Genomic DNA, 81,795 nt, shown 5'->3' with positions numbered 1-81,795 from the left:
TTTTTGCCTCTAGATGTGTGTTTTTATTCTTACTTGCCTTTTTTCTCTAAGTAATTTCCGGTTGTGACACTTGGGGTGCGGAAGGTGGGTTTTATAACTAAATACCCCCAGCCTAAACTCTTTTGTTTGAAGAGATACACTATCAGAAGGCTTATAGCAGAACTATCAGAATCTAGTCTGGAGTTATATAGATTTTTCGTAAGGGTACACCATAGGTGACTTTCTTCAGTCCACTGCACCAGAGTTGTTGGGCTGCTAGCGCATAATCAAAGATGAACTACTTTTAAGATTAGGAGCCATCTTGATTTTCGCTTTTAATAATTTTGGGCTTTCTATCCTTTTTATCACTGCTTACCGCTTTTGAGTTTATTGTGGAGGAATTATCCTCGATCTCAACTTCCTCGGTTAAAAATGAACTAACTGTGGCAGGATCTTCAATCGCAGGACTAGCTAAACTATTCTTGGCATTGCCAAACTCATCATGCTCCTGTTTTTGTTTTTCCTCACTTTCAATCTTGCCTACATCCTTAAGGCGCTGTACATCGCGCTTGAATTGCTCATAATTCTCTACTCGTTCTCCCAAATCGATGTTTAGTTTGTAATCATTCCGAATACCTTCTATGCCTCTTCTAATCTGTTCAGCATCGAAGCTGTCATCTGACAATAATAAAGCCTCTAGCTTATCTAAAAACTCTACAACATCCTCTCGATTGGCACCGTTTGGATGATTGTAGAAGAAACTTTCCCCAATATCTTTGACTTTCTGAGAGGCTTTTTCTCTAGTACGCTCAAGTTCTGCCAAAGATTTTCTTTTGTCAAGCTCTCGAAAGAGTACTTTAAAGTTATGTTCAAACTTCTCCAGTGCATCGTTATACTTTTGCTCTCTATTAACATCTCTCCTTAAAGTATTTACTATTTCAATAACACTACGAGCAAAGCCAATTTTCTCAAGATGTGGCTTATCTTTTGAACAAGCTTTAACACAAGTATTAACGGCATCAAACATTGTTTCACCTTTATCTACCCTCTGTTGAACGAAATCCTCAGTAATGTCTTTAATATCACGATCTCTAACACCACATATTTCCTCAGCATATTTCTGAGCGGCTAATACACTAATTTGTAATGGTATTAAATCTTCTACTTCAGGACTAAGTAACATCTCAGGAAATTTGATGCCAAAACTTTCTAAATCTTTTACTTGGAGAACAAAATCTTTTTTAAGGGGTGGTTTTTTCCGAGGTCCATAACCTTTTTCAGTAAGTTCTCGCTTAACCTCGTTACCCGTTTGGTCACTATCCAGCAAAACAATAACTGCTGGCTGTTCCGAATCACGTCCGCGAGCCAAATAAGTTAGATATGGTATGCTTGTTGCTCCTCCAGCCGGGACAATTGTAATCTCATTTAGATCAATAGATTCACGTTTAGATGCAATGCCAAAAACACGTAAATATGTTGATGCACCTGCAAGTAACACTTGATCAACTGGTCCCTCTACCATTAAATTACAATGACTGATGTAGACAGTCTCAGCAATAAAAGCTCCGAGTGCAGAGCGTAAGGGTTCATAGTGATTCTTTGATACACTTTTGACTACACGAGTTCCTTCATAGTCGCTACCCTTGTCCAAAACACGAATTCTCTCAGCATGGTTTTTATCAATTAGAAAAGGTGAATGAGTAACATAGACTACTTGAGATGCTGTTGTACTATCTCCTGAACTTGCTACCTCATCAAAAATTTTGAGCAAATCCTGTTGTGCCCGACTAGATAAAAAAGCATCCGGTTCATCCATCAGAAGAATTTCAGGAACATTACCTGGTGGCTTATAGGCTCGATGCTGAATAAAATAACTGAGGAAATACTTTAGTCCACTACTGCGTTCATCAAATGAATATTTTGTTCCTGTTCTATCAACAATTGTAAACTCAAGGTTGTGATCTTTTGCCGACATCAGCAAACGGAATTTACTATCTTGAACCCAGTAGTTTGGAAAATTTAAATTTGCTGATAATTGCCTATTAATTTTATCTACTAATGCCTGTGTATAACCAACATCATTTGCTTCCATTGAATTGGCTAAATCTAATAAATGGATTGAACCGATCTCAGCAATTTTGCACAATAGATCATGGGTTAGATTTACTTCTTCTTCTTGCCTTTCTAGTTCATCTTCACTTAAACTGCTATCGGGATTTGACAAGATACTGATAATTTCATTTATAACTTCATCTGACCCTGAATCACTAGCAGTACTTAGTGTTCTAGCTTGGCTGAATCTTCCAGGGTTTTTATAGAATTCGTCCATTAATCCACGAATTCTCTTTCGTTGAGTGACTGAAAGAATCTCATATCTTGTATAACTAGCTTTTCCCTCTAGCTTTTGAACAAGCTTTTGAATTGGCATACTAGCAGGAAGCGCAATGTTACTCTTTAATCTGCGAGTCCCTGGCAATATGGCACTAAACTCATCTACTTTTTGAGGGTTGACTTGATGAGAAGAATACTTGCCTTCACCTTCAGGAAGATAAATGGTGAGTGAATTACCACTTAGCCTGAACAGGAAAAATCTGTCAAAAGAACGGCTTTGAGGAATTTCAGAGAGTGATTTAATTCGCTTACATTCTATTGGGGATACTTTAGACCATTCTGTACCAAACTCTGGCAATCGATTCTTCTCAGAGGTCACAAGGAAACGTTCTGAATAGCGGCAAAAATCTCTTGAACCAATTGGTTCATCTTTATAATCAGACCCTTTAATTGCCTTTTCGATTGCGCTTAGTAGGTGAGATTTGCCTGATTCATTTGCGCCTACAACGGCTGTAATTTTAGGATCTATTGGTACTTGGATGTAGGGATACCACATTTCAGTGTCATCAGCCTTAATAATCTCCCAAGGTTTCTTTTGAACCTTAGAGTTATGCTGCCTCATATAGTCAACATTAAATGATTTGTAGAATCTGATAAAGATGGATTCGAGGCGCATAAGTCAACACAACGAGCATTTTATACAACCATACTTTATAGCTTATTTGTAAATTTATGTCAGTCGTACAAATACTCGAAAGTTCTCTCACATAAAGCTAATGAAAGGAGTAGTAGACGTTTGTGGGCAAATGCTACTAGCTTTGTACGGGTTCCAATGCCATGAATTTTGTGTATCTGAAATTACTTATAAATAATGTATTTCAGGAATAATATGTAGACAAACAATATTGATAATAAAAGTTAAAAACCGTCCCCAATTAGAAGGAACGGTTAAGACAGTTTGTTGATGCACTAATTTCAGAGATGGACAATCCATAAATGCGTAGGGTTGTCAAGATATTAACTTAGAGTTTCAAACCCTGTCACACGGAAATCGGTTCTTCAATATTTACCACCACAGCCTGTAACTCTTTCGCTTTCTCCTCTGGTAAAGCATCATTGGCAAACATCCCTGCTGCGAGTTCGGTTCCCGCCAGATACTTTAGCCTTTCGCTTGTCCGATATGGTGGAAAAAACTCGGCGTGTAAATGCGCTTCGGGATGCGCTAAACCGTCAGTTGGCGCTTGGAACCAAGCCATCAAGTAAGGAAACGGGCGATTCCACAAACCGTCATACTTGAGAGTGACAGTTTTTAACGCTTTGGCGAGTCCCCAACGTTGTTCAGGGGTGAGATCCATAAAAGTGCTAACTGGCTCTTTGGGGGCAATCCAGACTTCATAGGGGTAACGAGCGCATACCGGGACAAATGCGATCGCATACTCATCTTGATAAATAATCCGTTGATCGGCTGCAATCTCCTTCTGAATCAAGTCTTGCAGTAAACCCCGCCGATGTTTTTCATAATACTCCTGCTGCATTGACAGCATCCGCGCCGGAACAGGCGGTATAAAAGGATAAGCGTAAATTTGCCCGTGGGGATGGTGCAATGTTACACCTACCTCTACACCTTTATTTTCAAAGGGCAGCACGTACTGAATTTGGGGATTTAATCCTAGTTCGCGGGTGCGATCGCCCCACACTTCTAAGAGCAAATCAAGGTGTTCTAATTCCAGAGAACTAAGGGAAGCTTGGGCATTTTGAGTAAAAACCACTACTTCACAGGCCCCATTCGCTGGCAATGTTTCCACAATACACTCCGGCGGATCATGTGCTGCTTGAGCCATTGAGGGAAAGCGATTATCAAACACCGCTACATCATACTTACCTTGGGGAAGTTCTGTAGGAAACTCCTGTTTAGTAGTGGGTGCGAGGGGGTTATATTCTGAGGGCGGCATGAAAGTCCGCCCTTGACGGTGAGAAGCATAAGCAACCCATTCGCCGCGTAAAGGATGCCAGCGCAGATGAGGATTTGCCTGCACTGGTTCATTACTAGGGCTAGTGGCGATGATATTCTCGGCAATCGGGTATCGACTGTATAAGGTCAGTGGGCGACCATCCGGCTTTAACAGCTTGTGGGAGTACATAATCCTTGTCCTGAGAGGGTCGCGGCGCGGATCGCCTCAATGGGAAATTTAGGCGTGCGATCGGCGTACAATAAACCGTTAGCTTCTTGGAAAGTATCTGTTAATTGGGTATAGCAAAATCCGCTAAACAACTCGATGTTATTAATCGTTTCAAGCACAGAAGCGTATTTCATTTCTAGCTCGGAAATATTGGAGCAACGTTCATATCCCCAAACTTTATCTGCATCGGGGTTATCAACAGGAGCATAGGCAATACCACCAAACTCAGTCAACATCACTGGCTGTCCCTGATGCGGAAAGTTATCCAGTGTCAAGATGCGCCCTCCAGGACGCTTCCGGTCTAACAAATCCGATAGCTTCACTTCTGGCCCATAGCGATGAGCTAATCGTTGTGGGTGGGTGTCGTAGTCATGAATAGCCAGAATATCTGTATGTGTACTTTCCCAGCCATCGTTGGCAATCACTGGGCGGCCCGGGTCGAGAGTTTTAGTTAAGTGATACATTGCCAAAACGTAGTTTCGATGAGCCGCAGTTTCAACCAGATTCGGAACTCCCCAAGATTCATTAAACGTTACCCAAGCTACGATACAAGGGTGGCTGATATCCCGCCTAATCACCTCAGCCCACTCTCGCGTCGTGCGTTCCACTGCTTTAGGTGTGAAACGATATGCACTGGGCATCTCCTCCCATACTAACAACCCCAGCACATCTGCCCAATATAAAAATCGTGGATCTTCAATTTTCTGGTGCTTACGGACTCCGTTAAAACCCATTGCTTTGGCGAGTTCAACATCGCGCCGCAATGCCCCATCGTCCGGTGCTGTCATTAGGGAATCGGGCCAGTAGCCTTGATCCAGAACTAAGCGCAAATAATAAGGACGACCATTGAGCATAAAGCGATCGCGCTGTATCCCCACAGTCCGCATTGCTGTGTAGGATTTTGCTTGATCCAAAAGTTGATTGTTATGCCAAAGTTCAATATGGGCATCCATTAGGGTGGGCTTTTCTGGACTCCATAGCAATTCGTTGCGGTAGTCGTCGATACCTGGATCGGAAAGGGAGATACGACGGCCAATTTCTCCGTTAAACACTTCGTATGTATCGTTTGCCAGAACGGTATTGCCAATGCTCAGTTTTACCTTGATTTGGATACCATCAGGGGCATCACCTGCGATCGCAGCATAACAACCAACTTCCCACCGCTCGAAATCGGGACTCCACCGGATATGATCGATGTAAGTTCTACCCACACGCTCAATCCAGACTGTTTGCCAAATACCACTGGTGCGAGGATACCAAATACTGTGCGGTTCCAATTGCCAATCCTGCTTTCCTCTAGGTTTGGCAAGGTCACAAGGATCATCCTGGGCCCAGACTGTTACTTTCGTTATGCCACTCTGATTCAAAACTGCGGTAATATCCAGCGTGAAAGGAGTATGTCCCCCTTCATGCTCTACCATGTATTGACCATTAACCCATACACGGGCGCGATAATCCACAGCCCCAAAATGCAGTAATAATCTGCCGTCACCTTCAGGCGTTTCAAATTCTCGCTCATACCAGCAGTTTGGATGAAAACCTGTATCACCAATACCACTTTTGGTAGATTCGGGAGCGAAGGGAACTTGTATATGATGACTCCACGCCTGGATATCGCCTGGTTGAACACATCGCCCTTCATCGTCAAAAGCGAACTTCCACAGACCGTTTAAATTTAGCCAGTGCGATCGCTTTAACAATGGTCGGGGGTATGTTGCTGTTAAGTCCACAAAGTTATTATCAGTTTTAGAGGCTAATTTAAGCTCACGATTCTCCAAATCCAACAATCTCATCAAATTTCCTCCCTATCCATAACTCAATCAACTCCTGCTATAAGTTAAATTTAGACCAAAATATGGGATTGCCAGATATAGCATGAGTTTTTACCCGATCAATGAACGATCAGTTCGAGCTAGTAATATTGTATTTTTTTGTAGCCAATACTGATACCTTCAGCACGTAAATGATGAAGTATAACAATAAGTTTATATACGCCTAGCTCGTGACATTATGGCATACATATCACCAATCGTTGCCAGGTTATCTAAAAAAAGCATTAAATTTAGGTGGCTAATAACTATAGGAATCATATTTGATTTCTGAAAAAACTACGAGATAATACGGAAGGATATAACTGTCTAAGAACGAACAATGGTAAATCAGCATCTACAAGCGGCGATACCTTCGGTGAGCAATGCTTTCGCAGGGCCCAGAAATAGCCCGCAGTCGCTACAACGGGGGGAACCCCCGCAACGCGCGGCTCCTTTTTTTATCGAACAAACAACAAAAACAAAAATCGGTAAAACTAGGAATATCAAAAGCTTAGTTGGAGAACTGAAATTCAAAGCTAAACAAATACAAAGACTGGGTTTGAAGCTAAGAAGTCGATTAAGTCCATTACTTCAAAAGTGCTGTTTGAGGCTATCAGCGAGTGTTTCATACTAAAAAGCAGAAATCGAAATTGAGGCATTGACAGGAGTGAAAGTTGGTCATACAACGCAACAAAATCTAGTTCTCAAGCAAGATTTTCAACTACCCGTAGCATTACAACCTGTATCAGAAGTAAGTGTGGATGGCGGAAAAGTCCGGCTACGGGGTAAACCTCAAGTAGGCTGTCACTGGCGAGACTATAAAACCGTTCGTCTACAGGGGATTTACTATGGTGCTTTTTTTAATGATAACCAATCATTAATTGATTACGTCAATAGCCAATCTTTGATAAATCCTCTTGTTTGCTTAGGAGATGGTCATGATGGAGTTTGGAATTTAGTTAAAGAGTTTGGCACAGAAAAATTTGAACATTTGGAAATTTTAGATTGGTATCACCTGAAGGAGAATCTTTATGAAATTGGTGGTTCTTTAAAGCGTCTTAAAGCTGCTAAAAGTTTATTGTGGCAAGGTCAGATAGAACCAATTCCGGCTTGATTTAATAATTGCCGAGGTAAACAAGCTAAGAAGTTTATCGCTTATCTCAAAAAACATCGGACTCGCATTATTGGTTTTACTCCCGTTAGTGTGATTAATCTCCCTGTTCAGGTCTGAAGACCAAATCTACTTTCATCCCATACCAATAACGTACTTTACGTTGTTCTATCGGTGATATTAGGTATTTCTTTATTAGCTCAAGCCATAATAGGAGTTTTTTTAAAGTCTTCTTCTACACCAGGGGTTTGTTTGACACTACCTGGGCAAGGTGCTTTTAATTTCGCTTTTAGCTTGTAGCGTACAACTTCATGCACAACTTTGTCGGAGGCTTCTATACCTTCCTTGGCTAAAAGCCATCTACGCACTTCCTCATAGCTTTGAAATCCTTGTGAGTCTTTTAGTTGTTCTTTAATGTGCAATTGCACCTCAAGGGAAATGGTTTTTGGTCGTCCTGGACTTTTACGAAGTTCAACCAGGGTGCTTAATCCACCAACTCTTTCGAGTTTTAACCACCTCTGCACAGTCATACGCCCTCTACCTAAAACTACTGCTAAGTGCTGTACAGCTTTTAGCACCTGGTTCGTGTGTCCACTATCTCTGCCAAGATTAAACTAGAGTTGGACTTAAAACTTTAACAGGAAAAGTCATCACTACTGCTGGAATTAAGCCAACTGTTGAGGTGAAATGGCAACCAGACAATTTTTGGATTTATGGCGCAATTGAACTAATGACTGGAAAACATTTTCACTCATGTTTACCCCAAGCTTAATGGAGAGTATTTCCAAGAGTTCTTAGACTGGTTATCTCAGCAATTAGGTAGCGACTAGACAATTTTACAGATTCACCAAGCTCCCGCTCATACCAGTTCTGCGATTCCTTAGCCAGAAAATATTATTCCTTTACTTCAACCCCCTCATTCCCCCGAACTTAATCCCAGGAACGGCTTTGGCTGTTATTGAAAAAATAACTCAAAAATGAACTATTTTCTTCTCTACAGAATTTACGCGATCGCTTTGGTTATAGTCGTGATGCGGCGTACTTGAAGATTTCGGCAACTGTGATTTATGAGAATCTTCAAAAGTTTTTGCCGACCATTGGTCGGCAAATTCCAATACCGACCAACGAACGACAATTGCGTTTTTTGACGAAAGCCGAGTTGGAACCGGCTGTGCAAGCGGATGTATGGCAGCAGGCAGTGGAGCAAGCTGGGAATAAGATTCCCTAGCGATCGCATAGTGAAAGACGTTGTGGATAGGATATGCGAAAGAACCAAAATCCATAATCCTCACCACATCGGGGAAATATGCATTCTTCTGCCAAAAGATAACCCGGAACTGAGAGGTAAAGGTGGTTATTGGGGAGTGGTCAGCCACGTTGGGGAATACAGTTGTACAGTTCAGACCTGGGACGGCGACTACACCGTAAAAATCGAACATCTGAAATCACTGGAATTACTTGATGAAGATTGCCAATTCATGCAGCAACTGTGAGGTTACGGCAGTTGCATCAAGTGGCTAGCTGCGACTCTTCTGTGGATTGGCTGTTGCAGGGGTTGGGTAAGCAAGCTAAACCTTATCTGTCATCCTTGGAGGCAAAGCTGCTGGTGGCTGTTGAAAGGGAGTACAATCTTGTTTGAAAGCAGCAGAAGTGATGAATTTATTGAGTGTCAAAGCAGCTTGAAAGTTCAAAATTGAAAATCAAATCGGGTAGGTGTTAGTAATTGGAGAACTTTTCACCCAAATATTCCGACTGTTATAAAAATCTCCACGTTGCTCCAAGGTAAAACCACCAAGCAACAATCCTAACCACACCTCCACCATCGGCATTTTTAATCCATGTTGCAATTTAACTAAAGAAATCTCATCTTTGACATTTATCAGGTAGTCAACGATGTCTACGACGGGCTACGCCTACGCGCTCTGCCATTTTTCCACATCCTTATCTGATGCTAAATTGCGGACATCTTCTAAAGTTGTCACCTCATCGAGCATTGCCAAAACATTCGCTTTTTCAACAGGTGCTACTACAGAATCACCCGACTCAGTAGGATATGAAAATTGGTGTGATCCGTGTGGTTTAAAGGTTTGTGGTGTTTGCGGTTCAATCAAATCATCTAAATCTAGGTGCATTGTTGTCTGCATTAGACCAGCAAAGAGATCGGTGCTAACAATTGAGCTGGTGGCAGTGGCACTTTTTCCAGTTTAATCCCCAGTGTCGGATTAATAGAAATAATTTCAGGATACGTGTAACACATCCATTTGAAAAAGCTTTTGAGTGCCGCAATTCCCACATTAATGCTGCTTTTTGAAAACGGTTTACCAACATCAGTCCGCAGTTCATCCCGCAGATATAGTGCGAAGTGACGCGGGCGTAGCTCATGATAGTGCAGCTCACTCCATCCCAAAAACCGCTCCCTCCGTTTCCACATTATAAATAATTAACTTTAATTTATTTTCATAAACTACAGCTTGAATAAAAGACAAGTTAAAGAAGTCGTTATAAGTTACCAATGGTACAGCTAAATATAAGGTTCTATTTGGCTCTTCAACACGCAACGCTGTTCGATAATTAATAAATTGTCCTAGCGCCATGTGAAATTCAGAAATTTTTGATTTCAACTGCTATTTTTTCTCCTGCTTTTTCCGCGGCTAGAAGTCGCTTTGCACCTAAATCAATCTAAATATCAACCCCGCCACACCGGATATTGAGCGGATCATCTGTAATTACCCAACCCTCTTTCTCTAATGCAGACCTCACAATATTGTGGAATATAGCAACCGCCAAGGCGGTTAGGGCATAGACTAGAAGTAGTCTCTTTTTTTTCCTGCGGAGCGCGATCGCTATAGATATGCCCTAACCCTACAGTTACGACCTTCGTCGAAAGGTTATCCAAGCCATAGAGTTAGATGGCTTGAAGAAAAGCGAAGCAAGTCTTCTGTTCAATATTAGTCGCAATACCATAGACTTATGGCTGAAGCGACAAAGGGAAACCGGCGACTTCCAAGCTTTGCCCAATAAGCCTCCTGGTAACAGGGCAAACGCATCTTATTTACTAATAAAAACTAAAAAGGATTCCTGAAATATCTAAATAACTGTAAAATCTCATGAGGCTATAAACAAAAAAAATCTAATTTTCTCGGAAATATAAATTATCTGATTTTAAAAGATATAACTCTTTCTTAAGACGAGAAAACCCATTAACTTGGTAGATAAAAGTAAATTAATTTTGAAAAATAAGTGAAATATTTACGTAAAATAAAAATATTCAATTCCACTATTGGACTGCTAGTTTAAGCTAATGCTAAAACTCTTGTTAAATAGTTGTTATCCATCGCGGCAAGAAACTAGTTCTAAAAATGTTTTTAAAAACGAGTACTTAGCACAACCATAAGTTTCTATTGCCACCCAACCATCTGCTCCACAAATTACAGCACATACGGCAATGATTATGATATAAATTAAATTGTGTCGTTTAGTCCGCTCTCTGCGTGGATCTTGTATTTCCAAAAAGTGGTCAGCAATCGTGATTTTCGGCTTAAGCTTCATCTAAGGAGATGGGAGAGCGTAATTCTTTTCCACAGCAACTGTTAGAATACCATGTTCAATGAAGGGCAGCCGTCGCCTGCCTCTAACTCCCCCTCATAATGATTATCTTTGATGCACCGTCTATTAATTTTCTCAGAAAATTTTCCAGTCAACTTTATACAATTGATTAGTATTACTAATTTAAGCTTGAGCCGATCGCTGAAATTCTTTCTTAGAATACTAATGTACTACTAGATAGCGTAGGCGTAGCCCAGAGCAGGCATCGCCCTGTACCAGTTGTGTCAGTTATGCTAATACGCATATACCACAATTTAGCGATCGCCTGTGCCAGTTGCGTAAGTCCTGCTTTAGTTTCCTGAAAGTCATATCTGATTAGGGTTTCGCTGAATTACACTCAAATCCTGGCTCGTCAATATTTAGATGCGTTTGCCCTGGGATTGGGCCTACTAAAACTCCAACAACCATTTCCTGGGATAATCAGGCTTCCTATATCTCTTTGAAAACCCCAACCTAAACTGTAAGGATTCAGGTGAGGGTGGTATTGACAAGTGTGACATCCCAGGTGGAATATCACAGTTATGGAAAAAATCTGCCTCTTGAACTAAACCGTGAAATCCTGATACAGTTGTCTTTGGAACAACTGGTAGAAATCATTATCGAGCAGGCGCTCGCCACGATTAAACAAAACTCCAGAATTTGACAGTTAGAACAAGAAATAGAAAAACTAAAGGCGATTAGAGATTTAGATAGTAAAACATCATCAAAACCACCATCTGGGGATATCCTAAAAAAATTCAAAAAAAAACCTGATATTCAGGATGGGGACAGCCAAGCTCAAAAACGGAAACCAGGAGGACAACCAGCTCAACAAAAATGTTTGGTTCATCTACGCCGTCACTTTAAAAAACTAATCAAGCTTCCAGGTTTGAACAACCAAAAAATTGCAGAAAAGTTCCTCAGGCTGATTGACGAAGCATTTAAGAATTACATATTCCAAGAGAATCAAAATATAAGTGAGTTTTTTGCTTGGGCTTGGGAGTTGAAAGTAAAAGTTAAGTCCTCCATTGATGATTGGATTGGATCTGCAGGGAAAGAAGCCAGTAAGCTTTTGCGAGCGCTACTTTGTAAAACAGATCAATGGTGGTATTTTTTAGACCATCCAGAGATCGATCCCTCCAGACAATAACTTAGCACAGCGAACACTTTAGCTAGCAGTAACAAAGAGAAAGCTTAGTGGAGGCTCCCGTTCAATCGAGCGGTTTAAACATACTGCCAATTTATTAACGGTTGTATAAACTTGAGGCAGCGCCGTGGGCGGGTTTGCCGACTTGAGGCGACTGCCGTGTCGTCAAGGACGTTCCGTAATTGATTTTTTTGAGCAAGCTATAAAAGCGATGGTTAATCCGGATATCCAAGAACCATCTTTAATTCCTCAAATTTAAACCTGAATCCTTACGTTGAAAATTCTATTTCCAGCAATCATCACCGTAAAATACTTTTTGTTCTCCGTTGGGTAAAAATCTCGCGCACCATCTGTTTCTAACACGCCATCTGTCTAACATTATACGGTGTTTCTAGTAAAGAAAAGCTAGATAGACTTTTACAATAGCTTAGAAAAGCAAAAGCCAGTCAAATTTGCTCTATGAAAACAATACTTCGCCTTTTCCAGATGCCGTGGAAAGTTAGTTGGAACAAGAGTTTAATTACTTAGAAATGCAATTTATCACAATAATAGTGTGTGAAAAGATGATCCCAATGTACTTGACCAGATACACGCAATTTTTACAATAGTAAAAGAGACTAGTTTAAAATTGAGATACTGCTTTACTCTTGCGCCTCGGTAAGCTTTTGCTGATATTCTTTATACTCTCTGTCTTTATGCTGCCAGTATTTCTCAACTGTTTTTGATGCTGCAAGCGCACTATCATATTCATCTCCACCTTCGCTTAATAATCGCTGTTTGATTTGCTTTCGTAAGTCAGAGACAACTTTGCCATTAACTTTACGCGTTTTTGACCAATCTATAATCACTTTAGGATAGTTACTAGCATCAATGTATTTCTCCTGTTCAATTTCTGGTAGACTGTAGCCCAGCAGTTCCGGTATCCAATGGTAAATAAAGTCTCCTTCTGGGTCTTTTTCGGCAATATTTTTCGATGGATTATAGATACGAATTGTATCGCTAAGTGGATTAGTTACACCAGCCTGCATCTGCCATTGCCAATTATCAATTGCTAAATCTCCATCTACTAAATAGTTCATGTAGTGTTTAGCTCCATGATGCCATGAAATCCCGCAATTGATAGTTAAAAATGTGGCACACATTGCCCGCATCCGAAAATTCATCCAACCCATTATTTTGAGTTGCCGCATACTGGCATCAACCAATGGAAAACCTGTCATTCCTTCTTGCCAAGCTTGGTACAATTCTTGTTTTGCTCCTGACAATATTTCTGGCGTATATAATTTATCAAACTCCCTGTAACGGTTAGTGTAAGCAATTTCTGGATGAAAATAGAGTCGCCCAGTAAAACTATCGTGCCAGCGTAGACGATCACGAAAAGCTTTGAGCGAGAATTCTGCTTTCGGCTGATTTTTTAATTTTTCTGCTCTTGCTTTAGTGCTTTGATAGACAGTGCGGATTGAGATAGTTCCAAAAGTTAGATGAGGTGACAAATGTGATGTTGCCCCAAGCTGCGATAACATTGGACGAGAAAGTTTCCAATGGTATCCGTAATATCTCTTTAGTAAAAATGAGTCAAGTTTAGCTTGTGCTTGTGTTTCGCCCCCTAGAAAGTAAACTTTCTCGATTGCCCAAAAACTGTGATACTTGTGTTTAAGTTCTTCAAACGTTAGTTGTGGTAAATTGAGAGTCAGTTGCGGTGTGTTAATAGTTTGAGGTATTGGATGTTGGGGTTGTCTTTGATAGGTATAGTATTCGTTAAACCACTGATCGCGTTTCTCTTGTGATTGTAGGAAGTTATTTAGCCCAATGTGGTAATCAAGGTTTAACTGTTTGTAAAAATCAACTATAGTTTTATCCCGGTTGATACCATACTCTACCTGCACATCACGGTTAAAGAAAAGCTTGGGATGACACTTTTGCTGGATTAACTGCTTGGTTAATTCTTGCACTATGTCTATAGAATTGCCTTCAAATAGATATAATTGACTGCCTAACTTTCGGAGATTAGAGTTAAGGTTTTCCAAAGACTCAAATAAGAACCGAACTCTGGCAGTTCCGACATCAGCCCAGGTGTAAAACCAAGGGTCAATGATGAAGAATGGTTTTACTGCTGCATCGTTAGCAGCTGCTAGTCTAACAATTTCATTATCAGCTAATCGTAAATCCCGACGAAACCACAGAAGGTGCATAGTTTAACTTACTCTGACTTATAATACATTTGTACCAACAAAATGCTTTTATTTCCAATGCAGATTAGTAGGACTTATATACTGTACAAATTAACCATAATGTGTATTACGCAAAAAGTCCGTTTTAGACGCTGATCGCAACCTGAAAAAGCTGGCATATTTACTGCGTTGGGTGTTAGACATGGCTCAAAAGCCCAATTTTTGTATAGTACATATGTATAATGCGTAAGTTTTAGTTAGAACCCTTTGGTAGAGAAAAGGGAAAAGAAATCCTGAGAACTAAAAGTTAAGCCAAACGTGAGTGTTAAATTGCAGATGTTACCTTTATGCGATCGCGCCTCACTGCCAAGAGAATGCGATTGCCTTTTGGGATATTCTTGATATAGACGGTCAACAATAGGGTGTAGGGGATAGGGTGTAAGTGCGAATCGTTGGCTAGAAACTAAGACCCTTATGGGTCTGGAGGATTAGCCGCAAGGTACAGAACCTTCTCTCAAAGGGAGAAGCTATGCCTTGACAACTGAATGACCATGAACCTATCCTATTAATACCAAAATGTGAGAATCTACTTTTTGAATAAGAGGGGGTGTATCACTTTATGGCAGGACGTTTTGAAGGATTGAGTGACTTGGAATGGAGACTATTTGAAAATATATTTCCTCCTAAACCATTCAAGCGTGATAAAGAAAGGTTCAAAGAATTTTATTAGTGGGATAGATTCTTCTATTTTTCCTCTGCCTAAAGTGACAAAAGAGGGTTAAGCTCCAACTTCAGCATGGTGTTAATCAACGAGAAGTTTGTCTAGCAAAACCTTTTACTCGTTGCTAGCAGCGGCAAGTGAGCGGCAAAACAGGCTTTAAAATGATTTTGCTGATTATCTCACGTTTTATTGATGCACAACCTCAGTTGTGCATCAATAAAACCTCTTCACCTGTTCGGACAGCCGGGCATATTATCTCCAAGCAGCAACCGTGCTAGGCTTGGTAATGCTTCACCATAGGTGGGATGGATATGAACCGATCGCTCTAACAACTGCCAGGTTGCTCCTGCTTCCATCAATTCCAGAAAAACATGCACCACTTCAGCCGTTTCATACCCTACCAGGGTGGCTCCCAAGATTTTGTCAGTATCGCTATCGATCACCATGCGGTAAAACCCCAAATCATGTCCCCACTCGATCGCACGAGCAATTTGGCTCATGGGTAACGTAACAGCACGCGCGTTGATGCCGTGCTTCTGAGCCTGTTCTAACGTCATCCCCACTCGCCCAACCTGAGGTTCTGTGTAGATAGCATAGCCAAGGACGCGATCGCTCCGCGTTCGGTTTTCTCCACATAAAATTGCCTTCAAGCGGCGATAGTCTTCCCAGGACACATGTGTAAAGGCAGGCTGTTTGGCTGCATCTCCGATCGCATAGACTCCAGAACAGGTTGTGTGGAACTGGTCGTTAATTTTGATAAACCCCTGATCATCTAGCTCAATGCCACTTTTGGCTGCATTTAATGCACCTGTATTTGGTTTTCGTCCAATCACAACCAGCAACGCCTCTGCCTGGAGTTGCTCACCACTGCTCAATGTCAGCCTAAACACATCATTCTCGTGTGCAACCTGATTTACATTCACCCCAAAGTGAAGCTCAATCCCATCCTGCTTTAATGCTTCTGCTAAAACCTTGCTGACATCAGTCTCTTCCCGATCGAGAACGCGATCGCCCCGCACAATTAAATGGGTCTGACTGCCCAAACGCGCCAGTCCCTGCCCCAGTTCTAATCCAATATAGCCAGCCCCAATTACCAGTAACCGGGGTGGTAATGCTTTTAAGTCAAAGAAGTTCCGATTGGTCAGGTAGGGAGTCCCTGCAAGACCCGGAATATCCGGAATCAGCGATGACGTGCCAGTGTTGATGATAACTATTGGAGCCTGAACGGTGACATCACCCCCTTTAACAGTACGTTCACCAACAAAGGAAGCTTCAGCGCAAACGATTTTGACACCTGCATCATCCAATCGCTTGTGAATACCCTGGTTAAAGCTGTTACGGATTCCCCTGACTCGCTCCATAACGGCAGGAAAATCAACCTCAACTTCCGTGTGAATGCCTAATTTCTTTGCCTGACGAGCACGCCCTGCTGCATGAGCTGCTGCCAAAAATGCTTTAGAAGGAGTGCAGCCATAATTGATGCAACTGCCGCCTAAAGCATCTCGTTCAAACAAGACCACCTTGCGACCCGATGAAGCAAAATCAGCTGCTAGTGGAATGCCTCCTTGACCGCTCCCAATCAGAATGACGTCTGCTGTTTCCATCAGTGCTGGACTCCTTGAGGATAGTTTGCTTTCATAACATTCTCACACTCCAAGTTAAAGATTTTTCACACATTATTGTATGTTTGATTTTTTTGGGATAATTAGAAGTCCTTTTAGAGCGATGATTGTCTATGAGGTTAAATGTACCTTTGAAGCGGCGATCGCTCAAAGTTAGTTTGCAAATGCTGAAAGTACTCGCTGTGAAACGCGACCTCCGACTTTAATTAAATCAGCTGCTATTTTGCCAATCATAATTGTGGGCGCATTAGTATTTCCTGTGGTCAGTGTTGGCATGATGGATGCATCGACGACACGCAACTCCTCAACCCCATGTACCCGTAGTTCCGGGTTTATAATCGCCATAGGGTGGCTTAATAAAATTACCAATGTAGCCATAGGCAGTTGCATCTTATGTTATGGGTTGTTCTCCCATAGAACTTACGTAAAAATTGCCAAAAAGCTTAATTTATGGAACCGCCATCTCTGCAAGAAGCTTCCGCCAACGCGCAGCGTCTCGGTTGGCGCAGCCTCTCCAAGAGTTGAGAAGAATCCTAAAGTGTGCGTAAGTTCTATTGCCATTAAAGCAAGTTATCCTAATAGTTAACTGATATCAAATCCGGTAGCATCGGAGTTATATGGTGGCAACCAAGTAAAGAAGAATGCAAAGTTGGCGATCGCGATGCCAAAAATTTTGAAACTAGAGCACCACAACTGCTTATCCCTCTTCTGTCACTTTCCGAAGTAAGCAAGTAGTAAATAAGTGAAATTATCCAGAAGCATAACAGGGTTTAAATTGATTCATTGCATTAATTAAATGATTGAATTCCAACAATAGATATGAATTGGTAAAAATATCTAGCTAGGGATAAATCAACCAAAATAGTAAGAGTGGTTGGATGATTAGACGCAGATTATTTAAAGTATTCTTCTATCCACATTCATGGTTCCATTGTTTATGTTCCAACGCTGTCAAGTTCTTTTAGAACAGCAAGTTTTAATTCGGCAGCTTACTTACTATTATTGGTGGCCTCAGATAGCAGCTTAATTACTCCGATGCTACTGGATTTGATATGAGACAATCTCTAAAAGCTTGTTCTAGACTGGCTTTTGCCTGAAGTTGACACGTATAAACAGAGCTACGTGACCACCGCTCGACTCGCTACTTGATGACAAAATTAGACGGGTCTTGATCTCGTCGATGCTTAGTAGGAATGGGGTCTGGCTGCCCATTACCCGCAAGGGCTGCGGTTTTTTCAAGGGATTCCCTCAATCGCTTGGCTGCGTAAATGGACATATCTCGGGGTACATTAATGCGATCGCGCAAATATCGCAGAGCAACATCAGATCCCGATGGAGGTACACAGTCTTCATCGGTGATCATCTGTGTCAAAGCACAACGTAGGGCTTGATCAAACAATTTATCATCTAAGGGGTTGACTCGGATAATATTGAGGCGATGCTCGATAGTTCGTTGAAGAGCTTCAATGCGGGAATTTTCCGGTTCTGAATAAGTAACATCTGGTAGCCCGAACCAGGGACCGTTATCTACCCGCGCTTTATTCAGAAGCATCTGGGTTTCGCCGTTTTCCCAACAGCCCCCCATTTGGGGCGGCAAATCATGTACGTGGGTGTGAAAGTCGCTTTGGGTACCGCAGTAGGTAGGTCGGCTTTCCATTGCCGCAAACCATGCCCTCAAGCGAGGGTTTTCCTCACGCAGGGAGTAGCCCTTGTAGTAGTAAAGGCTTGCATTCATCCGTTCGAGATATGGCGTAAAAATCACATCGACGATGCCGAAGCTATCTAGAAAGTAAGGTCCTGGAGTACGACTCAGAGCCGACTCGACCTTAGTCACCACTCCGATAAATTGTTCTCGGTTGCTTTGTTCTTGTCGAGAGTTCTCTGCTCTAGAGCACAGCCAAACGCACCAGGCTCTAAATAAAAGTCGTTCTAATTGACGTAGAGGAAGCACCATGCGGTCTTCCATCCCTTGGCTCAATGGAGCAAAAACCTTTGACAAAGCGAGCAAAATGTCATCGCTCTCCTTAATAATCCGTCCATCTAACTCGATCGCCGGGAGCATTCCTGATGGTACCTTACGTTTGTACCAACTTTCTTTCTCCCCATAGCAGAACATTGTCACTTTTTCAATGCGATAGGGAATCTGTTTTTCCTCTAGCCATAACCAAACTTTTTGACAGTAAGGACACCAGGCGTGGTTATCACGGTACAGCGTTACCCGCACATCAGATTCCGGCTGACCAAACAAGCGCAACCTAGCTCTAGCATTGGTGAGACCATTAACGGTATCTATTTGATAGTCCGTGAGGGTTTCTAGTTCTTGCCAGCTTAAGGGTGCGGTAGTCATAGGGTGAGTTGCGTAGGACAATTCTATACTCTACAATATTTTCATGGCGATCGCTCCATCAATAGAAGGCTGCGGAAAGAATTTTTTTCACTAGCTGCATAATATAGATTTGCTCACACCCATAGATATATAGAACTAAAGTTTCTACATGATCAAGATAAACAATATATGTCAACGGGATTATCTACTTGTTACAACCAACGATGCTCTGTGAATGTCTCACATCTAAAAATTGGTTAGGTTTCTCAGATAGTTGTAACCCCCCTGTAGTCTACTTTACCCAAAGAGAGACAGCGTTAGCTTAGGGGGAAATTTTCTGGCAACTCTTTTAAGATTGCTATAGGTAATTTCAAACTTAATTATAAACGGATATCAAAAGTGCATAAATTGATTTGCAATACACCCATATAAAAGAAAGCGAACTTATTGAAGAATGCATTTCATTACTTAAGCAAACATATCTTGATCACAATTCACGAGGCAAATATGAAACTTTACTATCGCGGTCTTAGCTACGAATTAAACTCCTCACAGCTTGAAAGTAAGAAAATAGAAAAACCATTTCAGTCAGTTCGTCATACTGGTTCAGCTTATAATCTAATTTACCGTGGAGTTAATTATCATGTTGTTCCTAATTCGCAATCAAAAGAAGTTACAGCTCCATTAGGAACTAATAAATTGATTTATAGAGGAATTGTCTATACTGTAAATGGTTCATTTGCCGCAGAAAATAGGAATTTTGGATAGCGATTAAAGAAGCGATGTCTGACGATAAGCCGCTTTATGTCTGCGTATCCACTAAAAAGAGAATGAGAAAAGTCAGATTTGTGAATGCTTCACATCTAAAATTGGTTAGGTTTCACAGATTCTGACTATATAGTCGTTTCATATTCAATCAACACTAGTTAGGCAGTACAAGAACTGAGAGGAGTGATTATGTCTAAAAAGAGGGCGTTAATAGACTACCCGATACATCAATTCCTTGCAAAATACTGAAGTCTTTGTAGGAGAGTTTTAACATGACTATGGATCAATTGCTTCCAGTACTTCTTGTAGATGACGATCAAGACTTTCGCCAAGAATTACACATTCTGCTTAATTTTTATAGCAACAACGGGCAATTACCCCTAGAAGTTGTGGCTGAAGCTGCATCTGTTGATCAAGCTGTAAACTTTGCTACTAAAAAGCAACCGTCCTTAATTCTTCTCGATTTAGGATTAACTTCGGGTAATGGAATTGCAACTCTCATGCGCTTAAAAGAGATAGGTTTTATTGGTAAAGTTTTAATCTTGTCAAATCACCAAGAAGATGATGCCATCTTTATAGCAATGCAGGCAGGAGCCGCAGGTTATATCTTAAAAAATCGTTTGGTAACTCAATTGTGTGAGGCGATCGCTACTGCACTCAAGTCTGAAATTTATCTGCCTACAGAAGTTGCCAGTGGGTTTTTCCGGCGATTCTGGGCTGATTCAGAGGCTTCTGTTTTAACACGTCAAAAGCTTCAGATAACAGAACGGGAACAAGAAGTTCTGCACTGGTTATTGCAAGGAGACTCTAACAAAAAAATCGCCAAACGTTTATATATTACAGTAGCAACTGTTAAAGCTCATCTAACAAGCATTTTTAAAAAATTGCAGGTTACTAGCCGCACTCAAGCTGTTGTCACTGCTTTCAAGTTTGGTTTAATTCTGGCTTAATAGCAGCAAGAGATTTTTTATAGCTGGCGTAGCTTTATCAAGCTTGGTGAAAAATGTTATTAGGTTTATTCAAAATGAAGGAAATATCAAAATGAATGCTCTAGAGATTGTCAAAAAGACTTACATATATTTAGGAAAAAAAGATATTTTTAATTATTTTTCTTTAATGTCCCCTAATGTTGAATTTTATCAAACTGAAGAACTACCTTGGGGTGGTCATTATCGTGGTTTTGATCAGATAAAAGTTTTTTTTTCAAAGATTTTTCCGCTGATTGATTCTTCAGTCGAGATATCTCACTACATTCAAGCTGGCGCTCAAATAGTTGCGATCGGCAAGACTAGTGGCGTAGCAAAGCTAACTGGGAAAAAGTTCAGTTGTAATTTGGCTCACATCTGGACAATTAAGGAAGAAAAAATTGGGCGATTAGAGGTTTACATTGACACTGATGTAATAAATGCGGTATTGACATCAGCCTAACAAGTCATTTGAACTAATATCTGAAGGCACGGCTCAACTCAAATATGCTGATCAGGTTCATCAGTGGAAAGAGCGATCGCTATTTCAAGTTTAAAACTCACATTGCCACAACCAGCGATTCTATGCCCGTCTTACTCTATAAATATTTCACAGGTTTTAACAGGAGGTTCACAGATGAAAATTTTTGTTGCAGGCGCAACGGGAGCGATCGGTCGTCCGCTGATCGCACAATTGCACGCGCAAGGACACGATGTAGTCGCGTTGACCCGTTCTCCAGAAAGAGCACAAACTTTAGCTGAACAAGGCGTGGAATCTGCGATCGCAGATGTGTTTGATGCAGATGCTGTCAAAGCTGCCATCAACAGCGTTCAGCCGGAAGTGGTGATTGAACAACTGACCTCCTTGCCCAAAACTTACACAGGCGAATCGATGGGTGCAGCAGCAGCACTAAACACTCGCATCCGTCGAGAAGGGGGTGGCAATGTGCTGGCGGCAGCTCAAGCCGCAGGTGTACGCCGTTACTTAAGGCAATCGATCGCATTCTGGGCAGTTCCCGGTACTGGATTGGCAGATGAAGAAACGCCACTAGCAATTGAAGCATCGGGAGCGGTTGCTGCGGATATTACTACGGTGACTGAAATTGAACGTCGCTTACTCGAAACTTCCAACCTAGAAGGGATTATCCTGCGTTATGGCTTTTTCTACGGGCCAGGCACTTGGTTTGCCCCCGATGGCGACGTTGCTAAACAGGTGCGACAGCAACAGTTCCCGATTATTGGAAATGGCGAAGGCGTATCGTCATGGTTACACATTGAAGATGCGGCGATCGCCACAGTTGCAGCAGTGGAACGGGGCAATCCTGGCATTTATCTGATTACGGACGATCGCCCCTTAGAGGTGCGCGTGTGGCTCTCTGCTTATGCCCAATGGCTCAAAGCTCCACCGCCTCCGCAGGTATCGGTTGAGGATACTCTGCTTCTTAGTGGTGCGGATGCTGTCTATTATGGTACTCAGATGCGAGGCGCATCGAATGCTAAAGCAAAACGCGAATTAAATTTTCAGCCTCGACCCTTGGAATGGATGGTTAACACCGCCGTGGCTCATGCTAGTTAATAATTTAAGGGAGAAGAAATATGAAGATTGCTCAATATGGAACAATAATTGTGGTGATTCATGTGATCATCAACGGACTACATGGTTTAGCACATGTGGAAATCCCAGTTTCCCTCTCTCTCCTTCAGAGTTTGTTTGTGGGTATTGTGATTTTTCCGATTCCCATGATTGCAGCCGTTTTACTTTGGACACAGTTCTACCACATTGGTAGCTGGCTCTTGCTCAGTTCAATAGCAGCATCGCTCCTTTTTGGAATCTACAATCATTTGCTCGTGATTAGTCCCGATCATCTGTCTCAAGTTTCCTTTGCAGGTTGGGGTCTGCTTTTCCAAATTACAGCCATCCTAATATTAATTGTGGATGGATTCGGCTGTTGGATTGGCATCTGGGCATTGAAAACGATTCAGCAACCAGAAAAGGTTATATGAATTGTCTCGATGATTTTAACCATCATCGTCCGTTATTGTTCACTTGCTTGCTCTTAATTTAGAGCAGTTTTCTTTCATTAGACACACAGCGAATTATCCAATTTCTCAGCCTTACGCAAAATATCTCTCAAACTCTGATTTCTCCGTGCCGCGCCAGTTGCTTCAAGTCGGGAAACCGCAAGGGCGCACTGGCTTCTCTGTGCCTCTGCGGTTCGTTATTCCGTAACTTGTGCGTAAGTCCTAAATTGGTATAAATCAGGGGGTGACTTTTGACTTTCCCGTTCGCGCAGCGTCCCGTAGGGAAGGGGTTGACTTCCTGGCTTGGGCATCCAAGTAAGGATTAGCAGAGCATATTTATTAGGCAAATTCTAGGAATCCCGGTTGAGCGTTCACATTTACTTTTCACAGAGGTTGATAAAATATGTTTGATCTCGACCAAACTATTAAAGATCGGCACTCAACACGCAAATTCTTATCCCAACCAGTGCCACAGGGTTTACTCGATGAAGCCCTTGCTCTAGCGCAGCACGCACCGTCGAATTCAAACATCCAGCCGTGGCGGTTGGTGTTTGCCCAAGGCGATCGCCGCGATCGTCTGCAAGAGACTTTGCTAAATCAAGCCAAGCAGCAGCCGCCCTACAGCTTTGGGCTGCCGGAGTCCTTCCAGCATTACCGCCAGGAACTGGGCACGCAAGTCTATGGGGCTATGGGCATTGCTCGTGACGATAAAGTGAATAGACAGCTAGCCCTTCTGCGTAATTACGAATTTTTTGGCGCACCAGTGGTTGGTATCGTCTGTATGCACCAAGATTTGGGCGTTGCAGATGCTTTGAGTGTAGGGATGTATTTACAAACACTGGTGTTGTGCCTAACCGCTCGCGGCATTGGCACCTGCGTAGAAGTTTCGCTAGCGGCTTATCCCGAAATTATCCGCAGCGAATTGAACATCCCACCAGAATTATTGATCATTTGTGGTCTAGCCGTTGGTTATTCCGATCCTGATTTTCCTGCAAATAGTCTGCATATAAGCCGTGAGGCTGTTGAGAAAAATGTCTTGTTTCTGGACAATTAGAAAAAGACTCTCTTTTGATCATAGAATTGTCAAAAAGAAATTCATTGTGCTTACGACAGACAGGTTCACCTCTGTAAAATAAATTAATTTAACAGGTTTTCCCACAATTTTCCGTCGCTGTAAGTTAGTTAAGCTAATCGGCATTGCATATTTGCGGTCTGCACTCACACTGTCATCAATAAAAAAATGATGTCTGTTGAAATTTTTGACTCAGGAGGAAGAAAGATGAAAATTGCTCAATATGGAACAATAATCGTGGTCATCCACGCGATCGCGCATGGACTGCACGGTTTAGCACATATGGAAATCCCAATTCCTCTCTTTTTGCTCCAAAGTTTGTTTATTGATGCTGTGATTTTGCTAACTCCCATCATTGCAGCCGTTTTACTTTGGATGCCGTTTGATCGCATTGGTAGCTGGCTCTTGCTCATAAATGGATTCGATTGTTGGACTGGCGTATAGGCATTAAAAATAATCCAGCAACCAGAGCAGGTCTTATGAGTTCGTAATCATCGTTCGCATAGATTACAACATTGGGAGGAGTAGCGCTATGAACTAGCAGCCAACAAGTGGTTAAGATTTCTAAAAACCCATCTGCAATCCTAATTTTCTCAGTCTTGAAACACTTACACTGTCTTGCACTATAAGGAGAAATAACCATGAGCCAATCTAATCTATCCACTGCTACCCAAGAAACGGCTACCAGTACCATCTTGGACACTGCTGCTCAAGAAGCGGCTACTGATACCATCGTGGACATTGATCTTAACGTTCAAGCCCAGAAGGGTCCAGACTTGCGAAAAGACCATCCGAAAAGTCACGGCTTGGTTTGGGGAGAGTTCAAAGTTGAGGAAAATATTCCTCAATCGTTGAAGGTGGGTATCTTTGCCCAGTCCAAAACCTACCCACTTTGGATGAGGCTCTCCAATGCTTCCTCAGTAGAGAAGCGCGGTCAGTTCAAGTCGGATCTTGATCCCGATGTTCGGGCACTCGCGATCAAACTCTTACAGGTAGAGGGTGAAAAAGTGCTGGATGATGAGCAGGAAACCCAAGACTTTTTGATGATTAATTATCCGGTCTTCTTTGTCCACGATGCCCAAGGGTTTGCCAACCTGACGAAAGCAAGCGTTGGTCAGGCAAATGAAGAAGAACTGCGATCGCTACAATCCACCTTTGAAGTTCTCAAAGCGGTTACAAGCAAGCAAGTTGCAAATCCGCTGCTGATCCAATATTGGAGTACCACTCCCTATAAACTTGGTTCTCAGTCGATCAAGTTTTCTGTAAAACCTCACGAGCAAGATACTCCCGGTTCAACCCCCACTTCCGAAACTTACCTGCGTCAGGCAGTCGTTAAATATCTGTCACAAGAGGGCAAAGATGCAACCTTTGACTTCTTGGTGCAACTCTATGTCAACAATGAGAAAACTCCAATTGAAGATCCAATGCAGGAGTGGGAAGAGAAAGACTCACCGTTTATCAAGCTTGCAACCATCACAGTTCCAACTCAGAAATTTGACTTTGAGGAGCGGAAGCGACTGGATGAGGGTCTATCGTTCATGGCTTGGCATACCCTTCCGGAACACGCACCCTTGGGTAGTGTCAATTTAGCTCGCAAAAAAGTTTATCAGGAGATAGTAAAGGCTCGACGGAGTAACATCCACCACCGCATCGAAGAGCCGCAAGCATATAGTTCAGTTTTAGACGATCCTGAATAATCTTGCTTGACAACTACTTCCACCAATTGTTGGCGGAAGTAGTGTCTCGCAATATCTAGAACACTAACGATTGCTCTTTCAGCTAATTGCTTGGCATTAATGCAAGACGATTGACAATAATTACTAACTATGGATTTTAAAGTTCCGAATCAGTGGCATTGGCGCGAATACTTTGCAGAATTCTTGGGAGCCGCTTTTAATATTTTCATCGGCTTGAGTGCAATCGTCTTTAACTTTGGGCACGGTTTGCCAATAGAACAGCTTGTGCCTGATTCAAGTATTCGGCGGCTGATTACGGGACTAATTTTTGCTGGAAGTGGAGCGATTGTAGCCGTTTCTCCGATTGGGAAACTGAGTGGCTCTCACATTAATCCTTCTGTCTCACTTGCATTTTGGATACACGGCAAGATGCACCTCCGAGATTTTGTTGGCTTTGTGATTGGACAGTTTCTTGGAGCGATCGCTGCTGTGTTACTGCTTGTGACCCTGTGGGGAGATTATGCTAGAAGCGTTAGTAACGGCATGACGCTGCCTGGCTTGAATTATCCGCTGTGGATGGTATTTTTATCAGAAGTCACGATTACATTTCTCTTAGTGTTGACAATTTTTATCTTTATCAGTCATCATCGGCTGATGCGCTGGACACCTTTGATCCTTTGGCTTTTAATTGCCGGGATGGTGTGGCAAGAAGCTCCAATTTCGGGAACAAGTCTCAATCCGGCGCGGAGTTTCGCTCCTGCACTGGTGACAGGAAATTGGCATCACCAGTGGATTTATTGGATTGCTCCGCCAATGGGTGCTGCGATCGCTGTGGGAGCGTTTCGGCTGATCACACTAGGCGAACGGGATGTTTTGACTGGAAAACTCTATCACGCTTTTAATTACCCCAGTATTTTCAAAAATGTCAAACTGCCTCATTTCCAGCATCACCCTCACTCGAACAGATGAGCTTAGTACAGTTTTGCGTAAAAGCGTAGCGTTTTTAATGCATCTTGATGCATTGGCATTGTATTGGGACACATTAACAATGTAGCCGACGCATTAACATTGTATTGGGATGTATTGGCATTGTAAGGGGATGCATTAACTATGCTGTTGAGGCATTGGCATTGCAAGGGGACGCATTAACTATGCATCCTAATACATTGACATTACAAGGTATTGCCAAATTTAATTCGCTACGAATTAATGAAATGCTGTACTAAGTAAGTCAGTACAATTGACCTATTTATGTGCAGGAACACAATCAATTCTGGTTGATGAAAAAGTCTTTGTTGTTGATGGGCACAAGTGCGATCGTTAGACCATTTCAAGTATGAGCTAGCTCATAGAAGTGATTGAACTGCTATTGCATGATTAAAGCAGATGAACTGCGGGTGTTAGGTTGACGCAACAAACCAAACCTACGTCTATCGCATTTCAGAATTTATAAATCAGTAATGTGTTTTGATTTTGAAGGAATGTACCATGAAAGTTTTGATTCAATTGATCGTCAGTTTTTTCGTATTCATTATTGATGTCGTATACGGAAATCGTTCCTACGCTCGCTTTTATATGCTAGAAACCATTGCCCGTGTTCCTTACTTTTCCTATCTCTCAGTGCTGCATCTTTACGAGACGCTGGGTTACTGGCGCAAAGCTGACTTGTTGAAAGTTCACTTTGCTGAAACCTGGAACGAATTACATCATCTGTTGATTATGGAATCACTAGGGGGCAGTCAACACTGGATTGATCGCTTCATCGCTCAACACGTTGCTGTGGCTTACTACTGGTTGATCGTGCCGATTTACATGTTTCTTCCCTCTTACGCCTACTATCTAATGGAACTGATTGAAGGTCATGCCTACCACACCTATGATGAATACTTGAAAACTTATGAAGCCCAACTGAAAGCTCAAAAAGCGCCCCAGGTTGCAATCAACTTCTATCGCGATGGTGATCTCTATATGTTTGATGAAGTTCAGACTGCACCAGGTCATGAATTTCGCCGTCCCAAGGTGGATAATCTATACGACGTGTTCGTGAACATCCGTGATGACGAATGCGAACATGTGAAAACAATGGTGGCACTCCAAAAACCAGAAGCGCGGCTAACTTTTAAAAGTCCTCATACGGTTTTTGAAGCTACAAAAGTTTTATCGAGCGAAGGAGAAACTGACCAAATAATTACTAATTCGTGAGATGGTCAGTATTGGTGGCTATCTGAGCGATCGCACACCCACTGATGAAAAAGGTTTTCTCGAATTCGCTAAATCCATGCCTGCTCAGGAAATTTACGAAGTCATTAAGGATGCTGAACCCCTCTCAGAAATAGTACCTTACAAGGTTCCGGCTAGCCAGCGCCATCGTTATGAAATAATGGCGCGTTTTCCTGAAAATTACTTGGTTTTTGGTGATGCCATTTGCAGCTTTAACCCGATCTACGGTCAAGGCATGACGGTTGCTGCCCTTGAGAGCCTCGCTTTGCAAAATTGCCTTGCTAAAGCTAACCAAAATCTCGCTCGGCGTTTTTTCAAGGAGGCAGCTAATACCAATTCTCTATGAAGTTGCACTTAATAAAGCAGAAATGATGTAATCCCATCCACTCTCTCGAAGCGTAGTTTACCGCCGTAGGCATCGCTTCAAGCGAGATGGAATCAAGAACATTTTTTAGCTTCTTTCTTAAATCATCTAATACTAATTCTCCGTGAGCTTGCACTTAATAATTACTCTTCCTGTCTTGGCGTACTTAGCGTACTTGGTTAACCAGCGCTGTAGGCGGGTTTCCCGCCGTAGGCGACTGGTGAACCCGAAGGGCGGTTCGTTTAATAATTAAGTTTATCTCCAGAATAAACTAGTATAGATTAATATAATTTTTAAGATAATGAGTACTTAATGTGTTCCGATAATCGTTGAATCGGGTTAAGCTCTGGACTGTTGGTAGGCTGAAAAATTGGTATGACATTCTCTAAGGTGGTTGATCACTGTTTGTGGAATTAGGGCAGGTTTTCCTTGAGGTGTTTTGACTTTAAGTAATGCATTTATGCCGCTTTGTTTATACCCTTGCAACCAACGATACACTGTTGATTTATCTCTTCCTAGTCGCTGTGACAATTCTTGTCTTGTCGCGTTAGCGAAGCGTGCCGTAGGCATTCGCTCCAGTCTTGATCCAGTAGAGCATCTGTAGTCTTTCTTTGGTTGTTGCCACGGCATGACGCAATCTATGTTGTAGTTCTTCAAGGCTCTCACATACTTCGACTCGAAAGCTATTTCCCTATACCCCTACACCCTGGTTTTACTTCTCTTAATTTAGTGCATTTTCATGGAGAATTGGTATTACACGTTGCCGCTCGACGGGATCTAGTGGTAGCCATTGCATTTTTGAAGGTGAAAAATTTGACGGCTTCTCCCAAAAGCCTGATACATTCTATAATTTCTCTGAGGGTACTATTGGGTAAAATTTTACAGGTTGGCATTCCTTAGAGTAGTCAATTACAAAAGGAACAGCAATGCACAAATGTATTCTAATCAATTGTGACTTTCACGACGAGTAGATTAGGTTGTTGCAGAATTTGCAGCTTTTACCCATTAGACGCACAGTAAATTATCCAATTTCTAATCGACGGTATCGAATATGAACTACACACTCAAAAATAAACGCGCACTCGTCACTGGAGGAAGTCGCGGTATCGGGGCCGCCATCGTTAAGCGTTTGGCAACTGAAGGCGCTGATGTCGCTTTCACCTATATCAGCTCGCCTGATCGCGCCAAGGAAATCGCCGAAGCAATCCAGGCGTTCGGCGTTCAGGCTTTGGACATCCAAGCCAACAGCGCTGAAGCTAATGAGGTAGTGGCTGCTGTTGAACAAACAGTAGAGAAATTCGGTGGCATTGATATCCTTGTGAATAACGCAGGTGTAGTGCAGATGGCTCCTATTGATGATTTCACGCTTGCGGACTTTGATCGCACCTTTGCCATTAATGTGCGTGCGGTATTTGTGGCCACCCAAGCCGCAGTCAAGCATATGCAAGAAGGCGGACGCATCATCAACATTGGCAGCACCAGCGCCGAACGTGTGTCATTTGCCGGCGGCTCTGTTTATGCCATGAGCAAATCTGCTTTGCAAGGGCTTGTGCAAGGGCTGGCGCGTGACCTCGGCCCGCGTGGAATTACAATCAATAACGTCCAGCCCGGACCGATCGCTACAGATATAAATCCCCCAGAGGGTGAGTTTGCCGAGATGCTCAAAAAGCAGCTAGCACTGCCCCGCTACGGCACTGTTGAGGAGGTTGCAGGGATGGTCGCTTATCTAGCTGGGTCTGAGGCAGCTTATATCACTGGTGCAAACCTAATGATTGATGGAGGGTTCAGCGCCTAACTGCCGCAGGTGTAGCGAATTGCAAACATCAACCCTCAAAACTGCGTATCCTCGGCGATGAGTGATACACTAACTGCAAGTATACTTGAACCCATAGTCAGAGCTATTTTTAGCTTCTTGAGTGAAATCAGCAGTTTGCTACAAGTGAGGAATAAGAGACATATTCATCTAAAATTGTCAATGACTATATCTGGTGTATTTCTAATATGCAGAATCCCAAGGAGGTATCTTTGTCACAAATTTACTTTTATTCATATATTTGGTTAAAACAGCACTGTATGACGATTGGAGGAATGCTACTTGCAATCGCCATCATAGGTTGTAATGCCTCTGCCAAATCACAGTCACCTGCTGTGAATACCTCATCAGTGGCAAATCTCATCGCCTCTAGCCCAACCCCAGCACCAGTCTCTCCCACACAAAGCCCTACTAATACTAAGCTGCCTGGGCAAGATGCAGTCCAAGTTATTCGTGACTATTACAGTGCGATCGCCCGTCAAGACTATAAACAAGCTTACTCGGCTTGGGAGGGAAATGGCGCTGCTAGCAAGCAGTCGTTTGAGCAGTTCAAGCAGGGTTTTGCTAACACCACATCCGTTGCTGTAGAGGTTGGAAAACCCGGTACACCAGACCCAGGTGCAGGCTCAATCTACATTGAGATTCCGGTTACTGTGACTGCGATCGGCACAAATGGAACTCCACAGCGATTTCGCGGCAGCTATGTACTGCGGCGAGTCAATGATGTTCCTGGCTCAACTCCAAACCAGCGTAGATGGCATCTCCACTCGGCGAAAATTACTTAAGTCAAGTAGCCTGCTGCAAAACGCTGGTTTCCCAAGATTCCAAACTAAAAGCAGTGTTGCTTCAACGTAAAGAAAATACAAAAACAGGAACGCGAAAAACTTGGCATCAGCGCTCATTGTTACCACAGATCATCCTGAGCAAAACTGACTTTCAAAGGAGAAAGCTTACATGAATGGGTTTATTAGATACTCGTAGACGCGACTTGTCGACTCTAGTAAAAGTCGTTGTGTAGCATTTTTCTCCAGTAACTATAAGCTAGCTGATAGAAATTGTTGATAAAAAGTGAAAAGCTTTTTCTGCTTAAATGTAAGGAAATAATTCACCAATAGTATCAGCAAATGAACAGAAAACTGGATGAAACTTAAAACACTTAATTTATCGGGATAATTTGAATTAAACTATCAACAACCTGGATTACAAGTATTAGTTTACTTATCAGCGCTTCTGCTTTGGGAATCGCTGCACTTTCTCAATTTAATTTCAAAGCTATTGTTAGTGCACCAAATATTCCACGAGGATTGACCAAACTTGGTAACAAATCTTATCTACTCAGTTAGACAGATAATTCTGTCGTATATGTGTCTTGCGATCCCACAGTTAAACTCCGAATGAAACCTGCACCAATTAAGCTAACACCAAATAGGTATGTCATTACCTGTAGAAATCAATAGATTGTGAGCGCTATGAGTTCAACTCCACAACCAGTTCCAACAACTCCGCAACAAACAGAGAAAAGCAGGTTTTCTCTGAAAAAAATCCTGCTGCTAGTAGCAATTGCTTTAGTAATGTTATTCAGCCTAGCGCCAGCCCTATGGCAATTGCTGACCTCGTTTAAAGTTAACGAAGATATTGCCGCCGTTCCCACTGTCTATTTACCCACGCGATTCACTTTTAGTCACTACATTGAGTTATTCACCCGTCGTCCATTTTGGCGCTACATCTTCAACAGTGCCTTTGTGTCGATTGCTTCTACAGCTTTAGCTTTAGTGATCGGTGCACCCGCTGCCTATGCGCTGGCACGGTTACGCCCTTGGGGTGAAGGAGTTATCCTCGCTAGCGTTCTGATAGTGACTTTATTTCCTGGAATTCTGTTATTCCTGGGATTGTTAGAAATAATCCAAGCGCTCAGACTAGGCAACAACTATCTAGCGCTGATTATACCCTACACTGCCATCAATTTACCCCTGACAATTCTAGTACTTAGAAGCTTTTTCCAACAATTACCTAAAGACTTAGAAGATTCTGCTAGGGTCGATGGCTACAACACCTTTCAACTACTGTGGCAAATCGTGCTGCCCATGACCCTTCCCGCCTTAGTGACTACTGGAATTCTCACCTTTATTTTTGCCTGGAACGAGTTTATCTTCGCTCTAACGTTTATGACCCGTGAAGAGATGAAGACGATTCCTGTTGCTGCTGCTCAATTGGGTGGTGCGACAGTATTTGAAATTCCTTACGGTTCCATCGCCGCTGCTACTGTTGTAGGGACGTTACCCCTGGTTTTACTAGTTTTGTTTTTCCAGCGCCGGATTGTCCAAGGTCTTACCGCTGGTGCTGTCAAAGGATAAAAAGAAAAATGGCTAAACTCGAACTCAAAAACTTGAATAAAACCTATACTTCCAAAGTTGTCCCTGTCAAAGACGTTAGCTTAACAGTAGATAACGATGAGTTTCTCACTTTACTTGGCCCTTCTGGCTGTGGCAAATCCACTGTTCTACGCATGATTGCAGGTCTTGAAGAACCTACTCGCGGTCAGATTAAGATCAACGAAGCAGATGTCACCTATAAGTCAGCAGGCGATCGCAACATCGCAATGGTATTTCAAAGCTATGCACTCTATCCGCACATGACAGTGTACGAAAACCTCGCTTCTGGACTCAAGCTAAGAAAAGTACCACCTGTAGAAATTAAACAGCGAGTAGCAGAAGTGGCAAAAATTTTAGGACTAGAAGAGTTAATGAACCGCAAGCCTGGTCAAATGTCTGGAGGTCAACGACAGCGTGTTGCGGTCGGTCGTGCCTTAGTGCGTAATGCCAATGTGTACCTGCTAGATGAACCGTTAAGTAACTTGGATGCGCTGTTGCGGGAACGAGTCCGAGCTGACCTCAAGCAAATTTTTGCAGATCAAAAAGTCCCTGTGGTCTATGTTACCCATGACCAAACAGAAGCGATGACACTCTCCACGAAAGTAGCTTTGCTCAATGATGGCTATGTCCAGCAACTTGACCCGCCCGAACTCATCTATAACCATCCAGCTAATTTATTTGTGGCTGGATTTGTTGGTAGTCCTCAGATGAATTTGCTGACTCTACTTTGTAATGAACGATCCGCTTTACTAGGTAACTTCCAGATATCTCTGCCAGATATACCAACTGTACCACCCCAGATTGTGCTAGGTATCCGCCCAGAAAACGTTCGCATTGCCCAACCAGGTGATACCCAAACTATCCAAGGGCGAGTGTATCTAGTAGAAAACTTGGGTATGCACTATTTGGTGAGTGTCAGGGTTGAGGGTTCACAAACTGGAGCGATTATAGTACGTGTTTTATTGCCAACAGACCAAAATTGGAGTAACGAGGATATTACACTAACATTACCCCCTGAAGATATTCACTGGTTTGATGTTCAATCTGGACATGCTCTTGTCAGAAGGCAAATATTAGGTGTGAGGAGCTAGTAACCTTTTTCAATTACTTTAAACCAAGCTTCTATCTGCCCTTCTCCTGACGGAGACGCTGCGCGAACGGGTAACGCTCGCAAGCTCGCTAACGCCAGTTGCTTTATACCGGGGAACCCGTCCACCGCACTGGCTCACCAACGACGCTTACCCCACCACTTGAGAGTAGAAGCAATAATTTGGTCGAGTAGACTGAACAAAGCGCTTTAGTAGCTTTCCAATTATCACGCTTTAAGTAATAACAAGATCCGCTAACAGGAAATTTTAAAGCAACTAAACGAACTTGTTGTCCCAGCTGATGTAAATGTCTTAAAATTCTGCCAAACTCTTGGGCGTAGGCAAGCATTGTTCTTGCTTTAAAAGATTTTGATATTTCACGCCTTTTTTCTGATATTTTCTGCTATCTAAGCAAATTCACACTTGAGAATTCGCGATCGCACTACAGGATGACGTAAAGCCTCATCCTTGCATCTTGTATTTTTAGATGCTTTTTCGAGTAATATTATGGACTATATTATCTAATAAGTACCTAAATATACTGAAATCTTTGCTTCATCTCCCATCACATTTTTGTATTCTTTATTTGCCTTTTACGGGTTTGTACGGGGAGGTACAAGATATGAGTAAATCAAAATCTAAGTAGACAATATTCTGGAAAATGATCCTTTGTCTGTTCAAGATTTTACTTTTGGTCATGATACAGATGGTAGACGGCGGTTGCGTTTTGGAGTGTAACTTGAAGGTGGAATCAGCAAAAATTCTTCTTTAAAAGTAGCGATATACAGATTACGTAACCAATTAAGTAAATTCAATGTAGGTCGTGCCAACAAGTTACTTCCGTATGAACCAAAGCATATCTGAATCTGAAATTCATATAAGTGATTTATTGGTGAAGTTTTTGATTATACGTAAATACCCCGGCGGGGTTATGTCTAGAATAGTCTTATGGCAAGGCAAGTATGCTGTGGTTAACATCTAGCTAGTATTGTTATTTATCAACCATTGCCAGAGTGCTTTGTAAGTTTAATTTTTCAATTTTGATTAATAGAGCAAGTCATGAACAAAAAATGGGCTGTCAAACGAATGACGATAAATCTTGCATCAACTGAGAGCGAAAAACTTGAACGATATTGTGCAATCACAGGCAGACCAGCAACTGACGTTATTCGAGAGTTGATTCGCTCTCTTGAAGTAACTCATCTTGAAGCCTCTGAACAGAATAGTACTAAGATAAGCCCAGAGTCTTGTGCTGCCTAGTTACTAGCCTCCAGGCTAGGAATGTATTCTGAAAGGGTCTGCCCTTGCTAGTGGAGGCGGATGACGCGCTCATTGTCACATCTGGTTCTGAAGACGAGTGATTTCTGCGAAGGAATCGCTTAGTTTAACCTCATGTCCGGTTTTGAAGACGAGCAGGTAAGGTGACTTACCTGCTTAGTTAACGTCCTACCTGTTAGATCATTTATTCATGGTTCTTAGCTCAGACTGCTGTTGAGCAAAATAGTCAATGATTTCAGCCGAAGTCAAAATTATTGAGCGGGTAGAGTACGGAATTGATATAATTAAATAATTAACTCAGTACTATAACGCCTAATCAGCGGTGGCGCGTGATGTTAGAGTTCAAGGACATTGACTCGCAGAAATTTGGTCAATTAGTGATAGATGCCCCATAGTGGACTGAATGGATAGCTTGATTTACTATTTGCTGCAAACAGTTGACTGTTAATTCCTATCTTACTCATAAGAGTGCAGGTGAATAATCCTGCGATATCTAAATGGCATATTCATATGTGAGTATGCCTTTCAATATACTCATATATGAATATGCTTTACCGCTCTCATATATGCAATTAGATGCTTGAAAAGACAATTTTGAATGTTTTAATATTGTTAAGGAATTTGCAGTTCAATGTCAGCATCTTCTCAGTACTTTTGGAAGTTAATAATTTTTAGCTAATTGACAATTAAAAGCTATGGAAAATACATTAGTCGATAAAACCTTCCGTGACAGTGATGGCAAAATTGTTATAGCTCAGATGCCAAATCTACCTCTTATTGTTTGGATAGTAACCAGTATATTTGCTCTAATTTTTACGACTGGCAAAATAAATACAGTGTTAGACGTAGTAGCAAATGGCTCCTTGTTTACTTGGGCCTGGCTAGAATTATTTCAAGGCGTTAATTATTTTCGCAGAGCGTTAGGTCTATTCGTATTAATTGGTATTATTGCATCAAAAATTATTAGTTATAACGGATTCAATAATTAATCAAAATTATTTATACAGTGGATTCTAAGTAAATGAAAGTACATTAAGGGAAGTGCATCATACTTCTATTATGCAACACCGAATTAATGGCGTTGCAGGGTATTGGATAATGGCGGTATGAACTGAGGTGAAACTGGATGGAATCTCCGCGTTGTAGGTCGTTCCATATTCGTAAAAACAGAAGAAAAAGAGGTAAAGAATCACATTTGCTGTGATTGCGACGTTAGTTCCGCCCTGCAACGCTTTTGCCAATTCATTGATCGCTATGAACCACCCCAAGGATACAGTGATCAAGTGAAATGGGAATGCCTAAAAATGTATGTTAACGGTATGGGATTTCGTGGGATAAAACGGGTCAAAGGTGTGCATCACACGACGTTGATTACTTGGGTAAAACTTGTGGGAGAACTACTGTCTGATGCCTACGATCTACAAACAATTCCAGAAGTTGATGAACTTGATGAACTAGAAACGTTGGTTGCAATGTAAGATCTGCCGTCAGTTTTCGGAGTAACTTGCAGGCGATCATTCTTATTTACTAGTCTTTAAAATCACTTCCAAATCCTTGTTTGTACCATTCAGCTTTACTGCCGTTAATGGTATGACTTGTATTAGGGTAGTTGGTATGAGTGACTGCGCTAACTTTTAGGCATCAGTAAGCGATGCTCTATCTGGTTGAAACTGCGAATTTTCTCAGCAGTAATCTAATCAGCATTTAAGTTTAAATTATAAATTGTCTTAGAAACATTTTACTCACTTAGATTAATTAATACATAAATTTAATGAGTTTGTGTATTAACAGATTCTTGATTCTATTTCTGTCGAAGCGATGCCTACGGCGGTAAACTACGCATCGAGAGAGTGGATGGGATTAGATCACTGGCGAGACTTACTACTCCAGCAAGGGCTAGATATTACAGCAACAAACCTCCAGCAGGAATTAACTAGGGAACTACCTGCTATCAATCGTCAAATTGCAGGATTTGAAGATTTTGCCTTTGAAGGGAAACGAGCAATAGAAGCAGGAAATCCGTCTCGAAACTTATTGTTTCATGCCTTAGTTTCACCCAATATCGTGAGTGCCAATCTAAGCGCATATCCGACGTTAGTAGAACTCGAAATCATTAGACTTGTCCCTAAACTTATAACCCAGTCTGTACAAGGGTTTTAAAGGGTGCTTATATGTCTTCGCTCAACGTAGCAATAAGGGGTTGGGATAGTTGATGATAGTTTAAAAACAAAAAATAGGATTTTTAAATTTGGAGCGTCAACACGATTTATTATACTATACAATCCGCCAAAGCTATATATAGTAAATATTAGGATTTATAAAAATAAAATTTTATATCCTATATTTACGGGAATTTAATTTTAGGACGCGTCTATTATGCAACAGGTGGTGTCTACAAAGTTCAGGTAAGCTTTCACAACAGGAGCTATTATTCCTAATCAGGTTGGTAATCAAACAACCATTTAAATTGCAAGTCAGCTAACCAGGTGGGAGTAAGCTTGTAAATCCAGTCGCGGAGGATACATCCCATTGCAGAGGTAGTTTGTCCAAGTTGACCAACCTGGCGAGAAGTAGTAAATACACGAGTAACTCGTTTGTTACGACTTTGCTCAAATTGACGCAACAGTGACACTACTTGGTTGCCGTTAGTAAGATTTGTAAGCAACTTCACAAGTTCAAACGCATCTTCTATTGCCATACAACCCCCTTGTCCAAGATTTGGTTGGACAGGATGTGCTGCATCTCCAATTAAGGTGACTCGACCACTTCCCCAAGAACTAGCCATTGGTTGGCGATCAAAAATATCATCTCGATAAATGCTTTCATTTTCCAAAACCTTGAGGATGAAAGGTACAGGTTCGGCATAATCTGAAAATATCAACTTCAGAGCATTCAAGGAACCTCCAACTGAGTCGTCATTTCCACCTTTAGCACTGTTGTTAAAAGCATAAAAAGAGAATTGCCCTCCTCCAATGTCAAAATACCCAAAGCGATTACCCTGACCCCAAAATTCTACCCAACTATATTTTTTATCCAATGGAATACTTGAACCTTGGAAAAACCCTCTCCAGCAACACATGCCACTGTACTCTGCTTCCTCTAATCGTTCTTGACCATTGAGGCTGGCTCGTACTTTTGAGTAAAGACCATCTGCACCTACTAATATGTCCCCAGTTGTCGTACTACCATCTTGAAAATAAACTTGCACACGATCTCCTACCTCCTCAAATTTATCAAATGTCATACCAGTCCTGACTACTCCTTCAGGCAGGGCTTCATATAGAATCTGTTGTAATTCCGATCGAGAAAGACATATACCCAAGTCTTCTTCACCTACAAATTGCGGGGAGTTTATGTACAATGGTTTTCCTTTTTTATTAAAAAACCCTCCTTGGCAAATTTTGCCTCCTTGTTTGTAAAAACGTTCATAAATTTTCCCTGACCATAAGAGTTTGTAAACACGCATAGCATTTCTTTGAATAAATATCCCTCCTGCACCGGAGAGCATTTCATTCAACTGGCGTTTCTCATATAGCTCAACTTCAATTCCTGCATCTAAATAGGCACGGGCTAAAGTTAAGCCCCCAATTCCACCACCAATCACAATTACTTTTATTTTTGACAGGTTGATCTCCCGAATATTTGGAGTAAATGCTCCAAATAAATTGCCATCTTTAGTCATAATTTATTCACAGTTAATTTTAGCTATTATGGAATTTAATTGTACTTGTATTTTCAATTTTTAGATTGTAGGCTGACATGAAACACAAAAATTTGTATGTAGAGTCAAGAATAATTCATTTATTTGACTTGGGTAAGCAAATAGTGAAACAAGTTCTACCTGGCTGCGACTCAAATGAGAGTGTACCATGATGGCGATTTTCTACAATCCGGCGAACGGTTTCCAAACCGAGTCCTGAACCATGCCCCACTGATTTAGTAGTGAAGAAAGGTTCAAAAATGCGGGTTTTAATTTCAGGTGGAATTCCACTACCAGAATCGATGATGTCAATATGGGCAAAGCGATCGCAATGGTATGTTGTAATTTCCAGCAGTCCCTTACCATCCATTGCATCTATGGCGTTGTCAATTAAGTTTGTCCATACCTGATTCAGTTCGCTGCCATAAGCAAGGATTTTAGGAAGATGTTGATCGTAATTACGTTGTACTTGGATGCCGCATTTGATTTGATGAGCAAACAATCGCAATGTATCTTCTAAACCTTGATGCACATTCACTTCTTGCTGAACACCTTGATCTAGGTAAGTATAAGACTTCATCGCTTGCACAAGTTCAGAAATCCTCTCGGCTCCTCGCAAACCATGTTTAATCATTGACATGACTTCAAACGACAGCGATAACCAGTGCAATCCCATTTCTCGCAATTCAGTGTCGTCGTTACGCCAACGTTCCATGAGATGATCTAGGGTTTCGACCTCAACACCGCCTTCTGCTAAAGGTTCCGCTAATTTCCATGCCTGGTTCACACCATAATCTTCTAACCATTCCAGCAACACGGTTTCGCGATCGCTTAATGTCACTGGATCTAGGCGATTATTCAGAATCACATCATAGCCCTGATCGCGTACTCTCAACCAGTGTTGAGTATGCGCTTCCTCAACATTGCGTTGCCCATAAACTAAGTTCATTCGTTGTAACTCTAGGATAGCGGCTGGCATTTCCCCTAAAGTCCGAACGAGGGCTGCGGCTGGGTTGTTGAGTTCGTGAGCTAGACCAGCGGCAAGTGTCCCTAAAGCTGCCATCTTTTCTCGCCCACGAATGAAAGACTCTAGCCCCCGGACACGACGTTGCATAATACGGAAAATCATCCGTTCAAAATCACGATATTCATGCAGCAGTTTGCAAAAGTCTTCTCCTTTTACTTCATAAAGGCTGCAATTTGTCAATGCCCGCATTGTCACAGGTACAGGTTCATCTGTGAGGACTGCAATTTCACCAAAAAAGGATGGGGCTTCATGTTGCCCGATGGGAATTTCAACTCCTTGACTGCGGCGGGTGAGATTAATTTTACCTTTGATTAAGATAAATAAGCCGTGTGCAGGATCTCCCTCATGTGCCAACACTTCTCCAGCATGGAGTTCAACCGTTTGAGCACGATCGCAAACCCACTCCAATTGCTCTTTAGGAAGCTGTTGAAACGGGTCTAAGTTGATCAATTCTTCAATACACAACATCAATTAACCTCCTTAGTTTTTCCCGCTCCAACTAAACATTGCTCAGGTAGCGGTGAACGAATTGAATGGCGATCGAACCTTCACCCACACTGGATGCCACCCGCTTAATTGACCCGGATCGCACATCTCCGGCTGCAAAGATACCAGGAATGCTAGCTTCTAGCAAAAAAGGTGAGCGTTCCAAACGCCAACCTGGAGGAGATTTGCCATTATGCATCAAGTCGGGGCCTGTGATGATAAACCCCTGAGCATCGCGTCGAATAACACCATCGAGCCAATCAGTTTTAGGGCTAGCACCGATGAAGATAAAAAGCGATCGCGCTGGCACGGTTTCAGTTTGTCCAGTCTTGGCATGGACAATCACAATTTCTTCTAGATGTTCATCTCCCTTCACTTCCACAACGCTGCAACCTGTGCATACTTTGATATTTGCAGTAGCTGCAATTTGGTCAATCAAATATTGGGACATACTTGATGAGAGTGACTCACCCCGCACCAATATGATCACTTTGCTGGCATACTTAGAAAAGTGCATAGCTGCCTGTCCAGCAGAGTTTGCCCCGCCTATCAGATAAACCTCCTCATTGCTACAGGCGATCGCCTCAGTCATCGCAGCACCGTAATAAATTCCTGCCCCTGTCAGCTTCTCGGCTCCTGGGACATTTAGCCAACGGTAGGAAACGCCGGTTGCAACTAAAAGTGCATGGCAACTAATCTCGCTGCCATCCGCCAATTGCAAAACCCGATAAGGATCTTGCAGCCTAACCCCAGTTACGACTTGAGGAGTAAGAATCTCTACCCCAAATCGTCGCGCTTGAGTGACTCCCCGTCTTGCCAAATCACTGCCGCTCAAGCCAACAGGAAACCCCAGATAGTTCTCAATGCGTGAACTCGTGCCTGCTTGTCCGCCCGGTGCTTCACGTTCAATTAAGACAGTACTCAGTCCTTCAGAAGCGCCATAGACAGCGGCTGCTAGTCCGGCAGGGCCACCGCCCACGATCGCCAAGTCATAAAAGGGGCGTTCTGCCTGGGTTTGTAGTCCAATTTTAGCGGCAATCTCTAAATTAGATGGTTGGATTAATCGGGAACCATCAGGAAACAGCACTAAGGGCAATTGCTGTCTGCCATCAGCTTCTGCGTATTCCACTAATTTTACTGCATCTGGCTCCAGTTCAATATCTAACCATTTATAAGGAATCTGGTTACGCGCCAGGAAGTCTTTCGCCTGATGCGAGATAGGCGACCAACGATTACCAATTACTCGAATTCCTTCAAATGGTGGGCGGAATCCAGCTAGCCAGTCATCTAGCAAATCATCCAAAACCGGATATAGCCGTTCTTCTGGTGGATTCCAGGGCTTGAGTAAGTAATAATCAAGTCTGGCACTATTAATTGACTTAATAGCAGCATCCGTATCTGCATAGGCCGTCAGCAAAGCACGTTTCGCATCAGGAAAAATGCCTTTTGCCTGTTCAAGGAACTCCACACCTCCCATTTGGGGCATTCTTTGATCTACCAAAAATAGAGCAACTGCTTGATTCCGTAATTTGAGTTGCTGCACCGCGTCCAGAGCGGTAATACCAGAATTTGCCCGCACAATACGGAAGCGATCGCCATACTGATGCCGCAAGTCTCGTGATACGGCTTGCAACACTTCTGGATCATCATCGACGGTTAAAATTGCAGGTTTCGCCATAACTACTGTTACTTAACGATTACAGTACCAAGCTGTTATCTTCAAAAATCTGTCGTTAAAATATCTACTGTTTAACCAGTTGCTTTAAACGAAGGTATGCCTCTTCTGGTGTCAGCGCTTCTGATTGATTTTCATTAGGTATATAAAATACCCACGTATCTGGAAAGTAATGTACCACAAAGCTTGGAATCAGACCCAAACTTACTGCTTGCTTTCCAAATTTCTCAGCTTGTTCCTCTAAACTCAGTTGGTCATGAAATGGTTGTTCAGCCATACTTTTCATCTCCCTGCACTTTTTTTGACCCTGGAAGAACCTTCACATTCAATACCTGGATTGCACGAATCACTTTTAAGTAATTCACCATGTTCCAGAATGAGCTTGAGAATATTTTGGTATACTACCAAAATAATTTCAAATATGCTTTTGTAGAAAATCATAAAGCTATTTTGGTCATTCACGTTAATCTGAAATTGAATTGGATAAGAAAGCAGGGCATTTGTTCTCTTGAAGTACTAGGAAATCATCTCTGCTTACTGTCAAGTCGGCAATTGGCTAAAAGCCATGATTAGGGGCGATCGCCGTCTGTAACATCTGCAATCGAAGACAAGCCTCTGGTAAAAAAGATTTTTCGCTAGGAAAAATTAAACACTGCTTGGCAAGCAATGGGACGCCCTTTTAACTGAGAGATCAGTAAGAGGGCTGAATATCTGTCTAAAAGTCTCAATCAGGCTCGTACTGCTTTTGAGAAAGAACGGTTGCTTCTTCTCTGGTGGATAAAAACAGGACTTGTAACACCGGATCAGGAATTAAGCCGCATGTTGGGGAGAGATGGCTCAACCGTAACACGCTAGTTGCAAAAGTATTGACAAGGGGGACTAGGAAAACTGTTAAAGGTGAAAGCTTCCCCTGGAGTAACCCGGAAGATACTCTTGACAGATGCGTGGTTGCAGGAGAAACTCGAATGTCTTCAAGGGTTGAGCACCTTAGGGGAAATTGCAAAGTGGCTGAAGCCGGAATTTGATTTAGAAGTCAAATATCAGGCTGTTAGACAAAACTCGGCCTCTGTATTATCTCGTAGTCTTTTTCAGAAATCAAATATGATTTCTATAGGTAAATAGTAGGATCACAAAAACGTTTAAGCAAAAGGGCTTCATGAGTAATCACTAAAATCTTCACCTCAAGCTCCGAACTGCCATATTTGATAACATGAAGGCTAATTATGGCTCAATTTGAAAATTGGTTTTTAGAAGTTGAAAAGTTCAATTCCTTTTGAATGCTTTCGGCGTCATTATACAGAGTTTTTACTCTATAATCATTACTGGAACAGCTAATATCTGGAGATTTTTGTCCTTGATAAATGACTTCAGTTGATGTCCCAAACCAAACAGATTTTGCACATGGCTTATATGGTAATTTGGATAGTGGTTTAGCTGCTAAAATATCATTAAAAAATTTAGTAGCTGTATTAACTTTAATTTCACCTGCACCTTTCCTATTGCAAACAGTATAATTTGCTTTTCCTGACGGCGAGACGCGAATTATATACTTACAAGTATTCGTAGACCCTCTATTAATAATAACTGCTGGCTCTTGAGTATTTGGAGTTTGTGCAAGTATTTTAAGAGAAAAAACACATAATGGTGTAACTAGCAATACTGAAAAAAAGCTAATTTTGTATAAGTTAAAAATGTAAGGATTCAGGTCATACAAAAATGTCTACAATCGTTTCCTGATAACATTTTCCGGGGATTAGTCACAATTTGATATTCTCAATAATAATTAGCTAACACCTATATTTCCGTGGCTTATTGTGACTAAAGATATGTTAATAAGCCAAAGTCAATTTTGAAACTAGCTCTGTGACTGGGTTTCAAACACCTGAATCCTTACTTAAAAATTTTCACTGTCGCCCCACATTGATTTTTTTAGTTATTTAGAGAAATCTTAAATTCTTTAATAAATATTATTACAAAAATCTTTATTAACACTTTTTTATTTAATACTTCATTAAAAAAATTACATTTATAAACAGTGCAGTTATTAGACATCAATTATAGATAATATATAAAACTATAGTTGATTGTATACTTTTTATATATGTTTTTATTGTGTCAATTTTGTGTCATAAATCCATAAAATTTTCATGTGGTATCCTGATTGAAGTATGCTCTGTCAATGAGGATAGCACCGCTGTTAGGGCGAGCAAGGGAGCTTTGGCTAGTTGTCCCGTAGAGAGGTCAGTTATTTGGAAGTTGACATTGAGTGGTAAATTCGTCAAAAAGTAGTATTTTTCGAGATAAATGCATTTTGAGCGGGTGAAACTGGTAACATCCTCGTTTTAGTTTGCATTTCCGAGTGAAAACGTAAGAGTATTGAGATAAGGGGGCTAGCACTGTTAAAGTATATTGTTTGGTTGTTGCCCAACAGTTGGGGCGTATTAAACTTAGGTGTGGTTCATTAACAGCTTTCCTGTTAGATAAGCCGTTGCCAGGGTAAATAAGAGAAAATCAATGGGGCATCCCTTCCACTTCAAAGAAAGCCAAGTAAGTATGGATGCCAGCAATATCTCTGGTAAGAATTATGGGTCAATCCGGGAGCCACTGCCGACCATCGCGCACCAACAAATCATCTGCTGCCAATGGTCCCCATGAGCCTGTTGTGTAGTTAGGAAAGTTTTCAGGTGACGTGGTTGCCCAAGCCTCTAGAATGGGCTTGACAACTCTCCAGCCCAGTTCTACGTTGTCTGAGCGCTGAAACAAAGTCGCATCACCGATCATGCAGTCGTAGAGCAAGGTTTCATAGCCGGTACTCGGAATCTTGCCAAAATAGTCATTATAGCAAAAGTTCATTTCCACCGCATCCATCGTCATGGCAGGACCAGGCACTTTTGCGCCAAATTTGAGGTGAATTCCTTCTTTTGGTTGAATGCGGATGGTCAAGAAATTGGGCGTGAGGCGATCAATCGACGTTTGGCGAAACAATAGTGAGGGTACTTGCTTAAACTGAATTGCAATTTCTGTGACGCGTTGAGCCAGACGCTTGCCGGTTCTGAGATAAAACGGCACCCCTGCCCAACGCCAGTTGTCAATGTTTAACTTTAAGGCAGCATAAGTTTCAGTGGTAGAGTCGGACGCAACTCGTGCTTCTGAGCGATAAGCAGGCACTTGAGTATCCTTCACCGTTCCCGCACCATACTGTCCCCTTACGGTGTCAGTTTGCACAGCTTCAGGAGTGAGCGGAATGATGGACTTCAATAGTTTTGACTTTTCATCACGTACCTCATCAGCTGAAAACGAAATCGGCGGTTCCATCGCCGTCATTGCCAGCAGTTGAAAAAGATGGTTTTGCACCATGTCCCGCAATGCCCCTGTGCCTTCATAGAAGTTGCCTCTGCCTTCGACTCCAACCGTTTCGGCTACGGTAATCTGTACGTGATCAATATGTTCACGATTCCAAATCGGTTCAAACAAGCCATTACCAAACCGAAACACCAGAATGTTTTGTACAGTCTCTTTTCCCAGGTAATGATCAATGCGGTATATCTGTTTTTCTTCAAGGACAGCACCAATGGATTTATTGAGGGCACGAGCCGAGTCCAAGTCGTGCCCAAATGGTTTCTCGATGATGACTCGCCGCCATTGATTGTTGTCTTCGCGCACCAATCCTGCCGCACCCAGCTGCGTAATAATGTCGCAAAAGAAGTTAGAGGCAGTTGCCAGGTAGAACAAATAGTTTCCCTGAGTGCCACAGTCTTGATCGACTTGAGTGAGTAAGTCTTGCAACTGATGATAAGTGTCAGCTTCTTGAAACTCACCAGCAAGATAGTACAGTCGTTGCTCAAGCGGTTGCCAGAGATGCTCCTCTACGGGAACCGTTGCAAACTCATGAATGTCTTGAGCGAGTTTGCTGCGAAAATCATCCTGGCTCATTGAAGTGTGTGCGACTCCAATGATCGCAAATTCTGGCGGCAGCAAATTGCTTTGTTTGAGGTTGTAGAGGGCGGGAAGCAGCAGACGCTTGGTTAAATCTCCCGCTGCTCCAAAGATAACGATCACACAAGGTTCTGCCGGACGAATTAAGGCTTCAACAGGAACCTGGGGCGTGGTAGCAACCGTCATGATATAAATCTCCGTATGTTCTTCAAGATATCCACCAAACTATAGCGTATTGCAGACAGCAGTTTGTCTGCAAACTCACCTTCACCTCTGGAGCTTAATTATTGGTGGAGTGCAGTAGTAATCGTCCACCAACCTTCTCCAGAATCAAACACCTGATGTAGAAGTTTTAAGTAATAGTGGCGAATGGTGAATTAGGTTAAGTCCTGTATAAATTCATCAAGACAACAAAAAACTGGGTTAGGGAAAGAACGAGTTCAGGCTTTATATTTGTTCAAAACACGCTCCTGTTGAAACGGTGTAGCACTTGGCAGTAATCTTGGGCAGAAAACGTATAATAGGTTAAAACTCTATGGAGAATCCGGGTCTGGCAGCTTGCTTGAACAAAAAAAGAGTCTCCGAGGACTGAAAACCATTCCACTGGATGTGCGCGATCGCTAATTAAAAAAGAACCATTTGACCCAGAAGAAGGTTGTCTGATCTCAAAGCCAGGCGTAACCTTTTCATTCTGACTGTAATGGCATATCTAAGAGGATGTTTCAAAAGTATTGGGCGAATAGAATTCGCTACTACACTAGCATTGTCCACCTCCGTGGATTAATGAAAAAGCAAGGTTTTTAACCCACGTTCGCGCAGCGTCCCGTAGGGAAGGTAGGTAAAGTCTCGTGTAGCCAAGCCAGTGCGGGGACAGGGGGTTTCCCCCATGATCTCCTGGCGTGCGACTTCCAGTCGCCAAGGCAAGTAATAAATTAGACTTTTCAAACAACCTCTAACGGCATTACAAACGCCCAACGATATACTATAACGCAAACAGCAGAAATTAACATTAGTGCGGAAATTGTACCAGCAGAGGTTTGAACACGAGGATATTTTAAACTTGGGTAGTGGTAAATATGTAGTGAAACCTGATAATTTCTAACTCAAATTATTCATTTTTAGCTATTGGAATTTTGAATTGTATTTGACTGACTGATTAAATTGTCTCTGAAAGATAAAACTGATGAGGAAAGAGAGAATTTCTACCGCTTCCGTGTGGCTGGTGCAGCCCATGATCTGTTTATTGTGCAAGTCTGCGCTAAGATAATTGACTCCTTTGCTGACCTAGAATTACAGCTATTTTTGAGTAGACAAATAGGTATAGCGTAGGTTTTCTCCCCCGTCTGATTCTCAATAGTTGTAATTTAATGACAATAAATTATGAGAAGATCAGCGCAAAGAACAACTCAATTTATGCGATCGCCTCCGGCGGGCGGTTACGCCATCGCTAACCGACCAAAGTCAGTAGACCGAAAAGTTTTCCAGAAGCCTTAGCAGTTCTTGATTTCCGCTTGGGAATATCAAAAGCCGAAATCAGCTTATGATCTGCGTTTCAAGAATTTTTGTTCTGGGTGGACTTTTTGGCGATGCCAATGGCTGCAAGCTACGCAACTGGCTATGATTGCTAGTCCGAAAAGTAGATGGCAAAACAACAATTAAAACTCATTATTTTATCAGTAGTATTGATAATAATGCTAAATAGTTTGCTAATTCTGTTCGCAGTCATTGGGGAATTGAAAATTCATTGCATTGGATATTGGATGTCGCTTTAAGAGAAGATGACTGTCGGATTAGAAAAGATAATGCTCCGCAGAATTTCGCACTATTACGACAAATCGCAGTCAATTTTTTAACTAAGGAGAAGTGTGTTAAACGTGGAATAAAAAACAACCAGTTTCTTGCCGCGATGGATGATAACTATTTAGCAAGAGTTTTAGCGTTAACTTAAAATAGTATATCAAAACTTAAATTGAAATTTTTACGTGGAAGTTTCACTTGTCTGGAAGAAAAGCATACTTTTCTGTACCGCTCAATGAGTTATTTTTAGTATTAATATATAGTAATTTCTGGAGAGATAAGCTAATCTATATTATTGAGAACTTAATGATTTATTTTATTTATAACTATAGCCACTTGTAGGATTATTTATGTCATTTTCAAATCTTTTTTAGTTTTTATTAGTAAATAAGATGCGTTCGCCCTGTTAAGACCCCTGAGTGAAGAAGTTTTATCAGGACAGCAGAAGATTGCGGACTTGTTTTATGAACAAAAATTCATCACAAAGAAATCAACGTTAGGGATGCAACTCTCTCTTTTGAACAGTATGCTGCTTTTACTCCAACAGATGTCAAGCCTTGAGCATTTGTCAAATTATGGTAGGACTTACGCAAAAACTCTCTGAAACTCTTATTTCTCCGTGTCCTCTGCGTCGCGCCAGTTGCTTCAAGTCGGGAAACCCGCCCAACGCACTGGCTTCTCTGCGGTTCGATTTTCCGTTACCTGTGCGTAAGTCCTGTATGGTATGACCACAAACACATGACACATGAGATAAGTCAGTTAAGAACCACTTTTAATCAAGTAGCACTGTTGTATGACCAAGTTCGACCAGGATATCCAGAAGCGCTTTTTGACGATGTGGTGTCTCTCTCAGAAATCACTCCAGACGGAAGAATATTAGAGATTGGTTGTGGTACTGGTCAGGCAACTGTGCCCTTTGCCCACCGGGGTTATTGTATACTCTGCATTGAGTTAGGTGACAATCTTGCTACGGTTGCCAAAAAAAATCTGGCTGCTTATCCGCAAGTAGAAGTGCGTAACATCGCTTTTGAGGATTGGGTGACGGAAGAAAATGCTTTTGATTTAGTGATTTCGGCGACTGCTTTCCATTGGCTTAACCCAAGTATTGCTTACAAAAAAACGGCTCTTGCCCTCACATCTGAAGGAGCGATCGCGCTATTTTGGAATGAACACGTACATAGTGATGCTAGTAATGGCTTCTTTGAGGAGGTACAAGAGCTATATCGCCGTTTAGCTTGTGAGTTAGTTAAGGATGACAAGCCTCTTACTCGTGAGCATGAAGTCCCTAGTAAAACGGATTGACAACTTGGGGAAAATTTGGGAGTATTAAACTACGGTAACTTGGTAAACTTTTAGTACTTAAAAAACTTAAATACATCTAAAACCCTTACAGAGGAATGGTTTTTGTTGAGTGCAGTCAATGGCTTGAATATGTTACCAGATGTAATCGCCTCAAGGCTGGAAACATTCTTCAACTTTGTAGTGCTATCACCTCACCCAGAACTAGCAATTGCCTCACCACTCACCAACATAGATTTTCCATAATATATTCGGAGATAAAACTGATGATTAAGAGTCCAGAGAAGCTTACAGATACAACAATTCAGTTTTCGGCTCCTGTGAGAGCAAACTCGCCGGAACTCCAGCAGCTTTTTGATTTTATTGCTTTGGGGGCAAGTGAGCGCGATCGCGATCGCATCCTTCCTTATAATGTAGTTGAATTGATCCGGCGTTCCAGGTTGGGTGCATTGCGAATCCCCGTTGCTGAAGGTGGCGGTGGTAGCACCGCACGCGAACTGTTTGAGGTCGTGATTCGGCTAGGGGATGCTGATCCAAATGTCGCTCACATTGTACGGAATCATTTCTCTGTTACAGAGCGAATTTTGCGTTCTGAGCGCACCCAAAGGAATCGTCGCTGGCTCAAAGCCGTCGTCGATGGCGCGATTATTGGACTCGCTTCGACCGAACTAGAAGCTAAACGATCAGGTGGTCGCCAAGTCGTGAATACAAAATTAACACCCGATGGCGACGGTTATCGTCTGAATGGAAGGAAATATTACAGCACTGGTAGCCTTTACGCAGACTGGATTTTTGTGCGTGTGTTAGCACCAGATGGCTCTACAGTGTATATACTCATTCCTACTAACCGCGAGGGTCTTGAACTGGTGGACGACTGGGACGGCTTCGGACAAAGACTCACAGGTACGGGAACGACTACCTTCACGAATGTCCGTGTAGAGGCTGAAGAAGTAATTTTTGAGACAGACACAGACAAAGACGACCTGCCCTACAACATTGTCCCGCAATTATTCCTGACTGCCATCAACGCCGGTATTATTCGTAGCGTTCTGCGTGATGCTACAGCCCTCATCCGTAACAGACCCCGGACTTTTTACCACGCTGTATCCGAGCAAGCCTCAGAAGACCCAATCTTGCAACAGACTGTCGGGCAGATTGCCGCCAATGCCTTTGCTGCCGAAGCGCTCGTCTTGGCGGCAGCTGATGGTCTTGATCGCCTCCCTGCTGCCCAAGCTCAGGGTGAAGAGGCAGAGACGGCTGCGGCACTAGCAACTTCTTTGAGTGCATCCAAAGCCAAATTGATTGTTGATGATCTAGCACTACGTTCGGCCACCTTGCTGTTTGAAGTGGGTGGGGCTTCCACAACAAAGAAAAGCTCCAACTTTGATCGTCATTGGCGCAACGCCCGTACCTTATCCTCACACAACCCAAATCACTTTAAGGCTCGTGCGATCGGGGACTACGAGATCAACGGTACACCATTGCCGCAACGAGGATTCTTCTAATTTTGTTCAGATCCCTGACTTTTAACATGCGGGAAACCACTTTATGAGTATTTATCAGAAGTCGGGGATTTTACAGCCAACCGAAACCGTTGAGAGGAACTATGAGTGCAATTGATACTACTTTTTTGAGAGCAAGTAAAGAGGCGATCGCCTCTCCAACAGACTATCCCCAAAGCCCATTATCCCAAGCTCTCCGGCAGCCAGTACTGCTAGGGCTATTCTTACCGATTCATCACGGTGGTTGGAGTTCTTCTAACCTCCCGCGCACTACAGACTGGTCGTTTGATTACAATGCCAAACTTACCCAAAAGGCTGAGGAGTTAGGTTTTGACCTGGTTTTTGGCTATTCTACATGGCAGCCTAAGGGCGGACAAGGGCCAACTCGCACAGAAGCAGGTTTAGATGCCTTCATTGCTACTGCCTCCCTTGCTGCCATTACCTCACGCATTCTATTAATCTCAACAATTCACGTCCTCTACGGGCCTTGGCATCCCATCCATCTGGCTAAATTTGGTGCTACACTTGACCACATTTCTAGAGGTCGCTGGGGAATTAACGTTGTCACCGGACACCGGGCTTATGAACATGAACTGTTCGGCTGGAGCCAAATCGAACACGATCGCCGCTATGAACTTGCTGATGAATTTGTCACCGTCCTCAAACGACTTTGGTCGGAAACAGAGAATTTTTCTTACAAAAGTCAGAATTCTTGGCAGTTTAAGGATGCTTACATCAGCCCCCGCCCGCTTTATGGTCGTCCCATCCTAGTTAATGCTACCGGTTCTGATGCTGGCATCGAGTTTGCGGGTCGTCATTCCGATATCGTATTTATCACCAGTCCGGGTGGCGGTGATATAGAAAGCGCCTTGTCGTCGTTACCCGCTCATACAGCCCGTGTCAAACAATCAGCGATCGCTAATGGTAGACAAGTCCGCACTCTCCTAAATCCGCTTATTGTCGTGCGTGAAACTGAAAAAGAGGCAGAAGAATATGCTCAGGCAATTATCGACCATGCCGATTATCAGTCAATTGCTGGACGTTCAGGCGTTAGCAGCGATGCACACGCCTGGAGGGGGCATCAAAAGGGAAATCTGCGTCATGGCGTTGGTAGTGCGATCGGCGGTAATGTGCAGCTAATCGGTTCACCCGAACAAATTACCGAGCAAATTTTGCAACTCAATAAAGCTGGTGTCGATGGCTTCCAGCTTGCCTTCTACGATTTTGAGCCGGATCTGGATTTCTTCGGTAAGCGCGTTCTACCACTACTGAAACAGGCTGGACTTAGATTCTAAGTTCTCCAACCTAGCTAATACCAATTCTCTAAAATCCGGCAACACACACATTTAAAATTTGACTTCCTTATACCATTTCTTTGTGAGCCTGCACCAAACCCTTTTAACTTCTTTCTTTCTTTGTGTACTTTGCGTCCAACTCTTGGAGACGCTGCGCGAATGCGGTTCGTTTTTCTTTCTTATACTTAAATATGGTTTAGCGCATCTTCATACAGAATTAGTATTAATTACGAATTACGTTAGCGCAGTGGGGCGCAGCATCGTTACAAATTACGAATTGGTATTCCGCCCTGTTTTCAATTTTGCGAGGTGCATCAATAATGCAAGGACAAGAATTACTACAAAGCTTGTTGCAAGCCACTAGTGAAACTTTTTACATGGTAAGTATATCTACCCTGGTTGCAATAGTCTTAGGCTTACCTTTGGGTTTGTTGCTAGTGATGACAGGCCCCGGAAACTTGCTAAATTTTCCCCAACTGCATAAAGTGCTGGGTGCGATCGTCAATACTGGACACTCATTTTTTTTATTCTGCTTGTGCTTTTAACACCACTAACACGCCTAATTGTTGGCACTTCTATCGGTAGCACAGCCGCTTTAGTTCCCCTGACTCTTGCCGCCATTCCATTTTTTGGTCGTATCGCTGAAACCAGTATTTTAGAAGTTGATAAGGGACTAATAGAAGCTGCCCAAGCAATGGGGTGCAATTATTGGCAAATTGTTCTCAAAGTATTGATTCCCGAAGCTTTGCCTTCACTGATATTAGGTATGACGATTCTAATTGTGAGTTTGCTTAACTCTTCCGCGATGGCTGGGGCTGTAGGTGGAGGTGGATTAGGTAATTTGGCAATTCAATACGGCTACCAACGCTTCGATGTAGGGGTGATGTTTTCTACCATTGTGGTTTTGATTGCACTAGTACAAATTATTCAATTTCTAGGTGATTTAATTGCACAGCGTATAAGAAAACGCTGAACGAAAGCAAAGAGGCAGGAGAGCAGAGAGACAAATATAATTCTTGACTTTTAACTCAAATTGAAGATTTTTTAATATTTGTGTCTATGGTTTTTTTACAGTTTATTTTCTCACTACTTGAGTGTAGGTTCACTGAGAAATACCTGGACTAAATTCTCATAGTCAAAGGTAAAGAAATATTGATTAGATTTAAACAGCCTATCAAAAGGTGGTATCTTATCTTTCAATACTACGGTAAATTAATCAATTTAGTGTATTTTGTTCCTTATCATCATAGATATGGCTGCTTAAACTCCTAAAAATTGATATCAAGGAGTCAATTGTGGTGAATTATTTAAAAGAACACCGCTTTCAGTACAAACAAAAATGTTCTGCCAGTATAATCTTTGTGATCGCAACGTCTTTTCTTGCTTTGATAGCTTCTAGTTGCAGTCAACAAACAGCTATCGATGCCGCAGCTAACTCAGATTCCTCTTCAAAAACTCTCACTACCAAAACTACAGAGGAAAACAATGTGATTCGCTTGGGCTACCAAAAAGGCGGGATTATTCCCATTGCGCGTCAACGGGGTGAGCTAGAGCGTCAGTTAGTAACGCAAAATATTAAAGTTGAATGGAGTGGGCCATTTGACCGTTGCGCTACGCTTTTAAGTTCTCTCAATGGTAACCCTGCGGATATTGGCGGCTGTGGTGATATTCCTTCCATCTCTGGAATTGCTGCTGGACAACCTCTCTGTATTGGTTCTGTACAGCGTCCTAGTCCAGATTCTTTAGGTAATGCAATCTTAGACGGCAGTGTGTCCGTTAGAAACTACCGCTCTTAGGTAGTAAAGATGACAAAAATATACCCAAAAATAACGTGTCTACCAATTTGCAGCAGAATTTTTTCTTCTCTCTGGGTTGCTTGTTAGTAGCAACAACAGCTTGCTCAGAGGTTAAGTCTACCAGTCCGGCAACGATCGCTGCCAATCCTAGTCCATCCCAAATCGCAGTATCGAATACAACTCAATTGTATGTTGCTAAATATAAAGGTGGCTGGGACTTAAATTTAAAGTTAGCTGGACTAGATCATTTCCCTTATCAAACTCAATTTACTGAGTTTACTGGGGGTAATTTGATGGTACAGTCAATCAATGCTGGTGCGATTGACTTGGCCTCTGCTAGTGAAATTCCGCCGATTTTTGCAATTGAATCGAAAGCATCTGTAAAAATTATTGCCACTCTCAAAGGGCCGACGGTTGGTCAAGTTGTACTCGTACCCAAGGACTCAACTGCCAAAACGATCGCTGACCTCAAAGGTAAGAAAGTAGGTTACGTTAAAGCCACAACTGCCCACTACTTCCTGATTAAGATGTTGGAAAAAGTTGGGCTGACAATGAAGGATATCAATGCAATTCCTTTATCGATACCTGATGGACTTTCGGCTTTCCGTAAAGGACAGCTTGACGCTTGGGCAACCTACGGTTATTCCATCCCCCAAGCCCAAAAAGAAGGGGCGCGGGTGCTGGAATCTGCAAAAGATATTTTGAGTGGTAACTTTGTGATTATTGCTTCACCCAATGCGATCGCTGATCCCCAAAAGAAGGTTGCGATCGCTGATTTTCTCTGTCGTTTGCAGAAATCTCAAACTTGGCGGGAATCTAATCTTAAGCAATGGTCGAAGAATTATGCAACTACCATTGATGTTGATGAAAACATCGTTTATCAGGATGCCAAGCAAGGACAACAACAGCGTCGTCAAGAATTACTTCCTGTTTCTGATGCAGCTGTTGCTTCTCAGCAAAAGGTTGCTGATACATTTTTTCAAGCGGGTGTAATTCCCACAAAAGTTGATGTAAAACAACTTTGGGACAGCAGTTTTAACAAAGATATTGCCAAATGCCAATAATTGCAGCAAGAAGTAAAAAGCTAAATGTCAAAATCACCTTACTTTTAATAATGGGAAAAATATGTTTCATGGAATAGAAAGAGAATTATTAAATGGAGTACCTTGGTTATTTGGACAACAGTCTCAATTACCACATTATCTCCAATTAACAGATCAGCAAGAACATGAGAACCGTGATATTTGGGAATTATCACCACAAGAATCTGTTGATCGTGAGCCTGTTCTTAAGCAGGAGATAAAACGGTTTGGGATTTTCAGCAAACTAAAAAGTTTTTCTTTAAAGGCGTAGGCGTAGCCAGCCGCAGGCATTGCCAATAAATAAGTTTGGAATCAGGCGCTAAGGCAGTACAGCTGTTCGCAAGACGGTCAATGATCGCATCTCTGTCAGTGAATCGCCTCCGAGGTTATCCTGGCGCTTATTATAACTATCCGCAACTACCTGATGTACCTCGCTAGTTCCAAGCCTGGCGCTTTCATCAAGTTGGCTCTACACCACTACCAGATGCAATCGAGTCGGTAATAGCGTTCTCTAACTTCCTCCTGCACTTATCTGCACCGTAGAAATCTGCTCACAACCAGGGCAATTGCATCGTCGCTCAGGTGAATGATGATGTTTTCGAGTTCGATTTTGCGATAGCTGGTACTGGCTACTTTGCTGATCCGACAAAGCGGCCGGAACTCGCCGAATTTGCACATTATTGCTCAATACGGCACACCGAATAACAAAGTCAAAAGCTTGGGTTTGTTGCGTTACCTGCTCGGCTAAGATTTTAAATGGGGATGCAACTACGATGGCTCACCTCAGTACCTCAGCGCCGATTGGATCGTTGTTTGCTTGTTTGTATCTCAGTATCAGGCGAGGGATTGCGGGCTTAGAGCGTTTGATTGTAGTCGCTCAAGTCTTGATCGGGATAAGTCTGATCTCCTTCTCACTATCGCGTCAAGTTGGATTATCCATAATCATACTGGTGTTTACAGGCTGCTTTTCCATCCTCCTGATTACCAGTAGTAATATGATTATCCAAACTCTAGTTACCGAGGATAAGCGCGGACGGGTAATGAGTTTTTATGCCCTAGCAATGGTGGGTATGATACCCTTTGGGAATCTGTTAGCTGGAACTTTGGCACATAATTTTGGTGCGACTAATGCCTTGATTGTCTGTGGCAGTCTGAATATCTTAGGTGCGCGATGGTTCTCTGCACAATTGCCAGCAGTGAGCCGTTGGATTGATCGCTAAACAAGTTGATTCTCTTTGGAAAAGTGCAATTATATTAAGTTGTATATCTTTTTTGGAGCAACAAAGTGGACAGGTTGTCCACCTTCTTGTTCAAATCACAACATAACTAACAGACTCCTTGTAGGGAAAACTACAGTAAGGAAAGAAGCGAAATTTCACCGACTTAATCGGTTCGTTACACCTCGCACAACTATTACGTAATCCTGTCCCACACTAAAAACAGAACTTATTAGGACTTACGCAAAATATCTCTCAAACTCTCATTTCTCTGTGACCTCTGCGCCTCTGTGGTTCGATTTTCCGTTAGCTGTGCGTAAGTCCTGCTTATATCAAGTCCGGGTAATTAGTTATGATTCCCACAATCATTGCACCCCACCCCCAGCCCCTCCCCGCTCTTCGGGAGGGGAGACAAAGCGTAGCTTTGGCGGGGTGGGGTTCTTGGGGTTTTATAAGTAATCAAGCGGACATGATATTAAGTCTGGTAAATTTTATTATGTATATATACATAGCTAAATGTAATAACAACTTTTTTATACTGAAGCTAGTTTTTAGCGTAGGCGTAGCCCGCACTTCTCTACGGGACGCTGCGCGTAGCTTGCTTCCCCGTAGGGGTACGACAAAGCTCAGTGACCACCGTAGGCATCGCTGATTTTTGATCCTACCTCACAAAATCGCGTTGCTCCCTACGAAGGTTAGATGAGGCAAACCTTGAGGAATTTCTTCAAGAGAGACACCCATACGCCAAGTTTCAACGATCGCCCCAACAGATGTACGAGTTCCCTTGATAATAATTGGCTCATCACTTAGAATATGCTCGTCTTTGACGATATGACGATATAAAGATGTTTTGTTGCTTGAACCATAGCTGTAAATATCTTAAGAATTTTCCCAGACATTAATTGTACTGATTCTGTTGAGAAGTGAATTTGTAGATTTGTTGAAGTTTGCAGAAACATGGCAAGGCGATGATTGAGAAGAGTGTCTTCAATCCTTTCATAACAATCTTTTGGCACAAAGATGATTACTGTGTAACCAAAAACTACGGTTAATTTATCAATTACATGTATTTAATGCTTGAAAGCAGGTATTATAAGAATTTATAGGAAATAAAATCTTAATTCTTTCATCTGCGTTGGAAAAGTATTGAGTTCCAGTAAAGAGACTTGATGAAATCAGCGTAACTATTGATTCTAACTAAGACCGCCATGAACCCTAGTTTTTTAACTGCCCATACTCCAACCGCGATCGCTATTGTTGGCGGAGGTTTTAGTGGTTCTCTAGTCGCTACCCACCTATTGAAGACTGCCAGCCAACCTCTCATCATTAAGCTGATTGAGCGTAGCGATCAAATTGGCAAGGGAATTGCCTACAGCACAGATACCAACTGTCATTTGCTGAATGTATCAGCAGGCAACATGAGTGCATTTGCCCATGATTCGGGGCATTTGTTACGTTGGCTTCAGCACAACCGCGATGAGTTAACAGCATTTTTTTCAGAAGAAGTCAATGCCAGTACCTTCATACCTCGTAAGGTTTATGGTTTATACATTCAATCGGTTTTGGCAGAAGCAGAAGCCACAGCACCTAGTGATGTGCGACTAGAACACTTGACCGATGAAGTGGTAGGAATACAGCTTGAAGAAAAAGGCGCAATGATTTCTCTGCGTAGTGGTCGCTGTTTTGCCGCAGACAGAGTTGTGTTGGCATTGGGGAACTCACCCTCTGCACCCCCTGCCATACAAAACGCCAACAGTAATGATGATTATCTACGGAATGCTTGGTCAGCCGATGCCCTAGCAGACCTTGATGCTGATGCACCTGTGTTGCTAATTGGTACAGGACTGACGATGGTGGATATGGTTTTATCTCTGAGCGATCGCCAACATCGCGGTAAAATTTATGCTGTGTCCCGACGAGGATTATTTCCCCTAAAACATCAAGCGGCTCAACCTTATCCCTGCTTCTTGACCCCAGAAAATTCACCAAAACGTGTACGCGATTGGTTACATCGGGTGCGTGCCGAGGTGGAAATTGCTGCTGCCCAAGGCTACGACTGGCGAGCAGTAATTGATTCTCTGCGTCCTATGATCCAGAAAATCTGGCAAAAACTACCGACCGAGGAACAGCAACGTTTTTTGCGTCATCTTACACCTTATTGGGATGTGCATCGTCACCGCATTGCCCCAAGAGTAGCGGATGTTGTCACCCAAATGCTGGATTCTGCTCAACTCACCATTGCCGCAGGGCGGATTCGGGAATATCAAACTTTGCCGGACGGTGTGGCAGTGACCGTATGCCAGCGCAAAACCCAAATTAATAATATCTTGCACGTTCGCCGGGTAGTTAATTGTACAGGAGTAGCAGCAGATTATCGCCGATCGCCTCATCCTCTGATTACTAATTTGCGATCGCAAAAATTAATTCGTCCCAATGCCATCGGTTTAGGATTAGATACAGATACCGACGGTGCTTTATATGCAACAGACGGTAACGTTTCGACGCTGTTTTATACCTTAGGAACTCCCCGCAAGGGCGACTTGTGGGAAAGTATTGCCGTTCCAGAATTACGGGGACAGGCGCAGGAATTATCTAAGGCTTTGTTGCAGTCGCTACCAGTGCGTGTGCGGACTATTGCGGCGATGCCTTTGTTAAGCGTAACTGATGGCAGTGCAGAGATACCCCAGTCAACTTTCCTATTTCGGCAATTTTTTGATCCTGAAACTAGTAGTTACACTTATTTAATTGCCGATCGGCAGACAGGAGATGCTGTTCTAGTCGATCCTGTATTAGAGCAAGTTGACCGCGATTTGCAATCATTGGATGAACTGGGATTAAAGCTACGCTACTGTCTAGAAACTCACCTTCATGCCGATCACATCACAGGGGCAGGCAAACTTAGGCAACAAACAGGCGCTCAAGTGATTGTTCCTCAAAATACTGCTGTGACAAAAGCCGATCGCTCTCTTGTCGGTGGCGAAATCTTAAAAGTGGGATCGGTAATCATTGAAACAATTTCCACGCCAGGTCACAGCGCCAGTCATATAGCATATTTGGTGAACAAAACCCATCTGTTAACTGGTGATGCCTTATTTATTCGTGGTTGTGGACGTACAGATTTTCAGGGAGGTGATCCTGGAACTTTATACGATGTGGTGACACAACGCTTATTTACCTTGCCAGATGATACTTTGGTATATCCTGCCCATGACTATAAAGGGCGTACTGTTTCCACTATTGGCGAAGAAAAGCGGCTTAATCCCAGATTTAGCGATTCCTACGGAGCGCTGCGCGAACGCAGTCGTAGTCAATTTATTACCATCATGAATAATCTCAAATTGAGTTATCCTCAAAAGATGAATGCAACAGTACCTGCGAATGAATACTGTGGTGATTTTATTCCTCAAGAAAGCTTAGACCAGGCTACGAGTTCGGCAACAGATGAAGAACAGAAACAAATAGAACTCACAGTCATGACTAATACAGAAATCTACAATGATTACTTTGCTATGTATATCTAGAGTAGAGTGAAAATCAAAATTTTTCTACCCTAGGTCGCAATTCAACTTCACAAGTCCAAGCATTGCGAGGTTGGCGCAGAATGTTCAGGTAAGTTTGAGCGATGTCTACGTAAGCTATGTGAACAACTGGATAGTTGGATTTGCTAACGATGCCTGCGGTGGGCTGCGCCAACGCACTGTCTGGGCCAAAGGGATGTTGCCAATTCGCGCCAGTAGTCCAATGCCACCAACTCAGAAAGGAAACTTGCTTGACAGCTGGTTTTGCCATCTCAAACACTAAAGAACCCGGTAATCGCTGCTCATCGGGTAAATCGGGAAACTGTTCTTCAGATAAGGGACGCTCTGCAACTGTCACATATCCTGTAGCTTTGACAAATTCACCAAATTGTGCATTTTTTACCTCATATTTATCAATACAGAAGTTAGTCACCGTTACATCTCCAGGCGATCGCTCTTCCACAAAACTGGAATTATCAGACCCCATTTTGAACGTTCCTCCTGAAATTATCGCCATACCTTGGGGACAGGGATTGACTGTGGCTGCAAATGCGGTTGTATTGATGAATAAGAGTGCGATCGCTATTCCCTGAATGAATATTAGTGTGAGAAAGCAATATTTTTTTGCATACCTAATATTCTCACTTTTGCTATTTTTAATTAAATGCCTGTAGTTCATCAATAAGATTCAACTTTTCTTAAAACTTATATCATTTTAGATTTTAGATCAACAATCCCCCTTTTCGTTGTATTTTTCGGTAATCTATTTCTCGCATTACATTATTTATTGTCGAAAAATCAGTATTTTTTCCCAATAAATCTTCAGAAAATTTTCAATCTTTGATACTATGCAGAAACTGTTAACTCTAAAATCAGGCTAATTTACAATAAATATCTTTAGTTCTGTTAAGGGATTTCCAAGAAATAAATTAGCAAAATAAACGTAGACGCATTCGCAAAGCATCTCGTCACAGGCTACCACAGAGTAGTTTTTCATCTCCCCCAGTAAAAAGGGATTAAGAAGCCAGGAAAAGTCAAATCCTGATTGGCTCCTTTTAGTGGGATTGCCCACAAGGCAGTGGCTCTCGCCAATCGCATACTGGTTTCATCAAGGCAGCTTTCTCCCCAATGCCTTACCTAAGAAGTGGACATTTCCGATTTTGACGGAATAACTACAGACGGACATAACGCCCGATAATTCACGCCCTCAGGACACCCGTTAGTCCTTGGTGCAACTGTAAATCAAGCTTTTGATATTACACAAGTTGCTTGATCACACCCTGAACGTTCACAAGCGCGATCGCCTGCTGCTCACTTGACTACTTGTTAAGCCAATAGAGAATTTTTAAATAGTAATAATTATCGTTATAATTAACTGGTGATTTTATTTTTTGGAAGTCTTTTAAACCAAACTCAACTCAAAATAATTCAAAATATTCTCTTTGCTCCCAGTTAGTCACCTGCTTTAAATAATCTTCTGGTGGCTGATCAGTAACGGACTGCAAAAAGCGATTAATTTCACTCTGTTTCATCTCAATGATGAAGTTTATGAACTGCTGCCCCATTTTTCGAGAAAAAAGTTCGCTTTGGCTCAAATATGAAATTGCCTCTGGCAAACTTTTGGGTAAGGTTGGATTTTCTGTCGTGTAAGGTGACTCTGTTGGAGAGCCAGGGTCAAGTTTATGAGCTACACCATCTAACCCAGAAATCAATTGCGATGCCATGTAGAGATAGGGATTGGCTGCTGGTTCTCCAACTCGGTTTTCAATGTGGGTATTAGGGTCATCAAAACCGCCTTGTAATCTAATCATTGCCCCTCGGTTTTCCAGCCCCCACCCTGCACGGTCAGGGGCCAGGGAATAAGGTCTAAATCTTTTATAGCCGTTAATTGTCGGGGTTGTGAACACAGAAGCAGCATTGGCGTGTTTAAGAAGACCACCAACGAAGTATTTACCTAAATCTGACATGAGGGTTTCGGAGTTTGCAGACATGAGAGCGTTCTCGCCTGTGGTTTGGTCTACAAGGGATTGGTGCAAATGCCAGCCATTGGAAGAACAACCTTGTAGTCCTGGACGACACATAAATGATGCGATATAACCTTGTTGACGGCAGATTTGCTTGGTCGCCATTCGGAATATCATCATTGTATCCGCAGCTTGCAATGCCGGAATCGGGTCAAAGGTAAATTCAAATTGACCAGCACCCCCTTCGTTTTCTACACTCCTTAAAGGTAATCCCATTTCAACTAAGTTTTCTGCCAAAACGCGTAGCAAATCGTGAATCTCTGGATTGTGGGATTCTAAAAGGTATTGGAAGCTATGCTCTACGGCGCTAACTTTGGCAGGTTCACCGGGTTTTCCAGAAGTACCAACATTAGCGATCGCTAACATTGGATCTGACAACTTTGCCAGATACCACTCAACTTCTAAGCCGACAATATGCTCCAACCCTCTTTGATGTAACTCTACCAATGATTGCCTCAAAATACCGCGACTGGAAAAGGGCATTGGCTGACCATTTTGAAAGTATTCATCACAGAGAATAAAGCCAGTACGTTTTGCCCAAGGCACAATTTTGAAGGTACGAGGGTCAGGAACAGCCACAAGATTTGGCGCACCTGTCATCAGAGGCATATCCAAGCTACCGCCGGGAATGAAAGGGTTAAATACTATTGCACCACCAGTATCAAACAGGAATGTCCCTGTGCTGATTTGCATACCATTTTCTAGAGCGCTTAAAAAGGCTTGGGGTAAGAGCGACTTACTGCGAACAATGCCATGCTGGTCTGACCAAGCGGTGCGAATCAACAATAGATCCTGTTCTTTAATGACAGCCTTGATCTTTTCAGATGCTTCTTTTTGGATTTCTGTCCACAGGTGATGACGCTCAATAAACCCAGGTCTTTTCATTTGGATTGCCTAATCATGTTCAACTGTTTGAGCGGTTAGTTTGAAATCAGCCTTCATTAGGCGTTTCCATTCTTGGTGATAACCGCGAATTGCTAACTCATCTGTTACAGGCCCGGTGATTACACCATCTTCATCTATATGATGGCGATCGCTGATGCCAAACCCGCGATTCATCGCTACCCACTCAATTTCTGGAATACTTAGCCCCCGATGACATTCGGCAAAATTGATCATATCGTCAGGAACCCCAAAACTGGGGAAATCTTCTTGAGTTCTCATCCGCAGAACATTAACTTCATCTGGGACTCCAGACATCGTGGTGGCATATATTGTCAGTTGAGTGCGATCAACAGCTAACGGTTCAATCACTTCGATTTGATTCCCAAAAACTAGCAGATTAGGAAAAATAGTTAAATTCATCTGCGAACCTATGGACAAATCTAACCAATAAGGAGCCTGCTCACCCCACTTTTCTCGAAGCTTTGCTTCATAAGCTTCCCGTCCTAGCTGGGGTCGTTGTTGTTGCCAGAAAGCGCCAGGTCGTTTTTCGTAACTGGGACGCTGATCAATGAACATATGCCCATGACCAAGATACTGCACATACATTGGCCCTTCATCAGGATTGTGGGCAAAATATTGCATGTCTTTTTCGGATTCTAGACGATTTGCCACAGCTAGCAGAGAACGGTGTGAAAACGCTACATGATAACCATCAGCGGCATTATCGTAGGTAAACTTCCAGTTACCTTGATAAATCATTTTATGTGCGCTACTTTGCACGGTGATTTGAGCATTAGGAAAACGATCAATCCACTGATCCAATAAATCTTTGGCTCGTCCGAGATAAGCGATTAAGTCTGGTGCTTCACAATTCAAAGTCCCAAAGATAAAACCACGATAGCTTTCTACCCAAGGAACTTGTCCCAGGTTAAATTCTGGGCGATGGAAGTCAGCAGCGTAACCTTTTGCCCAAGGAACTCCTGTGAGTTTGCCCGTGTTGCTATAAGTCCAGCCATGATAAGGACAGGTAAAAGTTTTCGCACAACCACGAGTTTCACGGCAAACTGTCGCGCCTCTATGGGTACAGCGGTTGAACAAAGCGCGAATTTTATCTTGGCGATCGCGCAGGATAATAATTGGACGATGCCCTAAATTAGATGTCTTAAAATCGTTGGGGTTGGGTATTTCGCTTTCATGAGCAAGGTAAACCCAGGTTCCCCCGAAAATCCGAATCATTTCCTCTTGGAAAATTCTCGCATCCGTGTAAACACAACGGTGGACTCGTTCTGGCTGAATTAAATAATCCCAATCATAGCCTTGCTTGACTTCGCCGTTTCCATGCAGCATGGTTAGCTTTTCTCAAAATAAATTTGACAAATAACTTGATGTAAAATTCCTAACTTTAAGCTAATCTCTGTCTCAATTATCCATTTTTTTGTTCTTCATTATTCTAGAACTTGATCAATAGCCGTCAAAAGGCGATCTCTTTTCACTACAGCCGTCACTTCCACGCCCCACTGAGATTTATTGAGTGCATTCCCTAAAACTCTTGCACCTGACGGTGGAATGCCATTTTTAGGACAAGTCTTATCAAAGCAAGAAACTAAGGTTTTCATGACCTTGATCCGCATCAATTAAATTCACCTGCTTGAGAGCTATTTTCCATTTGCCATGCTGCTGGTGGAACCTGTGTCCATACCAACCAGCAAAGGTTTGCGTCCGCCCTTGGCGAAATTCATGGATGAGAAAGTTGGAACGAATTTTGACTTCTTCTTCCTTTGCACATGAAAATATTTCAATGTTACTAATTATTCGGCTAGTACGCGATCGCGGTGTTTGAGCATAAGCAAAACCACACTGCAACCAAAATACCTTATCTTCCAAGCGTCTGTGGTCATCGAAAGCGATGGATACTTCTTTTCTAGGGTCTCCACCACCTGGAGTGCTGGGAATCCAATAAAGGCATTTGTTAGTAAATAACCCCAACCAATCATCAAATTTTCCATCATCCAGTAACCGTGCTTCCAGAAACAGCAACGCTTTGCACTCTAACTCAATTGCTTGATTAACTGGTTTTCCTCCATTCTCCCACTCTGGAAGTCTTTTAATTAATTCACTATAAAATATTTCATCCACGTCATAGGAATATTGTGAACTTTTGGTGTTTTCTTCTTTGCTTACTGACACAATTTACTTCTTTTAATACCAAGATATTATCTTATATGAGTTTAAACTAACTAATGACAAAAGCGTAGTGGTGTCCACACTGTCATGAGCAAAAATTACTTTTTGGGAATAAAGGCATATCAAATTATCAATGACAATCAAGGTGGAGTGCGACCCCAAGTCCTACTGCATTGTGTGGAAATACTACGAGTCGCTATTTCTCGAAGAGTGGACGCGATTAAAGACATTCTCAAGCGGTGGGCTGGGGATTTACGTTGGGAAACGGTGCTAGAGTTGCAAGCGACGCCGAATAGCCCGTCGTAGACATCGCAGCGAGTGAGCTACGTAACCTGGAGCAATTTATGCCTCATTTTTATCAGTGGCTTGATGAAACGTTGCACTCAGTGTAACGAACTGATTACAATCTGATGCTGTAATGTGTGTTTAGAAGTAGAGCAATCGACGTAGACGATAATCTTGCCCTGGTCTACATGCGAGTTTAAAAATGTGGGATTGATCTTGAACGGTTTATATCTTGCAACACTTTACGCGACGCTCGTTGCACGGCATCGTCTCCCTTTGGGAGATGACTCGCTCTAAGCGTTGGCGCAGCCTCTGGTAGAAGCGAATTAAATTTAGCAATATTCTGCAATACTAATGTGTTGGCTTACATTGTTAATGTGTCGGCTTACATTGTTAATGTGTCGGCTTACATTGTTAATGCGTCGGCTTACATTGTTAATGCGTCGGTTTACATTGTTAATGCGTCGGTTTACATTGTTAATGCGTCCCCATGCAATGCCAATGTATTCCCTTGGAATGTTAATGCGTTCCCCTGCATTAAAAACACTACGCTTTTACGCAAAAGTGGACTCAGAGCTTTTTTCAGTGCCATTCCACCAGAAACTAATACTACCTCGTTGCTTCAGGTTGCATCGTTCTCTTGCCAATTGCGAACTCGATAGTCGGGTTCGGCTTTCTTATTTATAATCAAACTAAGAGTGGAGAGAGAACAGTTAATAGGTATACTATTTTTTCTGTTCGTGCAACAACGCCCTTTCAATCTACAACATCATCTCGCTTTAAAGCAGCCGCCAATTCTCTCATAAACTCAACAAAAACGCGAACTTTAGCCGAGAGATAGCGTTTTTGCGGATACAATACTGCAATTGGTAATCCAACTTGGGTCGCGTAGGCTTGGAGAATCGGTTGGATGTCTCCACGGGCGATCGCTTTCGCTGCAATAAATTTGGGCAATTGCACCACACCGGCTCCTTGAATAACCGCCTCTAAAATGACTTCTGAATTATCGAATTTTAGATAACTGTCAAGGGTAAGGTCAATCGATTTTCCATCTTGTTCAAACTTCCAGTTAGCTTCTCGCCGAGTCTGTGAATAGATAAAGTTGACACAGCGATGCTGCAATAGTTCTGTAGGCGTTGTGGGCGTACCATACTGGGCGAGATACTGCGGCGAGGCACAAGTGATGTAGTGTGCAGTTGCCAGGTGGTGCATGATTAAACTGCTATCGCTGCTCATTCCAATCCGCACAGTTGCATCAACGCCTTCCTCAATCAGATCGATTAGGCGATCGTTAAAAGAAACATTCAGATAAAGCTTCGGATATTGTGTGGCAAATTGCAGCAGAGGCTGGGCGATATGCATCTTGCCAAAGACAAAGCTCAGATCGAGTCGCAATGTTCCGATTGGCGTGGATTGCGATTGTTTGACTTCGAGTTCGGCTTCTTCCAAATCGTCAAAAATTTGCTGAGAGCGTTGATAAAATCGGTTGCCATCTTCGGTCAGTGTCAAACTGCGAGTCGTCCGCTGGAGTAAGCGCACCCCCAATTCATCTTCTAAGCGCAATACAGCCCGACTCACGGCTGACGGAGCCATGCCTAAGTGTCGCGCTGCCTCAGAAAAGCTGCCATATTGAGCGGAGCGCATAAAAATCATCAGGCTTTTGAGCTTGTCCATTGACGCAACTACATCTTTGAATTTTTTGCATAACTGTTTTGAATTTTAACTACTTTCCCTATTTTTCGGTATAAGGTACTGTTTAGACAAGATGAAATTTCTGATACGCAAACAGTATCGAAAAAACAAGCATGACACAGCAAATAAACTCAGAACGAATCATTTTAGTCACTGGAGCTACGGGCAATCAAGGTGGCGCAGTAGCGCGTCATCTTTTGCAGCACGGAAATTTCAAGGTACGTGCCTTTGTGCGCGACCCAAACAAGCCTGCTGCTCAAGCACTCCAACAAGCGGGGGCAGAACTGGTAGTAGGAGAGTTTAGCGATCGCACTTCACTTGAAGGCGCTCTAAAAGGTGCCTATGGCGTTTTTTCGGTGCAGAACTTTCAAGATGGAATGGAAACTGAAATCCGTCAGGGTAAAGCGGTCGCAGACGCAGCGAAAGCGGCAAGTATCCAGCATTTCGTTTACAGTTCGGTGGGTAGCGCAGAACGCAAAACTGGCATTCCGCATTTTGACAGCAAGTTTCAAGTCGAAGAATATATTCGAGCGATCAAGTTACCCTACACGATAATGCGTCCGGTTTTCTTCTTTTACAATTACAACGCGATGCGCCCGATGGTTGAAAACGGAACGCTTTCCCAGCCGCTTAGTCCTAAGACGAAATTGCAGCAACTTTCCGAAGAAGATTATGGGGAGATGGTCGCTGAGGTTTTCAAGCGCCCCGCAGATTTCTTGAACCGCGAACAAGAAGTCGCAAGTGTGGATATGACAATGACGGAAATCGCAGCCGTATTCAGCCGTGTTTTCGGAAAAAACGTCGAATACCAACAAATTCCGTTTGAAGCGTTTGACCAGCAAGCTGGAGAGGAAGTGACCATCATGTATCGCTGGTTCGAGAACGTCGGTTACGCAGCGGATTTGGCACAGTTGAAACGCGATTTTCCTGAACCGACCGACTTGGAATCCTATTTGCGCGATCGCGACTGGGCATAACCAACCTTCTTCGCGTCCGCTGTTGGGTCAAACGGTATATAAAGTAGTGATTTAGAGTCAAACAACAGATTGTTCACTTAAAGAAAATCAGGTGTGAAATGAAATTAAATGGAAAAATTGCAGTTGTTACTGGGGCAAGTCGAGGCATCGGCAAAGCGATCGCAACCCGACTGGCAAGCGAAGGGGCGATCGTCGCCATCAACTATCGCGAAGATGCCAAGCCCGCCGAAGCACTGGTCTCTGAACTGAACAGCAAGGGGTTCAAAGCTCAAGCGTTTCGTGCCGACGTGAGCAAACCGACAGAATGCCATACTCTTTTAGACGACGTCGCTAAGACTTTTGGACGAGTGGATATCCTGGTGAGCAACGCTGGTATCGAGCATTTTGGAAAGCTGGAGGAGATCACCGCGCAAGATTTCGAGCGTGTGTTCTCAGTGAATGTTGCCGGCCAACTATTTGTTACGCAGGCTGCCTCTCGCTACCTTCCGTCCGGTGGACGGATTGTGCTGACTTCCTCTGTCAGTGCCAAGATTTCGGTCTTCCATCACACGCTGTATGCTGCAAGCAAAGCTGCCGTTTCGGCGATGGTACTCAACTTGGCTCCCGAATTGGGAGAGCGGGGGATTACCATCAATGCCATTGCACCAGGTGGCACAGCAACGAATATGGCAAAAGAAAATGGGAAGCTTTACACACATCCGGCTCTACAGAACGTATCGCCCGAGGCTTTGCTCAAGAGCAAGGCGTCACTACAGCGCTTGGCTCAACCAGAAGAAATCGCCGCAGCTGTAACATTTCTAGTCTCCGATGATGCTTCTTATGTCACCGGCAGCACGCTTGCTGTTGACGGTGGAAGGCTCTAAAGCTGGTCTATCCGGGCGCAGAAGATGGGTTCTTGCTCAGTTTTTGTGACGGAAGTATGCATGAATATTGTGAAACCTAGAAATCCCATTGAATCAAAAGCGCGATCGCACCCGTTTTCACCAAAAGCTGACAAGAATCTGTAATTGATACCTTACAGCCCAATTGGGACAAAACCTGTTAAACAATAGATAATTTTCTCCTCACAGGTTTGGACGAGCAGTGCGGTACATTGACCGTGAACCGCAACAGGGCAACTTGAGAAAATAGTTTACTCATGGCTCTCAAGGGTGCTGTATGTAAGTATCTACAGCTTATCCCCTGAGAGCTTTTTTTATTCAATCGCCAACTTTTCAAACATCCTCTTAGATTTTCTTTTATATGCTACTCATAGTAGCGCTCCTGAAAGTAGTTAATAATAGTCTAAAGCGGACTTTTGTATTACGATTAGTAATGCTACTCTTAGTAAGCATTCATATTACTTATAGATACACATACCACAGATAACCAACTGAAAGTAGTGCTACTTTAGGAGTAGGAATTAGGAAATGCCTGTGCTTGTAAAACTGAAAAAGACTAGAGAAGCTAAAGGCTTGTCTCAAAATGAGCTAGCGAGGAAAACTGGTTACAGCTTGCAAAATATTCAAAAAATTGAGCAAGGTAGAGCTGCGTCAATCACCTTTGATGCCTTGGGGAGATTTTGCGAAGTACTTGAATGTCAGCCTGGAGATATTTTGGAATGGCGGCCAAACAATATTGATGACAAAACTGGTCACTCATCAAATAATGAGGTGTTAAAAACTGCTTCATAGGAAGTATAAAGAAAAACTGAGTCGCCAAAATCATAGATTTTGAAGCTGCCAGCGCTTATGAAGCTGAAGATATTAGACATCTCCGAAAAAGAATATCAAAGCCTTGTGCAGTTAGGGTCAATATCTCATTTTTGGAGATGTCTATTGAAAGACTCATCGAGCAGGTAAAAATATTGTTGGTAGAGATGGAAGGGTCTCAGGCTGTAGTTTTACTTAGAAATGCTGATTATTTGACTACAAGAACATTTACGATTTTTTATAACTATGTTCGCCAACCAATTTCTAACAATGTAGTGTTTATGATGGTTTCCGGCGATAAATCCTGAATATTTCCTCCCTTACTGGATTTGATAGAGCAACAACAAGCCGCTTAAAACAATAATCGCCTTTTGATAATGGGCAATTTCTATAAATTGATAACTTTAAGATATGTCTGCGGAAATTTGCTCCTTACAACTGGGACTTATATTTGCAGACTGAGAAATTTTGCAAACATTGTCAGCCTAGCCAGAAAGAGGTGGAATCATGAACAAACCATCTAAGTACAAAAAATCCACCTCTGCTGTATCCAGTGACAAGATACCACCAGATAATCTTGCCCAAGAAGATATCTCGCAAGAAGAAAACCCAGCTACAGCAACAATTACGGTTACAGCTGTTGAAGTCCAAGAATTAAGCCAAGAAGAAAAAAGCGATCGCTTGCATTTAGAGCGAAAGGTTGAAAGAGCGTTTTTTGAGGCAGGTAAAGCTTTGACGGAACTCCGCGATCGCAGATTGTACCGTTCCACTCACAAAACGTTTGAGGAGTATTGTAAAGATAGATTTGGTTACAGCCGTAGACAGCCCTACTTTTTAATGGAAGCAGCTGTTATTTTTCAAAACTTGGAGCAAAAATGTGATCGGAACGATCACATTTTGCCAACTAATGAGTGGCAAATCAGACCTTTAACTAAGCTAGATTCAGACATTCAGCCCGAAGCATGGCAACAAGCGGTAAAGTCTGCCAATGGAAAAGTACCCTCACACCGGATTGTGAAAAACGTTGTGCAGCGCATCATGGAGCGCACAAAAGTACCAAACACTTACCAGTTGGGCGAAGTCTGCCAAATCCTTGCCAAAGACAATCCTGAACTCAGGGGCAAAGGTGGATCTTGGTGCATCGTAAGTCATGTAGGCGAATTCAGTTGTACTGTTGTGGGATGGGATGGAGAATACACCGTGAGAATCGACCATCTGAAACCGCTTAATTATTTAGACTCAGAATGTCAACAGATGCAATTAATCAGTGATCGCATCAGTAAATTACGGGACAGTGGCAAGCTAGAAGCGCCAGCAGAGGCAGTTTTGAAGTGCTTAGGGGAATTGAAACGCCCATATTTAACTGAGTTTGAGGAAAGGCTTTTGAGTTTTATAGAGCTTGAATGTAGAATTAGTAACTATTGAAGAACGCGCGATCGCATTTTCTCCATTTAGTGCTCATGTTAGAACTTATAGTGTTAAATATCTAAAAGTATTGTCGGGCTTAGATTTTCAATAATAGCCAAATTATTTAATCAACTTGCTGAATGTGAGTTGCATAAAACTAAAAAACAAGACTAATTGATATTTGAGAGTTAGATAAACGCCAACTCAAGAACGTCTTTCTCTTTTAGAAATACTTCTGAGCATTGATATTCTCGGACGATCGCTCACATAATCTCCTCAATAAAAGGTTCTCCTTCGTTTGAATTAAGCATAATCACTTATGATAAAACTAGTGAGTTCATTCGGTGATTGCCTCCCTGGTTGGAGAGTGTTTCAGCTTTTCTTAGTGCCATTCTTCTCAGATGCAATTTTCTTCAAACACTTCTCTGGGTGTTGGATGAAAATATTGATGACAAACTCTGTACCTTTTCCTAGTGCGGAAGAGCATGTTAAATGACCTCCATGCTGTTCCACCACAATCGAGTAACTAATCGATAATCCCAAACCTGTCCCACTACCCACAGGCTTAGTGGTAAAAAAAGGATTAAATATTCTCTTGAGTATCGATTCACTCATGCCTGGACCATTGTCAGCGATGCGAATCAGCACTCTATTAGCATCCTGAATTTCAGTGCGAATGCGAATTGTCGGGAGCGAAAATTGGGAAAATGTCTCACTTGTCATTCCCCAGTCGCCAGCGATGCACTGCGTCGCCCTGAGCTTATTGAAAGGAGCTTGTCGTTCGCAAAGCGTCTCAAAGAGAAGTGTCCCCATTTCCAAAGCATCAATTGCATTACTTAAAATATTCATAAACACCTGATTGAGGGAACCGATATAGCATTGGACTAAAGGCAGTTGACCATATTCTTTAATCACTGCAATTTCTGGATGCTTATCATTAGCTTGGAGTCGGTGCTGTAAAATTAACAGAGTGCTATCAATGCCAGAGTGAATGTCTACTGGTTTAATTCCCACTTCATCTAGACGGGAAAAGTTACGTAGTGATTCAACAATATGTTTAATCCGGTTGGCTCCAACTTGCATTGAGTCAAGTAGTTTAGGTAAATCCTCCATCAAAAATGGTAAATCAATAAACTCTGCTGTAGTTTGGATAGCCTGCACTGGAGTGGGATAATGTTCTTGATAGGTTTTGATGAGTTTTAACAGAGCCTGCACATAAGTTTCTGTATGAAATAGATTGCCATAAATGAAGTTTGCCGGATTGTTAATTTCGTGAGCAACTCCTGCAACCATTTGTCCCAAAGACGACATTTTTTCTGCTTGAATTAGTTGGGCTTGAGTTTGTTGAAGATGGTCTAAGGCATAAGTTAGTTCAGAATTTTGGTTTTCGATTGTGAGGATATTACGGTAGGAACGGAGGGAAGAAATCACCACTGTAATCAGCTTTTGCCGTGTCAGTTCTGTTTTCAGCCGATAGTCGTTAATATCGTAGTCCAGAATAACCGAGGCTTCCGGCGCTTCTCCAGGCTGACCTGTACGTAAAATAATTCGTACTTGGTGGTTGGGCAATTCTGCTCGAATATACTGAACTACCTGCAATCCAGCATCATGTGTTTCCATAACGACATCTAACAAAATTAATGCTGTATCTGGATGCGCTTGGATTAAGTCCTTCGCTTCTGCACCAGAGTGAGCATGGAGAAACATCAGTGGTTTACTCTCAAAGGTGCAATCTTCCAGTGCCAGGGTTGTGGCTCGATGGACTAATACATCGTCATCTACGATCAAGACTTTCCAAGTTGCTACAGATGCTGGTGGAGAGTTTGGAACCGCTTGCGAACCAGTATCATCTTCATTGGTTGCATTGGTTGGTTGTCTGCGATCGTCATCTGCAAAGATAAACGGATCATCGTTGTCCGCAAAGACGAAAACAGCGTCATTTGCTGAGTTGGAAACCCTTTGATTTTCGCTGGGCATACTTGATCATTCCTAATTCTGGCGTTTATGGAGTAACCAGTAGCTCAAGTGGAAGGGTTACTATAAATAGAGTTCCCTTTCCCGCTTCACTTTGCACATCGATTCTTCCCCGCAATTTTTGGGTGACTAGATTGTAAACAATATGCAGTCCTAGTCCTGTTCCACCGCGATGCCTTGCTGTGGTAAAAAAGGGTTCAAAAATGCGGCTTAAATGCTCCTCAGGGATACCACAGCCATCATCACCGTACTGAATGATCACCTGATCGGCTTGCTGTAACACCTGAAAGTACATCTGCCCAGCTTCTTCGGGCTGATATGCGTGCATGAGGGAGTTCATCACCAAATTGGTGACAACTTGTGCCAATGCTCCTGGATAACTGCTAATGGTTACAGTGTTATCGCCTGTTACAGTCACGGTATGTGCTGTATGTCTTAAATTTGGTGCTAAACTAAAGAGCGTTTCTTCCAGATAAACTTTAACCCTAATAATGCGTTGCTCCAGGTTGGTTTGATCGACGGCAACCTGTTTGAAACTTTGCACCAATTCTGCGGCACGATTGAGGTTTGTCAAAATCATTTCTCCACAATCTCTGGCAATGTTCAGGTAGTGGGTCAAATCTGCCCGTTTAAGCTGTCCCTGCTCAACAGTTGTGATGAGAGCGGTAGTTTTATCTACTAAAGTCGATACTAGTGTGATGCTAGTACCAACAGGAGTATTGACTTCATGAGCAACCCCTGCAACCAGGCTACCTAAAGCAGCCATCTTCTTGGATTCTACGAGTTGATCTTGAGTCGTTTTGAGTTCTTCCAAGGTTTGGGAAAGTTGTTGAGTGCGATCGCTGACTTTCTGTTCGAGTGTGTTGTAGAGATTAGCATTTTCGATAGAAATAGCAGCTTGGGATGATAAAAGCTTGACAATTTCTAATCGGTCTGACGTAAATGCTTCCGTAGCCAGGTTATTTTCCAGATATAAAATTCCCAGCAGTTTACCCTGATGCACAATGGGATTACACAGTAGGCTTTTAGGCTGGTGCTTTCTGATGTATAAATCAGCCACCAGAGCCGCCTCTATTCTGGCATCAGCGATCACAAGGGATTGTAGACTCCGTTTGACAAGGTAAATCAGACTGAGAGGAACATCAAAACTCTGATCAATTGATAGTGCTGGCCCAACGCTAGGTTCTTGTCCTAGTTGGGCGATCGCTTCTACTTGCAAGTCATTCTCTTGCATCAACATCAGCACACATTTGCTGGCTCCAGCATTGGTGACGATCGCATTCAGCAAGCTAATGAGCAATTTGTCTAACTGAATCTCACAAGACAAGCTCTGGGAAGCTTTGAGGATAGTGACAAAATCTAGGGCTTCAGAGATAGAAGTGTTGCTACTAGATGTTTGCGTCAGGTGATGAATCGTGCAAGCAGGTATAGCAAGGGTTTCTAAGGGCTGGAGAGTGAATTGCTTTTGTTGCAGAATAGGTTGTAGTAATTGCGGATAACGTGTTTCCAAGTCATCGATTTTAGCTTTGGCATCCCAACGAGCGTAGCAGTAGTAGGCTTCTTGGATGTAGGCTTGAGCCACCTTTTCTTTGCCCCACTTGAGGTAGAATTTGGCTGCCAGCTCATTGCTAAGTGCTTCTTCGTTGAGGTAGCCGTTTTCTTTGGCTACTGCAATGGCGCGATCGTAATACTCCATTGCTTTAAGTGTATTTCCCATCACCCGCGCTGTTTCTGCCTCAACTAAATCATACTTGTGCTGGAAATTGGCTCCAGCATGACTAGCCCAGTAGCGCATAAGTTTTTGGTTGGTAAATACCTGGTTCAGCCAACGTTCCTGCTGGTTACGATCTGCCTCCTCTGGACAACCTTGGCTCGCGCATTGCGAATATTGTGCAAGTAAGGACAAAGAGTAGTAAAAGTTATGTCCGGTAACAAGTAGTAGACCAAAGGCTCCATCTACAAATTTAGTGGCTTGCTCTGCACTGATTATAGCCTGTTCATACTTTTCAAAGGCATAAAGGAGAACTGTTTTGGCTACATAGGTTGCAAATAGTGACTGATGATTATGGGTGTTATGAAAATGCAGTAGCATTTCCGTCTCATCAAAATCAATCCCAGTCAGGTGAAACTGATCAGAGGCTTGTCCAAGAAAGTTTAAAGTGAGTTGCCTCCAAATCTTGGCATAATCAACACAATGCTTTTGTTTGAAGTTTAAAAGTAAATCAATATATTGTGCTTGCCTTTTCTCAACAGCATCTAGAGGTTCTCCAATCAGGAATAAATGTGCAGACTCAGCCATCATTGAATAGCTAGTGTATTCGATGTCTCCGACCTCTAGTCCAGACTGCATACCTTCTCGTAACAATTTGAGTGTATTTCGGCCATGTTCCTTGCAAGCACAGATAAAAACACCAAAGAGCATATAAATTTTGGAACTGAGTTCTTTGGCATGGTATTGTTCTAGTAGCTTTAGAGAAATCTGACCTGAGTGATAAGCACTGTCTACATCTTTGATTACAGCACACAGAAATAAGCCATAAATTCCATAGACATAAGCAGCCAAAGATGAATGTCCTTGTTCAAGACAAAGATGGAGCATTGTCAGCGCCACTGACGGAAACATATCCGGTTTGACATGATGAACAGCAGGGGTAATGCTAATTAGCAACCGGAGTGCAGCCAGAGATTCAGGATTGATCATCTCTGAAATATTGGCTAAACTTGTCAACTCTGGTAGTTGCTCTAAATGATTCTCTAGCTCTACATCAGGTAATATCAACGAAATTTTTAACTGCTCTAGTGCTTTTAACCCTGTTTCAATAGCTTGAACTTGCTGATCTTGGGCAATATAAATTTGAATTTTTAGCTCATAGGTTTTAATTCTGTCCAACAGATGCGTGGTTTGCTGTAAGATCAGCTTTGCTAGAGTTATAGCTTGTTCAAAGTGGGTGTTTAAGTATTCTGCTTCTGCGGTTTCGTCATATAGCGCTAGCGTCAAAGCATACTGATTTTGCCAGCTATCTCCTGCTAGCAGTTCTATTCCTAGCGTAAAATACTGAACCGCAGCAGTGTAGGCAGTGGAAGCCTTAGCTTTCCGTCCAGCTACCAGATTTAATTGAGCTAGTTGATTTCGTTCGGTCTGTTGAGTAATTAACCCCAATCCCATGTTTAATTGACTAACAATCTGAAAAATCTTCTCTTGTTGCTCTTTCGCAGAAATATTATTTAACAGTAGCTGCCCTAGTTTTAAGTGAGTAGTCTGTTTCTCATCTTCAGGAATCAGAAAATAAGCAGCTTGTTGGACGCGATCATGCAAAAACTTATAAGTAACTGCTTGTGAGCTTTGTTGGGTAATTATTTTACTTTCCTGACCAACATAGAACTTGTAAACTTCAGTTTGAGGTAGGATTAACCCCTCTTGTAAAGCTTTCCATAGGGCTGTTGCAGTTTCGGCTTCTGACGCAGAGACATTTGTAGAGCCTGCGCCTCGTGCGATCGCTAACGTTGCTAAGTCAAATTCGTTCCCAATACACGCTGCTAATTTCAACACATCCTGCGTCGCTGTTGGCAACTTTTGCAATTGCAATGCCATGAATTCAACAACATCATCCGTTAAAGCTAACTCTTTGACTTGAGGAATGTCACACTGCCAATTTCCCTCATCGAAATCAAAATATATCAATCCATCTTCATACAATGACTTGATAAATTGCGTACTAAAAAATGGATTTCCCTTGGTTTTTTGATATATTAGTTGAGTTAATGGTTGTGCAACTTCTGGTGAACAAGTGAGGGTATCGGCAACTAGTTGATTTAAACTTGTTGAACTCAACGGTACTAATGTAATAATGTTAATTGTAACTTTTGCTTTAGCAATTTCTTCCAGTGTCAGCATCAAAGGATGAGTACCAGAAACTTCATGATCGCGGTAAGCTCCAACTAATAATAAGTACCCCACCTTTAATTCATCCATCAACAACTGTATTAAATTTAAAGATGCTGAATCGGCCCACTGCAAATCATCCAAGAAAATCACTAAAGGATGTTCTTTGGTCGTGAAGACTTGAATAAACTTTTGAAATAGCAAATTAAAGCGATTCTGTGCGGCAGTTCCAGATAAATTGGGCGCAGGTAATTGTTGACCGATAATTTGTTCTAGTTCTGGAATTACCTCAATAATGACTTGCCCATTCTCACCCAGTGCTGCTAATATTTTAGTTTTCCAAGCTGATAATTGAGAATCATTTTCACGGCTCAATTGCCCGATTAAATCTCGAAACGTCTGGACAAAGCCAGAAAAAGGAATATTACGATTAAATTGGTCAAACTTCCCTTTAATGAAGTAGCCCAGCTGTTCGACAATCGGCTTATGGACTTCATTAATAATCGCCGTTTTACCAATACCAGAAAACCCTGCGACTAACATGAGTTCCGTCTGATGATTAGTAACACGGTCAAATGCTTCTAGCAAAGTTTTCACCTCCTCTTCTCGACCATAGAGTTTTTCGGGAATTATGAAGCGATCGCTAACATCTCGTTGGCCAATCGGGAAACTTTCAACTTTGCCCGTTTGCTGGAGTTGATGCAAACAAGTTTCTAAATCATATTTCAGCCCGAATGCACTCTGATAGCGGTCTTCAGCATTTTTTGCCATTAATTTGCTCACAATTTCTGAGAGTACAGGCGCAATTTCTGGATTAATCTCATGTACTAAAGGTGGAAGTTTTGCAATATGGCAATGTACTAACTCCATCGGATCACTTGATTGGAACGGTAGTTGCCCTGTCAGTAACTCGTAAAAAGTTACGCCTAGAGAATAGAAATCAGTCCGGTAGTCTATGCCGCGATTCATTCGTCCAGTTTGTTCTGGTGATAAATAGCCGAGTGTCCCCTCCAAAACATTGGGATTCTTTAGAGTTTGGGTTTCCCGTGGCAGCAGAGATGCAATACTAAAGTCAATGAGTCTGACATCGTGAGTTTCTGGATTAATCAGAATATTGGCAGGTTTAATATCTTTGTGAATAATGCGATGACGAATAAGAATATCTAATATATTGCACAGAGCGATCGCTAAGAGCAAAAATTCAATGAGAGTTAGCATAGTTCTCCATTGTTTCAGGGAAATTCCCCCAAAGTCTTCCATTACCAATGCATAGCCATTCTGGTACGTTTCCAAGCTGTAGGTTTGAATGATCCCAGGAAAGTTGAGATTTTTGGCAATGGTGTACTGATTGCAAAACTGCACCAGTTCTGTGAAGCTGGGATAAGGGTTTTTCAGCAGCTTGATGACTACAGGCTGTTGGTCAGTTTCTTTATATCCGCGATAAACCAGGGTTCTTGAACCGTTGTAGAGTTGTTCGCTAACGTGATATCCGCTCATGCTGACTTCGGTACTAACCATACTGCTGAATCCTTGAGGTTTCAGTTTTTAGTATTCCCACATGAACTCCCGTAATTCAAAACCTGCACCAGGATCTGACCAAGATACTGCTTAATGCTGAACATACCTTGCACCATTCTCCATCAGCTTCTTTGTTGCCCACACAGAGAGAACTGACGAAATCTAATGGCTTCCTTAATTACGTCAATGTTTCCCTGGAAGCATCCCACTTTGGCAAATATACTAATTCTTGAGACATTAATTTTAACTGCTGATTACGGTTTGCCCTAACTTAACTTTTGCAAAACTCACCTAACTACGCCATTTGCCTAGCCATTAACTGAGCAAATAGCCCCTCAACAGCAGCTAGTTCCTGAAAAGTTCCTTGTTGTACAACCCGACCAGCTTGGAGTACATAAATACGGTGAGCATTGTGAATAGTACTAAGTCGGTGAGCGATCGCAATTCTGGTAACTTGTAAGTTATCTAAACTTTCACTAACAATCGCCTGGGTTCTATTGTCAAGCGCACTTGTAGCCTCGTCGAATAACAAAATGCGGGGTTTTAATGCCAGAGCACGAGCAATTAGTAACCGTTGCCGTTGTCCTCCAGAAAGATTACCACCTCCTTCACTCACCACGGTATGCATCTGCATTGGCATAGCGGTAATATCCTCAGCAAACCCCGACATCCGCGCGGCTTCCCAGGCTTCATCTAAAGTAATCTGAGCGCCGCCTGCAATATTCTCGAAAATGGAGGCTGAACTCAATTGACCATTTTGTAAAACAACGCCCAACTGTCGGCGGACTGCATCCACATCTAACCCAGATAAGTCTTGACCATCATAGTAGATGCTACCTGCAATTGGAGTTTCAAATCCCAGTAGTAATCGGAGAATAGTTGATTTACCACTACCAGAACCACCGATCAAAGCAATAAACTCCCCAGGAGCAGCAGAAATACTTACATCATTCAGTGTCAGCGGCCCATCACTGCGGTAGCGAAAAGTAATATGTTCTAAAGTAACATTACCAATCAGCCTGCCAGGATCGGCTTTGAACAAATCTACTTCTGGTATAGTCGAGAGAATAGGCTGGGTGCGTTGCCATTGGGGAAGAACTTGCAGGATTTCTGTAACTGTATTGCTGAGGTTTGTAGTTCCTTTAGTAAAGTTACTAAAAGCGGCATTGAAAGCGAGGAAAGTTCCCAGGGATAGTTCAATAGCCCCTGAAGTTGGAGGATTTTCGATTAGCCTAATAGTAAACCAGAAAAGAACTCCGGAAGTTAGTATGGGGATTACTGTATTGAAAAGCACAACAGCATCTTCAACCCGTTGTGTACTAAGTTCTAACTTAATTTGTTGAGTATAATTTTTACTCCAAGCTGCAAATGCACGTTCTTCTGCCCCGGCAATATGTAGCTTGGAAATGCCATTAATTAGCTGCACTGTTTGCCCAAAAATACTGCCTCGCAGTTCCAAAAGCGGACGCACCTTAGATAGCAAGAGTAAACCAGAGACTGTAGTTACAGCGATCGCAACTATGGCAAATGCAACTGCAATCAAAGCTAATTTGTAGTTGTAATAAAATAACTGTCCTAAGTAAAACAGCGCGAACAGACTGGTAAGGAGATTGATTAGGGTTCTCCCACTAAGTCGCCGACTGATCGTACTCACCGATGATACGCGGGAGAAAATATCTCCGGTTGTGTACTTTCGGAAAAAGGATACTGGCAAAGAAAGCAGCCGATCCCAGACACCAGCCTGAGTAGAAGCATCCCCAGCCGTTTCAATCCGCAGCAGAGCAAGTCCCTGGGTTAGCTGAAATAGACCTGTTCCTAAAGCTGCAACTAATAGTCCCAATCCTATTTGTAGCAATAATCCCCTGTCGCTATCAGGAATTGCGTTGTCTATGATAATTGACGTGGCATAAGGTGTAAGCATCCCTAGTAATGTGACGGTAATGCCCGTGAACAAAATTACTAGTAGATCCTGCTTACGTCCTTTAAGTGTGAACCGCAATATATCAACAGCTTGCAGTACCTTATCAGGTAGAGAACGATAAAACATATAGGCAACGGGAACCAGTGTTGCAGCTATACGCTCATCCACTTTGACGCGGGTATGTTCAACTGGATCAAAAATTTCATAACGAGTTGCACCAATCGGTAGCAATGCTACTGGTCGATTGTCCTGTTGGGTGTAGGCAACTATCGGCCCAGAATCCTTCTCCCACCAATTATCTCGCAACAGTACCCGCCGCATTCGGATGCGTGAAGCCCGGACAATTGCTTCCAATGGCTCCTTAACTCGCTTGAGATTTTCACCACAAGACGGGGGGCGAATTTTTACACCCATTGCCCTTCCAACGGCTCCAGCAGCAACCAATAAAGGAGTACCTTTTGAGAAAAAGTCTCCGCCTTGGGAATTTAATGTTGATGCTAGCTCCCCTATAGCCTGGGCTGTGACTTGACGATTCAGGCGTTGGCGATCGTGCAACCGTGTCATTTCTGCCTGTACTTCTTGCTCATCTAATAGGTTAAGGCATTGTAGGAGTTGAGTGTGCAGTTGAGATAACCCAGCTAGAAGGATATCTGAATTTTGGAATTCGCTAGTAGTCTTGGTAGTAAGTTGCACCCCCTCCAACGCTTCTAACCACATTTTGTCAGTGAGGGGAAAAACTGCGCTGGCATTTGTAAAAGTTAGTTCCTCAAACCCTAGAAAACGGACAGTCCCTTGAGTCATCTGTACCCAACAGGTGACACTTGTTTCTGGCTGAAAAGTCTGACCATTGTTTAAGGAAAATCGTGATTGTCCCTCAGCTTTTACATGAATTGCGGGCATGGTAATCTGGGAGAACACACTACCAATTTGCAACAACCAATTTTCTATCCAGGCGATCGCCCTAATATCTCCACTGGCTATTAACTCGCGGTAACATTCCTGATGTACTTGTAGTAATTCAGTCTCCCTAGTAGGTACTGCCAAAATCTGACGATGCTGATTAGTAGAATTAACAGCAGTTCCGAAAAGTGCTTCACCTTGACTAATACTGCATAGATAACGGCGAGTTCCTTCTATAACGCCATCTTTGACTGTGACAGCAAACAAAGCTATAGAGCCAGACTGAATTACCCACACCCGTGAGGGGTCATCCAGTAGGATCGGTTCATTGCCATTAACTATATAAACTTGCCCCTGTATTAGCATTTTAGATTTTATATTCTAGATTTTAAAATGTTAAAATGTTTTATAGTAATTTACTGCTCACCCTCTCTACCCTTCAGTGCCCAGCAAGCGTGAATATGCACCATCTACTTGCCATAATTCTTTATGAGTGCCAAGTTGTACAACCTTTCCACGTTCTAGGACAATGATTTGATCGCAATCGCGGATAGTGCTTAATCGGTGGGCGACAATTATACACGTACATCCCCGGCGGCGGAGATTCTGGTCAATGATTTGTTCTGTTTCTGCATCTAGGGCGCTAGTAGCTTCATCCATGATTAGTATTGAGGGATTATTTACTAAAGAACGAGCGATTTCTAAGCGTTGTCGCTGACCACCACTTAAATTAGCAGCACCTTCTATGAGTTCTGCATCCAATCCACCAGACATAGAGACAATTACATCAGCGATCGCCGCATCAAGACATGCCCGCATCAGGCTTTTATCTGGTACAGTAGTATCCCACAGAGTCAAATTATCTCTAACCGTGCCGCCAAACAACAAAATTTCTTGCTCCACCATTGCAACAGAGTTCGTAAGCAATTGTTGGGGAATCTGCTTTCTGGGTTTTCCATCAAAGCAAACCTCTCCCGCCCAAGGTTGATAAAGTCCGCTAACTAATTTAGCAATCGTAGATTTCCCAGAACCGCTTCCACCTACCAAAGCTACTCGCTGTCCCGGCTTAATTGAGAGGTTAAAGTTTTCAATTAAAGGCAATTCTAAACGGCTATAGCCAAACGTAATATTCTGCAACTCGACATAACCCTGCAACTTGGGAAGAAGATAAGAACTGGAGGATGATTTTCCCTCCCCTGCTCCCCTGCTCTCCTGGTTACTGAGCGCAGTCGTTGGCGCAGCCTCTCGTAGAGAAGTATGCTCCCCTCCTCCTTTTCCCTCGCCAATCGGATTATCTAACACATCATCAAGGCGAATCAAATTACCTTCTAGTTCTTGAAGAGTTGTACCGAAGTTGACCAAATTGTTAACAGGCTGCTGAAAGTTTTGCATCAAACCTTGAAACGCTATAACCCACCTTCCGCACCCCAAGTGTCACAACCGGAAATTACTTAGAGAAAAAAGGCAAGTAAGAATAAAAACACACATCTAGAGGCAAAAAA

At 42.5% G+C, this 81,795-nt stretch carries 64 protein-coding genes and 11 pseudogenes; 41 read left to right on the top strand and 34 right to left on the bottom strand.

The features are described from left to right. Positions 1-289: 289 nt before the first annotated feature. The 3 genes from V7K46_RS13885 to V7K46_RS13875 all read right to left on the bottom strand — a co-directional run bounded on the left by V7K46_RS13885 (position 290) and on the right by V7K46_RS13875 (position 6,283). Entirely contained in the window at positions 290-2,932 is a 2,643-nt protein-coding gene (locus tag V7K46_RS13885; protein WP_335113979.1) for an AAA family ATPase, read from the bottom strand. A 418-nt stretch (positions 2,933-3,350) separates the two neighbouring features. Beyond that, complete coding sequence (galT, locus tag V7K46_RS13880; protein ID WP_335113977.1) at positions 3,351-4,451, bottom strand: galactose-1-phosphate uridylyltransferase; 1,101 nt, start codon at positions 4,449-4,451, stop codon at positions 3,351-3,353. Beyond that, positions 4,430-6,283: a glycoside hydrolase family 2 protein gene (locus tag V7K46_RS13875; RefSeq protein WP_335113975.1), complete on the bottom strand. Its 1,854-nt coding sequence runs from the start codon at positions 6,281-6,283 to the stop codon at positions 4,430-4,432. The genes galT and V7K46_RS13875 overlap by 22 nt, the downstream gene beginning before the upstream one ends. 466 nt (positions 6,284-6,749) lie before the next feature. Between V7K46_RS13875 and V7K46_RS13870 the strand changes: the two are divergent. Further along, positions 6,750-7,496: pseudogene (locus V7K46_RS13870) on the top strand (ISKra4 family transposase); the annotation flags it as partial. 116 nt (positions 7,497-7,612) lie between these two features. On the opposite strand, the gene V7K46_RS13865 reads toward V7K46_RS13870, so the two are convergent. Together V7K46_RS13865 and V7K46_RS13860 are read right to left on the bottom strand one after the other, a co-directional pair. Further along, a complete protein-coding gene (locus V7K46_RS13865; RefSeq protein WP_335113973.1) occupies positions 7,613-7,990 on the bottom strand; it encodes a helix-turn-helix domain-containing protein in 378 nt (125 codons plus the stop codon). A 393-nt stretch (positions 7,991-8,383) separates the two neighbouring features. Further along, positions 8,384-8,851 carry a hypothetical protein gene (locus V7K46_RS13860; protein WP_335113971.1) on the bottom strand — a complete coding sequence of 156 codons (468 nt, stop codon included), beginning with the start codon at positions 8,849-8,851 and terminating at the stop codon, positions 8,384-8,386. Between the two features lie 74 nt (positions 8,852-8,925). Here V7K46_RS13860 and V7K46_RS13855 point away from each other — a divergent pair, with 74 nt between their 5' ends. Further along, entirely contained in the window at positions 8,926-9,051 is a 126-nt protein-coding gene (locus tag V7K46_RS13855; protein ID WP_335113969.1) for a hypothetical protein, read from the top strand. A 61-nt stretch (positions 9,052-9,112) separates the two neighbouring features. On the opposite strand, the gene V7K46_RS13850 is transcribed toward V7K46_RS13855, so the two are convergent. The 4 genes and pseudogenes from V7K46_RS13850 to V7K46_RS13835 form a co-directional block, all read right to left on the bottom strand. After that, positions 9,113-9,259, bottom strand: coding sequence for a hypothetical protein (locus tag V7K46_RS13850; protein ID WP_335113967.1), 147 nt, complete (start codon positions 9,257-9,259; stop codon positions 9,113-9,115). A 66-nt stretch (positions 9,260-9,325) separates the two neighbouring features. After that, the gene (locus V7K46_RS13845; RefSeq protein ID WP_335113965.1) at positions 9,326-9,544 is read right to left on the bottom strand and encodes a hypothetical protein; all 219 of its coding nucleotides are present in this window, start codon (positions 9,542-9,544) and stop codon (positions 9,326-9,328) included. 29 nt (positions 9,545-9,573) lie between these two features. Continuing rightward, a pseudogene (locus V7K46_RS13840) lies at positions 9,574-9,828 on the bottom strand (tyrosine-type recombinase/integrase); the annotation flags it as partial. Further along, positions 9,806-10,199 (bottom strand): annotated as a pseudogene (locus V7K46_RS13835) (XisH family protein). The pseudogenes V7K46_RS13840 and V7K46_RS13835, both read right to left, overlap by 23 nt. A 73-nt stretch (positions 10,200-10,272) precedes the next feature. On the opposite strand from V7K46_RS13835, the pseudogene V7K46_RS13830 reads away from it, so the two are divergent. Further along, positions 10,273-10,446, top strand: a pseudogene (locus V7K46_RS13830) (IS630 transposase-related protein); the annotation flags it as partial. A gap of 314 nt (positions 10,447-10,760) precedes the next feature. On the opposite strand, the pseudogene V7K46_RS13825 reads toward V7K46_RS13830, so the two are convergent. Next, a pseudogene (locus V7K46_RS13825) lies at positions 10,761-10,961 on the bottom strand (transposase family protein); the annotation flags it as partial. Positions 10,962-11,823: 862 nt separating this feature from the next. Here V7K46_RS13825 and V7K46_RS13820 point away from each other — a divergent pair. Further along, positions 11,824-12,403 (top strand): annotated as a pseudogene (locus V7K46_RS13820) (IS66 family transposase); the annotation flags it as partial. A 382-nt stretch (positions 12,404-12,785) separates the two neighbouring features. On the opposite strand, the gene V7K46_RS13815 reads toward V7K46_RS13820, so the two are convergent. The 5 genes and pseudogenes from V7K46_RS13815 to V7K46_RS13795 all read right to left on the bottom strand — a co-directional run bounded on the left by V7K46_RS13815 (position 12,786) and on the right by V7K46_RS13795 (position 19,005). Continuing rightward, on the bottom strand, positions 12,786-14,336 hold the full coding sequence (locus V7K46_RS13815; protein ID WP_335113963.1) for an FAD-binding domain-containing protein: 1,551 nt from the start codon (positions 14,334-14,336) through the stop codon (positions 12,786-12,788). A gap of 927 nt (positions 14,337-15,263) precedes the next feature. Further along, the gene (locus V7K46_RS13810) at positions 15,264-16,640 is read right to left on the bottom strand and encodes a dihydrolipoyl dehydrogenase family protein (RefSeq protein WP_335113961.1); all 1,377 of its coding nucleotides are present in this window, start codon (positions 16,638-16,640) and stop codon (positions 15,264-15,266) included. Positions 16,641-16,811: 171 nt separating this feature from the next. Then, positions 16,812-17,003: pseudogene (locus V7K46_RS13805) on the bottom strand (GMC oxidoreductase); the annotation flags it as partial. A gap of 403 nt (positions 17,004-17,406) precedes the next feature. Continuing rightward, positions 17,407-17,598: pseudogene (locus V7K46_RS13800) on the bottom strand (IS701 family transposase); the annotation flags it as partial. Between the two features lie 201 nt (positions 17,599-17,799). Beyond that, positions 17,800-19,005, bottom strand: a complete 1,206-nt coding sequence (locus V7K46_RS13795) for a glutathione S-transferase family protein (protein WP_335113959.1) — start codon at positions 19,003-19,005, stop codon at positions 17,800-17,802. Positions 19,006-19,491: 486 nt separating this feature from the next. On the opposite strand from V7K46_RS13795, the gene V7K46_RS13790 reads away from it, so the two are divergent. The 11 genes from V7K46_RS13790 to V7K46_RS13740 all read left to right on the top strand — a co-directional run bounded on the left by V7K46_RS13790 (position 19,492) and on the right by V7K46_RS13740 (position 28,053). Then, positions 19,492-19,752 carry a DUF4278 domain-containing protein gene (locus tag V7K46_RS13790; protein ID WP_335113957.1) on the top strand — a complete coding sequence of 87 codons (261 nt, stop codon included), beginning with the start codon at positions 19,492-19,494 and terminating at the stop codon, positions 19,750-19,752. Positions 19,753-20,024: 272 nt separating this feature from the next. Continuing rightward, positions 20,025-20,702 carry a response regulator transcription factor gene (locus V7K46_RS13785; protein ID WP_335113955.1) on the top strand — a complete coding sequence of 226 codons (678 nt, stop codon included), beginning with the start codon at positions 20,025-20,027 and terminating at the stop codon, positions 20,700-20,702. 91 nt (positions 20,703-20,793) lie between these two features. Next, positions 20,794-21,180, top strand: a complete 387-nt coding sequence (locus V7K46_RS13780; protein WP_335113953.1) for a nuclear transport factor 2 family protein — start codon at positions 20,794-20,796, stop codon at positions 21,178-21,180. A 174-nt stretch (positions 21,181-21,354) separates the two neighbouring features. After that, the gene (locus V7K46_RS13775) at positions 21,355-22,293 is read left to right on the top strand and encodes an NAD-dependent epimerase/dehydratase family protein (RefSeq protein WP_335113951.1); all 939 of its coding nucleotides are present in this window, start codon (positions 21,355-21,357) and stop codon (positions 22,291-22,293) included. Positions 22,294-22,313: 20 nt separating this feature from the next. Next, positions 22,314-22,721, top strand: coding sequence for a hypothetical protein (locus tag V7K46_RS13770; RefSeq protein ID WP_335113949.1), 408 nt, complete (start codon positions 22,314-22,316; stop codon positions 22,719-22,721). 421 nt (positions 22,722-23,142) lie between these two features. After that, the gene (locus tag V7K46_RS13765; protein WP_335113947.1) at positions 23,143-23,793 is read left to right on the top strand and encodes a nitroreductase; all 651 of its coding nucleotides are present in this window, start codon (positions 23,143-23,145) and stop codon (positions 23,791-23,793) included. A 225-nt stretch (positions 23,794-24,018) separates the two neighbouring features. Continuing rightward, positions 24,019-24,255: a hypothetical protein gene (locus V7K46_RS13760; protein ID WP_335113945.1), complete on the top strand. Its 237-nt coding sequence runs from the start codon at positions 24,019-24,021 to the stop codon at positions 24,253-24,255. A 197-nt stretch (positions 24,256-24,452) separates the two neighbouring features. Beyond that, positions 24,453-25,508, top strand: coding sequence for a catalase family protein (locus V7K46_RS13755; protein WP_335113943.1), 1,056 nt, complete (start codon positions 24,453-24,455; stop codon positions 25,506-25,508). Between the two features lie 129 nt (positions 25,509-25,637). Further along, entirely contained in the window at positions 25,638-26,456 is an 819-nt protein-coding gene (locus V7K46_RS13750) for an MIP/aquaporin family protein (RefSeq protein WP_335113941.1), read from the top strand. Positions 26,457-26,975: 519 nt separating this feature from the next. Beyond that, on the top strand, positions 26,976-27,689 hold the full coding sequence (locus V7K46_RS13745; protein WP_335113938.1) for an alternative oxidase: 714 nt from the start codon (positions 26,976-26,978) through the stop codon (positions 27,687-27,689). Between the two features lies 1 nt (position 27,690). Continuing rightward, positions 27,691-28,053, top strand: coding sequence for a hypothetical protein (locus tag V7K46_RS13740; protein WP_335113936.1), 363 nt, complete (start codon positions 27,691-27,693; stop codon positions 28,051-28,053). A gap of 357 nt (positions 28,054-28,410) precedes the next feature. Here V7K46_RS13740 and V7K46_RS13735 read toward each other — a convergent pair whose 3' ends face one another. Continuing rightward, positions 28,411-28,641, bottom strand: coding sequence for a helix-turn-helix domain-containing protein (locus tag V7K46_RS13735; protein WP_335113934.1), 231 nt, complete (start codon positions 28,639-28,641; stop codon positions 28,411-28,413). A gap of 481 nt (positions 28,642-29,122) precedes the next feature. Here V7K46_RS13735 and V7K46_RS13730 point away from each other — a divergent pair, with 481 nt between their 5' ends. The 8 genes and pseudogenes from V7K46_RS13730 (at position 29,123) to V7K46_RS13695 (ending at position 36,782) form a co-directional block, all read left to right on the top strand. Beyond that, on the top strand, positions 29,123-29,866 hold the full coding sequence (locus V7K46_RS13730) for an SDR family oxidoreductase (protein WP_335113932.1): 744 nt from the start codon (positions 29,123-29,125) through the stop codon (positions 29,864-29,866). A 293-nt stretch (positions 29,867-30,159) separates the two neighbouring features. Continuing rightward, positions 30,160-30,669 carry a hypothetical protein gene (locus V7K46_RS13725; RefSeq protein WP_335113930.1) on the top strand — a complete coding sequence of 170 codons (510 nt, stop codon included), beginning with the start codon at positions 30,160-30,162 and terminating at the stop codon, positions 30,667-30,669. Between the two features lie 684 nt (positions 30,670-31,353). Beyond that, positions 31,354-32,238, top strand: coding sequence for a carbohydrate ABC transporter permease (locus tag V7K46_RS13720; protein WP_335113928.1), 885 nt, complete (start codon positions 31,354-31,356; stop codon positions 32,236-32,238). An 8-nt stretch (positions 32,239-32,246) separates the two neighbouring features. Next, positions 32,247-33,347: an ABC transporter ATP-binding protein gene (locus V7K46_RS13715; RefSeq protein ID WP_335113926.1), complete on the top strand. Its 1,101-nt coding sequence runs from the start codon at positions 32,247-32,249 to the stop codon at positions 33,345-33,347. A gap of 1,056 nt (positions 33,348-34,403) precedes the next feature. Beyond that, a complete protein-coding gene (locus V7K46_RS13710) occupies positions 34,404-34,604 on the top strand; it encodes a CopG family transcriptional regulator (protein WP_335113924.1) in 201 nt (66 codons plus the stop codon). Positions 34,605-35,317: 713 nt separating this feature from the next. Beyond that, positions 35,318-35,611: a hypothetical protein gene (locus V7K46_RS13705; RefSeq protein WP_335113922.1), complete on the top strand. Its 294-nt coding sequence runs from the start codon at positions 35,318-35,320 to the stop codon at positions 35,609-35,611. Between the two features lie 137 nt (positions 35,612-35,748). Further along, positions 35,749-36,091: pseudogene (locus V7K46_RS13700) on the top strand (IS1 family transposase); the annotation flags it as partial. Positions 36,092-36,440: 349 nt separating this feature from the next. Next, positions 36,441-36,782, top strand: coding sequence for a hypothetical protein (locus V7K46_RS13695; RefSeq protein ID WP_335113920.1), 342 nt, complete (start codon positions 36,441-36,443; stop codon positions 36,780-36,782). Between the two features lie 274 nt (positions 36,783-37,056). Here V7K46_RS13695 and V7K46_RS13690 read toward each other — a convergent pair whose 3' ends face one another. The 7 genes from V7K46_RS13690 to V7K46_RS13660 form a co-directional block, all read right to left on the bottom strand. Then, positions 37,057-38,304, bottom strand: a complete 1,248-nt coding sequence (locus V7K46_RS13690; protein WP_335113918.1) for an FAD-dependent monooxygenase — start codon at positions 38,302-38,304, stop codon at positions 37,057-37,059. 115 nt (positions 38,305-38,419) lie between these two features. Then, positions 38,420-39,817 carry an ATP-binding protein gene (locus tag V7K46_RS13685; protein WP_335113915.1) on the bottom strand — a complete coding sequence of 466 codons (1,398 nt, stop codon included), beginning with the start codon at positions 39,815-39,817 and terminating at the stop codon, positions 38,420-38,422. Positions 39,818-39,848: 31 nt separating this feature from the next. Next, positions 39,849-41,513: an FAD-dependent oxidoreductase gene (locus V7K46_RS13680; protein WP_335113913.1), complete on the bottom strand. Its 1,665-nt coding sequence runs from the start codon at positions 41,511-41,513 to the stop codon at positions 39,849-39,851. Positions 41,514-41,577: 64 nt separating this feature from the next. Then, entirely contained in the window at positions 41,578-41,787 is a 210-nt protein-coding gene (locus V7K46_RS13675; RefSeq protein ID WP_335113911.1) for a hypothetical protein, read from the bottom strand. Between the two features lie 951 nt (positions 41,788-42,738). Then, the gene (locus V7K46_RS13670) at positions 42,739-43,167 is read right to left on the bottom strand and encodes a hypothetical protein (RefSeq protein ID WP_335113909.1); all 429 of its coding nucleotides are present in this window, start codon (positions 43,165-43,167) and stop codon (positions 42,739-42,741) included. 932 nt (positions 43,168-44,099) lie between these two features. Next, positions 44,100-45,632 carry a glucose-6-phosphate dehydrogenase gene (gene zwf, locus V7K46_RS13665; protein ID WP_335113907.1) on the bottom strand — a complete coding sequence of 511 codons (1,533 nt, stop codon included), beginning with the start codon at positions 45,630-45,632 and terminating at the stop codon, positions 44,100-44,102. 594 nt (positions 45,633-46,226) lie between these two features. Continuing rightward, positions 46,227-46,391, bottom strand: a complete 165-nt coding sequence (locus V7K46_RS13660; RefSeq protein WP_335113905.1) for a hypothetical protein — start codon at positions 46,389-46,391, stop codon at positions 46,227-46,229. Between the two features lie 216 nt (positions 46,392-46,607). Here V7K46_RS13660 and V7K46_RS13655 point away from each other — a divergent pair, with 216 nt between their 5' ends. The 12 genes and pseudogenes from V7K46_RS13655 to V7K46_RS13600 all read left to right on the top strand — a co-directional run bounded on the left by V7K46_RS13655 (position 46,608) and on the right by V7K46_RS13600 (position 55,437). After that, on the top strand, positions 46,608-46,775 hold the full coding sequence (locus V7K46_RS13655; RefSeq protein WP_335113903.1) for a hypothetical protein: 168 nt from the start codon (positions 46,608-46,610) through the stop codon (positions 46,773-46,775). 298 nt (positions 46,776-47,073) lie between these two features. Beyond that, positions 47,074-47,394, top strand: a pseudogene (locus V7K46_RS13650) (ISAs1 family transposase); the annotation flags it as partial. A gap of 587 nt (positions 47,395-47,981) precedes the next feature. Then, entirely contained in the window at positions 47,982-48,545 is a 564-nt protein-coding gene (locus V7K46_RS13645) for a class I SAM-dependent DNA methyltransferase (RefSeq protein ID WP_335113901.1), read from the top strand. Positions 48,546-48,650: 105 nt separating this feature from the next. Further along, the gene (locus V7K46_RS13640) at positions 48,651-48,788 is read left to right on the top strand and encodes a hypothetical protein (protein ID WP_335113899.1); all 138 of its coding nucleotides are present in this window, start codon (positions 48,651-48,653) and stop codon (positions 48,786-48,788) included. A gap of 20 nt (positions 48,789-48,808) precedes the next feature. Beyond that, positions 48,809-50,047 (top strand): acyl-CoA dehydrogenase family protein, encoded by a 1,239-nt coding sequence (locus V7K46_RS13635; protein ID WP_335113898.1) that lies wholly within the window; start codon positions 48,809-48,811, stop codon positions 50,045-50,047. A gap of 101 nt (positions 50,048-50,148) precedes the next feature. After that, positions 50,149-51,339 carry an LLM class flavin-dependent oxidoreductase gene (locus tag V7K46_RS13630; protein ID WP_335113896.1) on the top strand — a complete coding sequence of 397 codons (1,191 nt, stop codon included), beginning with the start codon at positions 50,149-50,151 and terminating at the stop codon, positions 51,337-51,339. Between the two features lie 320 nt (positions 51,340-51,659). After that, positions 51,660-51,884, top strand: a complete 225-nt coding sequence (locus tag V7K46_RS13625) for a hypothetical protein (RefSeq protein WP_335113894.1) — start codon at positions 51,660-51,662, stop codon at positions 51,882-51,884. Next, positions 51,875-52,312 (top strand): methionine ABC transporter permease, encoded by a 438-nt coding sequence (locus tag V7K46_RS13620; protein ID WP_335113892.1) that lies wholly within the window; start codon positions 51,875-51,877, stop codon positions 52,310-52,312. The genes V7K46_RS13625 and V7K46_RS13620 overlap by 10 nt, the downstream gene beginning before the upstream one ends. 322 nt (positions 52,313-52,634) lie before the next feature. After that, on the top strand, positions 52,635-53,135 hold the full coding sequence (locus tag V7K46_RS13615; protein WP_335113890.1) for a hypothetical protein: 501 nt from the start codon (positions 52,635-52,637) through the stop codon (positions 53,133-53,135). A 35-nt stretch (positions 53,136-53,170) separates the two neighbouring features. Then, on the top strand, positions 53,171-54,199 hold the full coding sequence (locus V7K46_RS13610; RefSeq protein WP_335113888.1) for an ABC transporter substrate-binding protein: 1,029 nt from the start codon (positions 53,171-53,173) through the stop codon (positions 54,197-54,199). A gap of 61 nt (positions 54,200-54,260) precedes the next feature. Next, positions 54,261-54,488: a hypothetical protein gene (locus V7K46_RS13605; RefSeq protein WP_335113886.1), complete on the top strand. Its 228-nt coding sequence runs from the start codon at positions 54,261-54,263 to the stop codon at positions 54,486-54,488. Positions 54,489-54,897: 409 nt separating this feature from the next. After that, positions 54,898-55,437, top strand: a complete 540-nt coding sequence (locus tag V7K46_RS13600) for an MFS transporter (RefSeq protein WP_335113884.1) — start codon at positions 54,898-54,900, stop codon at positions 55,435-55,437. 663 nt (positions 55,438-56,100) lie between these two features. Here the strand turns inward: V7K46_RS13600 and V7K46_RS32050 are convergent. Continuing rightward, positions 56,101-56,223 (bottom strand): DUF433 domain-containing protein, encoded by a 123-nt coding sequence (locus V7K46_RS32050; RefSeq protein ID WP_442939838.1) that lies wholly within the window; start codon positions 56,221-56,223, stop codon positions 56,101-56,103. Positions 56,224-56,642: 419 nt separating this feature from the next. On the opposite strand from V7K46_RS32050, the gene V7K46_RS13595 reads away from it, so the two are divergent. After that, the gene (locus V7K46_RS13595) at positions 56,643-58,955 is read left to right on the top strand and encodes an FAD/NAD(P)-binding protein (protein ID WP_335113882.1); all 2,313 of its coding nucleotides are present in this window, start codon (positions 56,643-56,645) and stop codon (positions 58,953-58,955) included. A gap of 13 nt (positions 58,956-58,968) precedes the next feature. On the opposite strand, the gene V7K46_RS13590 is transcribed toward V7K46_RS13595, so the two are convergent. From V7K46_RS13590 to V7K46_RS13570, 5 genes are all read right to left on the bottom strand, one after another. Beyond that, positions 58,969-59,439: an SUMF1/EgtB/PvdO family nonheme iron enzyme gene (locus tag V7K46_RS13590; protein ID WP_335113880.1), complete on the bottom strand. Its 471-nt coding sequence runs from the start codon at positions 59,437-59,439 to the stop codon at positions 58,969-58,971. Positions 59,440-60,370: 931 nt separating this feature from the next. Then, the gene (locus V7K46_RS13585; RefSeq protein ID WP_335113878.1) at positions 60,371-61,861 is read right to left on the bottom strand and encodes a glutamine synthetase family protein; all 1,491 of its coding nucleotides are present in this window, start codon (positions 61,859-61,861) and stop codon (positions 60,371-60,373) included. A gap of 9 nt (positions 61,862-61,870) precedes the next feature. Further along, a complete protein-coding gene (locus tag V7K46_RS13580) occupies positions 61,871-63,208 on the bottom strand; it encodes an aromatic ring-hydroxylating oxygenase subunit alpha (protein ID WP_335113876.1) in 1,338 nt (445 codons plus the stop codon). A 98-nt stretch (positions 63,209-63,306) separates the two neighbouring features. Beyond that, the gene (locus V7K46_RS13575; RefSeq protein WP_335113874.1) at positions 63,307-63,477 is read right to left on the bottom strand and encodes a hypothetical protein; all 171 of its coding nucleotides are present in this window, start codon (positions 63,475-63,477) and stop codon (positions 63,307-63,309) included. Next, on the bottom strand, positions 63,452-64,048 hold the full coding sequence (locus V7K46_RS13570) for an aromatic-ring-hydroxylating dioxygenase subunit beta (protein WP_335113872.1): 597 nt from the start codon (positions 64,046-64,048) through the stop codon (positions 63,452-63,454). Before V7K46_RS13570 ends, V7K46_RS13575 begins: the two co-directional genes overlap by 26 nt. Before the next feature lie 84 nt (positions 64,049-64,132). Here V7K46_RS13570 and V7K46_RS13565 point away from each other — a divergent pair, with 84 nt between their 5' ends. After that, the gene (locus V7K46_RS13565) at positions 64,133-64,351 is read left to right on the top strand and encodes a hypothetical protein (RefSeq protein WP_335113870.1); all 219 of its coding nucleotides are present in this window, start codon (positions 64,133-64,135) and stop codon (positions 64,349-64,351) included. Between the two features lie 735 nt (positions 64,352-65,086). Here V7K46_RS13565 and V7K46_RS13560 read toward each other — a convergent pair. After that, positions 65,087-66,004 (bottom strand): LysR family transcriptional regulator, encoded by a 918-nt coding sequence (locus V7K46_RS13560; protein ID WP_335113868.1) that lies wholly within the window; start codon positions 66,002-66,004, stop codon positions 65,087-65,089. 131 nt (positions 66,005-66,135) lie between these two features. Here V7K46_RS13560 and V7K46_RS13555 point away from each other — a divergent pair, with 131 nt between their 5' ends. The 4 genes from V7K46_RS13555 (at position 66,136) to V7K46_RS13540 (ending at position 70,115) form a co-directional block, all read left to right on the top strand. Continuing rightward, positions 66,136-66,999 (top strand): NmrA/HSCARG family protein, encoded by an 864-nt coding sequence (locus tag V7K46_RS13555; RefSeq protein ID WP_335113866.1) that lies wholly within the window; start codon positions 66,136-66,138, stop codon positions 66,997-66,999. Positions 67,000-67,097: 98 nt separating this feature from the next. Beyond that, positions 67,098-67,862 (top strand): SDR family NAD(P)-dependent oxidoreductase, encoded by a 765-nt coding sequence (locus tag V7K46_RS13550; protein WP_335113864.1) that lies wholly within the window; start codon positions 67,098-67,100, stop codon positions 67,860-67,862. A 546-nt stretch (positions 67,863-68,408) separates the two neighbouring features. After that, positions 68,409-68,672, top strand: coding sequence for a helix-turn-helix domain-containing protein (locus tag V7K46_RS13545; protein WP_335113862.1), 264 nt, complete (start codon positions 68,409-68,411; stop codon positions 68,670-68,672). A gap of 525 nt (positions 68,673-69,197) precedes the next feature. Continuing rightward, on the top strand, positions 69,198-70,115 hold the full coding sequence (locus V7K46_RS13540) for a hypothetical protein (RefSeq protein WP_335113860.1): 918 nt from the start codon (positions 69,198-69,200) through the stop codon (positions 70,113-70,115). Positions 70,116-70,469: 354 nt separating this feature from the next. Here the strand turns inward: V7K46_RS13540 and V7K46_RS13535 are convergent, their stop codons facing one another. The 4 genes and pseudogenes from V7K46_RS13535 to V7K46_RS13520 all read right to left on the bottom strand — a co-directional run. Further along, positions 70,470-72,074, bottom strand: a complete 1,605-nt coding sequence (locus V7K46_RS13535) for a sensor histidine kinase (RefSeq protein WP_335113858.1) — start codon at positions 72,072-72,074, stop codon at positions 70,470-70,472. Positions 72,075-72,099: 25 nt separating this feature from the next. Continuing rightward, positions 72,100-77,472 (bottom strand): trifunctional serine/threonine-protein kinase/ATP-binding protein/sensor histidine kinase, encoded by a 5,373-nt coding sequence (locus V7K46_RS13530; RefSeq protein ID WP_335113856.1) that lies wholly within the window; start codon positions 77,470-77,472, stop codon positions 72,100-72,102. Between the two features lie 295 nt (positions 77,473-77,767). After that, positions 77,768-80,659, bottom strand: a complete 2,892-nt coding sequence (locus V7K46_RS13525) for an NHLP bacteriocin export ABC transporter permease/ATPase subunit (RefSeq protein ID WP_335113854.1) — start codon at positions 80,657-80,659, stop codon at positions 77,768-77,770. Between the two features lie 66 nt (positions 80,660-80,725). After that, positions 80,726-81,709, bottom strand: a pseudogene (locus V7K46_RS13520) (ATP-binding cassette domain-containing protein); the annotation flags it as partial. Positions 81,710-81,795: the final 86 nt, after the last annotated feature.

The sequence above is a fragment of the Nostoc sp. genome (assembly GCF_036917395.1).
Classification (GTDB): Bacteria; Cyanobacteriota; Cyanobacteriia; order Cyanobacteriales; family Nostocaceae; genus Nostoc.
Note: the sequence above shows the minus strand (reverse complement) of the source record. Positions and strands in the feature narration are given on the sequence as shown.

Excerpts from the sequence above, each read along its gene's own strand:
- V7K46_RS13885 (WP_335113979.1), bottom strand. The coding sequence starts at position 2,932 with ATGAGGCAGCATAACTCTAAGGTTCAAAAGAAACCTTGGGAGATTATT.
- galT (WP_335113977.1), bottom strand. The coding sequence starts at position 4,451 with ATGTACTCCCACAAGCTGTTAAAGCCGGATGGTCGCCCACTGACCTTA.
- V7K46_RS13875 (WP_335113975.1), bottom strand. The coding sequence starts at position 6,283 with ATGAGATTGTTGGATTTGGAGAATCGTGAGCTTAAATTAGCCTCTAAA.
- V7K46_RS13860 (WP_335113971.1), bottom strand. The coding sequence starts at position 8,851 with ATGTTCGATTTTTACGGTGTAGTCGCCGTCCCAGGTCTGAACTGTACA.
- V7K46_RS13845 (WP_335113965.1), bottom strand. The coding sequence starts at position 9,544 with ATGCACCTAGATTTAGATGATTTGATTGAACCGCAAACACCACAAACC.
- V7K46_RS13815 (WP_335113963.1), bottom strand. The coding sequence starts at position 14,336 with ATGCACCTTCTGTGGTTTCGTCGGGATTTACGATTAGCTGATAATGAA.
- V7K46_RS13810 (WP_335113961.1), bottom strand. The coding sequence starts at position 16,640 with ATGGAAACAGCAGACGTCATTCTGATTGGGAGCGGTCAAGGAGGCATT.
- V7K46_RS13795 (WP_335113959.1), bottom strand. The coding sequence starts at position 19,005 with ATGACTACCGCACCCTTAAGCTGGCAAGAACTAGAAACCCTCACGGAC.
- V7K46_RS13790 (WP_335113957.1), top strand. The coding sequence starts at position 19,492 with ATGAAACTTTACTATCGCGGTCTTAGCTACGAATTAAACTCCTCACAG.
- V7K46_RS13785 (WP_335113955.1), top strand. The coding sequence starts at position 20,025 with ATGACTATGGATCAATTGCTTCCAGTACTTCTTGTAGATGACGATCAA.
- V7K46_RS13780 (WP_335113953.1), top strand. The coding sequence starts at position 20,794 with ATGAATGCTCTAGAGATTGTCAAAAAGACTTACATATATTTAGGAAAA.
- V7K46_RS13775 (WP_335113951.1), top strand. The coding sequence starts at position 21,355 with ATGAAAATTTTTGTTGCAGGCGCAACGGGAGCGATCGGTCGTCCGCTG.
- V7K46_RS13770 (WP_335113949.1), top strand. The coding sequence starts at position 22,314 with ATGAAGATTGCTCAATATGGAACAATAATTGTGGTGATTCATGTGATC.
- V7K46_RS13765 (WP_335113947.1), top strand. The coding sequence starts at position 23,143 with ATGTTTGATCTCGACCAAACTATTAAAGATCGGCACTCAACACGCAAA.
- V7K46_RS13760 (WP_335113945.1), top strand. The coding sequence starts at position 24,019 with ATGAAAATTGCTCAATATGGAACAATAATCGTGGTCATCCACGCGATC.
- V7K46_RS13755 (WP_335113943.1), top strand. The coding sequence starts at position 24,453 with ATGAGCCAATCTAATCTATCCACTGCTACCCAAGAAACGGCTACCAGT.
- V7K46_RS13750 (WP_335113941.1), top strand. The coding sequence starts at position 25,638 with ATGGATTTTAAAGTTCCGAATCAGTGGCATTGGCGCGAATACTTTGCA.
- V7K46_RS13745 (WP_335113938.1), top strand. The coding sequence starts at position 26,976 with ATGAAAGTTTTGATTCAATTGATCGTCAGTTTTTTCGTATTCATTATT.
- V7K46_RS13740 (WP_335113936.1), top strand. The coding sequence starts at position 27,691 with ATGGTCAGTATTGGTGGCTATCTGAGCGATCGCACACCCACTGATGAA.
- V7K46_RS13735 (WP_335113934.1), bottom strand. The coding sequence starts at position 28,641 with ATGCCTACGGCACGCTTCGCTAACGCGACAAGACAAGAATTGTCACAG.
- V7K46_RS13730 (WP_335113932.1), top strand. The coding sequence starts at position 29,123 with ATGAACTACACACTCAAAAATAAACGCGCACTCGTCACTGGAGGAAGT.
- V7K46_RS13725 (WP_335113930.1), top strand. The coding sequence starts at position 30,160 with ATGCTACTTGCAATCGCCATCATAGGTTGTAATGCCTCTGCCAAATCA.
- V7K46_RS13720 (WP_335113928.1), top strand. The coding sequence starts at position 31,354 with ATGAGTTCAACTCCACAACCAGTTCCAACAACTCCGCAACAAACAGAG.
- V7K46_RS13715 (WP_335113926.1), top strand. The coding sequence starts at position 32,247 with ATGGCTAAACTCGAACTCAAAAACTTGAATAAAACCTATACTTCCAAA.
- V7K46_RS13710 (WP_335113924.1), top strand. The coding sequence starts at position 34,404 with ATGAACAAAAAATGGGCTGTCAAACGAATGACGATAAATCTTGCATCA.
- V7K46_RS13705 (WP_335113922.1), top strand. The coding sequence starts at position 35,318 with ATGGAAAATACATTAGTCGATAAAACCTTCCGTGACAGTGATGGCAAA.
- V7K46_RS13695 (WP_335113920.1), top strand. The coding sequence starts at position 36,441 with ATGCCTACGGCGGTAAACTACGCATCGAGAGAGTGGATGGGATTAGAT.
- V7K46_RS13690 (WP_335113918.1), bottom strand. The coding sequence starts at position 38,304 with ATGACTAAAGATGGCAATTTATTTGGAGCATTTACTCCAAATATTCGG.
- V7K46_RS13685 (WP_335113915.1), bottom strand. The coding sequence starts at position 39,817 with ATGTTGTGTATTGAAGAATTGATCAACTTAGACCCGTTTCAACAGCTT.
- V7K46_RS13680 (WP_335113913.1), bottom strand. The coding sequence starts at position 41,513 with ATGGCGAAACCTGCAATTTTAACCGTCGATGATGATCCAGAAGTGTTG.
- V7K46_RS13675 (WP_335113911.1), bottom strand. The coding sequence starts at position 41,787 with ATGGCTGAACAACCATTTCATGACCAACTGAGTTTAGAGGAACAAGCT.
- zwf (WP_335113907.1), bottom strand. The coding sequence starts at position 45,632 with ATGACGGTTGCTACCACGCCCCAGGTTCCTGTTGAAGCCTTAATTCGT.
- V7K46_RS13645 (WP_335113901.1), top strand. The coding sequence starts at position 47,982 with ATGACACATGAGATAAGTCAGTTAAGAACCACTTTTAATCAAGTAGCA.
- V7K46_RS13635 (WP_335113898.1), top strand. The coding sequence starts at position 48,809 with ATGATTAAGAGTCCAGAGAAGCTTACAGATACAACAATTCAGTTTTCG.
- V7K46_RS13630 (WP_335113896.1), top strand. The coding sequence starts at position 50,149 with ATGAGTGCAATTGATACTACTTTTTTGAGAGCAAGTAAAGAGGCGATC.
- V7K46_RS13625 (WP_335113894.1), top strand. The coding sequence starts at position 51,660 with ATGCAAGGACAAGAATTACTACAAAGCTTGTTGCAAGCCACTAGTGAA.
- V7K46_RS13605 (WP_335113886.1), top strand. The coding sequence starts at position 54,261 with ATGTTTCATGGAATAGAAAGAGAATTATTAAATGGAGTACCTTGGTTA.
- V7K46_RS13595 (WP_335113882.1), top strand. The coding sequence starts at position 56,643 with ATGAACCCTAGTTTTTTAACTGCCCATACTCCAACCGCGATCGCTATT.
- V7K46_RS13590 (WP_335113880.1), bottom strand. The coding sequence starts at position 59,439 with ATGGGGTCTGATAATTCCAGTTTTGTGGAAGAGCGATCGCCTGGAGAT.
- V7K46_RS13585 (WP_335113878.1), bottom strand. The coding sequence starts at position 61,861 with ATGAAAAGACCTGGGTTTATTGAGCGTCATCACCTGTGGACAGAAATC.
- V7K46_RS13580 (WP_335113876.1), bottom strand. The coding sequence starts at position 63,208 with ATGCTGCATGGAAACGGCGAAGTCAAGCAAGGCTATGATTGGGATTAT.
- V7K46_RS13575 (WP_335113874.1), bottom strand. The coding sequence starts at position 63,477 with ATGAAAACCTTAGTTTCTTGCTTTGATAAGACTTGTCCTAAAAATGGC.
- V7K46_RS13565 (WP_335113870.1), top strand. The coding sequence starts at position 64,133 with ATGAGCAAAAATTACTTTTTGGGAATAAAGGCATATCAAATTATCAAT.
- V7K46_RS13560 (WP_335113868.1), bottom strand. The coding sequence starts at position 66,004 with ATGGACAAGCTCAAAAGCCTGATGATTTTTATGCGCTCCGCTCAATAT.
- V7K46_RS13555 (WP_335113866.1), top strand. The coding sequence starts at position 66,136 with ATGACACAGCAAATAAACTCAGAACGAATCATTTTAGTCACTGGAGCT.
- V7K46_RS13550 (WP_335113864.1), top strand. The coding sequence starts at position 67,098 with ATGAAATTAAATGGAAAAATTGCAGTTGTTACTGGGGCAAGTCGAGGC.
- V7K46_RS13545 (WP_335113862.1), top strand. The coding sequence starts at position 68,409 with ATGCCTGTGCTTGTAAAACTGAAAAAGACTAGAGAAGCTAAAGGCTTG.
- V7K46_RS13540 (WP_335113860.1), top strand. The coding sequence starts at position 69,198 with ATGAACAAACCATCTAAGTACAAAAAATCCACCTCTGCTGTATCCAGT.
- V7K46_RS13535 (WP_335113858.1), bottom strand. The coding sequence starts at position 72,074 with ATGCCCAGCGAAAATCAAAGGGTTTCCAACTCAGCAAATGACGCTGTT.
- V7K46_RS13530 (WP_335113856.1), bottom strand. The coding sequence starts at position 77,472 with ATGGTTAGTACCGAAGTCAGCATGAGCGGATATCACGTTAGCGAACAA.
- V7K46_RS13525 (WP_335113854.1), bottom strand. The coding sequence starts at position 80,659 with ATGCTAATACAGGGGCAAGTTTATATAGTTAATGGCAATGAACCGATC.